This window comes from Rhizobium sp. R634 (assembly GCF_002211305.1).
In the GTDB taxonomy this organism is placed as follows: Bacteria; Pseudomonadota; Alphaproteobacteria; order Rhizobiales; family Rhizobiaceae; genus Rhizobium.
The window spans coordinates 1-114,126 of the sequence record NZ_LOKW01000001.1 but is presented as its reverse complement, the minus strand read 5'-3'; the positions used below and the strand labels follow the sequence as shown (position 1 = coordinate 114,126).

Annotated in this window: 105 protein-coding genes and 2 pseudogenes (1 of these 107 only partly in view); 47 read left to right on the top strand and 60 right to left on the bottom strand. The window is 60.7% G+C overall.

Annotated features, from left to right (window positions below):
• Both ATY77_RS00530 and ATY77_RS32305 read right to left on the bottom strand, forming a co-directional pair.
• Positions 1-1,283: the 5' portion of a TonB-dependent siderophore receptor gene (locus ATY77_RS00530; protein WP_088685609.1), read on the bottom strand. 889 nt of this gene lie to the left of the window's left edge; the window shows 1,283 of its 2,172 coding nt (coding positions 1-1,283); its start codon is at positions 1,281-1,283; its stop codon lies off the left edge, out of view.
• A 111-nt stretch (positions 1,284-1,394) separates the two neighbouring features.
• The gene (locus tag ATY77_RS32305) at positions 1,395-1,637 is read right to left on the bottom strand and encodes a hypothetical protein (RefSeq protein ID WP_141103892.1); all 243 of its coding nucleotides are present in this window, start codon (positions 1,635-1,637) and stop codon (positions 1,395-1,397) included.
• On the opposite strand from ATY77_RS32305, the gene otnK reads away from it, so the two are divergent.
• Genes otnK through ATY77_RS00510 form a run of 4 tightly spaced genes read left to right on the top strand, consistent with a single transcriptional unit; the run spans position 1,636 to position 5,284 of the window.
• Positions 1,636-2,904: a 3-oxo-tetronate kinase gene (otnK, locus tag ATY77_RS00525; protein WP_088685608.1), complete on the top strand. Its 1,269-nt coding sequence runs from the start codon at positions 1,636-1,638 to the stop codon at positions 2,902-2,904. The two genes, ATY77_RS32305 and otnK, sit on opposite strands and share 2 nt — an antisense overlap.
• Positions 2,901-3,551, top strand: a complete 651-nt coding sequence (locus ATY77_RS00520) for an aldolase (RefSeq protein ID WP_088685607.1) — start codon at positions 2,901-2,903, stop codon at positions 3,549-3,551. Before otnK ends, ATY77_RS00520 begins: the two co-directional genes overlap by 4 nt.
• Complete coding sequence (locus tag ATY77_RS00515) at positions 3,548-4,306, top strand: TIM barrel protein (protein WP_088685606.1); 759 nt, start codon at positions 3,548-3,550, stop codon at positions 4,304-4,306. The genes ATY77_RS00520 and ATY77_RS00515 overlap by 4 nt, the downstream gene beginning before the upstream one ends.
• A 42-nt stretch (positions 4,307-4,348) precedes the next feature.
• Positions 4,349-5,284 (top strand): NAD(P)-dependent oxidoreductase, encoded by a 936-nt coding sequence (locus ATY77_RS00510; RefSeq protein WP_088685605.1) that lies wholly within the window; start codon positions 4,349-4,351, stop codon positions 5,282-5,284.
• A gap of 15 nt (positions 5,285-5,299) precedes the next feature.
• Here the strand turns inward: ATY77_RS00510 and ATY77_RS00505 are convergent, their stop codons facing one another.
• Entirely contained in the window at positions 5,300-6,499 is a 1,200-nt protein-coding gene (locus ATY77_RS00505; protein ID WP_088685604.1) for an MFS transporter, read from the bottom strand.
• A 366-nt stretch (positions 6,500-6,865) separates the two neighbouring features.
• Here ATY77_RS00505 and ATY77_RS00500 point away from each other — a divergent pair, with 366 nt between their 5' ends.
• A complete protein-coding gene (locus ATY77_RS00500) occupies positions 6,866-7,759 on the top strand; it encodes a LysR family transcriptional regulator (RefSeq protein WP_088685603.1) in 894 nt (297 codons plus the stop codon).
• A gap of 78 nt (positions 7,760-7,837) precedes the next feature.
• Positions 7,838-9,421, top strand: a complete 1,584-nt coding sequence (locus ATY77_RS00495) for a Na+/H+ antiporter (protein WP_088685602.1) — start codon at positions 7,838-7,840, stop codon at positions 9,419-9,421.
• A gap of 12 nt (positions 9,422-9,433) precedes the next feature.
• On the opposite strand, the gene ATY77_RS00490 is transcribed toward ATY77_RS00495, so the two are convergent.
• The 5 genes from ATY77_RS00490 to paoA are packed head-to-tail and all read right to left on the bottom strand — an operon-like array spanning position 9,434 to position 14,762.
• Positions 9,434-10,057: a nucleotidyltransferase family protein gene (locus ATY77_RS00490; RefSeq protein ID WP_088685601.1), complete on the bottom strand. Its 624-nt coding sequence runs from the start codon at positions 10,055-10,057 to the stop codon at positions 9,434-9,436.
• Positions 10,050-10,991 carry an XdhC family protein gene (locus tag ATY77_RS00485; protein ID WP_245314260.1) on the bottom strand — a complete coding sequence of 314 codons (942 nt, stop codon included), beginning with the start codon at positions 10,989-10,991 and terminating at the stop codon, positions 10,050-10,052. Before ATY77_RS00485 ends, ATY77_RS00490 begins: the two co-directional genes overlap by 8 nt.
• Positions 10,981-13,176, bottom strand: a complete 2,196-nt coding sequence (paoC, locus tag ATY77_RS00480; RefSeq protein ID WP_088685600.1) for an aldehyde oxidoreductase molybdenum-binding subunit PaoC — start codon at positions 13,174-13,176, stop codon at positions 10,981-10,983. Before paoC ends, ATY77_RS00485 begins: the two co-directional genes overlap by 11 nt.
• Before the next feature lie 6 nt (positions 13,177-13,182).
• Positions 13,183-14,133: a xanthine dehydrogenase family protein subunit M gene (locus ATY77_RS00475; RefSeq protein ID WP_088685599.1), complete on the bottom strand. Its 951-nt coding sequence runs from the start codon at positions 14,131-14,133 to the stop codon at positions 13,183-13,185.
• On the bottom strand, positions 14,130-14,762 hold the full coding sequence (paoA, locus tag ATY77_RS00470; protein WP_088685598.1) for an aldehyde dehydrogenase iron-sulfur subunit PaoA: 633 nt from the start codon (positions 14,760-14,762) through the stop codon (positions 14,130-14,132). Before paoA ends, ATY77_RS00475 begins: the two co-directional genes overlap by 4 nt.
• Positions 14,763-15,037: 275 nt before the next feature.
• Here paoA and gabD point away from each other — a divergent pair, with 275 nt between their 5' ends.
• The 3 genes from gabD (at position 15,038) to ATY77_RS00455 (ending at position 17,868) form a co-directional block, all read left to right on the top strand.
• A complete protein-coding gene (gene gabD, locus ATY77_RS00465) occupies positions 15,038-16,489 on the top strand; it encodes an NADP-dependent succinate-semialdehyde dehydrogenase (protein WP_088686213.1) in 1,452 nt (483 codons plus the stop codon).
• 154 nt (positions 16,490-16,643) lie between these two features.
• Positions 16,644-17,318, top strand: coding sequence for a L,D-transpeptidase (locus tag ATY77_RS00460; RefSeq protein ID WP_088685597.1), 675 nt, complete (start codon positions 16,644-16,646; stop codon positions 17,316-17,318).
• Positions 17,319-17,331: 13 nt separating this feature from the next.
• Positions 17,332-17,868 (top strand): OmpA family protein, encoded by a 537-nt coding sequence (locus tag ATY77_RS00455; protein ID WP_088685596.1) that lies wholly within the window; start codon positions 17,332-17,334, stop codon positions 17,866-17,868.
• A gap of 46 nt (positions 17,869-17,914) precedes the next feature.
• Here ATY77_RS00455 and ATY77_RS00450 read toward each other — a convergent pair whose 3' ends face one another.
• Entirely contained in the window at positions 17,915-18,838 is a 924-nt protein-coding gene (locus ATY77_RS00450) for a LysR family transcriptional regulator (RefSeq protein WP_088685595.1), read from the bottom strand.
• A 61-nt stretch (positions 18,839-18,899) separates the two neighbouring features.
• On the opposite strand from ATY77_RS00450, the gene ATY77_RS00445 reads away from it, so the two are divergent.
• Genes ATY77_RS00445 through ATY77_RS00430 form a run of 4 tightly spaced genes read left to right on the top strand, consistent with a single transcriptional unit; the run spans position 18,900 to position 24,565 of the window.
• Positions 18,900-20,333 (top strand): VOC family protein, encoded by a 1,434-nt coding sequence (locus tag ATY77_RS00445; RefSeq protein ID WP_088686212.1) that lies wholly within the window; start codon positions 18,900-18,902, stop codon positions 20,331-20,333.
• Positions 20,330-21,748 carry an FAD-binding oxidoreductase gene (locus tag ATY77_RS00440; RefSeq protein ID WP_088685594.1) on the top strand — a complete coding sequence of 473 codons (1,419 nt, stop codon included), beginning with the start codon at positions 20,330-20,332 and terminating at the stop codon, positions 21,746-21,748. Before ATY77_RS00445 ends, ATY77_RS00440 begins: the two co-directional genes overlap by 4 nt.
• Positions 21,749-21,779: 31 nt before the next feature.
• On the top strand, positions 21,780-23,312 hold the full coding sequence (locus tag ATY77_RS00435) for an aldehyde dehydrogenase family protein (RefSeq protein WP_088685593.1): 1,533 nt from the start codon (positions 21,780-21,782) through the stop codon (positions 23,310-23,312).
• Between the two features lie 14 nt (positions 23,313-23,326).
• A complete protein-coding gene (locus tag ATY77_RS00430; protein WP_088685592.1) occupies positions 23,327-24,565 on the top strand; it encodes a pyridoxal phosphate-dependent aminotransferase in 1,239 nt (412 codons plus the stop codon).
• Positions 24,566-24,620: 55 nt separating this feature from the next.
• Here the strand turns inward: ATY77_RS00430 and ATY77_RS00425 are convergent, their stop codons facing one another.
• Positions 24,621-25,346 carry a PspA/IM30 family protein gene (locus ATY77_RS00425; protein WP_088675481.1) on the bottom strand — a complete coding sequence of 242 codons (726 nt, stop codon included), beginning with the start codon at positions 25,344-25,346 and terminating at the stop codon, positions 24,621-24,623.
• Positions 25,343-25,777 (bottom strand): YjfI family protein, encoded by a 435-nt coding sequence (locus ATY77_RS00420; protein WP_088675480.1) that lies wholly within the window; start codon positions 25,775-25,777, stop codon positions 25,343-25,345. The genes ATY77_RS00425 and ATY77_RS00420 overlap by 4 nt, the downstream gene beginning before the upstream one ends.
• A gap of 102 nt (positions 25,778-25,879) precedes the next feature.
• On the opposite strand from ATY77_RS00420, the gene ATY77_RS00415 reads away from it, so the two are divergent.
• Genes ATY77_RS00415 through ATY77_RS00395 form a run of 5 tightly spaced genes read left to right on the top strand, consistent with a single transcriptional unit; the run spans position 25,880 to position 29,801 of the window.
• On the top strand, positions 25,880-26,935 hold the full coding sequence (locus tag ATY77_RS00415) for an ion channel (RefSeq protein WP_088685591.1): 1,056 nt from the start codon (positions 25,880-25,882) through the stop codon (positions 26,933-26,935).
• Complete coding sequence (locus ATY77_RS00410) at positions 26,932-27,588, top strand: YjfK family protein (RefSeq protein ID WP_088685590.1); 657 nt, start codon at positions 26,932-26,934, stop codon at positions 27,586-27,588. The genes ATY77_RS00415 and ATY77_RS00410 overlap by 4 nt, the downstream gene beginning before the upstream one ends.
• A gap of 33 nt (positions 27,589-27,621) precedes the next feature.
• On the top strand, positions 27,622-28,023 hold the full coding sequence (locus ATY77_RS00405; protein WP_088685589.1) for a DUF350 domain-containing protein: 402 nt from the start codon (positions 27,622-27,624) through the stop codon (positions 28,021-28,023).
• A 13-nt stretch (positions 28,024-28,036) separates the two neighbouring features.
• Positions 28,037-28,642 (top strand): DUF1190 domain-containing protein, encoded by a 606-nt coding sequence (locus ATY77_RS00400; protein WP_088675476.1) that lies wholly within the window; start codon positions 28,037-28,039, stop codon positions 28,640-28,642.
• Position 28,643: 1 nt separating this feature from the next.
• On the top strand, positions 28,644-29,801 hold the full coding sequence (locus ATY77_RS00395) for a glutathionylspermidine synthase family protein (RefSeq protein WP_088685588.1): 1,158 nt from the start codon (positions 28,644-28,646) through the stop codon (positions 29,799-29,801).
• A 12-nt stretch (positions 29,802-29,813) separates the two neighbouring features.
• Here ATY77_RS00395 and ATY77_RS00390 read toward each other — a convergent pair whose 3' ends face one another.
• From ATY77_RS00390 to ATY77_RS00375, 4 genes are all read right to left on the bottom strand, one after another.
• Positions 29,814-30,380, bottom strand: a complete 567-nt coding sequence (locus ATY77_RS00390) for a hypothetical protein (RefSeq protein ID WP_088685587.1) — start codon at positions 30,378-30,380, stop codon at positions 29,814-29,816.
• A gap of 146 nt (positions 30,381-30,526) precedes the next feature.
• Positions 30,527-30,958, bottom strand: coding sequence for a SyrB2 regulator (locus ATY77_RS00385; RefSeq protein WP_088685586.1), 432 nt, complete (start codon positions 30,956-30,958; stop codon positions 30,527-30,529).
• 146 nt (positions 30,959-31,104) lie between these two features.
• A complete protein-coding gene (locus ATY77_RS00380; RefSeq protein ID WP_088675472.1) occupies positions 31,105-31,740 on the bottom strand; it encodes an NrsF family protein in 636 nt (211 codons plus the stop codon).
• Positions 31,737-32,294, bottom strand: coding sequence for a sigma-70 family RNA polymerase sigma factor (locus ATY77_RS00375; RefSeq protein ID WP_088675471.1), 558 nt, complete (start codon positions 32,292-32,294; stop codon positions 31,737-31,739). Before ATY77_RS00375 ends, ATY77_RS00380 begins: the two co-directional genes overlap by 4 nt.
• A gap of 225 nt (positions 32,295-32,519) precedes the next feature.
• On the opposite strand from ATY77_RS00375, the gene ATY77_RS00370 reads away from it, so the two are divergent.
• The 9 genes from ATY77_RS00370 (at position 32,520) to ATY77_RS00330 (ending at position 37,646) form a co-directional block, all read left to right on the top strand.
• On the top strand, positions 32,520-32,804 hold the full coding sequence (locus tag ATY77_RS00370; protein ID WP_088675470.1) for a DUF2282 domain-containing protein: 285 nt from the start codon (positions 32,520-32,522) through the stop codon (positions 32,802-32,804).
• 63 nt (positions 32,805-32,867) lie between these two features.
• A complete protein-coding gene (locus ATY77_RS00365; protein WP_088685585.1) occupies positions 32,868-33,722 on the top strand; it encodes a DUF692 domain-containing protein in 855 nt (284 codons plus the stop codon).
• An 8-nt stretch (positions 33,723-33,730) separates the two neighbouring features.
• A complete protein-coding gene (locus ATY77_RS00360) occupies positions 33,731-34,510 on the top strand; it encodes a DNA-binding domain-containing protein (RefSeq protein ID WP_088685584.1) in 780 nt (259 codons plus the stop codon).
• Entirely contained in the window at positions 34,500-34,985 is a 486-nt protein-coding gene (locus ATY77_RS00355) for a DoxX family protein (RefSeq protein WP_088685583.1), read from the top strand. The genes ATY77_RS00360 and ATY77_RS00355 overlap by 11 nt, the downstream gene beginning before the upstream one ends.
• 89 nt (positions 34,986-35,074) lie before the next feature.
• Positions 35,075-35,332, top strand: a complete 258-nt coding sequence (locus ATY77_RS00350) for a hypothetical protein (RefSeq protein WP_008536431.1) — start codon at positions 35,075-35,077, stop codon at positions 35,330-35,332.
• A complete protein-coding gene (locus tag ATY77_RS00345) occupies positions 35,332-35,703 on the top strand; it encodes a type II toxin-antitoxin system RelE/ParE family toxin (RefSeq protein WP_088675466.1) in 372 nt (123 codons plus the stop codon). Before ATY77_RS00350 ends, ATY77_RS00345 begins: the two co-directional genes overlap by 1 nt.
• Before the next feature lie 236 nt (positions 35,704-35,939).
• Positions 35,940-36,326 (top strand): DUF1236 domain-containing protein, encoded by a 387-nt coding sequence (locus ATY77_RS00340; RefSeq protein WP_088675465.1) that lies wholly within the window; start codon positions 35,940-35,942, stop codon positions 36,324-36,326.
• A 156-nt stretch (positions 36,327-36,482) separates the two neighbouring features.
• Positions 36,483-36,947, top strand: coding sequence for a hypothetical protein (locus ATY77_RS33070; RefSeq protein ID WP_245309882.1), 465 nt, complete (start codon positions 36,483-36,485; stop codon positions 36,945-36,947).
• A gap of 213 nt (positions 36,948-37,160) precedes the next feature.
• Positions 37,161-37,646, top strand: a complete 486-nt coding sequence (locus ATY77_RS00330) for a hypothetical protein (RefSeq protein ID WP_245309875.1) — start codon at positions 37,161-37,163, stop codon at positions 37,644-37,646.
• Here ATY77_RS00330 and ATY77_RS00325 read toward each other — a convergent pair.
• Together ATY77_RS00325 and ATY77_RS00320 are read right to left on the bottom strand one after the other, a co-directional pair.
• Positions 37,622-39,469, bottom strand: coding sequence for a hypothetical protein (locus ATY77_RS00325; protein WP_141103891.1), 1,848 nt, complete (start codon positions 39,467-39,469; stop codon positions 37,622-37,624). The two genes, ATY77_RS00330 and ATY77_RS00325, sit on opposite strands and share 25 nt — an antisense overlap.
• 303 nt (positions 39,470-39,772) lie before the next feature.
• Positions 39,773-42,250 (bottom strand): beta-glucosidase, encoded by a 2,478-nt coding sequence (locus tag ATY77_RS00320; RefSeq protein ID WP_088685581.1) that lies wholly within the window; start codon positions 42,248-42,250, stop codon positions 39,773-39,775.
• A gap of 112 nt (positions 42,251-42,362) precedes the next feature.
• Between ATY77_RS00320 and ATY77_RS00315 the strand changes: the two genes are divergently transcribed.
• Positions 42,363-42,998 (top strand): TetR/AcrR family transcriptional regulator, encoded by a 636-nt coding sequence (locus ATY77_RS00315; RefSeq protein WP_088686211.1) that lies wholly within the window; start codon positions 42,363-42,365, stop codon positions 42,996-42,998.
• Positions 42,999-43,044: 46 nt separating this feature from the next.
• Here ATY77_RS00315 and ATY77_RS00310 read toward each other — a convergent pair whose 3' ends face one another.
• The 6 genes from ATY77_RS00310 to ATY77_RS00285 form a co-directional block, all read right to left on the bottom strand.
• Positions 43,045-43,350, bottom strand: coding sequence for a hypothetical protein (locus tag ATY77_RS00310; RefSeq protein WP_088685580.1), 306 nt, complete (start codon positions 43,348-43,350; stop codon positions 43,045-43,047).
• 105 nt (positions 43,351-43,455) lie between these two features.
• Positions 43,456-44,448: an inositol 2-dehydrogenase gene (iolG, locus tag ATY77_RS00305; protein WP_088685579.1), complete on the bottom strand. Its 993-nt coding sequence runs from the start codon at positions 44,446-44,448 to the stop codon at positions 43,456-43,458.
• 38 nt (positions 44,449-44,486) lie between these two features.
• A complete protein-coding gene (locus tag ATY77_RS00300) occupies positions 44,487-45,290 on the bottom strand; it encodes a TIM barrel protein (protein WP_088685578.1) in 804 nt (267 codons plus the stop codon).
• A gap of 74 nt (positions 45,291-45,364) precedes the next feature.
• Positions 45,365-46,159, bottom strand: a complete 795-nt coding sequence (locus ATY77_RS00295; RefSeq protein ID WP_088685577.1) for an ATP-binding cassette domain-containing protein — start codon at positions 46,157-46,159, stop codon at positions 45,365-45,367.
• 2 nt (positions 46,160-46,161) lie between these two features.
• Positions 46,162-47,283 carry an ABC transporter permease gene (locus ATY77_RS00290; protein ID WP_088685576.1) on the bottom strand — a complete coding sequence of 374 codons (1,122 nt, stop codon included), beginning with the start codon at positions 47,281-47,283 and terminating at the stop codon, positions 46,162-46,164.
• A 125-nt stretch (positions 47,284-47,408) separates the two neighbouring features.
• Positions 47,409-48,356, bottom strand: a complete 948-nt coding sequence (locus ATY77_RS00285; RefSeq protein WP_088685575.1) for a sugar ABC transporter substrate-binding protein — start codon at positions 48,354-48,356, stop codon at positions 47,409-47,411.
• 173 nt (positions 48,357-48,529) lie between these two features.
• On the opposite strand from ATY77_RS00285, the gene ATY77_RS00280 reads away from it, so the two are divergent.
• Entirely contained in the window at positions 48,530-49,525 is a 996-nt protein-coding gene (locus tag ATY77_RS00280) for a LacI family DNA-binding transcriptional regulator (RefSeq protein WP_088685574.1), read from the top strand.
• A 10-nt stretch (positions 49,526-49,535) separates the two neighbouring features.
• Here the strand turns inward: ATY77_RS00280 and ATY77_RS00275 are convergent, their stop codons facing one another.
• Complete coding sequence (locus ATY77_RS00275) at positions 49,536-50,369, bottom strand: alpha/beta hydrolase family protein (RefSeq protein WP_088685573.1); 834 nt, start codon at positions 50,367-50,369, stop codon at positions 49,536-49,538.
• 121 nt (positions 50,370-50,490) lie between these two features.
• Between ATY77_RS00275 and ATY77_RS00270 the strand changes: the two genes are divergently transcribed.
• Positions 50,491-51,414 (top strand): LysR family transcriptional regulator, encoded by a 924-nt coding sequence (locus ATY77_RS00270; RefSeq protein ID WP_190237549.1) that lies wholly within the window; start codon positions 50,491-50,493, stop codon positions 51,412-51,414.
• Between the two features lie 30 nt (positions 51,415-51,444).
• Here ATY77_RS00270 and ATY77_RS00265 read toward each other — a convergent pair whose 3' ends face one another.
• On the bottom strand, positions 51,445-52,338 hold the full coding sequence (locus ATY77_RS00265; RefSeq protein ID WP_088685571.1) for a LysR family transcriptional regulator: 894 nt from the start codon (positions 52,336-52,338) through the stop codon (positions 51,445-51,447).
• A gap of 131 nt (positions 52,339-52,469) precedes the next feature.
• On the opposite strand from ATY77_RS00265, the gene ATY77_RS00260 reads away from it, so the two are divergent.
• Complete coding sequence (locus ATY77_RS00260; protein ID WP_088685570.1) at positions 52,470-53,249, top strand: alpha/beta hydrolase; 780 nt, start codon at positions 52,470-52,472, stop codon at positions 53,247-53,249.
• Between the two features lie 89 nt (positions 53,250-53,338).
• On the opposite strand, the gene ATY77_RS00255 is transcribed toward ATY77_RS00260, so the two are convergent.
• The 12 genes from ATY77_RS00255 to ATY77_RS00200 all read right to left on the bottom strand — a co-directional run bounded on the left by ATY77_RS00255 (position 53,339) and on the right by ATY77_RS00200 (position 71,914).
• Positions 53,339-55,372: a methyl-accepting chemotaxis protein gene (locus ATY77_RS00255; protein ID WP_245314259.1), complete on the bottom strand. Its 2,034-nt coding sequence runs from the start codon at positions 55,370-55,372 to the stop codon at positions 53,339-53,341.
• Positions 55,373-55,666: 294 nt separating this feature from the next.
• Entirely contained in the window at positions 55,667-56,197 is a 531-nt protein-coding gene (locus tag ATY77_RS00250; RefSeq protein ID WP_245314258.1) for an RES family NAD+ phosphorylase, read from the bottom strand.
• A 128-nt stretch (positions 56,198-56,325) separates the two neighbouring features.
• Positions 56,326-59,352 carry a glycoside hydrolase family 38 C-terminal domain-containing protein gene (locus ATY77_RS00245; RefSeq protein WP_088685569.1) on the bottom strand — a complete coding sequence of 1,009 codons (3,027 nt, stop codon included), beginning with the start codon at positions 59,350-59,352 and terminating at the stop codon, positions 56,326-56,328.
• Positions 59,353-59,856: 504 nt separating this feature from the next.
• Positions 59,857-60,525: an HAD-IA family hydrolase gene (locus ATY77_RS00240; protein ID WP_280950720.1), complete on the bottom strand. Its 669-nt coding sequence runs from the start codon at positions 60,523-60,525 to the stop codon at positions 59,857-59,859.
• 67 nt (positions 60,526-60,592) lie between these two features.
• A complete protein-coding gene (locus ATY77_RS00235; protein WP_088685568.1) occupies positions 60,593-63,112 on the bottom strand; it encodes a methyl-accepting chemotaxis protein in 2,520 nt (839 codons plus the stop codon).
• A gap of 202 nt (positions 63,113-63,314) precedes the next feature.
• A complete protein-coding gene (gene fba / locus ATY77_RS00230) occupies positions 63,315-64,379 on the bottom strand; it encodes a class II fructose-bisphosphate aldolase (RefSeq protein ID WP_088685567.1) in 1,065 nt (354 codons plus the stop codon).
• Between the two features lie 76 nt (positions 64,380-64,455).
• On the bottom strand, positions 64,456-65,895 hold the full coding sequence (gene lpdA / locus ATY77_RS00225; protein WP_088685566.1) for a dihydrolipoyl dehydrogenase: 1,440 nt from the start codon (positions 65,893-65,895) through the stop codon (positions 64,456-64,458).
• A 78-nt stretch (positions 65,896-65,973) separates the two neighbouring features.
• The gene (locus ATY77_RS00220; RefSeq protein WP_088685565.1) at positions 65,974-67,260 is read right to left on the bottom strand and encodes a pyruvate dehydrogenase complex dihydrolipoamide acetyltransferase; all 1,287 of its coding nucleotides are present in this window, start codon (positions 67,258-67,260) and stop codon (positions 65,974-65,976) included.
• Position 67,261: 1 nt separating this feature from the next.
• The gene (locus ATY77_RS00215; RefSeq protein WP_088685564.1) at positions 67,262-68,260 is read right to left on the bottom strand and encodes an alpha-ketoacid dehydrogenase subunit beta; all 999 of its coding nucleotides are present in this window, start codon (positions 68,258-68,260) and stop codon (positions 67,262-67,264) included.
• Positions 68,260-69,291, bottom strand: a complete 1,032-nt coding sequence (locus ATY77_RS00210) for a thiamine pyrophosphate-dependent dehydrogenase E1 component subunit alpha (RefSeq protein WP_088685563.1) — start codon at positions 69,289-69,291, stop codon at positions 68,260-68,262. The genes ATY77_RS00215 and ATY77_RS00210 overlap by 1 nt, the downstream gene beginning before the upstream one ends.
• Entirely contained in the window at positions 69,292-70,617 is a 1,326-nt protein-coding gene (locus ATY77_RS00205) for an NAD(P)H-dependent oxidoreductase (RefSeq protein ID WP_088685562.1), read from the bottom strand.
• 331 nt (positions 70,618-70,948) lie between these two features.
• Positions 70,949-71,914, bottom strand: a complete 966-nt coding sequence (locus ATY77_RS00200; protein ID WP_088685561.1) for a sugar-binding transcriptional regulator — start codon at positions 71,912-71,914, stop codon at positions 70,949-70,951.
• A gap of 387 nt (positions 71,915-72,301) precedes the next feature.
• On the opposite strand from ATY77_RS00200, the gene ATY77_RS00195 reads away from it, so the two are divergent.
• From ATY77_RS00195 to ATY77_RS00165, 7 genes are read left to right on the top strand one after another with little or no spacing between them, the layout of a single operon-like run.
• Positions 72,302-73,858, top strand: coding sequence for an extracellular solute-binding protein (locus ATY77_RS00195; protein WP_088675448.1), 1,557 nt, complete (start codon positions 72,302-72,304; stop codon positions 73,856-73,858).
• Positions 73,859-73,862: 4 nt separating this feature from the next.
• Positions 73,863-74,810 carry a sugar ABC transporter permease gene (locus tag ATY77_RS32300; RefSeq protein ID WP_141103890.1) on the top strand — a complete coding sequence of 316 codons (948 nt, stop codon included), beginning with the start codon at positions 73,863-73,865 and terminating at the stop codon, positions 74,808-74,810.
• Position 74,811: 1 nt separating this feature from the next.
• Entirely contained in the window at positions 74,812-75,654 is an 843-nt protein-coding gene (locus ATY77_RS00185) for a carbohydrate ABC transporter permease (RefSeq protein WP_020919817.1), read from the top strand.
• A 4-nt stretch (positions 75,655-75,658) separates the two neighbouring features.
• A complete protein-coding gene (locus ATY77_RS00180) occupies positions 75,659-76,702 on the top strand; it encodes an ABC transporter ATP-binding protein (protein WP_088675446.1) in 1,044 nt (347 codons plus the stop codon).
• Complete coding sequence (locus ATY77_RS00175) at positions 76,702-77,676, top strand: sugar kinase (RefSeq protein ID WP_088685560.1); 975 nt, start codon at positions 76,702-76,704, stop codon at positions 77,674-77,676. The genes ATY77_RS00180 and ATY77_RS00175 overlap by 1 nt, the downstream gene beginning before the upstream one ends.
• Before the next feature lie 33 nt (positions 77,677-77,709).
• Positions 77,710-78,402: a hypothetical protein gene (locus ATY77_RS00170; RefSeq protein WP_088685559.1), complete on the top strand. Its 693-nt coding sequence runs from the start codon at positions 77,710-77,712 to the stop codon at positions 78,400-78,402.
• Positions 78,395-79,015 (top strand): hypothetical protein, encoded by a 621-nt coding sequence (locus tag ATY77_RS00165; protein WP_088685558.1) that lies wholly within the window; start codon positions 78,395-78,397, stop codon positions 79,013-79,015. The genes ATY77_RS00170 and ATY77_RS00165 overlap by 8 nt, the downstream gene beginning before the upstream one ends.
• A gap of 234 nt (positions 79,016-79,249) precedes the next feature.
• Here ATY77_RS00165 and ATY77_RS00160 read toward each other — a convergent pair.
• The 9 genes and pseudogenes from ATY77_RS00160 to ATY77_RS00120 form a co-directional block, all read right to left on the bottom strand.
• Positions 79,250-79,366 (bottom strand): annotated as a pseudogene (locus tag ATY77_RS00160) (4Fe-4S dicluster domain-containing protein); the annotation flags it as partial.
• A gap of 107 nt (positions 79,367-79,473) precedes the next feature.
• Positions 79,474-80,403 carry an electron transfer flavoprotein subunit alpha/FixB family protein gene (locus ATY77_RS00155; protein ID WP_088685556.1) on the bottom strand — a complete coding sequence of 310 codons (930 nt, stop codon included), beginning with the start codon at positions 80,401-80,403 and terminating at the stop codon, positions 79,474-79,476.
• 25 nt (positions 80,404-80,428) lie between these two features.
• Complete coding sequence (locus ATY77_RS00150; RefSeq protein ID WP_088685555.1) at positions 80,429-81,178, bottom strand: electron transfer flavoprotein subunit beta/FixA family protein; 750 nt, start codon at positions 81,176-81,178, stop codon at positions 80,429-80,431.
• Between the two features lie 156 nt (positions 81,179-81,334).
• On the bottom strand, positions 81,335-82,222 hold the full coding sequence (locus ATY77_RS00145) for a fumarylacetoacetate hydrolase family protein (RefSeq protein WP_088685554.1): 888 nt from the start codon (positions 82,220-82,222) through the stop codon (positions 81,335-81,337).
• Between the two features lie 139 nt (positions 82,223-82,361).
• Positions 82,362-83,948, bottom strand: a complete 1,587-nt coding sequence (locus tag ATY77_RS00140) for a GMC family oxidoreductase N-terminal domain-containing protein (protein ID WP_088685553.1) — start codon at positions 83,946-83,948, stop codon at positions 82,362-82,364.
• A gap of 80 nt (positions 83,949-84,028) precedes the next feature.
• The gene (locus ATY77_RS00135; protein WP_088675438.1) at positions 84,029-84,448 is read right to left on the bottom strand and encodes a nuclear transport factor 2 family protein; all 420 of its coding nucleotides are present in this window, start codon (positions 84,446-84,448) and stop codon (positions 84,029-84,031) included.
• 44 nt (positions 84,449-84,492) lie between these two features.
• The gene (locus ATY77_RS00130; protein WP_088685552.1) at positions 84,493-86,232 is read right to left on the bottom strand and encodes a hydantoinase B/oxoprolinase family protein; all 1,740 of its coding nucleotides are present in this window, start codon (positions 86,230-86,232) and stop codon (positions 84,493-84,495) included.
• Between the two features lie 109 nt (positions 86,233-86,341).
• The gene (locus ATY77_RS00125; protein ID WP_088685551.1) at positions 86,342-88,417 is read right to left on the bottom strand and encodes a hydantoinase/oxoprolinase family protein; all 2,076 of its coding nucleotides are present in this window, start codon (positions 88,415-88,417) and stop codon (positions 86,342-86,344) included.
• 69 nt (positions 88,418-88,486) lie between these two features.
• Positions 88,487-89,857, bottom strand: a complete 1,371-nt coding sequence (locus tag ATY77_RS00120) for an aminotransferase class III-fold pyridoxal phosphate-dependent enzyme (RefSeq protein ID WP_088685550.1) — start codon at positions 89,855-89,857, stop codon at positions 88,487-88,489.
• A gap of 594 nt (positions 89,858-90,451) precedes the next feature.
• On the opposite strand from ATY77_RS00120, the gene ATY77_RS00115 reads away from it, so the two are divergent.
• Both ATY77_RS00115 and ATY77_RS00110 read left to right on the top strand, forming a co-directional pair.
• On the top strand, positions 90,452-92,110 hold the full coding sequence (locus tag ATY77_RS00115) for a GMC family oxidoreductase (RefSeq protein WP_088685549.1): 1,659 nt from the start codon (positions 90,452-90,454) through the stop codon (positions 92,108-92,110).
• 3 nt (positions 92,111-92,113) lie between these two features.
• A complete protein-coding gene (locus ATY77_RS00110) occupies positions 92,114-92,536 on the top strand; it encodes a hypothetical protein (protein WP_088685548.1) in 423 nt (140 codons plus the stop codon).
• A 122-nt stretch (positions 92,537-92,658) separates the two neighbouring features.
• Here ATY77_RS00110 and ATY77_RS00105 read toward each other — a convergent pair whose 3' ends face one another.
• The 3 genes from ATY77_RS00105 to gloA are packed head-to-tail and all read right to left on the bottom strand — an operon-like array spanning position 92,659 to position 95,555.
• Positions 92,659-94,077, bottom strand: a complete 1,419-nt coding sequence (locus ATY77_RS00105) for an FAD-binding oxidoreductase (RefSeq protein WP_088685547.1) — start codon at positions 94,075-94,077, stop codon at positions 92,659-92,661.
• A complete protein-coding gene (locus ATY77_RS00100) occupies positions 94,077-95,108 on the bottom strand; it encodes a C-terminal binding protein (protein ID WP_245314254.1) in 1,032 nt (343 codons plus the stop codon). The genes ATY77_RS00105 and ATY77_RS00100 overlap by 1 nt, the downstream gene beginning before the upstream one ends.
• 36 nt (positions 95,109-95,144) lie before the next feature.
• On the bottom strand, positions 95,145-95,555 hold the full coding sequence (gene gloA / locus ATY77_RS00095; RefSeq protein WP_088675430.1) for a lactoylglutathione lyase: 411 nt from the start codon (positions 95,553-95,555) through the stop codon (positions 95,145-95,147).
• 520 nt (positions 95,556-96,075) lie between these two features.
• Between gloA and ATY77_RS00090 the strand changes: the two genes are divergently transcribed.
• The 5 genes from ATY77_RS00090 to ATY77_RS00070 all read left to right on the top strand — a co-directional run bounded on the left by ATY77_RS00090 (position 96,076) and on the right by ATY77_RS00070 (position 102,008).
• Positions 96,076-97,188: an ABC transporter ATP-binding protein gene (locus tag ATY77_RS00090; protein WP_088685546.1), complete on the top strand. Its 1,113-nt coding sequence runs from the start codon at positions 96,076-96,078 to the stop codon at positions 97,186-97,188.
• A 107-nt stretch (positions 97,189-97,295) separates the two neighbouring features.
• Positions 97,296-98,669: an extracellular solute-binding protein gene (locus tag ATY77_RS00085; protein WP_245314253.1), complete on the top strand. Its 1,374-nt coding sequence runs from the start codon at positions 97,296-97,298 to the stop codon at positions 98,667-98,669.
• Positions 98,666-99,631, top strand: a complete 966-nt coding sequence (locus tag ATY77_RS00080) for a sugar ABC transporter permease (protein WP_088685544.1) — start codon at positions 98,666-98,668, stop codon at positions 99,629-99,631. The genes ATY77_RS00085 and ATY77_RS00080 overlap by 4 nt, the downstream gene beginning before the upstream one ends.
• A gap of 51 nt (positions 99,632-99,682) precedes the next feature.
• Positions 99,683-100,552: a carbohydrate ABC transporter permease gene (locus ATY77_RS00075; RefSeq protein WP_088685543.1), complete on the top strand. Its 870-nt coding sequence runs from the start codon at positions 99,683-99,685 to the stop codon at positions 100,550-100,552.
• Positions 100,553-101,063: 511 nt separating this feature from the next.
• A complete protein-coding gene (locus ATY77_RS00070; RefSeq protein WP_088685542.1) occupies positions 101,064-102,008 on the top strand; it encodes a MurR/RpiR family transcriptional regulator in 945 nt (314 codons plus the stop codon).
• Positions 102,009-102,183: 175 nt separating this feature from the next.
• On the opposite strand, the gene ATY77_RS00065 is transcribed toward ATY77_RS00070, so the two are convergent.
• Entirely contained in the window at positions 102,184-102,372 is a 189-nt protein-coding gene (locus tag ATY77_RS00065) for a hypothetical protein (RefSeq protein WP_088685541.1), read from the bottom strand.
• On the bottom strand, positions 102,369-102,983 hold the full coding sequence (locus ATY77_RS00060) for a phosphate acyltransferase (RefSeq protein WP_088685540.1): 615 nt from the start codon (positions 102,981-102,983) through the stop codon (positions 102,369-102,371). The genes ATY77_RS00065 and ATY77_RS00060 overlap by 4 nt, the downstream gene beginning before the upstream one ends.
• Before the next feature lie 191 nt (positions 102,984-103,174).
• On the opposite strand from ATY77_RS00060, the gene ATY77_RS33065 reads away from it, so the two are divergent.
• Positions 103,175-103,378, top strand: coding sequence for a hypothetical protein (locus tag ATY77_RS33065; protein WP_088685539.1), 204 nt, complete (start codon positions 103,175-103,177; stop codon positions 103,376-103,378).
• Positions 103,379-103,400: 22 nt separating this feature from the next.
• Here the strand turns inward: ATY77_RS33065 and ATY77_RS00050 are convergent, their stop codons facing one another.
• From ATY77_RS00050 to bhcA, 5 genes are read right to left on the bottom strand one after another with little or no spacing between them, the layout of a single operon-like run.
• Entirely contained in the window at positions 103,401-104,420 is a 1,020-nt protein-coding gene (locus ATY77_RS00050) for a glyceraldehyde 3-phosphate dehydrogenase NAD-binding domain-containing protein (protein WP_088685538.1), read from the bottom strand.
• Between the two features lie 9 nt (positions 104,421-104,429).
• Entirely contained in the window at positions 104,430-105,395 is a 966-nt protein-coding gene (gene bhcD, locus ATY77_RS00045; RefSeq protein WP_088685537.1) for an iminosuccinate reductase BhcD, read from the bottom strand.
• A 35-nt stretch (positions 105,396-105,430) separates the two neighbouring features.
• Entirely contained in the window at positions 105,431-106,594 is a 1,164-nt protein-coding gene (gene bhcC / locus ATY77_RS00040; protein ID WP_088686205.1) for a 3-hydroxy-D-aspartate aldolase BhcC, read from the bottom strand.
• Positions 106,595-106,605: 11 nt separating this feature from the next.
• Positions 106,606-107,553, bottom strand: a complete 948-nt coding sequence (gene bhcB / locus ATY77_RS00035; RefSeq protein ID WP_190237547.1) for a beta-hydroxyaspartate dehydratase BhcB — start codon at positions 107,551-107,553, stop codon at positions 106,606-106,608.
• A 13-nt stretch (positions 107,554-107,566) separates the two neighbouring features.
• Positions 107,567-108,757: an L-aspartate--glyoxylate aminotransferase BhcA gene (gene bhcA, locus ATY77_RS00030; RefSeq protein ID WP_088675420.1), complete on the bottom strand. Its 1,191-nt coding sequence runs from the start codon at positions 108,755-108,757 to the stop codon at positions 107,567-107,569.
• 194 nt (positions 108,758-108,951) lie between these two features.
• On the opposite strand from bhcA, the gene bhcR reads away from it, so the two are divergent.
• Positions 108,952-109,761, top strand: a complete 810-nt coding sequence (bhcR, locus tag ATY77_RS00025) for an HTH-type transcriptional regulator BhcR (protein ID WP_088685536.1) — start codon at positions 108,952-108,954, stop codon at positions 109,759-109,761.
• A gap of 5 nt (positions 109,762-109,766) precedes the next feature.
• Here the strand turns inward: bhcR and glcF are convergent, their stop codons facing one another.
• The 4 genes and pseudogenes from glcF to ATY77_RS00005 form a co-directional block, all read right to left on the bottom strand.
• Entirely contained in the window at positions 109,767-111,092 is a 1,326-nt protein-coding gene (glcF, locus tag ATY77_RS00020; protein ID WP_088685535.1) for a glycolate oxidase subunit GlcF, read from the bottom strand.
• A gap of 1 nt (position 111,093) precedes the next feature.
• The gene (locus tag ATY77_RS00015) at positions 111,094-112,245 is read right to left on the bottom strand and encodes an FAD-binding protein (protein WP_088685534.1); all 1,152 of its coding nucleotides are present in this window, start codon (positions 112,243-112,245) and stop codon (positions 111,094-111,096) included.
• Positions 112,235-113,692, bottom strand: coding sequence for an FAD-linked oxidase C-terminal domain-containing protein (locus ATY77_RS00010; RefSeq protein WP_088685533.1), 1,458 nt, complete (start codon positions 113,690-113,692; stop codon positions 112,235-112,237). Before ATY77_RS00010 ends, ATY77_RS00015 begins: the two co-directional genes overlap by 11 nt.
• A pseudogene (locus ATY77_RS00005) lies at positions 113,693-114,126 on the bottom strand (lipoyl synthase); the annotation flags it as partial. It abuts the gene before it with no gap.

Here is a 114,126-nt window from a genome sequence, read left to right as displayed (position 1 = left end):
TAATCCGGCGTGGCGCCCGAGACTCCATAGGTCGGATTGGCGATATCGAAGTCGAATGCCGGATCTGCGGCTCCGACGCCATAGCCAAAGCTCGACTGGAGATTGGTGTAGTCGAGCCCGAACAGCATCGTATGCGCAAGCGGGCCTGTATCGAACTTCGCCTCGAGCTGGTTATCGACCTGGAAAACGTTCATTTCGTCCCGGATCGCATTTGTGCCGCGATGCGCGACGGTCCCGGTCCAGCTGGTAACACCCAGATAGCGAGACTCCAGATCGAGATGCGAATAACGCAGATTCTGCCGGAAGGTCAGGCCGTTGTCGAATTCATGCTCGAACTGATAGCCGACCTGCTGCTGCTTGACCTTCTGGTGATCGTAATCCGGATCGCTCGCCCTGAGATCGAGAATCCGGCCGTCCAAGGTCGTGATCGCGCCGACATTGGCGTCGATCTCGTCGGACTGCGCCAGACCATACACCGTGAAAGTCGTGCCTTCGTCAGGCTTCCAGGTGAAGGACGGCGCGAGCAAATAGCGGTCGTCAGCAATATCGAAATTGGTGTCGCCGTTGCGGGCAACACCAACGATGCGATAGAGAAAATCGTCGTTGCCCTCACTGATCGGCCCGCCGAAATCGAACATTCCCTGCACCCGGTCCTTGGTGCCGTAGATAATGCCGACTTCGCGGATCGGCTCGTCGGTCGGAAGCTTCGATATTTTGTTGACGAGGCCGCCCGGCGAACCGGAACCGTAAAGAACGGAAACCGGTCCCTTGATCACTTCGACGCGCTGCAGCTGATAGGGCTCGGTGCGGAACATGCCGTAATTGATGTAGGGCTGGCGCAATCCGTCGCGATAGTCGCCAACCGTCGTGGCGTTGTAGCCGCGAATGTAGATCTGGTCGAAACGCGGGTCGAAGCCGCTCGTTCCCGTCGTGACGCCGGCCGTATAACGCACCGCCTCGATGACCGTCTGCGCACCGCGCTGCTCGATTTCCTTCTCGGTGGTGACCGAGACCGAACGCGGCGTCTCCACAAGCGGCGTGCTGATCTTGGTCGCGCCGGCGCTGTTCTTGGCAGTCACCGACGTCCGATCGGTCTTGCTATCAGAGGCTGCACCTTGAATGACGATCGGTTCCAGCGCCGTCGCCGTGTCGCCGGTGGTGGCGCTCTGGGCGGAAGCCGGCGATGCTGCAATGCCGGTCAGAACGATCGCCGTGGTGGCAAATAGGGTATCTCTATAAAATCGCAATACATTATTAGAAACATTCAAAAAAACACGCGCCATTGCTTGGTCCCTACGTCACAGATGCGCGCGGAACCTATGGAGCGAAGAAAGCCTTGTCAACATAAGGTGATTATTTTTGTCATCTTTTAGACGATAAAAATCCTTAGCCCGTCACTCCCGAAGAGGTTGCACGGAATCTTCGATATCCGGCACCGATAAAATCGCCGCCGTCCGCTCGGGAATTTCCGAACTGAATGCTGTTTCCCACGTGTCGAAAGCAACAATGCGCAGGTTTGAACCATCGAATTTCGGCCCGGAGGACTCCGATTTGTACGACATGTGGGCTTGAAAACTGCCGGATATGGGTGATTGATCTGGCGATTGGTCGCAATCATTGGAGCGGGCGGAGTCCATGACGACATATTTCGGCGCGATTGCAGATGATTTCACCGGCGCGACCGATCTCGCCGGGCTGCTGGCGCGGTCGGGCGTGCGGGTATCGTTGAGGATCGGCGTGCCGCAGGAGCCGCCCGCCGATACCGCGCCGCTGGAAATCATCGCGCTGAAATGCCGGACAGCGCCGGTCGACGAAGCCGTCGCCGAGACGCGAGCCGCGCTCGATTGGCTTCGCCGGGCCGGCGCCGAGCGGTTCTTCTGGAAATATTGCTCGACCTTCGATTCGACGCCGCAGGGCAATATCGGCCCGGTCGCCGAAGCGCTGATGACGGCACTCGGAACGAAGCAGACGATCTATTGTCCGGCCTTTCCCGAAAACGGCCGCTCCATCTTCATGGGCAATCTTTTCGTCGGCGAACAGCCGCTTGCCGAAAGCCCGATGAAGGATCATCCGCTGACGCCGATGCGCGATTCGAACCTCTTGCGCCTGCTGGCGCCGCAGGTGACCTCGCCGGTCGGCCTAGCCAACCGCCATGCGGTGGCGAAGGGAGCGGCGGCTTTGCGCGGCAGGCTTTCGCAGCTTTCGGGCGACGGCGTCACCCATGTCGTCGTCGATGCCGTGGCCAATGACGATCTCTATCTCATCGCAGAGGCCTGCCACGATATGCCGCTGCTGACCGGCGGCAGCGCCATCGCCATGCCGCTGCCGGAGATCTGGCTGAAGCAAGGCCTTCTGAAGCGCTACGAAGCCGACCGCGCGCATCGTTTCGAGGCAGGGCCCGCCATTATTCTCTCCGGCAGCTGTTCGGCAATGACCAATCGCCAGGTCGCGGCCTTTCTGTCCGAGGGACGGCCGAGTCTGAAACTCGACCCGCTCGATCTTGCCGAGAACGGCAATGGGGCCGCGCTCGACTGGCTCTCCCGCCAGGATCTGGCCGCCACGCCGATCATCTACGCCACCGCCGCGCCGGATGCGGTGCGCGCCGCGCAGGAGAAGCTCGGCACTGAACGCGCCGGTACGCTCGTCGAAGCGACGCTCGCCGCCTGCGCCACCAGGGCCAGGGATCTCGGCGTCCGGCGTTTCGTCGTCGCCGGAGGCGAGACGTCGGGAGCGGTCACCAAGAGCCTCGGCATATCGAGGCTCGATATCGGCGCCGAGATCGCGCCCGGTGTGCCCTGGTGTTTTGCCCGCACGGCAGGCCGCGATGTCGCCATCACCCTGAAATCGGGCAATTTCGGCAACGAAGAATTTTTCGCCAAGGCCCTCGAGGTGCTCGAGAGATGACCGACGAATCCCGCCTGCGCGAACTCATCTGCACCCTGGCGAAATCACTGTTCGACCGTGGCCTGACGCATGGCTCGACCGGCAATATATCGGCACGCACGGCGGATGGCGGGCTGCTCGTCTCGCCGACGGGCTCCAGCTTCGGGCGGCTCGATCCGGCCCGCCTCAGCCGCTTCGACGCGGCAGGCCAGCATCTGAGCGGCGACCAGCCGACCAAGGAAATGCCGCTGCACACCGCCTTTTACGATACGCGCAGCCAGGCGGGCGCCGTCGTCCATCTGCATTCATGCCATGCCGTGGCTTGGTCGCTGATGCCCGATGTCGACGAGGACGATTTTCTGCCGCCGCTCACCCCCTATGCCGTCATGCAGCTCGGCCGGGTGAAGCTCCTGCCCTTCTTCCGGCCCGGGGATCCGGCCATGGGCGAGGCCGTGCGCGGGCTTGCCGGAAAGCGCTCCGCCGTCATGCTCGCCAATCACGGACCGGTCGTCGCCGGCAAGGATGTGGAAGCGGCCTGCAACGCGATCGAGGAGCTGGAAGCCAATGCCCGGCTTGCGGTGCTGACCTGCGGCTGCCGCCCGCGCCTCCTGAACAAGGCCCAGGTCGGCGATATCGTCACGCATTTCAATGTGGAGTGGGACGCATGAGGTTTTCCGCAAATCTCGGTTTCCTCTGGACCGACCGTCCCCTGCCCGACGCGATCCGTGCGGCCAAGGCCGCCGGCTTCGACGCGGTGGAATGCCACTGGCCCTACAGCGTGCCGGTTGCGGCGACGAAGGCGGCGCTCGATGAAACCGGTCTTGAGATGCTTGGCCTCAACACCAGTCGCGGCAACACCGCGATCGGCGAAAACGGCCTTTGCGCCCTGCCGGGGCGGGAGGCCGACGCGCGGGCGGCCATCGACGAAGCGCTTGCCTATGCCGCCGGGCTTTCCGCATCGGCCGTCCATGTCATGGCCGGCAATTCCAGCGGGCCACGCGCCCGGCGCACATTCTGCGAGAACCTCGCCTATGCCTGCGATGCCGCGGGCGACGCGGTCACCATCCTCATCGAACCGCTCAATCCTTACAATGCGCCCGGCTACTTCCTGAACGGCACCCAGCAGGCGGCCGACATCATTCGCGAGGTCGGCAAGCCCAACCTGCGACTGATGTTCGACTTCTACCATGTGCAGATCATCGAAGGCGATGTGACGCGCCGCTTCGAGACGCTGCTGCCGCTGATCGGCCATGTCCAGATCGCCTCGGTGCCCGACCGCGGAACGCCGGATCACGGCGAGCTCGATTACGGCTACGTGCTGCAGCGGGTCGCGGACCTCGGCTGGAAACATCCGATCGGCGCCGAATATCTGCCGCGCGATGTCGCCAACCCCGACATGTCGTGGCTCGCCCGCCATCGATAAGGCATCGGATCAATCAACCTCGCATGAGCGAAAGGAAAGATCATGGGTGACAAACCGGTTATCGGCTTCATCGGCCTGGGTCTCATGGGCCACGGCATGGCGAAGAATATCCGCAAGGCAGGTTATGAATTGTGGGTGCGCGGCCGCAACAACCGCAAACCCGTCGAGAGCCTGCTGTCGATGGGCGCGAGCGAGGCCGCGAGCCCGAGGGATATGGCGGAACGATGCGATATCATCCTCATCTGCCTCTCCACCTCGGCGCAGGTTGAAGCGGTGATCGGCGCGGAGGATGGCATTCTCGCCGGCGCCAGGCCCGGCCTCATCGTCATCGATACCTCGACCGCCGATCCCGGCTCGACCGCAAAGCTTGCCGCCGAGCTCACGTCGCGAGGAATGCACATGGTCGATGCGCCGCTCGGGCGCACGCCGAAGGAGGCGGAGGAAGGGACGCTGGACGCCATGGTCGGATGCGACGACGCCCTGTTCGAGCGCGTCCGGCCCGTCATCGAATGCTGGGCCGGCAGGATCACCCGCACCGGCGCCGTCGGCAGCGGCCACAAGATGAAGCTGCTGATGAACTTCATCGGCATGAGCTACGGCGCGCTCTATTCCGAGGCCGTGGCGCTCGGCGCCAAGATCGGCATTTCCCCGCAGATGATCCGGGAGGTGATCGGCCCGAGCCGCCTGGGCAACGGCTTCTTCGAAACCTTCATGCGCTACGTCGTCGACCGCGATCGCGACGCCCATAAGTTCGCAATCTCCAATGCCGCGAAGGATCTGCGCTACATCAACAACATGGCCGCCGACGCGCGGGTGATGTCGGTCATGGCGTCGGCCGCCCGGCATTATTATACGCATGTCGAAGCGACCGGCCACGGCAATGATTACGTGCCGATGCTGAGCGACCATGTCGCGGCGCTGAACGGCATCGTCATGGAGGACGAAGTGCGCAAGGGCGCGGCCCCTGGCGAGAAGTGAGCGGCGCCGGGATCGTCAGCCAAGATCGGCCCGCTTGCTTCTGAGCGTCAGAAGCGCGAGTGCGGCGGCGGCGAGCAGCAGCACGGCACTGACGGCGAAGGTCAGCTTGTAGCCGCTCATGTCGAAAAGCAGGCCGCCGACTACCGCGCCCGCGGTGATGGCGACCTGGACGATCGCCACCATCAGCCCGCCGCCGGCTTCGGCATCATCGGGCAACGTCTCAGCCACCCAGGTCCACCAGCCGACGGGTGCGGCGGTTGCGAACAGGCCCCAGACACCGAGCAGAAGCGCCGTCATGGCGAGGCCGCCGGAGACGGCGATCAGTGCCGATGCAATCGCCGCCATCAGCAGCGGTATGGTGATCAGCGTCCGGTAAAGCCCTTCCTTCAGGAAGCTGCCGATGAGCGTGGTGCCGATAAAGCCGGCGACCCCCATCGTCAGCAGCATCAGAGACAGCGTCGACACGCCGGCATGGGCTGCGGTTTCGAGAAACGGCCTGATATAGGTGAACAGCGCAAACTGCCCCATGAAGAAGATCCCCACGGCCGCCATCCCGAAAGCGACGACGGGGCGCTTCAGCAGCGTGAAGACATTTGCCGAACCGGACCGCGTCTCGCTTCTCATCGAAGGAAGGCTGATCAGCTGCCAGACGAAGACGATGGCGGCGATCGGCACGACGAAGAAGAAGGCGCCCCGCCAGCCGATCAGCCCGCCGAGAAAACTGCCGAGCGGTGCGGCAATCACCGTCGCCAGCGCATTGCCGCCATTGAAGATCGCCAATGCGCGGGAGACCAGATGCTCCGGCACCAGCCGCATCGCGGTTGCCGCCGACATCGACCAGAACCCGCCGATCGCGACCCCGATGAAGGCGCGGCCGACCATGAAGATTTCATAGTTCGGGGCAATCGCCACGATCGTTCCCGAAACGATCACGACGCCGGTCAGCGCCAGAAGCAGCGCCTTGCGATCGATGCGCCCTGCCACGGATGCGATGAACAGGCTCGTCAGCACCGCAAAGGCGCCCGAGACGGAAATGGCCTGTCCGGCCTGGCCTTCGGATATTCCGAGATCGGCCGCGATCGGCGTCAGAAGGCTGACCGGCATGAACTCGGAAGCAACAAGCGCGAAGGCGCCGAGCGACAGCGCAAAGACCGCGCCCCAGGCGGCGGCCGGGGTTTCGATCTCGGCAGTTTCGGAAGAGAGTTGCAGCTGCATTTTATCCTCGATGCTGAATGGCCGCCCAACGCCGTTCGTCCGCCGCGATGCCTCTGGCGCCTCGGCGGATTGCACGGGGTCGTTGAGCGGTGGCTTGCCCGCGATGGAGGCTCTCCATCCTCGCCGTCACAGGCGGGCGGGCGCGTGCGCAAATTGATGTTGGATCGATGCAGCGAGAAATAAACGAAGCCGTTCTTCCTGATTAGGGGGTGCAGATCGCATGCCGCAATGAGCTGCGCTCATGAATGCGGCCGCGGAGCTTTCGCAAATCTTTGATCGCGCCGTTACCGCGGGCTGCCATCAAATGCTGTCCCATCAATCATCCGGACGCTATAACAAGCGCAATCACATGAAGAGGATTCATGAATGGCGCGTGAGAACATCAACGATCTTATGGCTTTCGTGGCCGTGGCGCGGGAACGCAGCTTCACCCGGGCCGCCGCCAAATCCGGCGTCTCGCAATCCGCGCTCAGCCATACCATCCGCCAGCTGGAGACGAGGCTCGGCGTGCGGCTTCTGACCCGCACCACGCGCGCCGTCTCGCCGACCGAAGCCGGCGAACGACTGCTCGAAGGCATCGGGCCGCATTTCGACGAGATCGAAATGCAGGTCGATGCGTTGAGCGCCCTGCGCGACAAGCCGACCGGCACCATCCGTATCGCCGCCTCGGATTATGCGATCAGGCATGTCCTATGGCCGAAGCTTAGAGAATTTCTTCCCGACTATCCCGATGTGAAGATCGAACTTGCGCTCGACAACGGCCTGACCGACATCGTCACGGAGCGTTACGACGCCGGCGTACGGATGGGCGAGCACCTGGCGAAGGACATGATCTCGGCGCGCATCGGCCCCGACTTCTGTCTCGCCGTGGTCGGCGCGCCGTCCTATTTCGCCAACCATCCGGAACCGCTGCATCCCCAGGATCTCGTCGACCACCGCTGCATCAATTTCCGCCTGCCGACATCAGGCGCCTTCTACGTCTGGGAGTTCGAGGAAGACGGAAGGGAGCTTAGGATCCGGGTCGACGGCCAGGTGGGCTTCAACAATATCTTCGACGTGCTGGATGCTGCGCTTGACGGCTTCGGTCTCGCCTATATTCCCGAGGATATCATCCTGCCCTATGTGGAGGACGGCCGCCTCCGGCGCGCGCTGCGGAAATATTCGCCGCACTGGGACGGCTTCCACCTCTATTATCCGAGCCGCCGCCAGTCCTCGCCCGCATTCCTTGCCGTGCTCGATGCGCTGCGTTACCGCCGATAGAGCTTTCACCCGTTTGCGTTTCGGCAAGAGGCGCTTTGTAATAAGACCATAGTCAAAACCATTTCGAGGCTGAGGCGCATGGACCCGACACATTTGTTCGAGCTTGTTATTGGCATGTTCGTCGCGATCATCGCGCTGCATTACGCCGCGCACAGGCTCGGCCTGCCGCCATCCGTCGCACTGCTTGCCGGCGGGGCGCTGCTTGCCTTCGTGCCGGGGCTGCCCACCATCGAGGTCGATCCGGCGCTGGTGCTGGTGATCTTCCTGCCGCCGCTGCTGCTGGACGGCGCCTGGTCGATAGCGCTTCGGCGGCTGCGCCGCCACATGATCGGCATCGGCTCGCTTGCCATCGGCGCGGTCCTCTTCACCTGCGTCGTCGTCGCGCTGGTGACCCATCTGCTCTTTCCCTCGCTGCCCTGGGCCGCCTGCGCCGCGCTCGGGGCGATCGTCTCGCCGCCTGACGCCATTTCCGCCCGCGCGGTGCTGGAGCGGGTGCGGCTGCCACGGCGCCTGCAGATCCTGCTCGAAGGCGAAAGCCTGCTCAATGATGCGAGCGGCCTGGTTCTCTTCCGTTTCGCCATTGCCGCCGGCGTGACCGGCGCCTTCAGCATCGGCGAAGCGGCGGGCAGCTTCTTCGTGCTGGCGGCCGGCGGCGCGCTGATCGGCATCGTTGTCGGCACGACCTGGGTTCTGCTCGTGCGCCGGCTCGGCGACGAGTATCTCATCATCGCCGCCACCGTCCTGCTCTCCTGGACTTCCTATCTGCTCGGCGAATTCGTGCACGTCTCCGGCGTCATCGCCACGGTGACGACGGGCCTGATCGCGAGCTGGCACCAGCATACCGTTCTCTCCGCCGCCACCCGCATGCGCGGCACGTCCTTCTGGACGGTCGTGGTTTTCCTGATGGAGGCCGCCGTCTTCATCCTCATCGGCCTTTCGCTGAGAGGCGTCGTCGAACGCGGCGGCGGTTTCGACGTGGTGATCGCTACCATGGGCTGGCCGATGCTGGCGATCCTGATCACGCTGACGCTCGCGCGCTTCGCCTGGGTGTTCGGGTCCGATCTTTTGATCAGGCTCTGCAATGCGCTCGGGCTTCGCCGCTACACGCCGCTCGGCCTTCGCGGCTCCACGGTGCTCGGCTGGGCCGGCGTGCGCGGCGTGGTCACGCTGGCACTGGCGCTCAGCGTGCCCGCCGGCTTCCCCGGCCGCGATTTCATCCTGGTCACCTCCTTCGCCGTCATCCTCGGAACCGTTCTCCTGCAAGGCACCACATTGGGATATGTGATCGGCTGGGCGAGGCTGACCGAACCGGAATCGGAAAAAGCCCGCCTCACCATGAGCCAGGCCGAGGCCGCCATGGCCCAGGCGCAGTTTGCGACCGTGCAAAGCCGGGCCTATGACGGCGAAGGCAAACTCATCCATCCGCAATTGCTGGAGAGATATCAGCGCCGAGCGGTGTCGATCGTCGATTATGCCGCCCGCACGGAGCACTACACGCCCCTGCTCCAGGCGCATTTCGACCTGGTTCTCGAAGCCGTCGCCACCGGCCGACGCGAACTCATCCGGCTGCACCGCGCCGGAGACATTGACGACGAGACGCTGCATGAGCTGGAACGGGATCTCGATCTCGAAGAGCTGAGCGCGATCTCCGCGAAATCGTGAAGGCGCTTCTTTTCAGCGGCGTAGAATTCCGCCCGCAGCTTCGATGGCATCCAGCGTATCGACATCGATGAGGGCGCCGTCGCCGATCTCGATATCGACGACGGGAAAGCCGGAACCCTTTATGAGTTCGCGCGCGCCTTTGTCCCCCGTCAGGCTTTTCAAAGCCGCGTAAAGCGCGCGCGGGAAAATGACCGGATTGCCCGGCCTGCCCCCCGCGGCAGAGCGGACGATGGATCGGCCGCCGCAACTGCGGAAAGCGGCGATGAGGGCGTCGAGATCGGACACGGTCAAGGCAGGCATGTCGGCAAGCATGATCATGATGCCTTCAGGCCGGCCGGCCTCGGCCGCCGCGACGCCGAGTGCAAGCGAGTTCGCCATGCCGGAGGAAAATTCAGCGTTGTGCACTGGCTTGACGGGTAGGTCCGCGATTGCCGCCTCGATCTCGGCATGCCGGTAGCCGGTGACGGCGATGATGGAATGGCTCTCGCAATTGGTCGCGGCGATCGCCGAGCGGCGGATCAGCGGCATGCCGTCGAATTCGGCAAGCAGCTTATGGGCGCCGCCCATCCGGCTCGATTGTCCCGCCGCCAGAATGACGATGGCGACGGGCGGAACCTGCTCTGGCGGATCAGCCATAGGCTGCCAGCCGGCAGGCCGCGACATCGGCGAGGATCGACAGCGCCAGCGACGTGGAATCCCGCGTCGGGCCGAATATCCCGATCGGCGCCCTGATGCGGTCGAGATCGCCGCTGCCGAAGCCGCGCTTCCGCAGGCGCTCGATGCGTCTGCGGTGCGTTCTGGTGCTTCCGAGCGCCCCGACATAAAAGGCTTCCGATCCGAGCGCCACTTCGAGCGCCGGCGCTTCCTGGTCGAGATCGTGATGCATCAGGACGATCGCCGTATGGGCATCGATCTCCCCGACCTGCCGCCCGGCCTCGCCCGGCTCGCGCAGGAGCACATCGAAATCCGAAGCGGCGGCGAGACGGGCAACCGCGCTTGCCTCCACCGTCTGACCCGAGATGACGACGCGGGTGCGCGGGCGGTAGATCGTCAGGAAATCCCCGGCCTGCCAATGCGCCCGCTGCGGCGGCCCGGTAACCTCGAGCGACTGCTGTTCCTGATTATAACGCAGGCCCGCCGGCTGGCGTTTGTCGATGAGATCGAGAACGCGCTCGATCGCGCCCGCCTCCCGCAGCAGATGAATGGCGACGGTGATGCCGCCGCCGCAGGGAAGGACGATATCGAAGAAGGGCGAGCCTTCGCCGAATATCACCGACCGGTCGCGGCCCTCCGACATCGCAAGAAGCGCTTCGGCGGCGACGGCCGCCTCGACGCAGCCGCCGGAGACATAGCCGCAGTAGCGGCCGTCCGCCGCCACCGCCACATGCGACCCGAGCGCGCGCGCCGCCCCGCCCCTGATCTCGACCAGGGTCGCGAGCGCCACCTCGCCGCCCTCTCTGAGGCAAGCGGCGGCGAAGCCGAGGATCTCGGCCGGGTCGTCGGTCGAAAGCGCCCTGACAGGCGCCGGGATGGCGGTCCGCATCGAGACGCCGGTTACGCTAGGCGACATCGGGCAGACCGCCGATCAGCTTGTCGAGCGTGATCGGATAATGGCGGACCCGCACGCCGGTCGCGTTGTAGATGGCGTTGGCGATTGCGGCGGCGACGCCGCAGAGCCCGAGCTCGCCGACGCCCTTCGCCTTCATCGGCGAAGACATCGGATCCGTCTCGTCGAGGAAGATCACCTCCTGATGCGGGATGTCGGCATGCACGGGAACCTCGTAGCCGGCAAGATCGTGATTGACGAAGAAGCCGTGGCGGGTATCGACCGCAAGTTCCTCCGACAGCGCGCCGCCGGCCCCCATGGTCATGGCGCCGATCACCTGGCTCCGCGCCGTGATCGGGTTGAGGATCCGGCCCGCCGCGCAGACGGCAAGCATCCTGCGGATGCGGGTCTCGCCGGTGGCGACATCGACGCCGACCTCGACGAAATGCGCGCCGAAGGTCGATTGCTGGTGCGTCTCCGCCAGATTGCCCCATTGGATCGTGTCCTCGCCGACCAGCCCCTCGGAGCCGGCGGCCTCGGCGAGCGGCACCGACCGGTTGCCCGACCGGACCTCACCATTTTCGAAGACAATGTCCTCGGAATTGAGGCCGAGCTTCTGGGCGACCGCCTCGCGCAGCTTGACGCAGGCGGCATAGACGCCCGCCGTCGAACAGTTGGCGCCGAACTGGCCGCCGGAGCCCGCGGACACCGGAAAGCGGGAATCGCCGAGCTGAACGGCGACCTTGTCGATACCGACGCCCATCATCTCGGCCGCGGTCTGGGCGATGATGGTGTAACTGCCCGTGCCGATATCGGTCATATCGGTTTCGACGGTGACGACGCCTTCCCGGTCGAGGCGGACGCGCGCGCCCGAGGGAAGCAGCAGATTGTTGCGGAAGGCCGCCGCAACGCCCGTACCGATCAGCCAGTTGCCTTCGCGGTGCGAACCGGGTTTGCCGCGGCCGCTCCAGCCGAAGCGCTCGGCGCCGAGTTTCAGGCAGCCGACGAAATTGCGATGCGAGAAGGGCCGCTCCGGCTTTTCCGGATCGACCTGCGTATCGTTGACGATCCTGAATTCGACGGGATCGAGGCCGAGCTTCTCGGCCATCTCGTCCATGGCGATCTCCAGCACCATCATGCCGGGCGCCTCGCCCGGAGCCCGCATCGCGTTGCCCTCGGGAAGATCGAGCGTCGCCAGCCGCATCGCCGTCATGCGGTTGGCGCCGGCATAAAGCAGCCTGGTCTGGTTGACGGCCGTCTCCGGCTGGCCTCCGGCCTGGTCGCCCGACCAGCTCTCATGAGCGATCGCCGTAATCTTGCCGTCGCGCTCGGCGCCAATGCGGATGCGCTGGATCGTCGCCGGCCGGTGCGTCGTGTTGTTCATGACGAAGGGCCGCGGCAGCGCCACCTTGACCGGCCGCCCGGCCGCCTTGGCGCCGAAGGCCGCGAGCACCGCGTCGGCCCTGAGAAACAGCTTCGAGCCGAAGCCGCCGCCGATGAAGGGCGACATCAGATGGATCTTTTCCTTGTCGATGTCGAGCATCGCCGCCAGATCCGAGCGCCACCAGTCGATCATCTGGCTCGACGTCCACACCGTCAGCTCATCCCCGTTCCAGGCGGCGATCGAAGCATGCGGCTCCATCATCGCATGCGACTGGTCCGGCGTCGTATACGACTGGTCGATGGTGACGGGTGCGGCCTTGAAGGCAGCCTCGAAATCGCCGGCTGATGTATCGGGATCGCCGCTTTCCGGCTTCACCGCGGAGGCCATCGCCGCCCTGAGATCGAAGACGCCCTTCTCCTCGGCGTAATCGACCTTGACCAGCGCCGCCGCGGCGCGCGCCTGCTCGAAGGTCTCGGCGACGACGACGGCGATCGCCTGGTGATAGTGCTGGATCCCCTCGCCGCCGAAGAGCTTGGCGGTGTTGAACCTGCCCTTCTTGCGCTCGCCGACGTCTGGTGCCGTCACCACCGCGAGCACACCGGGCGCCTTCTTCGCGGCGGAGACGTCGATCGCTTTGACGCGGCCCTTGGCGATGCCGGAACCGATCGGATATCCGTAGGCGTAGGGCATGTTCTGATCATGCCATTCATAGGCATATTTGGCCTGGCCGGTGGTCTTCAGCTGGCCGTCGATGCGGTGGACCGGCTGGCCGACGACCTTGAGGCGGTCGATCGGATTGGTCGTTGCTGGCGTATCGAACTGCATGTCATCTCATCCCTTGGCTTCGGCGATGACCGCGCCGAGCGTGCGCTCGACAAGATCGACCTTGAATCGGTTCTGTTCGGTCGGGCGGGCGTCGGCGAGAAGTGCCGCGGCCGCCGCCCTTGCTCCCTTCGGAAGCGCGGCATCCGCCGCCTCGACCCGCCAGGGCTTGTGGGCGATGCCGCCGACGGCCACGCGTCCGGTGCCGTCAGGCTGGATGACCGCACCGACGGAAACCAGCGCGAAAGCATAGGACGCGCGGTCGCGAACCTTCCGGTAGATCTGCCGGCCGCCGACCGGCGCAGGCAGGAGCACCGCGACGACGAACTCGCCGCGTTCGAGCACCGTCTCGATATCGGGCGTGTCGCCCGGCAGGCGATGAAATTCGGCGATCGGTATGGATCGGCGGCTGCCGTCTGGCCTGACGGTCTCGACTACGGCGTCGAGCGCCCGCATGGCGATCGCCATGTCGCTCGGATGGGTGGCGATGCAGGCCTCGCTCGTCCCGACGACGGCATGCTGGCGGCTGAAGCCGCCGATCGCCGAACAGCCGCTGCCCGGCTGGCGCTTGTTGCACGGCTGGTTGGTGTCATAGAAATAGGGACAGCGCGTCCGCTGCAGGAGGTTGCCTGCCGTGGTCGCCCTGTTGCGCAGCTGGCCGGAAGCGCCGGCGACGAGCGCGCGGGACAGAAGCCCATAGTCGCGCCGCACGGTTTCATGGGCGGCAAGATCGGTGTTTCGCACCAGCGCGCCGATGCGCAGTCCTCCTTCCGGCGTCGCTTCGATCTTGTCGACGCCGAGGCCGTTGACGTCGATCAGATGCGTCGGCGTCTCGATCTCCAGTTTCATCAGGTCGAGAAGATTGGTGCCGCCGGCGATGAACTTGGCGTTCGGATTGGCGGCGGCGGATTTGGCGGCGGCCTCAATCGTTGCCGCACGCTCATAGGTGAAGGCTCTCATGCTTTTGTCCCCGCGACTTCGACGATGGCGTCGAGGATGTTCGAATAGGCGCCGCAGCGACAGATATTGCCGCTCATGCGTTCGCGGATCTCCGCAGGCGTGACCTGCGCCTGCGCGGTGAGATCGCCGGTGACGTGGCTCGGGATATTCGCCTTGATCTCCTCGAGCACCGCCACGGAGGAACAGATCTGCCCCGGCGTGCAATAGCCGCACTGGAAACCGTCATGTTTGACGAAAGCCGCCTGCATCGGGTGAAGGTCGCCAGGCTGCCCCAGCCCTTCGATGGTCGTCACCTGATCGCCGCCATGCATGACGGCGAGCGTCAGACAGGAATTGATCCTGCGCCCGTCCACCATGACGGTGCATGCACCGCATTGGCCGTGGTCGCAGCCCTTCTTCGTGCCCGTGAGGTGAAGATGTTCGCGCAATGCGTCGAGCAGCGTGGTTCGGTTGTCGATTTCGATGTCGTGGCGCTTGCCGTTGACGGTGAGGGATAGTTTGGAGGTCAGAGCCATGTCGCTCCCAGAGGGTTGAGCCGCCGCGACCGTCGCGGCCCCGGTGACCGCGACTGCCGCAGCCGACGAGATAAGTAAGTCCCGGCGGGAGATTTCAAGTTGATCGCTATGCATATCAGCTCCACTTCATCTTGGGAGGCGCCCGTACAGGCGGGTGGGCGGAATTGGTGGCAGCTCTAGAGGTAGGCCGGTTGGCGCGGATGAGTAGATGAGAAATCTTGCATGCAGTTATTGAACCAGCTCATGAATGGTTGGTGCTCGGGCTTCGGCATCGGCCGGAGCAATTCCCGAAAAACCGCTCAGAGATTTCCCACTCCGGAATTGCGCAAATGCGAAAAGAGTTGGAGCATCGCCGCGACTCGAAAAAGATATTCAAAGAGGAGACAGTCATGCAATTGAAGGACGCAACATTGTTCCGGCAGGCGGCCTTGGTCGGCGGTGCGTGGATCGAGGCCGGGGAAGACGGCATTGCCGTCGACAATCCCGCGACCGGCGAGATCCTCGGCCGCGTTCCCAATCTCGGGGCTGCCGAGACGAAGGCGGCGATTGCCGCAGCCGAGGTAGCGCAGAAGGAATGGGCGGCGCGCACCGCCAAGGAGCGCGCGGTGATCCTGCGGCGCTGGTTCGAACTGATGATGGACAATCAGGACGATCTCGGCCGCATCCTGACGGCGGAACAGGGCAAGCCGCTCGCCGAGGCCAAGGGCGAGATCGCCTATGGCGCAAGCTTCATCGAATGGTTTGCCGAGGAGGCCCGGCGCCTCTATGGCGACATCGTGCCCGGCCATCAGAAGGACAAGCGCATCCTTGTCATGAAACAGCCGATCGGCGTCGTCGCGGCGATCACTCCGTGGAACTTCCCGAATGCGATGATCACCCGCAAGGCAGGCCCTGCCTTTGCCGCCGGCTGCGCCATGGTGCTGAAGCCGGCCTCGCAGACGCCGTTTTCGGCGATCGCCATCGCCATCCTCGCCGAACGCGCCGGCTTGCCCAAGGGCCTGTTCAGCGTGCTCACCGGTTCGGCGCGCGCCATCGGCGGCGAGATGACCGCAAGCCCGATCGTGCGCAAGCTGACCTTCACCGGCTCGACCGAGGTCGGCGCCGAGCTCTACCGGCAGAGCGCCCCGACCATCAAGAAGCTCGGGCTGGAGCTCGGCGGCAATGCTCCCTTCATCGTCTTCGACGATGCCGATCTCGATGCGGCCGTCGAAGGCGCGCTGATCGCCAAGTTCCGCAACAATGGCCAGACCTGCGTCTGCGCCAACCGGCTCTATGTGCAGGAGGGCGTCTATGACGCTTTTGCCGAGAAGCTCTCCAAGGCGGTCGGGGCATTGAAGACCGGCAACGGTTTCGACGAAGGCATCAATCTCGGCCCGCTGATCGACGCGTCTGCCCTTGCCAAGGTCGAGGAACATGTCGCCGATGCGCTGTCGAAGGGCGGCCGGGTCGTTGCCGGCGGCCGTCGCCACCGGCTCGGCGGCCGCTTCTATGAGGCCACCGTGCTCGCCGACGTCACCCCGGCCATGGCGGTCGCCAAGGAAGAAACCTTCGGGCCGGTGGCACCGCTCTTCCGCTTCAAGGACGAGGCCGATGTGATCGCCCAGGCCAACGACACCGAGTTCGGGCTTGCCTCCTATTTCTACGCCAAGGATCTTTCCCGGGTGTTCCGGGTGGCCGAGGCGCTGGAATACGGCATGGTCGGCGTCAACACCGGGCTGATCTCGACGGCCGAAGCCCCCTTCGGCGGCGTCAAGCTTTCCGGTCTCGGCCGCGAGGGCTCGAAATACGGCATCGAGGAATTCACCGAAATCAAATATGTCTGCCTCGGCGGCATCGCCTGAGGCTTAGGAGCAGGGGCCGGGAAGTGTCTTCGGCACTCTCGGCCTGTTGCGGCCAGTTGCAGAAAGAAAAGGCGCGGCGGCATTTTTTGTTGTCGCAAATGAAAAATCTGCTTTACTGCCACCTCGCTGCTTGGGCTTTAGGGGGATATAGCCGATGGTGGGGACTCGCAGGGAATTTTTGCTTGGCGGTTTGGCGTTACTTGGCGCCGGCGCGGTCGGGAGGCCGGCTTTCGCCCAGGCCTCTTCCTTTTTTGCCGGCACTGCCGTCGATAACGGGGTAACGTTCCGAGCGACGAACTTCGCCAAGATCGACAAGCGGTGGCACCGCCAGGTCGTCAAATATTTCAGCAGCGAGCCGATCGGCACCGTCGTCGTCGATACAAGGCATCACTTCCTCTACCTGATCATGGAGAACAAGACGGCCATCCGCTACGGCGTCGGCGTCGGCCGCGAGGGCTTCAAGTGGTTCGGCCGCGCCACGATCGACAGCAAATCGCTCTGGCCGCGCTGGACGCCGCCGCCTGAGATGCGCAAGCGCCATCCCGAACTGCCGGAATTCGTGGCAGGCGGCTCGCCGAAGAATCCGCTCGGCCCCCGCGCCATGTATCTGCATCGCGACGGCGTCGACACCGGCTATCGTTTCCACGGCACGCTGGAGCCCTGGAGCATCGGCAAGGATGCCTCCAGCGGCTGCATCCGCATGTTCAACGAGGATGCCATCGATCTCTACCAGCGCTGCCCGATCGGCACCGCCGTGCAGGTCCTGCCGCATATCGCCGATCAGGCCCCTCAGGCCCCTCAGGCCACCGAAGTCACCGCGGTCGAATAAGGAAGACGTCCCGATGTTTGTTTCGACCGGATTTGCGCGCCGCCTTTTCACCGCGGCCATGTTCCTGGCGCTTGCCGCCTGCTCCACCACCGATATCGCTTCGGTGGAAGAACCGCCCGCCGCGCCGATGACCGGCCAGACCAACGATCCCGCTCCCGGCTTCGAGAGTGTCTCTGCCGGCAGCGAAGAGGACTTCATCCTCAATGTCGGCCGGCGGATCTATTTCGCGCAGGATTCCGCGAGACTCGATTCCGTCGCCATGGCGACGCTGGACAGCCAGGCCGCCTGGCTCGCCCGGAACCCGAACTGGCTGATCAAGCTGCAGGGCTTTGCCGACGATTCCGGCTCCGAGACCAAGATGAAAACCCTGTCGCAGCAGCGCGCCGATGCGGCGATGGCCTATCTCGTCTCGAAGGGCGTGGACGCAAGGCGGATGTGGGCGAAGGGCTACGGCAACGACCGCGAAGTGCGCGACTGCACGGAACGCTCCTGCAAGGTGCAGAACCGGCGCGTCGTCACCAATCTGCGCGCCCAGCGCGACGAGGTCTGATCCTGACCTGACCTGTTGTGATCGGACGGCTTATGCCGGCCGATCATCACGCGTGTGTCTCGCTTTGCGCGGAGGGATCGGCCCCGACCTGCGCGGTCAGCCATTCGACGAAATTCCTCGCCGTGGCGTTCTGCCGCTTCTCCTCGGGAACGGCGATGTAATAGCTGTTGTCAGTCGCCATCGGCAGATCGAAGAGCGAGACCAATATGCCGCTGCGCAGCTCCTCTTCGATCAGATATGAGGGAAGCAGAGCAGCGCCGAGCCCAGCAACGGCCGCGGCAGTGATCATCGAGAACTGGTCCAGCCGCAGGCCGCGATAGGCGTTGTCGCTGACGACGGCATGCGCATCGAACCAATCCGACCAGAGCCGCGGGCGGGTCGTCAGGTGGATGAGCGGTATGGTCGACAGGCCGCTCGGGTCTTCGAGCGCCCATCGCTCCGCCACCTCGCGCTTGACGACGGGCAGCACGGTCTCGTTGCACAGGAAGGTGCAGGTGGCGCGCGGCCAGACGGGCTGGCCGTAATGGATGGCCAGATCGAAATTCTCATCCTCGAAGACGAAGGGCTGCGAGCGGGACTCGATGGTGACGGCGACATCGGACAGCGCCATGAAGCCGCCGAGCCGCGGCACCAGCCAGCGGGCGCCGAATGTCGGCAGGGTTGCGATGTGCAGCGACTGCCGCATATGCTCGGCGGCCATGGCGCCGATCATGAGCTTTTCGGATTGCCCGAGCAATTTCCGGACATCCGGCAGGAAGCGCGCGCCGGCTTCCGAGAGAACCACGCGCTGGCGCACTCTTTCGAACAGCAGCAACCCGGTCTGCTGCTCCAAATCCCTGATTTGCCGGCTGACTGCGCTTTGCGTCAGGTTGAGTTCGGCCGCCGCGCGGGTGAAATTCCCGTGGCGCGCGGCGGATTCGAAAGCCTGCAGATTGGCAATGTCGGGTATCAGCCTTCGGCGCATGGTCATTCCATTTCCGCATCAACTGAACATCTAATCTCACAACATGAGCGGCACAACAACGCATAAGATGCGCGCCAGCCGATCGCAATTTCCCTTGAAGGAGGTGGCCTTGCAAAACCACGTTTCATCAGACGACATCCGCTCAGCCTTTTCCGCCGCCATGTCCGCCATGTACCGCCAGGAGGTGCCGGCCTACGGCACGCTGATGGAGCTGGTCGCCCGGGTGAATGGCGAGGCGCTGGCTGCGGACCCCGAATTGAAGGAACGGCTCGACGCCACCGACTCGCTGGAGCGCATCTCCGAGGAACGCCACGGCGCGATCCGCCTGGGGACGGCGGCAGAACTCGCGATGATGCGCCGCGTCTTCGCCGTCATGGGCATGTATCCCGTCGGCTATTACGACCTTTCGACAGCCGGCGTTCCCGTCCATTCCACGGCCTTCCGGCCGGTCGGCGAAGCCGCGTTGAAGCGCAACCCGTTCCGTGTCTTCACTTCGCTCCTGCGCCTCGACCTGATCAAGGACGAGACCCTGCGCGCCGAAGCGGAAGCCGTGCTTGCCGGACGCCGGATCTTTACGCCGGGCGCCGTCGAACTGACCGAGAAGGCGGAGCGCGACGGCGGCCTCGACAAGGCCGAGGCCGGCCGCTTCGTTTCGGAAGTGCTCGAAACCTTCCGCTGGCATGACAAGGCCAATGTCGATGCCGGCATGTACAAGCGCCTGCACGACGCGCACCGGCTGATCGCCGATGTCGTATCCTTCAAGGGGCCGCACATCAACCACCTGACGCCCCGCACGCTCGATATCGACAGGGTTCAGGCGCTGATGCCGGAATATGGCATTGCGCCGAAGGCCGTCGTCGAAGGCCCGCCGACGCGCAAATGCCCGATCCTGCTGCGCCAGACCTCGTTCAAGGCATTGGAAGAGCCGGTTTCCTTCGCGGCCGGCGACGGCAGCTGGAAGCCCGGCTCGCACACCGCCCGTTTCGGCGAAATCGAGCAGCGCGGCATCGCGCTGACGCCGAAGGGCCGCGCGCTCTACGACGAACGCCTGGAAGCGTCGCGCAAGATCGTCCGCCCGGCCGCCGATGGCTCCAACGCTCGCGAATACGAGGCGGCGCTGGCAAAGGCCTTCGAAGGCTTCCCGGACGACTGGGCCGGCATTCGCCGGGCGGGCCTCGGCTATTTCAGCTACTCCCTTACCGAAAAGGGCCGCGCGGCCGGTTCGCTCGCCTCCGGCGATCTCCAGGCGCTGATCGCCGACGGCCTCGTTCGTTTCGATCCGATCGTCTACGAGGATTTCCTCCCCGTCAGCGCCGCCGGCATCTTCCAGTCGAACCTCGGCGACACCGCGCAGCAGGAATTCGTCGCGAGCCCGAACCAGAAGCGCTTCGAAACCGATCTCGGCGCCACGGTTCTGAACGAGTTCGATCATTATGCCGGCATCGAAGCCGCTTCGATCGACCAATGCCTCGGCGCGCTGCGTTCGGTTGCCGCGGAATGACGCTGGAGCGTGCACATATCGACGCGTTGACGGCGATCCTCGGCGAGAAAGGCCTCCTCACGCAGGGGCTGGAAGCCTATGAAACCGGCGCCCGCTATGACCGCGGCCGCGCCGCCGCGGTGTTGAGGCCGAAGTCGACAGCCGAGGTTTCCGCGGCCGTCGCCTATTGCGTGCGCCACGCCATCCCGCTCGTCCCGCAGTCCGGCAATACGGGGCTGGTTTCCGGGTCGACGCCCGATGCGTCCGGAAACGAGGTCGTGCTCAGCCTGGATCGTCTCGGCGGCGGCATGGATCTCGATCTCGACAATCGCTCGGTGCGGGTCGATGCCGGCATGCGGCTTTCCGATCTCAACGCACGGCTGGAAGAGCACGGCCTGTTCTTCCCGATCGATCTCGGCGCCGATCCCCGCATCGGCGGCATGGTCGCGACCAACACCGGCGGCTCGCGCTTCCTCAAATATGGCGACGTGCGCCGCAACACGCTCGGGCTGACGGTCGTGCTCGCCGACGACGAGGGAACCGTGCTCGACCTGCAAAACCATCTGCGCAAGGACAATACCGGCGTCGACTGGAAGCAGCTGTTCATCGGCACGTCGGGCGCCTTCGGCATCGTCACCGAATGCGTGCTGAACCTCGAACCCCTGCCCCGGCAGGTCGCGACGGCCCTTCTGGTGCCGGCCGGCGGCGCACAGGTGCTGCCGCTGCTGCGAGCGATGGAAGAGAAGCTCGGCGCCTATCTCTCCGCCTTCGAAGGCATGTCCGCCAACGCCATCAAGGCCGCCTTCGCGCATGTGCCGTCGCTGCGCAATCCCTTTCAGGGCGGCCATGTTCCCGATTACGTCATCCTGGCGGAAATCAGCCGGACCTGGGCGTCGCGCGAGGGCGAACAGCCGCTCGATTCCGTGCTCGAAACCGCTCTCGCCGAGATCTGGGAGCTGCCGTCCGCGCCGCTCGCCGATGCCCTGCCCGGCCCGCCGCAGGAAATCTGGGCTCTGCGCCACAGCCTGTCGGAGGGCGTCAAGCATCTCGGCAAGCTGATCGCCTTCGACCTTTCCTTCCGCAGAGGAGACATCATGGGCTTCTGCGACCGGATGAAGGCGGAGATGCCGGCGAAATTTCCCGGCGTCGCGATCTGCGATTTCGGCCATATCGGCGATGGCGGCGTGCACTTCAATCTCGTCGTGGCGAAGGACAGCCCCCTGCTGCAGGACGAAACCTTCGAGGGCCGGCTTCGGGACTGGGTCTTCACCGTCGCCGTCGGGGAATATGGCGGCAGCTTCAGCGCCGAACACGCGATCGGCCGCCGCAACCAGGCTTTCTACGACCGCTACACATCGGAAAAACGAAAACAGATGGCCGCCGGCCTGAAAGCGCTCACCTCGCCGGCCCGGCTCGGCAGCGTGCGTTTCGGCTAAATTGGACCAGAGGAAAAACAGGAGCTCGATCATGAACATTGCAACTGCGAAAATCGACGTCGTCAGGGAAGCCGCCGCACTTCTGGAGAAGCTCGGCGTCGCGAGAGACCTCTATATCGGCGGCGACATGGCGTCCTACAGCCCGGTCAGCGGCGAGCAGGTCGCGAGCCTCAAGACCGTCTCGGCGTCCGAGGCCGCCGCCAGGATCGAAAAGGCCGACAAGGCCTTCCGTATCTGGCGCCTGGTGCCGGCGCCGAAGCGCGGCGAATTGATCCGGATCTTCGGCGAGGAGCTTCGCGCCTCCAAGGCCGATCTCGGCCGCCTGGTTTCGCTGGAAGCCGGCAAGATCCCGTCGGAAGGGCTCGGCGAAGTGCAGGAGATGATCGACATCTGCGATTTCGCCGTCGGGCTTTCGCGCCAGCTTTACGGCCTGACGATCGCCACCGAACGTCCCGGCCATCGCATGATGGAAACCTGGCATCCGCTCGGCGTCGTCGGCATCATTTCCGCCTTCAATTTCCCCGTCGCCGTCTGGGCCTGGAATGCCGCACTTGCCATCGTCTGCGGCAATCCCGTCGTCTGGAAGCCCTCGGAAAAGACGCCACTGACCGCGCTTGCCGCCCAGGCGATCTTCGAGCGGGCGCTCGCCCGCTTCGGCGACGCGCCCGAGAACCTCTCGCAGGTGTTGATCGGCGACCGGACGATCGGCGAGGTGCTGGTCGACAATCCGAAAGTCCCCCTCGTCTCGGCGACCGGCTCGACCCGCATGGGCCGCGAGGTCGGCCCGCGGCTCGCCAAGCGTTTCGCCCGCGCCATTCTCGAACTCGGCGGCAACAATGCCGGCATCGTCTGCCCGTCTGCCGATCTCGACATGGCCCTGCGCGCCATCGCCTTCGGCGCCATGGGCACCGCCGGCCAGCGCTGCACCACCATGCGTCGCCTGTTCGTCCATGACAGCGTCTACGATCAGCTCGTGCCGCGCCTGAAGAAAGCCTATGCCTCGGTTTCGGTCGGCAACCCGCTCGAATCCGCTGCCCTCGTCGGCCCGCTGATCGACAAGGCGGCCTTCGACGCCATGCAGAAGGCGATCGCTTCGGCGAGGGAACATGGCGGCAGCGTCCATGGCGGCGAGCGCGTCGAGCTCGGCCATGACGGCAGCTATTATGTGAAGCCGGCGCTCGTCGAGATGCCGGAGCAGGCCGGCCCCGTGCTGGAGGAAACCTTCGCGCCGATCCTCTACGTGATGAAGTACAGCGATTTCGACGCGGTGATCGAAGAGCACAATGCGGTGGCAGCCGGCCTCTCCTCGTCGATCTTCACCCGCGACATGCAGGAATCCGAGCGTTTCCTCGCTGCCGACGGCTCGGACTGCGGCATTGCCAACGTCAATATCGGCACGTCGGGCGCTGAAATCGGCGGCGCTTTCGGCGGCGAGAAGGAGACCGGCGGCGGCCGCGAATCCGGCTCGGATGCATGGCGGGCCTATATGCGCCGCGCCACCAACACGATCAACTATTCGAAGGCCCTGCCGCTGGCGCAAGGCGTTTCCTTCGATATCGAATAGGATCGGATAACGGCATGACGATCAACACCCGGATCGAGGAGGCAGGCTTCAGGCCCGCCTCGCGCATCGCCTCCGTCGGCGTTTCGAAAATCCTGCAGATCGGCGCGCGCGCCGCGGTCATGAAGCGCGAGGGCCTTCCCGTCATCGTGCTCGGCGCCGGCGAGCCGGATTTCGATACGCCGCAGAATATCAAGGAAGCCGCCAAGGCGGCGATCGACCGGGGCGAGACGAAATATACCGCCCTCGACGGCTCGCCCGATCTCAAGAAGGCGATCGTCGAGAAGTTCCGCCGGGAGAACGGCGTCGACTACGCGCTCGACGAGGTGACCGTCGCAACCGGCGCCAAGCAGATCCTCTTCAACGCCTTCATGGCGAGCCTCGATCCCGGCGACGAGGTCATCATCCCGACGCCCTACTGGACCTCCTATTCCGACATCGTCGAAATCTCAGGCGGCGTCAGCGTGCTGATCCCCTGCGATGCCAAGGCCGGCTTCCGGCTGACGGCCGACCAGCTGGAAAAGGCGATCACGCCGAAGACGCGCTGGGTGCTGCTCAATTCGCCATCCAACCCCTCGGGTGCCGCCTATGGCGCCGAGGATTACCGGCCGCTGCTCGACGTGCTGCTCCGCCATCCGCATGTCTGGCTGATGGTCGACGATATGTACGAGCACATCGTCTATGACGGATTTCGCTTCGTCACTCCGGCCGCGCTGGAGCCGCGGCTGAAAAGCCGGACGCTGACGGTCAACGGCGTTTCCAAGGCCTATGCCATGACCGGCTGGCGCATCGGCTATGCCGGTGGGCCGAAAGCCCTGATCAAGGCGTTGGCCGTCATCCAGAGCCAGGCGACCTCCTGCCCGTCCTCCGTCAGCCAGGCCGCTGCGATCGAGGCCCTGAACGGGCCGCAGGATTTCCTGAAGGAACGCCAGGAGAGCTTCCGCCGCCGGCGCGACATCGTCGTTGCCGGGTTGAACGCCATCGACGGGCTGGAATGCCGGACGCCGGAAGGCGCCTTCTACACCTTCTCCGGCTGCGCCGGCGTGATCGGCAAGACGACGCCGAAAGGCCGGAAGATCGAAGCCGACCACGACTTCACCGATTATCTGCTGGAGGAGGCTCACGTCGCCGTCGTGCCGGGTTCGGCCTTCGGCCTGTCACCCTATTTCCGCATTTCCTATGCGACCTCGGAGGGCGAACTCATCGAGGCGCTGGCACGCATCGACCGCGCGTGCCGTCTTCTGACGAAAGGCTGACGATCAACAGGCCCGGCCGGGGTCGGCGATAAACCCGCCCCGGCCGGAACCGGCTTTACTTCTTGTCCGATGGCGGAGGCAGCAGAGCGGTCGGGGCCGCCGGCGCCATCAGCTGCGCAAGAATGTCGTCTGCCGAGTGGCTCGAGCCGCCGATACCCGCCTCGCGAAGCTGACGGTCGAGATCGCTGCCATCTTCGAGGGCTGCGAGTTCGGCGCCTGCCTCGATCCGGCCGGCAACGGCTTCCTGGCGCTTCTTGATGCGCTCCAGGCTCTGAACGGCGCTGCCGAGACGGGTGTTGATCCCGGACTGGCTGTGCGCGATCGCCGACTGCGCCCGCAGCAGCGACTCGTTCGCCTTGACGTTTTCGATCTCGCGTTTCATCTGCGTGATGCGCGCCTCGGTATCCTGGATGGTGCGCAGCATCTGCTGCTGGCGCGGCAGCAGGCGATCGAGTTCATCCTGATCCCGCTGCACCTCGGCCCTGACGGTGGCGATGCGCTGCGCCAGCCCCTGGGCCAGATCCGTGCGGCCGGCGGCGATGGCGGCCCTGGCGCTTTCGGTATCCTTGTATTCCTTGGCGCGGTTTTCCTCGAGCCGCCGGTTGACGCTCTTGTTCGACGCCATGATGCCCGCCAGGTCCGACCGCGCCTGGCGAAGCGACTGCTCGGCATCCCGGATCTCCTGATCGAGAATGCGCATCGACTGGCTGTCTGCGGCTGCTTCGGCCGCCTCGTTGATGCCGCCGCGAATGGCGGTGAAAATCTTGCCCCAGGTGCTCACGCTGCAATTTCTCCCTTCTTCCACTCTTCGACCATTCTGGCCGCATCGACCGCATTGGCGGCGAGAATAGCCACCTCCTCGACGATGGTGTCGGCGCGCGAGCGCGCCGAAAGCGAGCCGAACAGTTCATACCATTCCTCGCCGCCGATGGTGGTGATCCCGAAGCTGGAGAGCGGCACGAATTTATGCGTCTTGAGCACCATGCGCTCGAAAGCTTCCCGCTTGGGGACGTCCTTGCATGGCAGAAGAACGGCGCTGACCAGAATGTCGCGCTCGCCGCTCACCGTCACGAAGACATCGAGATCGCCTTTTTCCTTGAGGGTCACGCAAATGACGTCGCCCTGATCGGGCACGGAGACATCGACATCTCCCAAGGGTTCGGGATCGGCTGCGAATAGGCGGGTCAGGGTCGTTAGGGTCCAGGTCTCCAAAAGATCCTCCGTCGGCTGAAAGTATCGTCAGTATCAATCTAAAGTTTGCGAGGCCTACATAAGTTGATATATGTCCGGTCGGCAACAGGGGAATGGACTCGCTTGATATTTCTCGGCTCGATCATGCGGCGTGTTTATCTATCGCTGAGCGAGCTGACATGGTCGGCGCTGCTGTCGATTTTCGCCGTCCATCTCGTCGCTTCCTATGCGCTGCTTGCCCTCGCCGGCGAAAGCGCGCTTGTCGGAAACCTCATCGATTTCATCTATTACTACATGGTGACGGCGACGACCGTCGGCTACGGGGACATCTCGCCAAAATCGGAGGCCGGCCGGCTGCTCGTCGCCCTGTTCGTCCTTCCCGGCGGCATCGCGATCTTCACCGCCGTTCTCGGCAAATTACTGACAGGCATAGGCACGATCTGGAGGAACCGCATGCGGGGATTGGGCGATTACGGCGAAAGAGCCGGCCATGTCATCGTGGTGGGCTGGCAGGAGGGGCAGACGCACCAGGTGCTGCGGCTGCTCCATACCGAGCGGCAGGCGCACGAACCGATGAGCGTGCTGATCGCCAAGGATCCGGCGGAAAATCCGGCAAGCGACTGCGCCGACTACATCCGCACCGAGCGGCTGGCGGATGCCGATGCGCTGACCCGCGCCGGCGCGGCCGGAGCCCGGTCGATCGTCATCCGCGGCGCAAACGACGACGAGACGCTGGCCGCGGTGCTGATCGCCGAAGAGCATGCGACCGCCGCCCACATCGTCGCCTATTTCCAGGACGACCGCACTGCGCAGATGGTCAAGCAGCGCCGCCCCCGCGTCGAAGCGATCGGATCGCTCGCGGAAGAACTGCTGTCGCGCTCGGCGCGCGATCCTGGTTCGTCCGAAATCGCAGCGCGTCTTCTGTCGGCCGCATCGGCCGACACCGCCTTCTCGCTGTTGGTGCCGCCGCTCTCCGCGCCGCTCAGCTACGGCTCGGTCTTCCTCGGCCTCAAGCGCCAGTACAGGGTGACCCTGGTCGGAATGCTGCATAAAGGAGTGACCGACCTCAACTGCCGCGACGACCTGCTGCTGAAGGGCGGAGAGACACTTTACTACATCAGCGAAATGCGGTTGAGTTCGGCCGCCATTGGCTGGGCTCAACTAGGGGATGCACCATGATCGGCTGGTTCGGAGGAAACAAGGACAAGACTTTCGCGGCCGAGCGAGGTCCTCTCGGCGCCAGCATCGGCGGCGCGCTGGAGATCGATTTCCTCTCGCTCGAAGCCGACGCGCTGACGGGCACGCCCGCCATGCCGCTGCCGAAGAGCGGGCCGTTCATCATCGCCGCCTACGGCCAGGTGCAGCTCGATGCCGCGACGACCCTCTCGCGCTATTACGACGACGAGCACCGCATGGTGCAGGTCATGTCGGCCTCCGGCACCGTCGGCGAAGCAATCGACGATGTGAGCTTCTACTGGCCCTGGGACAGCGTCGTGCCGGTCGGCCAGAGCGAATGGAACCGATGGACCGGCCCCAACGGACTGATCGGCCAGCCCTCCTATGACGCCGACGGCATCCTCTTCAACCGCTTCTGGGGAGAAGGGCCGGAACGCGCCGAACTCGTGCAGTTCGTCGAGACCATCGACGACGGCGAGGAGCAGCGGTCCATCCATCAGACCTGCATGCTCTATTACCGCCCGCTCGGCAGAACCCGCGAAATGCTGCTGCTCAATGTCGAACGCGATCTCGAGCAGGGCCAAAGCCTTGCGGGGAGTTCCATCGAATTCCTAATCGGCTACGGCATCGCTCCGGCCGATATCAGGCGGGTTTGAAGGCTTTCGATTTATCCATGGAGGAATTTTATTATGCTTGAGTATGTGGCGGGACTTCCGGCCTTCCTGATCTATTTTGCCATCGGTCTCGCTGCCTATGGGGTTTTCGGCGCAGTTTACACGCGGCTCACCCCGCACAGGGAAGTCGAGCTGATCCGCGCGGGCAATCTCGCCGCGGTCACCGCTTTCCTCGGCGCGCTTATCGGCTTCAGCCTGCCGCTCGCCTCGGCCGCCGCCAATTCGGTCAGCATCGTCGACTACATCATCTGGGCCATCATCGGCACGCTGGTACAGGTTCTCGGCTTCTTCATCGCCAACTTCACGATGCAGGATCTGCACGAGAAGATCACCCGGGGCGAAATCGCGGCAGGTCTGTGGGGCGGCGGCATTGCTCTGGTGATCGGGATCCTCAATGCCGCCTGCATGACCTACTGAGGGAGAGGCCGCCATGCGTAGACGTCTGACCGGCCGCAGGCCGCCAGTTCTTGCACTCGGCACCATTGCCGTTTCCACCATGATGCTTTCCGGTTGCGGAGACGATCCCGGCGACTCGCAGGTGATGTTCACCTCCGTCGACCAGTGCGTATCGGCCGGCATGGACCAGCAGGTGTGCCAGGCCGCCTATCAGGATGCCATGCGCGCCCACCTCGCCACGGCGCCGCGTTTCGACGGCATGGCCGCCTGCGAAGCCGAATTCGGAACGGGCAAGTGCGCCGAAGAGCCGAAGAGCACGGTCACCAACAACATGGGAGCAACCGGCAGCTTCTTCATGCCGTTTCTGAGCGGCTACCTCCTGTCCTCGGCACTCAACAATATCGGCGACTATTACACCTATCGCCGGCGGCAGGAGGAGATCGGCGGATCCGTCTATGTCGGCGGCGGCTCGACGCCGATCTATCGCAATCGCTCCGGCGAGCTGGTGACGACGGTTCGGTCGGGCAGCCGCGACAGCGTTGCGCCGGTGCGCCAGACGGTAAAACCCGTCAACGTCAACACCCGCACCGTCGCCCGCCAGGGCTTCGGCGGCCGGTCATCCTTCAGTTTCGGCGGTTAGGATGAAGCGCATCACGCTTCCGGCGCGCCCGGATTGGCTCGACAAGGCCCGGGCGGTCGGCTTCGGCTTTCACGAAATGTACGGCGAGCCCTATTGGCTCGACGACGCCGCCTATACCTTCACGCTCGAGCAGATCGAGACTGACATCGAAGCGCCGAGCCAGGAACTGCACGATATGTGCATGGATCTGGTCGGCGACATCGTCAACGACGAAGAGACGCTCGACCGGCTCGCCATCCCCGCCGACCTGCGCGACGTCGTGCAGCGTTCCTGGCGGCGCGGCGACCGGCATCTCTATGGCCGCTTCGACCTCGCCTATGATGGGACGGGCCCGGTCAAGCTTCTCGAATACAATGCGGACACGCCGACCGCCGTGTTCGAGACCGCCTTTTTCCAGTACAACTGGCTGACCGATCAGATCGGCCTCGGCGTCCTGCCCGAGGGCGCCGACCAGTATAATCTGCTGCAGGAAAGCCTTGTCGAGGCGTTCGAGCAGTTTCCCCGCGATTCCATTTTCCACTTCGCCGTCATGACCGACAACGAAGAGGATCGGGGCACGACCGTCTATCTGATGGACTGCGCCATTCAGGCCGGCCATCGCGTGCAATTGCTCGACATCGGTGAAATCGGCATCGATGCGCAGGGGCGTTATACGGATCTGCAGGATCGGGTGATCGATCGCTGCTTCAAGCTCTACCCCTGGGAATTCATGATGCGCGAGCCCTTCGGGCAGCAGCTCGTCCGCAGCGGCGACGTCTTTATCGAACCGGCCTGGAAAGCCGTGCTTTCGAACAAAGGGCTTTTGCCGCTGCTGTGGCGCCGCCACCCCAACCATCCCAATCTGCTGCCGAGCTATTTCTCCGACGATCCCAAGGCGTCGGAGCTGACCGACTATGTCCGCAAGCCGCTGCTGTCGCGCGAAGGCGAAAACGTGACGATCTTCCGCAACGGAGAGGAATTCGACGCGGCGCCCGGGGGCTACGGCGAAGAGGGTTTTATCGTTCAGGGCTATACGCCGCTCTTCGAGGGCCCCGGCGGCTTCGCGGTGCTCGGCAGCTGGGTCGTCGGCGACCGCGCCTGCGGCCTCGGCATCCGCGAGGACAAATCGCGCATCACCGCAAACCTCTCGCGCTTCGTCCCCCACGTCATCCTGGACTGACGCGGAAGAGACTCACGCGCGGTCGAAACGCTCGAGCATTTTCTTAAGCTGCGCGTTCTGGCGATGAAGCTTCTGCGCCAGTTCGCTTCGCAGCGCCCTGATCTCCTCGTCGAGCCTCGCCACGTCGTCGAAGAAAGGATCGCGCGACGGCGCGACGGGGGCGCGATCTGATGCGGCAAGGCTTTTTGCGACTACATCGGCCTGCGTCCGCTTGGGGCTGCCCTGACGCTTGGCCGGCGGCTTTCGTTGAGGCTTGGCGCCTGCCCCGGTCTTCACCGCTCCGAAAAGCGGGGCCTGCGCATCGGCAAGCGCCGGCGATTGAACCTCTGCGGCATCAACCGGCGGCTCCGATGCCGCGCCGGCATCGTGAACACTTTCCGTCTCGCTTGATATCGCCGGCGATCGGTCGTCTGAGACATGCGCGCCGGAGGCGGCGGCATCTGATGGAACCGCCGGGGCGGATTTCGCTTCGCTTTCGCTCGCCTCGGCATCGGCACTGCGCCCGGTCGAACTCTCCTCCGGTTTGGCCGGCCGCCGACGTGAGGTCAGATCGGCAAGAAATCTCCACGGTGTCTTCATGATGTTCGACCCTCCCGCAATACGAGCTGCGATCCTGCTGCAGCGACCATATCCTCAATGGTCGTTCGGCCGGGCACATCGACATGCGCCCGGCGAAATGAAATCGATGGCTGAGATCGGCGTCGTGACCTGTCCGCTTAGGAGACTCAGGCAAGCCCGAGCTTCTTGCGCAGCTCGGCATTTTCCTGGCGCAGCTTTTCCGCCAGGCTCTTGCGGAGCCGCTTGTTTTCCTCTTCGAGCTGAATGAGATCTTCCAGCTCGTCGATGGCGGGCGCGGAAGCCTTGGCCGGCTGCGCGGCAGGCTTTGCCACCTTCTTTGCCACAGCGGCCTTGGGCGCGCTCTTGCCAGCGGCGGCCTTCGTCACGGCCGGCTTGGGCTTGGCGCCCTTCGACCGGGCATCGGGCTTTGCCGGGCTTGCCGCCGGCGTCGGCGCGCTTACTGCTTCCGACACGGTAGGCGCCGCCTCGGCAGCGGCCTTCTGGCGCCGGGGCGCACGCGGCTTCTTCGCGTCGGTTTTCGCGGATGCAGCCGTCTCCGCAGCCGCGGCAGCGGAACCTGTATTATTCTCGTCAGCCATCAGTCGTCTCCTCTATAGCCACGTCTCTTTTCAACCGGTTGAAAGACGGAGTCAACAAAGTTACTTGGGAAGAAAGCAGTGGCCGCCGGCAAGACTGCACGGCGCAAGAATGACCGGCGGCGTCTGAGATTCCAGCGTCGGGAAAACTACCAGCGCAAGATGCGCCGGCCGACCAGCGACCCCGCCACGGTGACGATCGCAATCGCCAGGACATACCAGCTCATGAGGAAGAGCGGGCTGTCGTCAGGGCAGTGCCAGGCATAGATCGCAGCCGCAACCGCGCCGGCGGCAAGGCCGGCCGCAGCACCCGCTGCCGTGGGATCGCCAGGCGCGGCATTCTTCAGCGCCAGCATGAAGCCCACGAGCGGCGCCAGCGACAGCACGGGGATGAAGAAGACGCAGAAGGCCGCATTGTTGCCGATCATGCTCGCCGCCCAGTCCTGTTCCGGCACGGTGAAAAGCTCGGCGATCACGGCAGTAACAAGCAGTGCTGCCGGCAGGAGCAGCGCCAGAGCCCGCGCCCTCAGCGGCACCCCCGGCCGGCCGATCTGGAAGACGAGGCGCGCGGCGATAATCGCGAGCAGCAGCGTCTCGCAAATCTTGAAGAAGACCCGTGCCGTCTCGAAGACGGTCTGCATGTTGTGGCGCAGGCCGATCGTCGAAACCATCAGTGTCGCGGAGATCGCGATACCGATCAGCAGCACCAGCGCCATCATGCGGCCGAGCCGCAGGCGCACCGGCGCATCTTCCGACAAAAGATTGATCAGCTCATCCGTTTTCACTTGTCTTCACTCCGGTAAAGCGCGGCGAGCGTTTTCAGCGCCCGATGAAGGGCAACACGCACCGCGCCCTCACTCATCTTCAGCCTTTCGGCCGTCTCGCGTATGCCCGCCCCTTCCATGGAAATGGACCGGACGATATCGCGCTGCGGATCCCTCAGCCGCTCCAGCATATGCTCAGCGTCGAGCCGATCCAAGTTGCCGGCCTGCTCTTCGGCCTCCAGCGTCGCCATGACGTCGTCGATCGGCACGTCGACATGGCGGCCGCGCCGGCGCATGCTGTCGATCAGCTTGTTGCGCACGATCGTCGACAGCCACGGGCCGATCGGGCGCGCCGGGTCCCACGTTGCGCGTTTCAGGTGGACGGCGAGCAGCACTTCCTGCACCACGTCCTCCGCCTCGCTCGCCGGTGCGCCGAACTGGTCGCAGCGCCGGCGCGCCATCGCGCGCAGATGCGGCGTGACGGCGGAAAGGAAGCGGTGATAGGCCTGCGTATCGCCATCGATGGCGCTGCGCATCCAGCCTGCCCATTCCTCTTCACGCGCCGAATGTTTCACCCGACATAATCCCCTACGGATGAGCACACATTTTTGTTACCGCGACCGCGAAATTCTTTCGTGCGGCCCTGCAGCCCTTCGTTTCCAGGCTTTTCGCCCGCGGTTGTGCAAAGGGCAAGGGTGCGCCTCCAAAAAAATCGGACCGGGCGCTGTAACAACCGCGGTTCTCTCTCCGTAGCCCGCAATGCAAGCCAATCACGGCTTATCATTCAACGGAGATGAACAATGAAGAACAGCATCGTCACCCTTGCACTGGCAGGCTCCATCGCTTCGGCGCTCGCAGCCGTCGCCGCTCCGGCCGCCTCCGCCGCCGACAGCAAGGAGAAATGCTACGGCGTCGCATTGAAGGGCCAGAACGATTGCGCCGCCGGTCCGGGCACGACCTGCGCCGGCACCGCCAAGGTCGATTACCAGAAGAACGCCTGGAAGCTCGTTCCTGCCGGCACGTGCATGTCGATGAAGACGCCGGACGGCCATGGCTCGCTGATGCAGGGCAAGGCTCCGGTCTGAGCCAAGGCGCTGAAAGGACGGCGCCCCTCAGCGCCGTCCGCTTCCATCCCAGGAGATCGTCCGATGAAACCCTCCGAACTTCCCCGCCGCCCCGGTGTCGGCTTCAAGCCCGAGCATTTTGCCGAAATCATCGACCGCCCGCAGCCGCTCGGCTTTTTCGAAGTCCATGCCGAAAACTATATGGGCGCTGGCGGTCCGCCGCATGCCCAGCTCGGCAAGCTGCGCCAGGACTATGCGCTGTCGATCCATGGCGTCGGCCTCTCCATCGGCTCGATGCAGCCGCTCGACCGCACGCATCTCGCCCGGCTGAAAATCCTCTGCGACCGATACGAGCCGGAGAGCTTTTCCGAACATCTCGCCTGGTCGTCGCACGACACGGTTTTCATGAACGACCTGCTGCCGCTTCCCTATACCGAGACCACGCTCGCGCGCGTCGCGGAGCATATCGACGAGGTGCAGGACAAGCTGCGCCGCCAGATGCTGCTCGAAAATCCCGCGACCTATCTGCTATTCGAAGAAAGCACGCTGGAAGAGACGGAATTCCTGGCAGAGGTCGTCAAGCGCACCGGATGCGGGCTGCTGCTCGACGTCAACAACGTCTTCGTTGCCTCCACCAACCACAACATGGACCCGCGCGCCTATCTCGCCCGCTTCCCCTTGCAATGGGTGCGCGAAATCCATCTGAGCGGCCACTCCGAAACAAGCGATGACCAGGGCGCACCGCTGCTGATCGACTCCCACGACACACCGGTCAAGGATCCGGTCTGGGCTCTTTACGAAGAGGTCATCGCCAGGACCGCTCCTGTCGCCACCCTCATCGAATGGGACAACGACGTGCCGGAATGGCCCGTCCTGCGCGCCGAGGCGGAGGCTGCCAAACGCATACTCGACGCCGCCGCAAGCCGCCGCGCCGCGTGAGGTCCGCCATGCCAGCAGATATCCAAATCCGCTTTGCGAAGGCGCTTACCGACGCCGCTCTGCCCGTCCCGGCCGGTCTTGCCGCCTGGAATGGCGGCGAGCCGCTGCGCCGCTTCGGCGTCTATCGCAACAATGTCGCAAGCGGGCTCGTCAGCGCGCTTGCGTCCCGGTTCCCGGCTGCCCGGCGGATCGTCGGAGAGGGTTTCTTCGCGGCGATGGCGGGCGAATTCATCCGGCTTTTCCCGCCGCGCTCGCCATTGCTGATGTCCTACGGCGACGGCTTTGCCGATTTCGTCGAGTGCTTCGAACCGGTGCAGGAGCTTGCCTATCTCCCTGACGTGATCCGCCTCGAAGCGGCGCGCGGCCATGCCTATCACGCGGCCGACGCTGCGCCGCTCGATGCCGGCGAACTTTCGCGGGTCGCACCGGAGCAGCTCGCCCGCCTCGTTTTCCAGCCGCATCCCTCGCTCTCCATCCTGCGATCGGCGCACCCCATCATTACCATCTGGGCGATGAACAGCGGCGCGATGGACCTCGCGCCGATCGAGCCCTGGGCAGGCGAGGATGCGCTCATCGTCCGCCCGCACATGCTCGTCGAAATCCATCGCCTGCCGCCGGGCGGCGCGATCTTCCTGCAGGCGCTGGCCACCGGCGCGACGCTCCTTCAGGCGGCGGAAACCGCCGCCCTTTCAGCAGCCGAATTCGATCTTCCCGCCAATCTCGCCGGCCTCCTGCAGTCCGGCGCCTTCACCGCCATTCACAAGGAGATTGACCCCGATGAACACTGAGATGAGCATGACCGCCCCCGCCCCGCGCACGACGGCAGAGCGGCTCTACGCAACGTTCAGGCTTCTCGACCGCATTCCGCATGATCTGATCGCGCTGATCTCGCGCCTCTCGATCGCCGCCGTCTTCTGGCAATCGGGCCAGACCAAGGTGAACGGCTGGCATGTCACCGACAATGCCGTCTATCTCTTCGAGACGGAATACAGGCTGCCTTTCGTCGATCCCTGGATCGCCGCCCATCTTGCCGCCTTCGCGGAGCATTTCTTTCCCGCGCTGCTCGTCATCGGCCTCGCCAGCCGCCTCTCGGCGCTCGCGCTCCTCGGCATGACCGTCGTCATCGAGATCTTCGTCTATCCCGATGCCTGGCCGACCCACGGAACCTGGGCCGTCTGCTTCCTCGTCATCATCGCCGGCGGCCCCGGACGGTTTTCGCTCGATCACATCATCCGGCGCTGGTTTGGAATAGGAGGAGGCTGAGCGTACACGGCAAGCGAATGTCAAATATTGACATCACAGCCGGAATGCGAACAATTCATCCGGTGATCCGGATCAGGGAGGGCGCGGTTATGACCAGCAGCCTGCATGTCAGTTTGCCCGATGAAATGCGCGCCTTCGTCGATATGCGCGCCAACGGAAAGAGCCAATATACGACCCCGAGCGAATATGTTCGCGCCCTTATCCGCGAAGATATGGCACGTGAAGAAGATCGCCGCTACGCCATCCGCTCGCTGCTGCGGGCGGAAGAGGAATTCCGGCGCGGAGAGATGCTGCCCCTTTCCGCACTCGATGCCGTCGATGCCGAACTGGATGAAGAGCTGCGCTAGTGGCTCCTCGCGTTCTCATCCTGCCGACTGCACTTGACAATTATCGTCTGGCGGTCCGCGAAACCGCACGGAGATGGTCTGCCGAACAGGCAAAAGCATATGGCCGTCTGCTTCGAGCAGGATTTGAAGGCATCCCGGAAGCCTATGCCCGTCTGAAGGCGAGGGAAGACGAGCGAGTCGGGAACTCCCCCTTCCGGCTCCACAGGATCGAACACCATTACGCAGTGTACATAGTCGTTGACGATGCCACCTTCGTCATTGCCGCGGTCTTGCACGAGCGCATGGACATTCCCGCACAGCTGCGGTCGATCGAACGATTAACCGACAAAGAATATCAAGCGCTAATGGGGCATCCTCGGCCAAAGTCCTGATGCTTTCGATCATCATCAGGCTACCGGCAGCGATGATCCGCAATTCGGTCTTGCTCATGCCGAGAGGCGGCGCGCTGATAGAAAAGTCGACCCGTACGCCCGTCGGCAGTGATCGTTCCTTATGAGATTTTGCCGCCTGCACCCGCCAGCGCCGACGCCGTCCGACCAAGGTCCGATGCCTGGAACAAACTCTTCACGACTGGCTTTTCACTGCACCAACGATAAGGAGCAGTAAAATGAAAGGCATTATCCTCGCAGCGGCAATGGCGTGCATCGCGGGCTCGGCCTATGCCGATGGTGCAACGACCGGCATGGTCGGCGGTGCGGCCACCGGCGCTATCCTGGGCGGCCCCATCGGCGCCGGAGTCGGCGCGGTGGTGGGCGGCGTAGCAGGCGGTGCGATCGACCCTCCGCCGGCCGAAGTCGTGACCTATGTCGAGCAGGCGCCCGCCCCGGCGCAGACGGTCGTCGTGCAGGAGCGCGTGCAGGTCGGCGCTGCCCTGCCGGCCGATGTCATCGTCACTCCGGTCCCAGACAATCCCAAGTATGGCTACGTCGTGATCGGCCAGGAGCGGGTCATCGTCGAGCCGCAGAGCCGCAAGGTCGTGCAGATCATCCAGTAGTGGCATCCGGCCCGGTTTAAGAGTGACAACTCCCCCCGGATGATTGCGGGCGTCGGCTTCGGCCGGCGCCCGTTTCGCTTGCAGGCCAAGCCGCTGCACCGAACGACGCCCGAGTTTAGTAAGTTTTCACTAATTTACGCTTAAGTTTTGGTTAAAATGCGATTCACCCTCTTCGCAAATCGCGGGCGCCGTTTTCGCGATCTTCCGCGTTACCGCAGCATGCAACAGATAAACCGCCACTGGCAGATCGCTGCCCAAAACGCGATCAGCTATCGCGCCAAGTTTGCCCTGGCGACGGAGATCGTCAAATGCGATGCGTCTTCTCGCGAGATCCGGCGAGCGGCCCGCAGGGTCGTTCGCGCGCTGGAAGCGGTTATCGATCTTCCGATCGCCAGCGCCGATGTGCTGAGAAAGGGGCGGCAGCATTTCGACGCATTGACCGAACTGCTCGCATCCGCCGGACTGGATGTTGATGCCGGAGCCGGGCTCACCGAAGATATTCCCCCAGCCATTCGAAAAGCTCTGCTCGACGCCTCTGTGGAAGCGAATGCCGCTCGGCATATCGGCGATCGCCATTCCTCTGAAGGACGACTTCCTGCTCTGAGCGCCCACCGGCGCTGACGCGGCCACGGCCGGCGCGGGAAGCTGATGCGCTACCGCGCCGCCGCTTCTTCTTTCTCCAGGGCGCCGCGCTCTGATCGCCTCACGGCAGGACAAAGACATCTGGCGCGTGGGTTGCAAATTCTAAAGACTGTCAAGTTAAGGATGCACACGTCACAATCGAGCGAGCCGCTCCCGCGCTGCTCGGATGACGGGACCGAAAGACAGGAAACCATGAAGCATCTATTCACCATCGATCATTTCAGCTCTGCAGCAATTTCCCTCGCTCTGACCGCCGCTTTGGCTGTTTGCACCGCATCGGCAGCGTCGGCGGCATCCGGCAAGACCGATATCGCCATCAAGGCCTTCAAAGATCTGTGCCTGAAAACCGGCCCCTCCTTCACGGCAGGCATCAGCGGCGCCAAGGGCTACGGCGTTACAGATTTCTTCGATTTGAACGGCGGCAAAAACGGCATGACGAAGGATCATTCCATGTCCGTGCAGATCAAGCCGGGCCGCGAATGCGCCATCACCAGCCCCAACCGCTCCGACCCAACCCTGCATGACCAATTCCTGCGCACCGTCGCCGAATTCGCCGACAACGTGCCGATGAACGACAAGCCCAACCAGCCCTTCGTCGCGATCATCAAGGGCAAGCGCTTCATCTTCCAGCACGACCGCAACGGCGGCGAAGCCTATGTCATGATCCCGCAGAAATAAGCGGGAAGGACCAATTGTAAAGGAGTGGCGCCGAGCCTTAAGACGACACCGGGCGTATCCGTCTTGAGCGGATACGCCCGACAATCTGGGGTGAACCCCGCCTTCCCTAATCTAGGTCCGGCTTGATCGCCACCGTAACACCAAAGCTCTTCCGCCAATTGCCGAAGAGTTGCTTCGCCGCCCGGCAGATCGCGTAGCCGAATATTTCCGGAGTCATTTTCCCTATCGATGATCAGCGAACCGACCGGCTGGAGAAGGCGGGTTCGGAATTCCGCGGTTCGCCCCTCACCGGCTTTGCTAAACTGCCGATATAAGGCAGCGCTCGCCGGCGTCAGCGTCATATCGAGTGCTGGCCCGGACGAGGGATCGTTCACGACCGTCACTTTTGCGATCTCTATCGGCAAGTCCTCCGGAACGGCTTGGATCTCGAAGATAGCCCCAGGCACGGACGCCTCTCTTGCCATCGTGTGAAGCTCAGCGATATCCCCGCCAAAGACGTTGAATTCGCCCCCTAGGATCGGCTCATTCATGTGGAGCTCGGGCATAGGCCTCCCTGCCACCCTCACCTGTATTGCTCGAGGTATGTTGGCCATCGTGAAGTCGCCGAGCTCGATAGCGCTATCGGGCGCAAGGACGAGCTTGAGACCGTCACCTCCGTCAACATTGACGATCGCCGCGGCCGCGATCTTGAGCACGAGAGGCGCAGAGTATTTGACGTCTTCCGGCAGCTGCTCGGGAAGTCTGGGCTCGTCAGCCTCTGCTGGGTCATTCCCGGCACTTCCCAGCAATGCTTCCACACCTGCCTTTTCCGGCATCCCGCGCGCCTGCTTCATGTTCCCGACCGAGGCCTGCGAGCGCTCCATACCCGCTTTCATGGCCTCATCTCTTTCCCTCTGCCCAAGCTGGGCCGCTCTCAGACGAGAGTCATAATCGGAGGAACCGGTGATTGCATCGACTTGTCGAATATGCGTTCTCATGGTCGACTTCAGGCCGGCCATCTCCTGGATCGCGACTTCCGTTGCCTCTATCGTGGAGCCGTCCCGCAGCGAAACGACAGCGCGGCCGAATGAATGGAGGTTCGCTTTCTTGAGCGGAGCCAGTCGTTCGCTCGTCAGGTTCCATTTCGCTTGCTGGAGCGCGATGATTTCCTCAATTCCGGTTTGCGTAGCCTTCGTCATGGCATCGGCGTCGACGGTTTCGCTCCAGGTCACGACCGCCGTCTGACTTGAACGATCGATGCTTTCCCACACGCCCGATGTAACAGCTTGCACCGGCATGCCCTGGACGCTGGTTTCATGCGCGACCTTCCATGTTTCTCCAAGCTTGACGGTCACGCTGCTTTCTGCCTGATTGCGAGCCAGAAGCCCGATCCCGGGGATAAGCTCGTCGATCGCCCGACCTGGATCGGTCTCGAGTTCCGCGAGCAGACGCATGGACGTCGTCTTTTCCTGCGCGGCCGAAGCCGTTGAGACCACCTGCCCGATGCGCTGGCGAACGTCGCCGGGTTCCGCCAGTGCGGTTGGAAGCCCGCTCAGTTCGCCATCGAGTTCCACGGGAGCAGCACCAAGGACATCCGACGTGGTGAAAAACAGGACTTTCGGCGGCTGATAAGCATATGTATCGACGGGCGTTCTAGCGACCGATGTCCAGCGTGTCCGCATCTTTCGGCCATCCCTGGAAACCACTGTCATCGTTTGTTGAAACTCGCCGAGTTCAACCTGCTTCTGCGATGATCCCCAAGCCAGTTCATCGCGTTCGATCCGCCGCTCGCTTTCATAGGAGCGGTGAATACCAGGAGCAGCCTGGTAACCGGGAATCGTCACTATCTCCTGCCCCACGGCTGGCCCTGCGGCCAAGACGCTCAGGGTCAGCCAGAATATCGTATTCGGAAGGCCTCTGCTTTGCACTGCGAACTCCCCATGCTCTTCAAACAATGGCGCGGGTTTATGCGAACACCGCTGGAATTTGCGTGCAGTAGCGTCTCGATCATTTTGGCACAACCCAGCCTAGCATCCACCTAGGCGGAACGTTAATGAATTGTATTTTCAGCGACCGCCGAGCTGTGCGACATGCTCGCAGACATTACTCTCTGGAGCAGCATTGATAGAGCCAGTCACGAATGTGACCTATCGTTGCAGCCGGTCGTAGAACGTCGGCAACAGGTAGTCCTTCGGGGAAGGCAGATCGACCACAGCCCTTATATCCGCAGCATTCGCCGCCACCACCAGCTGATAGTCGCCCGCCTCGGCGCGGAAGGCGCCGCTTTCCACATCGAAATAAGCGAGATCGCGCGGCAGGATCTTCATGACGGCCGTGCCTGTTTCGCCGGGCTGCAGGGAGAGCTTGGCGAAGGCGCGCAGTTCCTTGTCTGGCCGTTCCACCTTGACCTTTGGGGAGCGCACATAGAGCTGGACCAGCTCCGAGCCGGCGCGGTCGCCTGTGTTGGTCACCTCGACGCTGACGGTCACGCCGTCGGAACCCATTTCGCTGGCCGAAAGCTGCGGCACGCTCCAGCGGAAGCTGGTGTAGCCGAGGCCGAAGCCGAAGGGGAAGAGCGGCTCGACGGCGCGCGTATCGTGATGGCGGTAGCCGACGAAGACGCCTTCGGCGTAACGCACATGCCCGTCCTTGCCGGGATAGACGGCCGGATCGCCCGTGATGGCGGAATTGTCGGTCAGCGCCTTGGGGAAAGTCTGCGGCAGGCGCCCGCCTGGTTCGGCATCACCGAACACGACATCGGCGACGGCGTTGCCGAGTTCCTGGCCGGGATACCACATCTGAAGCACCGCGCAGACCTTGCCGAGCCAAGGCATCTCGATGGGACCGCCGGTCTGCAGCACCACGACGGTGTTGGCGTTGGCGGCAGCCACCCGCTCGATCAGTTCCTCCTGATGGCCCGGCAGGCGCATGTCCGGCAGGTCCAATCCTTCGGTATCCCATTCGCCGTCGCGGCCGACGAAGAGCAGCGCCACATCGGCATTGCGGGCGATCTCGACGGCGTCCGCGATATCGGCCTCGCCGAGCGGCTTTTCCAGACCGAAGCGCACCGCGATGAGGTTGATGCCTTCCTCGGTCGCCATGGACGGCTCATATTCGACGCTGAGCTGATAGGCCCGGCCCGCTTCGAGCGCCACGCTGCCGCGCTGCTCGTCATTGGCGGTGCCGAAATAATTCTCGCCGCGCGTCCAGCCTTCATACCCATCGACCATCAGTGCGCCATCGACGAAGAGCCGCGCCAGCCCGGCATTGGTCATGCCGAAGACATGCTCGCCGCTCTCCTCCGGCGCGAACTGCATCGTCATCCGGGCGGAGAAATCGGCCGGATCGAGTTCGCCGGAGGGCAGTTCGAACCAGAAGAACTCGCCCTTGTCCACGGTCTCGACGTGAAGGGGATCGCCCTTGCAACCACGTCCCTTGAAATATTCGACGGTGATCTTGCCCTTGAACACATCGATCAGCCGGTTGTGGCGGCAGCCGACCGCGTGGCTGATGCTGTTGGCATTGGAAAGCGCGGCGCGAATGCCTTCGAGCGGGCTCACCGTATAATGCGCCGCGATCTGCGCGCTGCCGCCGCCCATGACGCGGGCGCTCGCCGCATTCGGTCCGACGACGGCGATGCGGTCGAGCGAGGTCTTGGCGAGCGGCAGGATGCCGTCATTCTTCAGCAGCACCGCGCCTTCGGCGCCGAGACGCCGGATCAGCGCCCGGTCCTCAGGCAGATCGACCGCCCGCTCGGTGAGATCGGGCTTGTTTTCGAAGGCGCCGACGCGTTCCAGCAGAACCAATATGCGCCGCGCCGCGGCGCGCACCGTTGCGGCTTCGACCTTGCCCTCGCGCACGGCCGCCACCAGCTTCTCGCCGCGGTCGCGCGCCGGACCCGGCATTTCGAGATCGAGGCCGGCATTGATCGTCTCGGCGGTCGAATGCGAGCCGAACCAGTCGGACATGACGATGCCTTGGAAGTCCCATTCCTCGCGCAGCACCTGGGTCAGCAGCCAGCGATGCTCGCTGGTATAGGTGCCGTTCAGGCGATTATAAGAAGACATGACGGCCATGACGCCGGCGCGGCGCACCGCCTGTTCGAAGGGCGGCAGGTAGATTTCGCGCAGCGTCCGCTCGTCGATATCGGACGAGATGGTCTGCCGCTCGATCTCCGATTCATTGCCGGCGAAATGCTTGATCGTTGCGGCGATCCCCTCGCTTTGCACGCCGTTGATATAGGCGACGGCGAGTTCGGCCGTCAGCATCGGATCTTCGGAATAGCATTCGAAATTCCGCCCGTTGAGGCCGGAGCGATGGATATTGACCGTCGGCGCGAGCAGCACGGCCGCCCCCTTGCTCTTCGCCTGGCGGGCCAGCGCCGCACCCATCTCACCGACAAGATCGGGATTCCAGCTGGCGCCGAGCGCGATGGCGACGGGAAAGCAGGTCGCCTTGACGCCGGCGACCAGCGAGCCCGCCCCGCGGGCGCCGTTCGGCCCGTCCGTCACCTTGATCTTCGGCACGCCGAGACGTTCGACCGGAGCGGTCGTCCAGAAATCGGCGCCCGAGAGCAGCGAGACCTGCTCCTCGAGGGTCATCTTGTCGAGAATGGAATCGATCATGCAAGCCTCCCGGGGTCAATCCTTAAACCTACCGATTACTCGGTATTTTTAAGATGTCAATCGGCCAAGCCTGATGTATGGAATGGAGAGCATGGAAAAGGCACCGGGAACGATGGCGGAATTGGCGGACCAGAATGTCGGGGAGGAGAAGCGTCGGCGCCGATCCCGCAAGGGAGAGACGCGCCGCGCGGAGATCCTGGCGGCGGCGATGCGGCGCTTTGCCGAAGACGGCTACCAGAATGCCGCGATCGGCGACATCGCCCGCGATGTCGGCCTGTCGCTGCCCGGCCTGCTGCATCATTTCCCGACAAAGGTCGATCTGCTGCTGGCGATCCTCGCCAAGCGTGATCTCGATAGCGCCGATTTCATCGGCCACTATCGCGCCGATCTTCCCGGCCTGCTCAGGGGCATGGTCGAAATCTTCCGCCGCAACGCCGGCATGATCGAAGTCATCAGGGCTTTCGCCATCCTGAATGCCGAGAGCCTGATGAAGGACCACCCTGCCAAGGCTTGGTTTCTCGATCGCGCCACCGAGATGCAGCAGCATGTCGCCGCGACCTTCGAGCGCGCCGCCGCCGACGGCTCGATCAATGCCGGCATCGACGGCAAAGCCATGGCCGCCGAACTGATCGCCGTCATGGACGGCCTGCAGATGCTCTGGCTGCGCGATCCCGACCGTTTCGACATGGTGGGCGGGCTGGAAGCCTATGTTACCAGGCTGCTGGCGAGCCTCGGCTTGAAGGATTGAACAGGCCCGGACACTGCTATCCGAGACTGCGCGATGGCTGCTGAGGCTATTGATGAGCGGGTGACACGCCTTTGGATCGCTCTCGAATATAGCTGGCGCAGAGATCCTTCAGGCCACGGTACGAACCGATTCCGAGAAGGCTGCTCAGCCGTATGACCGTCGTTTGCGAAACGCCGCATTTTTTTGCTACTGTAGCAGCGCTTTCGAAGGCGACCATCTCCGGATGCTCAAGCATCCGCCTGGCAACCTGCTCCACCTGGCCGGAGAAGCATATCTTGCCCTCGGCAATCGACCGCTTTAGTTCCTGAAGGCTTTGAGGACATTGATCTGTCATAGGACGCATGGCTGACATTGGCGCCTCCGTGGCGGACGTATTTCGCGCAGGACAAGTCGAGTTCGCATTTATGGAGTCAGGCGACGCATGGGATTCTCGTGGACCGGCTGCGTCGCCTCCACGTCAATTGACGGCAACTGGCCTGCCGGTCTGCCAGCTCACCGTAGCCGCCTCCGCCAGCTTTTGAGCCTGAAGCCCATCCAATCCACTTGGCTTCGGCGATGGGTTGCCGCTATTGATCGCTTCGATGAAGGCGTTGATCTCGTTGGCATACGCCTGGGCGTAGCGCTCAAGAAAGAAATGCTGAACGGGATCGCCGCTGACGCCGCTCGCATTGGAAAGTTCGACGCTCGTGGCGGCGATATTCTTCGCTGCAAGCATACCGGCAGCGCCATGCACTTCGATACGCTGGTCGTAACCATAAGTCGCCCGGCGCGAATTGGTGATAACGGCAATGCGGCCCGAAGCCGTCTGCATCTGCACGGCGGCAGTATCCACATCGCCCTCGGCCCCAATCGCCTTGTCGACGAGCGACGATCCGAGTGCATTCACGACTGCAAATTCCTCTCCGACCAGGAACCGGGCCATATCGAAGTCGTGGATCATCATGTCACGGAACAGGCCGCCGGAAGATTTGACATACTCGGCGGGCGGGGGCGCGGGGTCCCGGCTGGTGATCGTCACGATCTCGATTGCGCCGATATCGCCGCGGCGCAGGCGGGCCTCCAAACTCGCGAAGTTCGGATCGAACCGGCGGTTGAAGCCAATCATCAAAGTCGACCTGCTTCTCTCGACAACCTCGAGGCAAGCGTTGATGCGGTCGACCGATAGGGATACCGGCTTTTCGCAGAGAATGGCCTTGCCGGCTCGCGCTGCTGCTTCGATGAGATCGGCGTGGCTCGGGGTCGGCGTTGCGATCAAGATCGCATCGACGTTTGGGGACTTGATGACATCCTCCGCCTCGGCAACCTCGGCGCCCGTCCGCGCGGCAAGCTCTTCAGCTGAAGCCTTGAAGGCATCCGCGACATGAACAAGCTTCGCATTGGGGTTCGCCGCAATCGTTGTCGCGTGCACTTTGCCTATCCGGCCGGCGCCGATCACTCCAAACCTGATCATTGAATTCTCTCCATTGTAAGTCTTGACTATCGAAATATTCAAACCGTGAAGGCGTCGCGGAAGCGGGCAAGCGCTGTCTCGTCGTCGCCGGAAGCCCATGCCTCCATGCCAATCGTGCCGCTATAACCCATGTCCTTGAGCGCGCGAGCGATTGCCTTGTAGTTGATCTCTCCGGTGCCCGGTTCCATGCGACCGGGAACATCCGCCACCTGGATCTCGCCGATAAATGGAAGCGCACGCCGGCAAAGCTCGATCAAGTTCCCCTCGCCGATCTGAGCGTGGTAGAGGTCCAGATTGAGCTTCAGCGCCGGCCGGTTAACGGACGAGACGAGGGCGAGCGTATCCTCGGCCCTGGCGAACGGCGTCTTGGGATGATCGACTGCCTGATTGAGGTTTTCGAGCACGAAGGTCACGCCCTCCTGCTCCCCGAGGTCGGCGATGCGGTTCAGCGTATCGCATGCCTTGAGCCACATGGAACCTGTCACCTGGTCGGCCTTGACGACCGGCAGCCCGTTGCCGTCAAGACCGGTGCCATGCAGGTTGAGACGCGGGCAATTCAGCTGTCGGGCGACGGGGATCGATAACTTCGCGGTTCGCAGCAATTCTTCCGCACCTTCGTCATCCGCAAGCGTGCCGGACACATAGCCCGTCATCGACGAAAAAATCGCTCCCGATCCCGCAAGCGCGGCGATGTCGTGTTTCGTCCAATCCCAGATTTCGGCGTGAAAGCCGAGTTCGGTGATACGCTTCAGCCTGTCGACAACAGGAAGCGACTTGAAGACCATCTCGGCGCAAACGGCGAGCGTGAAGGGGGATGATGTATTCGACGGACCGTCGTTCATGACCATTTCCATGTTTGATGATTGAGAATGCGGTAGCCTGCCGAAGCCAATCGGGCACCGCGGAATAAGCTGGGCTAGATCGTGCCGCCGAGCTCTTCGGACAGTTGCTGCAGTTCCTTGCCGCCCGCCATCAGGTTCTGAAGATCATCCATCGCGATATCCGCCTTGACAAAAGTGCCGAGCGTCTGGCCGCGATTGAGAATGGTGAAGCGGTCCGCGACGGCATAGGCGTGCCGGACATTGTGGGTGATGAAGATCACGCCCAATCCGTTCTGTCGGACCTGATGGATGTATTTCAGCACCATCGAGGTTTGCGCCACGCCGAGCGCCGAGGTGGGCTCATCGAGAATCAGGATCTTGGCGCCGAAATAGACCGCGCGCGCAATCGCAACGCATTGGCGTTCGCCGCCAGACAAAGTGCCCACCGCCTGATTGGGATCGCGGATATCGATGCCGATCTTGCGCATCTCCTCACGCGTGACATCGTTGCAGTGCGCGAGGTCGAAGTGACGGAATGGGAAGATGCCTTTGCGTGGCTCCCGACCCATGAAAAAATTGCGCGTGATCGACATCAGCGGAATCATGGCGAGATCCTGATAGACCGTCGCAATCCCTGCATCGAGGGCGTCGCGCGGGCTGCGGAAATTGACCGGCTTGCCTTCGACCAGGAACGCGCCCCCGCTTGGTCGCACGACACCGGACAGCGTCTTGATCAAGGTGGATTTGCCCGCACCATTGTCGCCGAGGAGACAAAGCACCTCTCCGGCCGATACTTGCATCGACACGCCGTTGAGAGCGATCACGGAGCCGTAGTGCTTGACGATATCGGTAACTTCGATGATCGGCGTTCGGTTGTTGACGTCTGGCATGATCAGCGCTCCCCGGTAACCTTGCGGCGGATGAAATTGTTGAAGAGAACAGCCAGCAGCAGCATCGAGCCGAGGAAGACCTGAAACCAGTCGGAGTCGAACTTGGTATAGGTCAGGCCGATGGAAACCGAGCCGAAGATGATCGCTCCGAAGAAGGCGCCGATCGCCGAGCCGTATCCGCCTGTGAGCAGGCATCCGCCAATGACGGCGGCGATGATCGCCTCGAATTCTTTCTGAAAACCGCGTCGGGCGTCGGTCGAGCCGGCGTCAAGCACCGTGATGATGGCGACCAGCGCGGCGGCACATGCCGTCAGCGCGAACAGGCCGGTTTTCACCCTATGGACAGGGACGCCTGAGTTTCTTGCTGCATTGGGATCGCCGCCGGCCGCGAAGATCCAGTTGCCCATGCGGGTGCGCAGCAGGACCCAAGTTGCAGCCAGGGCAAGCACGACAAACCACAGGACCGATACGGGGATGCCGGTGACCTTCGGCAGGCCATTGGGGAACTTGTCTATCAGATCGTGATCTGCAAGCCACACGAACAGGCCCTTCAGCGCATCGCCGGAAAAGAGCCCGAGCAGGGGACTATCCTTCACATGGTCGCCGATGCCGCGAAGCTGCGTCGAGCCGCCGGTGGCCCATTTCAGACCCACGAGGGTCAAGCCGCGCAGTATGAAGAGAAATGCCAGGGTCACGATGAACGACGGCAGGCGGGTGTGAATGACGATCTGCCCATTGATCGCGCCCATGAACGCCGCAAACAGCATCGTCATGACGATGGCAACCGAAAGCGGTTGACCGAAATTGGTCAGGATGACGCCGAAAATCAGTCCTGCGAAAGCCACCATCGAGCCGATCGAGAGATCGAACTCGCCGCCGATCATGAGCAGCGCCGCCGCAATGGCGAGGATTCCCAGTTGCGATGCCGGCGCCATGATGGTCATCAGACCCGAAAGGGAGAACATCGTCGAATCTGCGGTAAGAAAGAAGAACACGATGACGAGGACAAGGCCGGCCACGGCACCAAGCTCGGGCCGCCGCATCATATGCTTCAAAAAACTCACTTGTTTGACGCGCTCATCGCCCTTCGGCGCAGCCGCCGCCTTTTGCTCAAGCGAAGCCATAACTCCTCCCACGGGATCGTAATTTAGGATAACGGCGGCGCTGCTCAGCACCGCGCTCTGTCAGCCAAACCCCCTCCCCGGTTCAGAGGAGGAGATTCTGGGAGAATGCCTTTCGGCAATTCTTTTCAGCGAATGCCCTTGGCGGAAAGATCTACGACCTGGGCGGCCTTTTCCTTGGTGATCAGGTTCGGGCCGGATGGGACGTTGCCCCCTGGGATCAGCCCGTATTTTGCGTAGTTGGCCAGGAACACGACCGGCAGATAGCCCTGCAGGAACTGCTGCTGATCGATCGCGAAGGCCGCCTTGCCATCGGCCACAGCCTTCAGGAAATCTGCCGAAAGGTCGAAGGTCGCGACATTGATCTTGCCGATCATTCCTACATCCTCGACAGCTGCCAGAGACGGCTCGCCGGCGGTGCCGGCGCCGAGCGCCATGACGGTATCGACCGCGACATTCGAACTCAGCGCCGCCTTGACCTTCGCACGGACGTCAGCAGGATCGTTGCTAACGGGCAGAACCATGACCTTGCCGCCAAAACCGTCGGCAAAGCCCTTGCAGCGCAGATCGAGCGCGACATTGCCGACCTCCTGATTGACGCACAAGCCTTCCTTGCCGCCCAATTCCTGCAGCTTCGCGCCGGCAGCCTTGCCCGCGGTGTATTCGTCCTGGCCGACATGCAGAAGTGCTCCCAACTCCTTCGAAACATCGGATCCCGAGTTGATCGAGATAACCGGAATGCCGGCGGCCACTGCCTTCTTGATCGACGGGCCGAGCGCCGAGGCATCCGGAATGGAGACGACGATCCCGTCAGGCTTCTGATTGATGGCAGCATCGATGAGCTGCCCCATTGACACCATGTCGAATGTTTCCGGCGCGCGATAGTCGACGCTGACGCCGATATCCTTCGCAGCCGCGTTGACGCCGTTCTTGACCACGGACCAGAACGGGTCATTGGCCTGGCCATGGGTGACGGCAACGATGCGAATATCGGCAGCGCTGACAACTGCCGAAGAGCACATGAGCGCAACAGCGACGGCCGCGCCCGCGAGAAGCGGTTTCAAATCAAATTTCATTTTACCCTCCCAAAAACAGTCCGCCTTATGCGAACCAGCATTTGCTACCGGTTGCAACTCATTTGCTACCGGTAGCAAACGCAGCCAAATTACTTTATCCTCGTCAGAAATCAAGCATCCATTCCATTTTTATTTTTTTATGGAATATTCATTCCAATCGAGAGGAGAAAGGCATGCGCAAAAGGGCAACCGCGAAAGAGGTGGCGGACGCTGCAGGCGTATCGAAATGGACGGTCATCCGTGCGTTTACGCCAGGCGCATCCATCACCGACGCCAGCCGGCAAAAAGTGCTTCAGGCCGCCGAGGCGCTGAACTATTCGCCGAACCTGCTTGCACGCAGCCTTGCAACAAACATCACACATCAGGTCGCGGTCTTCGTCGACGACTTCACCAATCCGCACAAGCTTCCGGTTCTGGAGATGTTGACCGAGCGCCTGCAGGCGGAGGGTCTGTTGACGGTACTGATCAATATCAATCGACATTTCGATCACGTTCATGCGCTGATCAATGCCGACCAACGGCAATTCGACGCCGTGATCCTGTTCGGGACGGCATTTCGCGAGGAAACTCTCGGTGATCGACGCCTCGGGCCGGGTTTTCCGCCGATGTTCGTCCTGGCAAGAGACAGCCAGATCCCTGGCGTCCCGGCAATCGCCTGCGATGCTGAACTCGCTCTCAGCCAAATGGTCGATTACCTGTTCGACAAGGGCTATCGCCGTCCGGGCTTCATGACGGGAGCAAGAACCCTGTCGACCGCACTCGGCCGGCGCCATCACTACGCGAATTTCTGGCGGCGGAAAGGCGTGGAGAGTGTCGTAGAGCTCAATACAGACCGATACAGTGCTGAGGCAGGCGCCGAAGCGGCGCGAGCCTATCTAAGCGCTACCCCTCCATCATCACGCGTGGATGTGCTGATGTGTGAAAATGACATTCTGGCGTTAGGAGCCATGGATACGGCCCGCAGCGAATTCGGTTGTCGCGTTCCGCAAGACCTTGCGGTGGTCGGCTTCGACAACATCGAGCTTGGCGCGACGCCCGCCTATGGCCTGACGACTTACGAGCAACCCACTTGTGACATGATCAATACGATCGTGGAGATGATTACCGGAGCCCGTGCCGTCGAAGCTGTCACCTTGCCAGGTCATCTCGTTCCCAGACTATCAGCTTGACTGCCGGGTTTCAGGGGAAGCGCGCCAGCCAGTCCAAGATGCGTCTGACCGCCTCGTGATACCGTTGCCCGACCAGCAAGCCCGTATGCGTCGTGCCGGCAAGACCCAGATATTCGCCGCCGATGTGCCGCGCCGCCGCCCGGCCGCGCCGGTCATCATCTTCATCTCCGACGGCTGAGATGACCAGGCTGGGACAGGTGATCCTTCGGCCGTCGATGGAAATCCCCTCCGCTCCGAAATAAAAGGAGAAGGCGCCGAAAGCCTTGCCGGACTCCATGGACAGGTATTTCCGCTGGAACGCGAGATCTTCGAAGGTCTCATCGGCGCTGAATTGCTCGTCGCGCGCCGGTGCGGGCACGACGAGACCGGGCGCCCGCGGGGCGAGACCTTGATAGGGCACCGCGTCATGCACTTGCCTGCAGATGCTGGAATCGATCAGCACCAGCCCGGCGATCTTCACGCTTTCCGCCAGTTTCTGGCTGAGGATGCCGCCCATGCTGAAGCCGATCACGACAGGCGGGCTCCCGCTTTCATCGACGATTTCGGCGATCGCCTCGCCAATGTCTTCGAGATAATCCTCGAATTCGACCTGCGTGAAATCGACCGATCTGCTTTTATAGTGGCCGCGCAGATTGATGCAGTAGGAGTTCCATCCTGCGGCCATGAAATGCGGGATGTACTTGCTCCACATCCAGCTGCCGGTGAAGGCCCCATGGACGAACAGCAGCGGCGGGCGGCCGGCTTTTTGCGAGTCACGGTTCCCATGAAATATCTCAAGAAAAAGGTCGTTCTCTCCGATGAATTTTTCCCTGGGCTCGGGCAATTCCTTGGCATAGTCCCGCATGCATTCGCTCCTTCGAGTTGGGGCAAGGCATCCGAGACAGAGGATATTTGTTACGCAATGTTGATCAATCACTATAGATGGACTTACATAAAGGACAAAATGTCCTCAATCGGATGTGGCCGTGGATAGTCTCGCAAGCGTCGTCGCCTTCGTTCATGCCGCCGAACAGCGGAGCTATGTCGCCGCCGCGCGCCTTGCCGGCGTTTCGCCTTCGGCGATCGGCAAAGCGGTGGCGCGTCTGGAAAGCCGCCTCCGCGTGCGGCTCTTCAACCGCACGACGCGCAGCATCAGCCTGACCGAGGAAGGGACAGTCCTCTACGAGCACTACAAACGTGTGCTCGACGACATGCAGGACGCGGAAGCAGCCGTGTCAAAGGGCCGGGACAGGCCGAGGGGGCGCCTGCGCGTCAGCGTTCCCCATATCGTCGGCCACCATCTTCTGATGCCGATCCTGCCGAGCTTCACCGCGCGCTTCCCCGAGATCGAACTCGACATCGATTTCGAAGACAGGGTCATCGATCTCGTTACGGAGGGGCTCGATGTCGTCGTGCGCAGCGGCGAGCTGGCCGATGCGCGGCTGATCGCCCGTCCGCTCGGCGAGCAGCATTTCGTCGTCTGCGCAAGCCCCGCCTATCTCGACCGCCATGGTCGGCCGGAGACGCCTGATGATCTCACCCGGCACGCCTGCATTCACTTCAAATACCCATCCAGCGGCCGCATCGCGCCCTGGGCATTCCGCCCGCCGCACGAGCGGCTGCTTCTGCCGAAAAGCCTGACATTCAACAACACCGATGCCGGGCTGCGGGCGGCGAGAGACGGGCTCGGCCTCGCGCATCTGCCCGTCTATGTCGCCGAGCCGCATATCCGGGCCGGCACGCTGATCCCGGTCCTCACCGCCTTCATGGCGCCCTTCGGCTCGCTCTCGCTCGTCTGGCCGTCGAACCGCCAGCTTTCACCCAAAATCCGCGCTTTCGTCGATTTCGTGGTCGAAAATTTTGCCGCCCGGCCCGAGGCTTTTCGACCGGCGGCCAGCTGGTCGCAGTGATCCGAAATGGCTCGGAGCCATCGCTCTGCATCAGCGCTGCTCGCCGGCGAACTTCTGCACGGCAAAGTCCAGAAAGCTCCGCAGCTTCGGCGTCATTCGCCGGTCCGGAGCATAGAGCGCATGCAGGGGGCGCGCGGGCGGCTCGTATTCCGGCAGGAGCCTCACCAGCCGCCCGGCGCTGATTTCTTCGGCCACGAGTTCGTGCGGCTGAAGGAGCACGCCCATGCCCGCCACGGCGGCGGCGCGAAGCGCTTCGCCGCTGTCGGTCGAAAACCGTCCGGCCACCGGCACTGTCACACGGCCCTGCGGCCCCTCGAAGGACCATTGCGTGCGCAGCGACGTATGCGAGAAAATCAGGCACTCGTGCCGCTGCAGATCTTCCGGCTGGACGAGTTTTTCGGCCGATCGGAGATAGGCCGGCGCGGCGCAGACGACTAGGCGCAGCGGCGCCAGACGTCTCGCCAGCAATCCGCTGTCCGGAAGATCGCCGGTGCGGAAAACGACATCGAAACCCTCCTCTACCAGATCGACCGTCCGGTTGGTAAGGCTGAGATCCAGGGATATCTCGGGGTGGCGCTTGAGGTAGTTCGGCAGTTCGGGCGCAAGGGCGTGGCTGCCGAAAGTGATCGGCGCGCTGATACGAAGCCGGCCGCGCGGAGTCGCGCGCGTTTCGGCGATCAGCGCTTCAGCCGCCGCCATTTCCGCCAGGATGTTCTTGGCATGATCGTAGAAAATGCGGCCGCCGTCGGTGAGGCTTTGCTTGCGGGTGGTCCGGGTCAGCAGCTTGATTCCCAGCCCCTGCTCCAGCGCCCTCAACTGCTTGCCGGCCAATTGCGACGACAGGTCGAGTTCTTCGGCAGCGGCTGAAATCGAGCCCGTTTCGACCGCTTTCACGAAAACCAGCATACAGCCAAGCTTGTCCATTTGAAACTCAGTGTTTGTTATCATGAACCCTTCGGCAAATTTATTCCCCTTTGTTTCGTAAGTACAGTCCCGCCATCGCACTCGCCACCTTCCGCCGCAGCGCGGCGGTTGCCAAACACCAAGGAGTATTGATGTCGTCTTTCGCAAAAAAAGCAGTCCTGGCGGCCGCGCTGGGCAGCAGCGCGCTCGCGTCCAACGCCGCACCCGCGGGCTCGTCCGATCAGCAGAAACCGACCGTCGTGCTCGTGCACGGCGCGTTTGCGGACGGGTCGGCCTGGAGCAAAGTCATCCCGCTGCTCCAGGCCCAAGGGCTGCAGGTCGTCTCGGTGCAGAACCCGCTAACGTCGCTCGCCGACGACGTAACGGCCACGCGGCGCGCGCTCGACAGGCAAACCGGCCTGGTCGTTCTGGTCGGCCACTCCTGGGGCGGCGTCGTCATCACCGAAGCCGGCCTGCATGAGCGCGTCAAATCGCTGGTCTATGTCGCCGCCTTCGCCCCCTCCGAAGGCCAGTCGGTTGCCGACCTGTCGAAGGATTATCCGCCTCCGTCGGGCTTCGCGCATATCGTCGCGGACAAGGAGGGCTTCCTGATGCTCAGCCTCGAAGGCGTCTCACAGCATCTGGCTCAGGATCTGCCGGCTGAAGAAACGCAGCTGATGACGGTCACGCAAGGCCCCGTGCGCGGCAAGAATTTCGAGGAGAAAGTGAGCGACGCGGCCTGGAAGACGAAGCCGTCCTGGTACATCGTCAGCGAAGAGGACCGCATGATCCAGCCGGAGCTGCAGAAGGCGATGGCGCAGAAAATCTCGGCCCATGTCGTCACCCTGGCGGCGGGCCACACGCCGCAACTGTCGCAGCCGGCCGAGGTAGCCAAAGTGATTCTGGCGGCGACGGCGGACATATCCAAGTAAAAGGCATCCGGTGCGCTTGGCATTGGCGCACCGCTGTCGAGCGCAGGCAGGAATGCTGCCTGCGCTCATTGGCGATCCCGATCGTTTGCTCAGAACTCTTCCCATGAGGCAGCCGCAGCCGCCGTCACGGCTTTTCCGCCGAAGGCGCCGGCGAGTTTGCGGCCGAGGGCGCGGGCGGGCGAGGTTACCGGCCGGCTTTCAGGAGTGACGGTGCGGGGAGCCATCTGCGCGGCATCCAGCTTGAAGCGGGCGATCAGCCGGGCGAGGTTTGCCGCCTCCTCCGCCAGCCGGTTGGTCGCCGCCGTCGATTCCTCGACCATGGCCGCATTCTGCTGCGTGACCTGATCCATCTGGTTCACCGCGGTCGAGACCTCCGAGAGGCCGGTCGACTGCTCGCGGGCAGCCGTTGCGATCGAGCGGACATGCTCGTCGATTTTCACCACATGGCCCTGGATGCTGCCCAGCGCTTCGCCCGTCGCCGTCACCAGCTTCACCCCGGCATGAACCTCGTCGCTGGAACGGTTGATCAGCAGCTTGATATCCTTGGCGGCATTGGCCGAACGCTGCGCGAGTTCCCTGACCTCCTGGGCGACGACGGCAAAACCCTTGCCGGCCTCACCGGCGCGCGCCGCCTCGACGCCGGCATTCAGCGCCAGAAGATTGGTCTGGAAGGCGATCTCGTCGATGACGTTGATGATCTGGACGATTTCGCCAGACGCCTGCTCGATCCGTCCCATCGCGGAGACGGCCTGGCTGACGACCGCGCTCGACTGGCCGGTGCTTTTCTTTGCCTCGTCGACCATGTGGCTGGCTTCCAGCGCGCGTTCGGTGGAATTCTTCACCGCGACGGTGATTTCCTCGAGCGCCGCGGAGGTTTCCTCCAGCGACGCCGCCTGCTGCTCGGTGCGGTTCGACAGGTCGCCGGAGGCGATGCGCATCTCGCCGGCGCCGCCATTGATGATGTCGACGGCCGCGCGCACTTCGCCGAGGACAGCACACAGGTTGGTCATCGTCGCGTTGACGTTGGTCTGCAGTTCCGCGAAGGAGCCTTGGAACTCGCCGCGCATATTCTCGGTCAGGTCGCCGTTCGCCAGAGCGGAAACCACCCGGCGGGTTTCCGCAACGCCGCGATCGACCGAGGCGACGAGCTGGTTGAGACCCATAACGATGCGATTGAGATCGGGATAGCCGAACTCCTCCGGCGCGCGCTGCGTGAAGTCGCCGGCCGCAGCCGCGGTGATGACCGCATCGACGCTCTTCTGCATTTCTGCGACCTTGACCCGCTTGTCGGCGCCGGCCGCGTCCAGCTCGCGCACCTTGACGCCGTTCTGCTTGAAGACCTCGACGGCCCGGGCCATCTGGCCGATTTCGTCATGCCGGCCGGCGAAGGGAATGGCGACCTCGAGCCTGCCTTCCGCAAGATCGTTCATGCTTGCGGTAATCCGGCCGATCGGCTTTGCGATAACCCGCGAACCGAATATGGCGGCGGCGATCAGCGTGACGATCGTCAGCAGGCCGATGCCGAGATTGAGGCTGAGGACCAGAAGAGCGGCGGCATCTGCCTCTTCCTCCGCCGTGGTCGCCATGGCCTTGGCCGAGTCCACGCCTTCATCGATCAGCTTGGATGCGTCGGCCGAAATTACCAGCAGGTTTGCCTGAGCCTCGCTTTCCCGTGCGTCGAGGGACGTGTCGGCGGCCTTGAGGGCGAGCCTTTCCCTGGCGATTTCGACCACATCGCCGGTCGCGGCGAAAAGCCTGTCGCCCAAGGCCTTGAGCTTGACGATCCGGTCCTTTTCGACCTCCATTCGCAGTCCGGACATGGCGTCGTCGAGATATTTGACAACCGAGTGATGGCGCGCGGCGATGTAATCGGTGGCCTTGGCGATCTCATCTGCCGATTTGGCAAGACGCAGATCGCGCACGCCGACTTGCATGCCGCGCCATGAAGCCTTGGCGTCGACGAGATCGCGCGAAACGATCAACAGCTCCTCGCGATATTTCGCGCGTTCGTACAGATGCTGGCCGCCCTGCCAGACGGTCAGCAGCATGACCGTCACCAGGAAGATACCGATGGCGGAAAGCGTGGCCAGTTTTGTGCTGATGCGCGAAAAGATGCTTGGCATGTTTCAGTTCCTGCTGAGCGCGGCAGGAGTCCTCATATCTCCCGCCGGCCATCGAATGGGCGATCGACTTCATTCGACCGCCGTCTCTGCCTCCGGCTTTTCCTCACCTTGTCTTCGAAGGGGAAGCACTTTGCCATGGCCTGGGCCCACTAACAGTCGATAAAGGTCTAATAAAAAGTTCCGCTTTCACCGCGCCCGGAACTTGGATGCGCGATCGGGATAGCGAGCGCCGAAAGTGGATACGGAGCCGCCTCAGGCTGCATCAACCGCCGAAAGTCTTCTCGCCGATCTGGATTATTCCCCTGATATAACAGTGACGTGCAGGGCATCGAAGATCCGGCCGAGTGCCAAGAGCCGGATGAGATCCAATGCAGGGCTGTCGGCCTCAAGACCCGGCACGGCGCGGTCATAGCAGGCAACGCATTGTTTGTTGGTGATCCGGGACATATAGAGGATCCCGTCAAAATCGGTGCGATCGTAGATGGCCTGGCTGAGGCGGCGCCCGCTCGTCTGCGCCCTCGCTTGGACGGCATCCGTGGAAACCCCGAGCAGGTTTGCACCCTCGTAACGCAGATCGAGCAGGAACAGCGGAACCGGGTTTCGGATAACGGCGATCGAATAGCGGTCGAGCTCTTCCCGCAGGATCACTCGCTCGGCCTTGCCCTGAAACCGGTCGCGAACAATCGTTTCCGCGACCGCAGTCGCTAGATCCTGGGCGAGATAAAGCAGCCGGAACTGATCTTTCGGGCTGGAAAACCGCGTCTTGCCGAAACCCATGCCGAGCGGCGTCGACGCATGGGCGCGAGAGACGATAGTCGGTGACATCGGCCCTGACGGCCAGACGCTACAGGACTGATTTGTCTTGCGGGGCGAAATAGCTCTGCGCCGCGTCGATTACCTCGCCGGCGCGATCCTGCTTTTTGTCCAGTTTGTCCCGTTTCCGAGCGCCGGGATCAGCCCTTCCGCAGCCTCCAGGTCCGGATTTCGAACGGCATGATGTCTGCCGGCCCCTGGCGCTCCATCGGCTCTTCGAGAATGTTGAGCGGCTGCGACGCGCTCCATCCGGAAGGCAGGCTAAGAGAGAGGCGGCCGCGCCGGCCGGCGGGCTCGTAGAGGCGCAGGATGAGGCCGTCGCCCTCTTCCGCGGGCTTCAGGCCCGAGAAGGCGACGGGGGTGCCGGCGATGGTGAGCGGCGCGTAAGCGCCGGCGGAAAGGCCCTGGGCTTCCGCGGTCACGAGCGGCTGGTTGAGATCGAGCGCTTCATCCAGCACGCCGCCTTCATGCCAGGCGCCGTCATGCGGCATCAGCGCATAGGTGAAGCTCTGCTCGCCTTCGTCGGCCAGCGGATCGGGATAGATCGCCCCGCGCACCAGGCTCATGCCGATCACATTGCCGCGGGCGCTGTGGCCGTATTTGGCGTTGTTGAGCAGCGCCACGCCGAAGCCCGGCTCGCTGATATCGACGAAGCGGTGGGCGACGGCCTCGAACATCGCCTGCTCCCAGGAGGTGTTGGTATGCGTTGCCCGCTCGACCACGCCGAAGGCGCATTCGAAGCTCGCCTTGCGCGACCTGACGTCGACGGGGTTCAGCGTGCGCAGCAGAGTGCGGCGGTCATGCCAGTCGATCGTCGTTTCGATATCGAGCCGCTTGGCATTGGCGGTCAGCACATAGGTCTGCGTGACGCTCGAATTGCGGTAGCGGTGGACCACGCGGATCGCCGCGCGGTGCGGGCCGTTTTCGACGAGGCTGATGCTTTCGGGCGCTTCGAGCCGGACGGCCTTTTCGGCATAATCGGCATCGATATCCCAGGCGTCCCAGTTGCGTGGCTTGTCGGCCGGATAGACCCAGAGCTGGTTTGCCGAGCCGTCGACGGCTTCGCGGCCGCTCGCCTTGTGGACGAGGCTCGCAACCGCGCCGTCCCTGCCGATGACGACGGCGAGATGATCGTTTTCGAGGCGGTCGGCTGTTGCCATCAGCCCGCCCGCCGGCTTCAGCGCCTGCCTGTCGAACACCGCGACGGACAAGGGAGCGACGATATCGGCAGCCGAGACGACCGTGCCGTCGGCAAGCGTGGCGCTCAGCGGCCGCGGCGCAAGCGACGGATTCACGACGACGAGTGCATTGCCGACGCCGCCCTTCGGCAGGTTGGCCGAAAGCGCCTGCAGGGCCTTTGCCTGCTCGGCTTTGGCATTGTCGATGACGCCGCCAAGCTCCTGCTCGGCATCCTGATAGACCTCGCGGATGCTCGATCCCGGCAGGATATCGTGGAACTCGTTCTTCAGCACCACGCGCCAGTCCGCTTCCAGACTTCTGGGCTTGTCCGCGCCCAGCATGTGCGCAAGCGAAGCGATGGTCTCGGCGGTGATCAGCGCGCGCTCCGCCTGGCGGTGCTTGCGCTTGACGCCGCTTTGCGTCGTCAGCGTCGCGCGGTGCAGTTCGAGATAGATCTCGCCATCCCAGACGGGCAGGCTCTTCTCAGATGCGGTGCGGTGTGCCTCTTCATAAAAGCCCTTGACCGTGCCCCAGCGCGCCTGCGGAATGGCGGGAAAATCGCGCAGCTGCACTTCGCGCTCCACCATCTCGGGCGTCACGCCGCCGCCGCCGTCGCCATAGCCGACGGCGAGAAGCGAGGCATGATGCTGCACCTTGCCGCGGAAATTCTTCCAGGTCGGCACGTAGCAATCGGCCTGCACGAAGCCGTTGTAGCCCTGCATCGGATTGTCGAAAGTGTGGGTCAGCACCTGGCTGCCGTCGAGGCCCTTCCACCAGAACAGATCGGAGGGGATGTGGTTGGTCTCGCTCCAATTGACCTTGATGGTGAAGAAGCTGTCGATGCCGCCCTGCCTCAGGATCTGCGGCAGGGCGCCGGAGAAGCCGAAGCAATCCGGCAGCCAGCAGACCGTGTGGCGCGCGCCGAAGGTCTTTTCGAAATAGCGCTGGCCATAGAGAACCTGGCGGGCGAGGCTCTCGCCAGTCGGCATGTTGGTATCGGGCTCGACCCACATGCCGCCGACGGTTTCCCACTTGCCTTCCACGACCTTCTGCTTGATGCGATCGAGAAGCTCCGGATCCTCCTCTTCCATCTGCGCATAATAGTGCGCGGTCGATTGGTTGAAGCGGAAATCGGCCGAGCGCTCCATCAGCGACAGCGCCGTGTTGAAAGTGCGCCGCATCTTCCGCCGCGTCTCGCGATAGGGCCAGAGCCAGGCGAGATCGATATGCGCATGGCCGGTCAGCACCAGCTCGCCATTCGCAGGAAAGCGCTTCTGCAACTCCTTCAGCCGCGCCGTCAGCGCCTCGAAGGCGGAAGCCGCCGAGGCGCTCTGCTCGTCGGAAAGTCCTGCCGGATTCTCCTGAAGTTCCGGCAACTCCCAGATCTTCTGCTGCATCACGGCATCGGCGGTGCGGGAGACGTAAGCGGTCGTATCCGACGGCCAGTCGAGGCTGCGCAAGGTCTGCTCGGCGGCATCCACCATATGCGGCACGACTTCATGTTCGCCGAGCACCTCGATCGCCTCGGCGACCTGCTTCAGCAGAAGATGCAGGCGATGGGCCGGACCGTCGAGCCGGATCAGCCGGGCCTTGTTCAGCCGCGGCGCCCGGTTCGGTTCGCCGAAGGGAAAGCGCGCAACGCTTTCCGTCGCAATCGAAAACCGCCGGCCCTTGACCGGAAATTCCTGATGATAGGGATCGAGCCCGAAGGTCTCGCTCTGCCCATCCGGATAGCTCAGCGTGATCAGGCTCTCGCCGCCGAGATCGAGCTGCAGGCGGATATCGTCGAGCGGCCAGCCCGCCGGCGCCTCGGCGCTTGCAGCGAAACGCACGACGCCCTGGCGATGCGGCCAGTCCTGATGATGGCCGATCGGCTCCCCCTCGAAGGTCCAGCCGCCGATCGGACTGCTCTGCCGATCCCGCCAATGCGCGAGCTCCGCAATGCGGACTTTGAGGCGATCGAGGCGTTGGGCAATGGTCAGAGGCATGGTCTATCCCTGTTGAAAAATCAGCGGCGAACGATCCGGAGTCATGGCTTTGGGAGACGAAGATGGTGCGACACAGATCGCAATTGCCGGCCCCTCCTCCCAGGGAGTCCTGCCGGCGCTTAGATTAAGTAACTTTGATTTGTAGTCAAGGGCGAAAGAGGGCGGGGCGGGCGGGTATTTGCCGATGTCTCACACTTGTTTCCAATTCGCACCCGATCCTTTCCATTTGTGCCCCTAACTCCTTTCGGGAACATCAAATGGCCGCGATGTGTGCCCGAGTTGAAGATTAGATTCTCGGTTCAGCGAGACGGTTGAGAGGCTTGCTCAGAAGAGTCACGGATCCGGATTTGCGTGCCGATCGGTGCTTCATTTAATACCGATCAAAAAACAAGTTTTCGTCCTGCATATTTGAAGGGCGACCCACCGCCACACTGTCGGCGAGCGCTTGTTAGCCACAACGCTCCACCGATTCTGTAACCACCAACTCATTGAAAACACGAGGCGCTAGCACGCATATGCAAGTGTAATCGACAGTAGTCCGTCTGCAGACACCACCGGCGCAATCTTGGTGTAGTCATTTATGGTTGGGTTGCCGGGTAAATCCAAATCATGCCCGGCTGCTGTGACGACCATTACGTCCGCGCCTGCCGCTTTGCCGGCTTTTACGCCGGCCTCAACGTCCTCAAAAACAAGACAATTTGCAGCCGGAACTCCAAGCCGCCTTGCCGCAAGAAGGAAACATTGAGGGTCCGGCTTACCAGCAGCGACATCTTCTCCGGTCACGATGACGTTCGGCATGCGTAGCCCGGCGGCTTCAAGTCGCCGCCGAGCAAGCTCCTTTGAAGCAGATGTGACGATCGCCCAACGATCGGTAGGAAGAGCAGCTAGGAACTCTGCCGCTCCCGCAATCGCGACAACCCCCTCAACGTCGTCGATCTCCGCATTTGTGATTTTTTCAGCTTCAATCTCCGGGTCCACGCCGGGAAGCTCCAGCCGCCGAATAGTGTCAATCGCCCTTTGCCCGTGCATTGTCGGCAGGAAGGCAATGGGATCCAGCCCCTGGCGTTTCGCCCAGGCACCCCAAACTCGCTCGGCAGCGGCTATGGAAGTCAGAAGGGTTCCATCCATATCGAAAAGAAAGGCCGAGAACTGCTTGTTTGGATCGAGCTTCAACGGGAGTATCCTTATTTATTTAAGTGCTGAGCGGAGGGCTGAATCGCCACGGGGTGGGCAATCAAGGCTAGGCCGCCCTCTCCGCGTGGACGAATGGCGGCTCGTTAAGTGCAAACGACCCCACCAATTGAACGAGGTCGTCTACTTGCTCCGCAAGCCGGCGGGTGGCCGCGCCAGCTTCCTCGGCCATTGCGGCGTTCAACTGGGTCACTCTTTCCATGGTGCTTACGGCGTCGTTGATCTCATTGAGGCTCTTTGCCTGACTTTGACTCGAGAGTGCCAATTGCCCGACATCCCCGGAAACCGCGCCAATCTTGGCCGCAATATCGTCGAGGGCGTGGCCGGCTTTCTCGACAAAATCTACCCCCACGTCCACCTCGGTCGTCGAATGATGGATAAGAGCGCCGATTTCTTTCGCAGCCGAGGCGGCACGTTGGGCAAGTTCTCTGACTTCATGCGCGACGACAGCAAATCCCTTGCCGGCTTCTCCGGCGCGGGCAGCCTCAACTCCGGCGTTAAGCGCGAGAAGATTTGTCTGGAATGCAATGCCGTCGATTACCGTGACGATACTCGTTATGCGATCGGATGCCTCCTTGATCCGAGACATCGCGGCGATAGCATTTTCCACGATAACAAGTGAGCCATCGGCTTCGAGCTTGACGCGCTGTACGATGTCAGCCGCGCTCGTTGCACGTTTAGAGGCCTCCGCTACGGTGATGGTGATCTCTTCGATCGCTGCCGCAGTCTGTTCGATCGAGCCTGCCTGCTGTTCATTTCTGCGAGAAAGTTCTTCGGACGCATCCGCGAGGAGCCGGCCATTGGTGTGAATTTCGGCTGACGTCGCACGAACGTCCAGCATGGTCGAGCTCAAGTCGCTGACCGTGCTGTTGAAGTCTCGCCTGAGAATATCCAGATCCCCAGCAAACGGGACCTCGATGGTGTTCCGCAGATCTCTGCTCGCCAGGTTTCTAAGCCCGTCCGCAAGTGATGTCACTGCCAGTTCGATATTTTGCTGCGTAGAAGCTCGTTCGCGATCGTTCGTGTCCCGCTCCGACTGGGCCAGTCGATGGACCTCTTCCGTCCGCGCCTGGATGGCAATCTTCTGGACGGCGTTTTCCTTGAACACGGCAAGTGCACGTGCCATCTCGCCTATCTCATCTTTTCGTCGATCTCCGTCAATCGCAATGTCCAACGAGCCACCGGCCAAACGCCGCATGCTGTCTGTGATTGAACCGATCGGCCGTTTGAGGGTGACGACCAATGCGGCGCCGGATGCTATCGCGACGAGAAATCCGATCGCCATCGATGTGAGAGACACCGAGTTGGTCAACGATCGCTCGGCGGATGCCATCTGCCGTTGGGCGCCGGCAAATGCGTCCATCAGCCCCCAGATCTCGTTGATTTTATCAGTCGCGTGGCGGTACTGCTCTTCGGCACGTGCCCGATTGGTCTCCAGTCCGGCTGCGCTTTCGCGCAATTGGTCGTCGATTTCCCCTACCCTTGCCGGGACTTCGCCGAAGTAAGAATCGACGGTCGCCAGTTCCGTCAGCAAGCGTATCTCGCCGGCGTAGACAAAAAGGGTTCGCTCGACTGTTTTGACGTTATCCGCCGTCGGTTCACCCAAAAGGCTGGCGAAGGCGATTTTTACGTCGCTGCCGTTGCTCACAATCGATCGAAGCTTTTTCGTCACCTTGTCGGCGTCGACAGAGCCATCGCTCGAACCGTTCAGATCGGCAGCGGCTTGCTCGACGGCTGCCGCACTCTGCACCCGTAAGCTTTCGGTCAAACCAGCCAAGTCATTGGCAATGGCCAATGCCGCGAGCTGGCCCCCCGTTTCCTGGCTTCCACTTTGGCTGAGGAACGCCAAAATCCTGTCCGCAATGCGGCGCCCATCTCGCACACCCAACGAAGTGAGAAGACGGTCAGATTTCGAGAGTTTGTGCGCGAGGTCTTCCAACGATGCTCGGACAGCTGTTCCTTCGCGACGCAGAGAGGGGTCATCGATCGACCGTAGTTGAACCCTGAGATTTTCGCAGCGGTTGAGAAGCGACTGAAGTGCCAATGTCTCGGAAAGCCTCGACTTTCGCTTATTTTCAAGCTGCGCACCCTGAGCGACGATCTTGAACGCGCGCTTGCCAAGTTCCATTTGAACAGAGTTTAGCGCTTCGAGCTGCGCGGCAATGTTGTTCGTCAGTTGCGAACGGTCCTGTCGTAGTTTCCATATCTCGTTGATGTGGCTCAGGATCGTGCGCGTTGCCTCCTGCGCTTTCCTCAGTTCAGCAGCTGCCTGGGCGTCCGGAATCACTGTGACCATACGGTCGAGTTCGCTGATCTGTGCTGCGGTTGTGTCGGAGGCTTGCTTGAATGTCGCATCATCGGGCTCGCGCAGAAACGTCGTAATGCCGGCGTAAACGGCCTTAAATCCTGAAAGCAGCCGGACCACGTCATTTGACGTGTTGAGTCGCGCTTCCAAGACTCCCGTTGCGTAAAGTCCTGTGGCGCCGACCGCGACGATCGTCAGCAACAACGGCAGAACCAGTACGATAACCTTTGTCTGAATTCTGAACCGCGCAAGTATCCTGTCCATTTTGCCCCTCCCAAAAGCACTCGCTGCTCCGATTGAGACACGATTACACGGATTGATTAAATTTACGTTTCGGTATTACAAACGGCGACAACACCGTCGAAATGTTCATACTAGCAAACACTGGAAGCGTTTGCAGGGTCCCCGCTGGACAATTGATACCTGTCAGAACATAAGTTCCGGTCGGTGCTCCGTGACTTGATAATCACGAGAAGCACGGATCGAGCTCGCCGGAGGCATAGCGCTTTGCCATCACCGAGACAGGAAGGGGCGTAATCCGCTCCGCCATGCCGCCAGTGCCGAACTGTTCGAAGCGCTCCTTGCAAAGCTTTGTGAGCGCGGCCATTGCCGGCTTCAGATATTTGCGCGGATCGAATTCGCTCGGATCTTCCTGCAAGACCCGGCGGATCTGCCCGGTCATCGCCATGCGGCCGTCCGTGTCGATGTTGATCTTGCGCACGCCGTTCTTGATACCGCGCTGGATTTCTTCGACCGGCACGCCCCAGGTGGGCCTCATCTGGCCGCCGTATTTGTTGATGATCTCCTGCAACTCGACGGGGACCGACGAAGACCCGTGCATGACGAGATGGGTGTTCGGCAGCTTGCGGTGAATTTCCTCGATGACATTCATCGCTAGCACCGAACCGTCGGGCTTACGTGTGAACTTGTAGGCGCCGTGCGAGGTTCCCATGGCGATCGCCAGTGCATCGACGCCAGTTTCACGCACGAATCTCACCGCCTCGTCCGGGTTGGTCAGCAACTGGTCATGCGACAGTTTGCCTTCCGCGCCGTGGCCATCCTCGGCCTCTCCCATGCCGGTCTCGAGAGAACCGAGCACACCGAGCTCGCCTTCGACCGAGATGCCGCCGAGATGGGCCATTTCGGTCACTCTCTTGGTCACGCCGACATTATAATCCCAGTCGGCGGGTGTCTTCGCGTCGGCTTTCAGCGAGCCGTCCATCATGACCGAGGTAAAGCCTGCCTGTATGGCCGTCATGCAGCTGGCCGGATCGTTGCCGTGGTCCAGATGCACGCAGACGGGAATGTGCGGGTAAATTTCGACGACGGCGTCCATCATATGCTTCAGCATGATGTCGTTGGCGTAAGCGCGCGCGCCGCGCGATGCCTGGATGATGACCGGGGCGCGGACCGCATCCGCGGCTTCCATGATGGCGAGCGCCTGTTCCATATTATTGATATTGAAGGCGGGAACGCCGTAGCCCTCCTCCGCTGCATGATCCAGCAACTGCCTTAGTGTGATGCGTGCCATCTGAAAATCCTCCTCTAGCTGAAAAGCGCCAGCTGCGTGTCTGACGGATGATCATGCAGCGTTTTATTATCGGGCCTCAAGCGTTCAGCACACGGCCATAGGCATCGAGCACGGCTTCCTTCATCGTCTCGGAGACGGTCGGATGCGGGAAGATGGTGTGCATCAGTTCTTCCTCGGTCGTCTCGAGGTTCATCGCAACGACGAAGCCCTGGATGAGTTCGGTGACTTCAGCGCCGACCATGTGGGCGCCGAGAAGCTCACCGGTCTTCTTGTCGAAGATCACCTTCACCATGCCCTGGTCTTCGCCGAGCGCGATTGCCTTGCCGTTCGCCGCGAAGGAGAAACGGCCGACGCGGATGTCTCGGCCCAACTCCTTGGCCTTGGCTTCGGTGAGGCCGACGGAGGCGACCTGCGGATTGCAATAGGTGCAGCCCGGAACCTTGCCCTTGTCGGTCGGATGAACATTCGGCAGGCCGGCAATCTTTTCGACGCAGACCACACCCTCATGCTCGGCCTTGTGCGCCAGCATCGGCGGGCCGGCAACGTCGCCGATTGCATAGATACCGGCGACATTGGTCTTGCCGTAACCGTCGGTGACGACGCAGCCGCGGTCGGTCTTGATGCCGAGCGCCTCGAGGCCGAGATTTTCGATGTTGCCCTGAACGCCGACGGCGGAGATCATCCGGTCGGCGGTGATCTGCTGCACCTTGCCATCCGACGTCTCGACATGGGCGGTGATGCTGCCCGCGCCCTTCTCGACCTTCGTGACCTTGGCGCTGGTGAAGATCTTCAGGCCGCGCTTTTCCAGCTGCTTGCGGGCGATCGCGGTGATTTCCGCATCCTCAACCGGCATGATGGTCGGCATGACTTCCACGACCGTGACGTCGACGCCCATCGAGCGGTAGAAGCTTGCGAATTCGATGCCGATCGCGCCCGAACCCATGACGATCAGGGATTTCGGCAGCGCGTCGGGCTTCAGCGCCTCGAAATAGGTCCAGATCATCTTGCCGTCCGGCTCGATGCCCGGCAGCGCGCGCGGGCGGGCGCCGGTGGCGATGATGATGTGCTTGGCGGCATAGGTGCCCTCGCCCTTGACGTTCTTCGGCAGCGGATGCTGCGGCTCGACCACAGGCTTCGACGACTTGCCGACGACGATCTCGCCGGGCTTGGTCACCTTCGCCTCGCCCCAGATGATGTCGATCTTGTTCTTCTTCATCAGGAAGCCGACGCCGGCATTGAGGCGGGCGGAAACGGCGCGCGAGCGGCCGACAACGGCCTTGGCGTCCGGCTTGACCGTGCCTTCGAGAACGAGGCCGAAATCCTTGAAGTGGTTGGCGTGATCGAGCACCTCGGCCGAGCGCAGCAGCGCCTTGGTCGGGATGCAGCCCCAGTTCAGGCAGATGCCGCCCATATGCTCGCGCTCGACGATCGCCGTCTTCAGACCGAGCTGGCTGGCGCGGATGGCGGCGACATAGCCGCCGGGACCGGAGCCAATGATGATGACGTCGTAGGACATCTGATTTCCTTGAAAAGATAGGGGATCCGTCACGAGGCCTTCGCCTCGTGACAAGATCCCCCGAGGCCTGGGAGGAAGCTAGATCAGCATACTCATCGGATTTTCGATGAACGCCTGGAACTTTCCGAGGAGCTGTGCGCCGAGAGCACCGTCAACCGCACGATGATCGGTAGACAACGTCACAGTCATGATTGTCGCGCTCGACAAATCGCCTTGAGCGCTGACGATCGGCCTTCTCTCCCCGGAGCCAACGGCCAGGATGGTTGAATGGGGAGGATTGATGATCGCGGCAAATTCCTTCACCCCGAACATGCCGAGGTTCGAGATTGCTCCGGTGCCGCCCTGGTACTCGGCCGGCTTCAATTTTCCCGATCTGGCGCGTGCAGCCAAATCCTTCATCTCATTCGAGATCGCGGAAAGCGTCTTGGATTCCGCATGCCGGATGATTGGCGTGATCAGACCACCCGCCACCGAAACGGCAACTCCTACATCGACGAAATGATGACGCAACAGGCTCTCTTCCGTCCAGGACACGTTCGCGTCGGGTGTTGATCCAAGCGCCAGCGCGTAGGCTTTGATGACCATGTCATTGACCGACAACTTGAATTGCGGCGCGCCATCCGCCATCGGCGCCGACGCGTTGAGCTCGGCTCGCAGCTTGAGCAGAGCATCGAGGCGGCAGTCGACCGACAGGTAGAAATGCGGAATGGTGGTCTTCGCTTCCAGCAGTCGCCGGGCGATCGTTCTTCTCATCGGGGTATGAGGCTGCACATCGAACGTGCCTTCGGCAAATAGCGCCAACGACCCGTCCGACGAAGCTTTCTGCCCGACATGCTGCGCGCCGGCGGGCGCGGACGGGGTAGGCGGCACTTCGGAAACCCGAGCCTTCGAAACATCCGCGCTCACGATTCTTCCATGCGGACCGGTCCCGACCACCGATCCCAGATCGATACCGGTTTCCCGCGCCAGGCGCCTTGCCAAGGGCGTAGCCCTCATTGAGCTTCCGGCACCTGCCGATGCGGTATGATTTGGTGCGCTGATTGAGCCGAGATCGGTCGCCTCCGAAGCCCCCGTCTCTGCGGGCATGGTCGGCGTGGATGGCACAGATGCGGCCTGATATTCCTCGCCCTCTTCGTAGATCCAAGCGACCGCCGAACCGACGGAAATATCAACGCCTTCTTCGCCGTTGACGTTGCGAAGAATGCCCGCAGCGGGGGAATCTATTTCCATTGCCGCTTTGTCGGTTTCGATTTCGAACAGCACGTCGCCCTTGCCGACGCGGTCACCTTCCTTGAAGAACCACTTCGAGATCTTGCCGGTCGCCATATCCATGTCGACCTTGGGGAGGATGATTTCTGTCGCCATTCTATCGCACTCCCCTCACAAGATCCCGGGCTGCATTGAAAATGTCAGGGACTTGCGGAACGGCAGCTTTCTCGAGCTCCGGATTGTACGGAATCGGCGTTTCGGAGCCGCCAAGGCGGACAATCGGCGCATCGAGGTAGTCGAATGCGTCGCTTTCAGCGATCATCGCACTTATTTCTGCACCGACGCCGAGTGTTTTGACGCCCTCATATACGCAGAGAAGCCTTGTCGTCTTCTTCACACTTGCGATCACGGTCGCTCTATCGATCGGACGCACCGAACGGAGATCGATCACTTCGACGTCGATCCCCTCAGCAGCCAGCTGTTGGGCTGCCTCGAGCGCCTTATGAACCATGATCGATGTCGCCACGATACTAAGATCTTTACCCTGTCGGCGGATCTCCGCCTTGTCGAGGGGAACCGTGTAGTGACCTTCCGGAACCGGCCCCTTCATCTTGTAGAGGAGCTTGTGTTCGAAGATCATCACCGGGTCGGGGTCGGCGACAGCGGCGAGCAGCATGCCCTTAACATCATATGGGGTTGCCGGCTGAATCACCTTCAAACCTGGGACATGTCCAAGCCACGCCTCCAGGCTCTGGCTATGCTGAGCAGCCGCCCCGGTCCCTGAGCCGGCTGGAAAGCGCATGACAACCGGCACGGAGACTTCGCCGCCGAGCATGTAGCGCATTTTGGCGGCCTGATTAACGATCTGCTCCATCGCCAGAGCGGCGAAGTCTGAGAACTGAAATTCGAAGATCGGCCTCAGTCCGGTCATAGCAGCACCGACCGCGACGCCTGCGCCGCCAAGTTCGGAAATCGGCGTGTCCATCACGCGGTCCGGTCCGAACCTGTCGATGAGATCGCCGGTGACCTGAAAAGCGCCGCCGTAGACACCGATGTCTTCGCCCATCAGGATGACGCGCTCGTCCGCTTGCATCGCGATCGCCATGGCTTCTTGGATAGCTTGGGAGTAGCTGAGCTCTCGAACCGTGGTATCCATTACGCTTGCTCCGTGTAGACGTTATCGGCCAGACCGGAAATCTCGGGCATCGGGCTTTGTTTGGCGAATTCAATCCCGGCCGCGATTTCGTCCTCGACGGACTTGCGGATTGCCGCAAGTTCAGTGTCGTTCGCGATACCGAACTCCCGGAGCTCTGCTTCGAACCGGGCGATTGGATCGCGGTTGCTCATCCAGTCCTCGATTTCGTCTTTCGTGCGGTAGCGATTTCGGTCGCTTTTCGAATGACCTCGGTAACGATAGGTTTTGCACTCGATGAGCGACGGCCCCTCGCCGCGCTTGGCGCGCTCGACGGCGTTGTGAGTGGCTTCTGCCACCTCCGAAAGCACGTTCCCGTCGACAATGACGCCGGGCATGCTGTAAGCGGCCGCACGGTCTGCAATATTGGCAACCGCCGTCGATCGTGCGGTCGATGTCGACATGCCGTAACCATTGTTTTCGCAGACGAAGATAACGGGCAGCTTCCAAACGGCAGCCATATTCAACGCTTCGTGGAACGCACCTTCGTTGTTCGCGCCGTCGCCAAAAAAGCAGACGACGACCTTACCGGTCTTCAGGCGCTTCGATGTCAGAGCGGCACCGACAGCTATAGGCAAGCCGCCCCCGACAATGCCGTTTGCGCCGAGATTGCCGGTCGTAACATCGGCAATATGCATGGAACCGCCGCGGCCAGCACAATAGCCGGTCGTCTTGCCAAAGAACTCCGCGAACATGCGTTTGACATCCGCGCCCTTGGCGATGCAGTGACCATGGCCTCGGTGGGTCGAGGTGATCTGATCCTGTTGCGTCAGCGGGAGGCAAACGCCCATAGCGCTGGCTTCCTGACCGATCGACAGATGCATCGTCCCGTGGATGAGACCGCGTGTGTAGCTTTCCTCAGCGCCTTCTTCGAACTGGCGAATGAGGTGCATCTTTCGAAGAGCGTCCAGCAGCTGGTCGCGGGTATATTGTCGGTAGATGAAGGGGAGATTGCTGGTCTCGGCACTCTTCATCGCTCTTGCTGAGTTCGCCATTTACGCCTCCCTGCCGTAGACGAGAGCGTCTTGCCGAGCACGCAAGGCGGCTAGACGAGAGCCTTCCGCGACCGATGCGTTGCTGTAGGTAATCAGTTCACCCTTCTTGATCGGCGCGGTCACTTTGCCTCCCTGCAGCATTCCGCATGGAATAGCAGAGGCGTTGCGCGCTTCAGGCGCAGTCATGATCCAGGCGCGGTAGCAGTACTCGCCGATTGCATCGAGCTTGTCGCCAGGCTGGAGATCCTTCTTGGCCACCGCACAAACCTCGGCCACAGGAGTGGACAGAGGGACCATGTCGGGTTTCCCGTAAAGAACCACACGGGCACAGGTGAGCGGCACTTCCAATGAGGTCAGGTGATATGGCCGGTGGAAGGTGAAATACGGCCCCTTCCCCATCTTCAGATCTTCCATGCGCTCCGAGATCCGCGGATGGGACATATCCGCAACGACGAACACACCAGGGGCGACACCCTTTCCGATCGAATAGTCGACAACACCTGCCTTCGTCAGTACGCCGCCGTCCTTTTCAGGCACGAGAACCTTCGACAGTTCGTCAAGCGTGGCCGCCGGACCATGCATGCCGGGCTTATCCGGCACTAGACCTGTTGCGTTTGCGATGGCGGCCATTTCCACCATTGTTTTAGAGCCGTCGACGAATTCGACAAGCATACGAACGTTCATGTTCCGGCGGGCTGCTTCTTCGGCGTATTGGTCCGGGACCGCATCGATGTTCAACGGGTTGTTTTTGCCCTTGCCTGCCGCAACGATCGGATGCCCCATCGCCGAAACAAACTCGATCAATTCGAGGCAAGACGATGGCTCGTCTCCCGCTCCAAGCGAATAGGTAACGCCAAGCCGCTCAGCCTCACTTTTGAGATAGGCGCCGATCGTAACGTCGGCTTCGACGTTCATCATCACGAGATGCTTGCCGTGCTCCATGGCTGCTAAGCCGATCTCCGCACCGACAGCAGGCACACCGGTGGCATCGACGACGACGTCGATCAAGCCGCTGTTCAGAATATTGGCGGAGTCGGCTGTGATGGCGATCTTGCCCGACTCGATCGCATTGTTGAGTTGATCAGCACTGGCGGCTTCGCGATGATGACCGTCTGCCCGGTAAGCAATATCAACGGCCTCGCGGGCACGAGTGACGTTGAGATCGCAGATTGCCCCGATCTCGATACCCTGCATATGGGCGACACGGGTCACGATATCGGTGCCCATCTCCCCGCTTCCAATCAGTCCAATGCGAATAGGCTTTCCCTCGGTCTCTCGACGCATGAGATCGCGTGCAAGCCCGGTTGGCGCAACGTTAATGGGCATTCCATTCCTCCCGAATTCATTCGAGACAGATTGGTAATGTACATTTGTCATTCAGTCAATCAATATGTTCTGAATTTGGCATTCAGATGCCGCCAACGCTTATCATGCGCGGAAAACAAGAACTTTTGTAACTCGATCGAACGTAAATGATTATCCCGCGGGCAGGCGAAAGCCGGCAACAGCGTGCCGCGGCCGTGATTGACTTTGTTGCTGATCTGGATTGCGCGCGATCTGCCCGCGGGCGTGCGGGATAGTGCGCAGGCTACAACGCGCACACTATCGCAAGGAATAGGAGAGCGCCACTTCCGGTTCGGCGCTCCGTGGGATCGACTTACACTGACGCCAGCAGGGCGCCCGCAGTCTGCTCGTCGGTTACCAAGGTTGTTGGCTTTATTGTAACAAGGCAGGCACGAAGCGCTGCCAGCTTTTCTGGTCCACCCGAGATTAGGATGCGTTCCGGTGTGCGCCGCAACCGCTCGAGGTTCACTGATATGACCCGAGCATTAACCTCGTGGTCGATAACGTTGCCGTCCTTGTCGATGAAATTATAAAGCACGTCTCCGACGGCGCCGGCGTCAATCAAGGAGCGACGGTCAGCCTCGCTCAAATACCCGGTGCGATAACTCGTCGTCAGTGCAGAGATCCCACCGACCGAGAGAAGTGCGACGTCGAGCTTATCCGCCATTTCGAAAATCGCGGCAAGGCCGCATCTTTCCAGCAGCGCATGCTTTGTCTCGGGGCTATCCACCACTGCCGGTGCAGTCACGAGAAAACCCTCGCCTTTGAAAAGCTCTGCGAACTGCCAGGCAAACTCGGCAGGATTGAAGCGACGCGCGGCTGAAATGCCTCCGAGCAGTGAGACGACGCGAAAGTCGTCGAGGGCGGCCCCTGCAATAAATGGCAAGGTATTATAAAGGGTGCGCCCCCAACCTACGCCAACGATCATGCCCGAATGCATCAAACCGGTAATCAGCGTTCCGGCTGCTGCTGCAATGACCTTCGTTGGGTCGCCTTCAGGATCGGCGAAGGGCGCAACAATGACCTGCTTGATCCCAAACGTCGTCTCCAACTCTCTTTCAAGAGCGATCATATCGGAAAGAGGCGAGGAGATGGTTACACGCACCTCGTTGCGGCGACGCGCTTCCGCCAAGAGTCGGACGACCATTACCCGATTGATGCCCAATTGAGCGGCGATGTCCTGCTGCGTGTAATTCTCTATGTGGTAGAGCCACGCGACTCGCGCTCGCAGCCTCTCAGAATCACTCTGAACCATGGCAACTGGAGGCGTGATCTGCATCTAGCTTCCTTTCGGGTGCATTAAGGTTGGCAGGTGACATTGGCACGGAAATCAGCGCTTTTCCCGCGATGTCGGCGCCCGTCCCAAATTCATGAGTTTCGTTACAAGATTTATCTCGCAGTGCATAGATCGGCAAGAAATAGGCGCATTCGCCCTACCGCAATGCACAAAGATATCCAAACAAAACACGATGTTCATACGCAGTCCTGGAAACCATGTCCAAAAACTGGTTGACAGCGGGGCAATATGAACACATTGTATTTTTTGTTAGCAAATGTTCGCTTCGAGCGGATGGTGCTAGGGATGGACGCGGAGTGGAGGCCGCACCGAAACAGTCTTGCCTCCATTGGCATTCAACTGGTTTATTCAGATTGGGAGGAGTACAACATGACAGTCTTAAGTTCGGGCGTATCGCGCCGCGGATTCCTGAGGCATTCCGCAGCTTTCGGGCTTGCTGCCGGCGCAGCCTCTGCCCTCAGGCTGCCCGCATTCGCGCAATCGGGTCTGCCGGATATCCAGTCGGTTTTGGACAAGATTTCCGTTAAAGATTATGTCCGCGAGGACTACCGCAAGCTATACAAGATGTCGGACGATCCACTCTGGGACCCAGCGAAAGACTGGATCCGTACGGTGGATTGGGAGAAAGTTCGCTCGGAACAGAGCGGGAAAACCGTCAGGTTTGCCGTAGGCGCTGCCGACCAGGAGTCGGCTGCCGAGGGGCTGAAGCCCTTTGAACAATTGTCGGGCATCAAGGTCGAGCTGGTTCCGATCCCCGACGACAGCTTCTATGACAAGGCGGTTTCCGAATTCATTTCCGGAAACGCATCCTTCGACGCCCTGCAGTTCTTCTCGCCGTGGCTCGGTGATTTCGCCGGCCCAGGCTTCCTTGCCGACCTCAGCGAATATGCGGACAAGTGGAAACTGCCGCTGGACGACTTCTATGATACCTATCGTCTGAACTACGGCTACGTCGGCGGCAAGCTGGTCGGCATCCCGTTCGACTGCGACGTTCAGATGGTGCATCTGCGCAAGTCGATCATGGAGAAGATACTCGGCGGCCCCATTGATCGTGCCCAATCCGTGCCAAGCTACGACGAACTCATTCGCGTCACGGCCGAAGCAAACAAGCTCGGCGGCGGCGTAGCAGGTGTTGGCTTAATGGCGGCCCGTGGTTTCTGGGCAACTTACACCTGGGAGCATATCGCGGCGCAAGCGGGTCTGACCTTATTCGACAGCCAATGGAATCCGCAGCTCACAAGCGACGCCGGGATGAAGGCCATGGATATCATCATGGCTCTGCAGAAAAATGCCATCGAAGGCGTATCGGGCGCCGGCTGGGGTGAAAACCGCGCCGCGTGGCTTGGCGGACAGGTGGCAGCAAATATCAGCTGGCAGGACAGCGGCACCCAGGCCATGCGGCCTGATCAGTCGAAGATCGTCGATGATTTTGTTACGATCTACGAGCCCCGCATTTCCGGCGGCGTCTTCGCTCCGCCGAATATTGCCGGATCGACCTCCTGCGTTGCAGCCACGTCGCAAAACCCCGAGGGCGCGTTCCTTATGCTCGCATTCCTCACGACTTCGTCTATCATGGCGATGAACGAAGCGAATGCGAATGGTGTTGCTCCGGGCTACCGGTCCGTTCTTGCCAACGAGCGTCTCCGCGCTGTCAGCCAACCTATGAAGGTGTGGGCGGACAGTCTGGAACACGCCTGGTGCGCGCCGCGCATTCCTGGGATGTTCGAGATGGAGCAGGCGCTCGGGAATGAAATCAACCGGGCGGTCACCGGTCAGATTTCAGGGAAGGAAGCCCTCGAGAACGGGCAGAAAGCCTGGAAGAGCATTCTGGAGAAGAATGGCTTCTCCGGTGGAAGCGCACCGATTGCTTACTCGGACGCAGAGCCAGGCCTCTATGTAGGCAAGGGCAAGGCACTGCCTTTCTAAGATCATGACACATTCAACTCAAAGACTTGAAACGGAGGCGGCGTTCGCCGCCTCCAACGTAAAGTTACCCGCAAGACCTCGTCCCCGTTCGGCTACGGCGAGGAAGGTCTTCCCGTATCTATTGGTTGGACCTGCTGTAGCCTACCTACTCGCGATCACCCTGTATCCGGGTCTTTTCGCGATGTATCAAAGCCTCTTTGTCGTCAAGTTCGTCACTTGGTCTTGGGTCGGGCTCGGCAACTACACACGGATCATCCAGGATCGTGAATTCTGGGCTGCTTTGGGTAATACCGCTCTCATCGGCGGCATATCCCTGGTCCTGCAGTCGGTGATCGCGATGGCTGTGGCCTTCTTCTGTTACCGCGACCCGTTTGTCCGCGGATGGCGCATCATTTTCCTGATGCCGATGCTGTTCATGCCGTCAGCCGTGGCCTTCATCTGGAAGCTCGCATTCAACGATGGCCGGGTGATCTCCGATATTCTGATGTCCATCGGAATAGTCTCCAACAATGTCGACTGGCTTGCCTCTATCTGGCTGGCAAGGCTCACCCTGATTGTCGCGGACGTGTGGCAGTGGACACCGTTTCTTTTCATCATCTTCGTCGGAGCCCTTCAAGGCCAGGACGAGGAAATCGAGGAAGCGGCTCGACTGGACGGGGCAAGCTGGAGCAGCATTTTCTGGAACATTTCATTGCCGATGATGAGACCTATCATCGTGGTTGCCGTAACGCTGCGCGGCATCGACATCACGACGATGTTCACAAACGTCTACATCATGACCCAGGGCACGCCGGGCGGCGCAACGGAGACGATGAGCTACTTCATCTATCGTCAGGGCTTCAGGATGTTCAATTTCGGATACGCGTCGGCGGCATCGGTGCTGATGCTGATCTTCACGGTCGTCATCGCCCAGACTGTCGTCAAGCGCGCATTCAAATCCGGGAAATCATGATATGGCCAGCATTCGAAAAAACGGCGGTGAAAGCCTCCTTCTTCGCTACATCATCCTTGTCGCCTGGGCGCTTGTTTGTCTTGTTCCGATCATCTGGTTCCTCACAATAGGGTTCAGACCGAGAACTGAGATCATCGTGCCAAGGCCGATCTACTGGCCGACGTGGAGTCTGGACGCCTGGCGCCTGCTCGTCAGCGACTGGCCGATCGCTTCCTATCTGCGAAATTCGGTGGTTGCCGTCGCGGGCTCGGTCGTCATTGATCTGATCCTGGCAATTCCCGCAGCCTTCGCGTTGGCTCGTTATGAGTTCCGTGGCCGAGAGGACATCGGTTTTTACATCTTGTCGACGCGTATGATGGCGCCTGCCATCGTTGCGGTTCCGATCTTCTTTCTGTTCAAAAATATGGGTTTGCTGGATTCCGTCTGGGCTTTGATGCTCATTTACGCGGCCATCAATCTCAGTCTCGTCACCTGGATCATTCGCAGCTACATGCTGGATATTCCCAAGGAATTAGAGGACGCGGCACGTACAGACGGCGCCGGAGACCTGACTATTCTTTGGGAAATCATGATCCCGGCTTGCCTGCCCGGTATCATCACCGCGGCGGTTATAGCAGCGATCTTCGCTATCAACGAATTCTTGTTCACCCTTCTCATCGCATCGACCTCCAAGGCTTACACGATGTCCGTTGCGCTTGCCAACTTCACCGGCGGCTCCGACGGGGTGATCTACAACGCAATCGCACTCGTCTCGTTCCTCGCATTCGCTCCGATCTTGATCCTCGTCATCCTGATCCAGAAGCATCTCTCGCGCGGCCTGACCATGGGCGCTGTGAAAGGATAATTCCATGGCTTCTATTGAACTTAAGAACATCGTGAAGAGCTTTGGCTCCTTCTTTGGAGTCCAAGATGTCTCTCTCGATATCGCCGATGAGGAGTTTCTGGTTCTTTTGGGGCCGTCGGGCTGCGGGAAGACCACGACCATGCGCATGATTGCTGGTCTGGAGCACCCGACGGGCGGAGAGATACGTATCGGCGGCAATATTGTGAACGAGATCGATGCCCGCGATCGAGACGTTGCGATGGTTTTCCAGGGCTACGCCCTGTACCCGAATATGTCGATCTACGAGAACATCCGTTTTCCCCTCAGAATGAGGCGCATCCCCAGGGACAAGCATGACAGCCTAGTCCGCAAAGCCGCGGATATGGTTGAGCTTGGGCCTTTTCTGGAGCGTAAACCCGGCGCGCTTTCGGGCGGCCAGAGACAGCGCGCTGCGCTGGCGCGCGCTATCGTCCGCCAGCCGCAAGTCTTTCTCATGGACGAGCCGCTTTCCAACCTCGATGCGAAGCTGCGTGCCAGCATGCGTGTCCAGATCAAGCACATGCAGCGCGACCTGAAGGTGACCACGGTTTACGTGACACACGACCAGATCGAGGCGATGACGCTCGCTGATCGGATCGTGATTATGAACAAGGGCATCATTCAGCAGATCGGCACCCCCGATGAGATCTATTCGAATCCGGCGAATACCTTCGTAGCCGGCTTCATCGGCTCGCCGCCGATGAACCTGGTGTCTGGCACTGCAGATAATGGGGTTTTCTCGGCTGCCGGCCTGAAGGTCGCCTGCCCTGCAAAGCTATCCGGTCAGGTTACCCTCGGCTTCCGGCCGGAGGATTGCGTGATCGGCGGCGAAAATCTCCACGGCACGGTTTTTGGCGTCGAGCCCACCGGTGATATCACCTACCTGTCCGTCCGCACTCCAGAGAAGATCTTCGAAATCAAAGCTGGCCGGGAATTCCGTGCAAAAATAGATTCTTCCGTATCGATCGGGTTTGATCCCAGCCGGCTTTACTTCTTCGACAGCGATGGCAACAGGATCGGAGCCCAGTGATGTCGGCGACCTTTGATTTCAGCTGCGTCGGCTTTTACACCTTCGATGCTCTTTGCCGACCGGTCGCGGAAATCCCGGCGGGGGGGCAGACCCTTTTCGTGGAGGACTTCACCTTGGCCGTATCCGGCGCGGCCGGTTCGGCGGCGATCGTGGCCGCCAAGTATGGCCTCTCGGTGCAAGCTGTCGGCGGAGTGGGCTATGATGATATGGGTGACTGGGTCCATATGAAGCTGCAGTCTTTCGGCGTAGACACCACGATGATGCGGCGCTACGAGGGCTACACGACATCATCCTCAATCGTGACGACACGGCCGAACGGTCAGCGACCGGCACTTCACAAGCGCGGTGCAACCGACGCATTCTTCATATCAGATTCGGAAGTGGATCGGGTTCTGGACACCAAAATCCTGCATGTGGGCGGTGTCGGCCTGATGAATCGGATGGATGATTCCGGTCGTACCGCGGAACTTATGGCGGAAGCGCGCCGTCGAAGTGTGATCACCACGCTTGACGTCTTCGCTTCAACGCCGGCCGACCTTCCCAAAATCGAAGCTCTGTTGCCTTATACGGATTATTTCCTGCCTTCTGAAGAGGAAGCGCAAGCACTTTCCGGATTGACCCACAACAAGGACCTGGCGACTTTCCTTCTCAGCAGAGGGGCGAAGTGTGTCATTCTGACTTTGGGTGCCGAGGGCGCCTACTATCACGACGAGACGGGATTGGAGTTCCACTCGCCGGCGTTCCAGGTCGATGTAAAGTGCACATGCGGCTGCGGTGACTGCTTCAATGGGGGGTTCGCGAGTGGATTGGTAAAGGGACTGTCGCCTCGAGATGCAGTCGAACTTGGTCAAGCGTCCTCCGCATTGAACGCTACAGGCCTGGGAAGTCAGGCCGGCGTGACCAATTATGATGCGACTCGCGCATTTATTAAGGCGACACCCCGGCGCGAACTGCGATATGATATTGTGGCATGACAGAGGCGCAGTGAGGCAAGAGGGTACATTGGCATGTCGCCAGATTTCGCTCCACGAACGACGCAACTGAAGGACGTTTTGAGGTCGTTGCGTTATACCCTTAAAAAGGGGCGCGACACGGTGAAGGAGACTGCGCCCCGCCGGCTCCCAACACCGGCATCGGGCATCGCGCTTTCCGCACTTGGCGAGATTGAGGTCCTCGCCCGCAATGTCGATCATTTCATGTGCAATTTTGCACATTCCGTCTTGAGCGATTCCGCGGCGGATACCGAAGGACTGCGTGAGATCGCTGCCTCTTCGCGGCCCGACTATAAGTTTTCAGTCGCTTATTATCAAACGATGAAACTCGTACTAAGCCATCTTGGTGCGAAGAGAGCGTTGGTTCGCCAAAGTGCCGGCCGCCGGGCCTTTGTACGACTGAGCCAATCACAAGATGTCTTCGAGCTTGCGGCCCAGTTAACATTGCACCTCGCGGATGACGATTCGATAGTGGTCGATCAATTGGACGATCGATCACCCGTAACACTCTCCAGCATTACAGTCGTCGCGGTTTTTGCAGCAATGCTCTCATTGCTCGCGGTATCAGACGAAGCCGACAGAGAAGCGATCATTTCCGCCGCAACCGATCTTGCCGCTGCTGTCCAGGTGAAGATCCAGGATCTATATCAGCAAAAAGACATATCGGCTCTGGCCTCGCTTCTGAAACGGTGCGCAAGCCATGTTTGATTTGTCCCGATCCGTGCACAATCTGCCTCGAACCAATAAGCCGCTGAGGGTGGCGGTGAGGCAATTACATTGGTTTAAAGCAGCCTTTCATGCACACGCAGCGCTCTGCGGGGGATCGATAGGATGCGATTTCGCCATTGATGACGTGAAGCTAGCGGGAGCATTCGTTCGTTGGCTGGATAATGTCGATCGTCAAAAGCCGAAAGAGAAGGCCGAACGACGCGCGTTTTTCCAATTTGTACCCTCTCTCGTTCTTCGCGAATTAGTGGTGGACATGCCAATAAAGGCTGCGCATGCCCCGGCGCGCGTCGATCCCAAGTCGGCAGCGGCGTTCTGGCCTGAGGGATATGTGGCCACGACATTTTGCCTGACTGTCTATGCTGCCACGATGGACCAGGAATTTCACATGGACGTCCACGTCAGCCAGATGGTCGACGATCTTCGCAGCTGGTGGTCCTTTCGGGAAAATGCGGACCAGGACATGGACTACGCGGCGGGCTTTTTCCAGATGTTGCTCGGCCAGCAACCTAACTGGTGGATGCCCAGCAATTTCTGCGCTCGGACGCGCTCCGTAGATGACGTCGACAACACCAACGCACCGCCACCAAACTGAAGTCCAGGTTCTTTCAAAGCGGGCAATTTGAAATGGCCAGGCTGGAATATCGGCCGAATGCTATGCTAATCTGTTCCAGCAAAGCTTCAAATATTCGGGCCGCGTTCATTCGCTATATACATACGGCGAATGAGCTTTCGGAGAGCTGATGCTCCTTTCATAAAGAAGCATTTGAGTGCGTCCCATACGGCTATCGAATTGCGAAGATTAGAACTCTCCTCGGAAAGACGTTCATTAGCCTCGCGTTTCGCCAGTTCCAGATCCGCAATCATATGGCATCCAGTTTATGTTCTGGTTCGGGTCCCTGACGTAGCAGGTCTTGGAGTGCACGCAGTTCTGGGCGTTGATGACGAGGTCGCAGCCGGACATAGGCCGGCTTTGCGTCATCGTTCAGAAGAAGGTCGGCACCAGGTTTGATTGGGCGTCCTACCGCGCGAGCCACGTTCGATCCCCCTCCCTCAGAGCGCCTTTTGCAATTCCGGCAGTGCGTCGAAGAGATCGGCGACGAGGCCGTAGTCGGCGACCTGGAAGATCGGCGCCTCCTCGTCCTTGTTGATGGCGACGATCACCTTACTGTCCTTCATACCGGCCAGGTGCTGGATGGCCCCGGAGATGCCGGCGGCGATATAGAGATCGGGCGCCACCACCTTGCCGGTCTGGCCGACCTGCCAGTCGTTCGGGGCATAACCGGCATCGACGGCCGCACGGCTGGCGCCGACGGCGGCACCGAGCTTGTCGGCAACCGGCAGGATGACCTCCTTGAACTTCTCCGCCGAGCCCAAGGCCCGGCCGCCTGATATGATGATCTTCGCCGACGTCAGTTCCGGACGTTCCGAGGCCGACAGCGCATCGGAGACGAACCGCGACAGACCCGGATCGGAGATGGCCGGGATCGCCTCGACAGAGGCCGAGCCGCCTTCCGCCGCCGAAGCGAACGAGGCGGTGCGCACGGTGATCACGCGTCTGGCATCGCTTGCCTGCACCGTCTGGATGGCGTTGCCGGCATAGATCGGCCGCTTGAAGGTGTCGGATGAGACGACTTCGATGATCTCGGAGATCTGGGCGACGTCGAGCAGGGCGGCGACACGCGGCAGCACCGTCTTGCCGACCGAGGTGGCGGCAGACAGGATCGTGTCGTAGCCGGCAGAAAGCGAGACGATCAGATCGGCCAGCGGCTCGGCGAGATTGTTGGCAAGCGCATCGCTTTCGGCGAGCAGAACCTTGGCAACGCCGGAGAGTTTCGCCGCCTGATCGGCCGCCGCCTTGGCGGCCTTGCCGGCGACCAGCACATGCACGTCGCCGCCGATCTGCGAGGCAGCCGTCAGCGCCTTGGCGGTCTGGTCGGAGAGATGATTGCCGTCATGGTCGGCCAGAAGAAGAATGGTCATGATAGTTGCTCCTGTTCCTGCCCGATTACAGCACGCCGGCTTCGTTCTTCAGCTTGTCGACCAGTTCGGCGACGCTCTTGACCTTGACGCCGGCCTTGCGGCCGGACGGCTCCTCGGTCTTCAAGACCTTCAGCCGCGGCGTCGTATCGACGCCGAAATCGGCAGGAGCCTTCTTGTCGAGCGGCTTCTTCTTCGCCTTCATGATGTTCGGCAGCGAGGCATAACGCGGTTCGTTCAGCCGCAGGTCGGTGGTGACGACCGCCGGCAGCTTGATCTCGATCGTCTGCAGGCCGCCATCGACCTCGCGGGTCACCGTCGCCTTGCCGTCAGCGATCTCGATCTTCGAGGCGAAGGTCGCTTGGGCCGAACCGAGCAGGGCCGCCAGCATCTGGCCGGTCTGGTTGGAATCGTCGTCGATCGCCTGCTTGCCGGTGATGACCAATCCCGGCTGTTCGGCATCGGCGACCGCCTTCAGGATCTTGGCCACCGCCAGCGGCTCGACGGCATCGTCGGTCTCGACCAGGATCGCCCGGTCGGCGCCCATGGCGAGCGCCGTCCGCAGCGTCTCCTCGGCCTTGGCCGGGCCGATCGACACCACCACGACTTCCTCAGCCTTGCCGGCCTCCTTCAGCCGCAGCGCCTCTTCCACCGAGATCTCGTCGAACGGGTTCATCGACATCTTCACATTGGCAAGCTCGACACCCGTGCCGTCCGGCTTCACCCGGATCTTCACGTTGTAGTCGACAACCCGTTTGACTGGGACGAGAATCTTCATTTATGCAATCCTCTCTCAACCGCCATTGCTCATCTACATCGGCCAGTTCGTGGATGATCCGTGTAAGCACGCATTGCACACTCGTCGCCGCGGATTCCTGGACACCTCGGCTCGTGACACGGGCGATACCGAGCTGTGCTTGGACTGCCCCCTCCGTCAACGAACAGTGTTGCGCAGGACGCCCACATTCTCCAGCTCGACCTCTACAATGTCGCCCGGCTTCAACCACAGAGGCGGCTGCCGCTTGGCCCCAATACCCTGAGGGGTTCCGGTCGAGATGATATCGCCGGGAGAAAGGGTCAAGAAATGCGATATATAGCTGACCAACTGGCGCACCGGAAAAATCATGAGATGCGTGTTGGATGATTGGACCTCCGAACCGTTGACGTGCGTCCGAATATCGAGATCTTGGATATCGCCGACCTCTTCCAGCGTAACAAGAGCCGGACCAACTGGCGTCGAACCATCGACAGCCTTGCCTGCAAGCCACTGTGTGCCGCGATACTGAAGATCACGTGCCGTGATGTCGTTCAAAACGGTCACGCCGGCTACGAAATCGAGAGCGTCGTCAGCAGAGACGGAGCGGCATTCCCGACCGATGACGATTGCGAGCTCGCCTTCGAAATCCAGGTTGGAAGTAATGTTGGAGCAGCATATCTCATCGAAAGGACCGATAAGCGTGCTTGCGAACTTCGCGAAAATGTCGGGGTGTGTCGGCAATGCGCGCCCGGTCTCGGCGACATGGTCGTTGTAGTTGAGGCCGATGCAAAGGATCTTCGAGGGATCGGTGACCGGCGGACCAAGCCGAACCTTGCCAAATGGCCCCACTTCGGCTTTTGGATTCTTCCGGGCAGCAGCAGCGAGCCGCCCCGAGAGCTTTGACAATGCTCCTCCGTGCTCCCGTAGCAATTCACGCACCGATAAGACAGATTTCGCGTTCTCGCCGGGTTCGCCTTTAAGGAGCGTATCCACGTCGAAAATCGAGGAATCCACCACAACACCTGCTCGCCACGAGCCAGCCGAGTCATATGTCACTAATTTCATTTGTCCTCCTCGCACCGGGTTGGTGCTTTCGATTCAAAAGTGAGAAAAAGCATTCAGCCGTTGGCAAGGACCGCGGACCGGAACTCTCTGTTCACGGCTGAAAATCGATCGACCTGTTGTGGCCCCCGGTGCCCCGTAGCTAGATTCGATTCCCTTTCACAAAGTCGGCAGCGCGTTCACCGATCATGATCGCAGGAGCATTCAGATTGCTGGACGACACGAACGGCATAACGGAAGTATCGGCGACCCGAAGGCCGTCGATGCCATGCACGCGCAACTGCGGATCGACCACGGCCATCTCGTCCGTTCCAATTTTGCAGGCACCGCTTAGATGATAGGCTCCTTGCGTATATTTCCTGACGAAAGCCTCGAACTCTGCCCGGGTTTTTAGCGGCTTGGCCGGCAAATGGGGTTCGCTGACGAACTTCTTCATCGATGGCTGTGCCATGATCTCCTGTCCAAGCCGGATCCCATCGACAAGCCGATCAACGTCGTACTGGTTACTGAGATAGTTGGGATCCACTATTGGCGGGACACTCGGGTCCGCTGAGCGAAGAGCAATTCGGCCGCGCGATTTTGGCCGGCACGCATAGACGTTCAGCGTGCATCCATTGCCACTCGCCGTGGTTTCCACCCCCTCCTCGATGCCGGCGCCCGCAAAGAAGTGATATTGGAGATCGGGGGTGGGATCCGATTTATCGCCCCACCAGAAGGCTCCGCCCTCGCAAATATTCGATGTAATCGGCCCTGAGCCGAAAAGCGCAAATTGAGCCGCCGCGGCAAGCTGCCACCGCAGCTTCTTGTACTTGTCGTAGCTCGTGTTCGACTTCAGGTTATAAATCAGGAAGCAATCGGTATGATCCTGCAGATTTTGCCCAACGCCTGGCAGGTCGTGAACCACCTGAACGCCTGAGCGCTGGAGCTCGGCGGCAGGCCCGATTCCCGAGAGCAAAAGAAGACGAGGCGATCCAACCGCCCCCGAGGATATGATAACCTCGCGCTCCGCCCGCATCGTTTCAACGCGACCGTTTTCCACGTATTGGACACCAACGGCGCGGCCGCCCTCAACCAGGATCTTCGTGACCTGTTTGTCAGTGACAATGTTGAGATTCCGTCGCTTTCTGGCCGGACGAAGATAGGCATCGGCGGAACTGCACCGACGACCATCCTTCGTCGTCAGCTGGTAAAGCCCCGCCCCCTGCAGATCGCCCGAATTGAAATCCGGATTATAGGGTATTCCCGCCTCTTGGCAGGCCTTAACCCAGGCTTTGGTCAGCGGCAAAGTATACTGCTGGTTCGAAACGCTCAATGGTCCGTCCTGACCATGCGCATCGTTCGAATAAACCTCGTTGTTTTCTGCCTTGCGGAAGTAGGGGAGCACATCCCTGTAGCCCCAACCTTCTGCTCCATGGTCGACCCAACGGTCGAAATCCGATGGCGCGCCCCTCATATAGATCATCGCGTTCAGCGAGCTGCCGCCGCCCAGGACCCTTGCTTGTCCGACTTGTGGCTCGGTGTCATTTTGATGCTTAAGCTTCTCGACCTTGTACCAATGAAGCAAAGAGCTCTTGAAGGATTTATAGAATGTGACCGGAAAGCGGATCCAGATGCTGCTGTCCCTCGGCCCTGCCTCAAACAGGGTCACCGATACATCCGGATCCTCGCTCAGCCGACCCGCTATAGCGCACCCCGCAGATCCCCCACCCACCACGATAAAATCGGGCATCACACTATCCTAATCTGAGTAATATACCGCGTACGGCCCCGCACATGACTATGAGCAGACGCTGACCAAGGCTGTTCCGCCTATCGGATCCCCGAGAAGAACGCATCAACTTCTGCCTGACGCATGTCGCAGAACCAGCACTCCACGATCTGCTCGTTCTCGAAACGGTAAGCTGCGAGACGGTCGGTGCGAACCTGCTTGTCACCCCGCGCCCAAATCTCATGAACCATGATCAAAATAGCCTCATCCGACTCTGCGATCAGCTCGTCATGTCCGGCCTCGCCACCGACGATCCATTTGTCGGTGTAGGCGGCAACCTTGTTCACCCAGCCTTCGACAAAGCCCTTGGCACCATGGAAATCGCGGGAAAGAACGGGGTGCGTTCCACCCATATGCACCACGAGATTGTCTGCATAGTAGCTGCAGCCCTTTTCGACATCGCCGCTCGACCATGCTTCGTGATATTCACGCAATATTTCCTTTGCACGCTTCTTGCCCATTTTACTCCCCTTATTCGCTATTGCGTTGAATCGGCTGAGAGAAACTACGCGGTCCTTTGTCTCGCCTCGGTCGACGATATGGATTTTCCATCGGCTGAGATCGCGACACCATAAATCTCGAGTGCTGCGCTGCGTGATACGACGCCGTCGCGGACATCGCGAAGAACGGACGCGGGGTCCCGCTGGTGAGGCGGCCCCCAGCCGCCGCCCGCCGTAGCCTCAATCACCAGCTGGAAAGGCTTGACTTCCTCGACGCCATACGGTGGACAATATAGCTCTTCACCCGTCGCAAGATCGAAAGCCCTAATAGACCCCTTCTCGCCCCAGTGCCCACCGTTGACGCCGGCAGCGGTCTTCTTGCGTGCCCCCTCGCCTCGGAGCAGATGTTCACCGGGCGCAAGGACATCAACCACATAGTCGACGCCGGTTCCACCGCGATATTGGCCTGCACCGCCCGTGTCGCAACGCATCTCGTATCGATGCACGCGGATCGGATAAGATTGCTCATAGGTCTCGACATTCGGGATGAACATCCCGCCGAGCGTCATCTGGTGGCTGGAGGTCGGAAATCCGTCCCGCCCTTTGACCGCACCTCCACCGGAACTGCCGTGCCAGTGATAGAGAACAAAGACGTTTCCGTCAGGCTTCGTGCCCGACGAGATGCCGAACACCGATTTACCCCACCCCGCGCAGGCGCGCTCGGGATCGGCCTGCGCCAATGCTCCCCAACACGCATTCATGATGTCGATCGCCGGGAATACCGTGTTCATCGTCATTGGTGCCGGCGGCAAGGCGTTCACCACGCTTCCTTCGGGCGCGATGATCTTGACACATCGATAGGTACCCTCGTTATGCGGAATTGCGGGGTCCAGAAAGGCGGAAAGAGCGCAATAGACGGCCGAATGCGTGTTGGCGATACCGCTATTCTTGAATCCCTTGATTTGAGGCGATGTGCCCGTGAAATCAAAGGTGATCGTGTCGTCGTCGATGGTCATCTTGATGCGGGTTTCGATATCGACAAGCTCGAAGCAGTCGGTATCGCTGAAGTCCGATGCATGCCATACGCCATTCGGAAGCTCCGCGATGGCTTGGCGCATTCGCCGCTCGCCGTAGTCAAGAAGAGCATCGAGGTAGGCGCGGCCCTTCTTGAGACCGAGTTGGGAGATGACGTCAGCCAAGCGCTGGCCGCCAATCCGTGTCGAGCCGATCATCGCTCCGAGATCGCCTTCCAGCAGGTCCGGGCAGCGCGAGTTTAAAAGCAGCATGCGCCACAGGTCGTCGCGCAACCGGCCCTTTTCGATCAACTTGAGGACGGGCAGGCGAATTCCTTCGTGGAAAATCTCTGTCGCCTTGGCATTGTAGGTACCAGCAGCGCCGCCGCCGATATCAGACTGGTGAGCACGATTGCTGCAGAAGCCGATCAGTTCGCCTTCGACGAAAACAGGCCTAATAAGCGTCCAGTCCGGCAGGTGATTGCCGCCGGCCGCATAGGGATCGCTCAGAATGAACACATCTTCCGGCTCGATACGCCCGGAAAAATCCCGCAGAACCGCGCGCACGGCAAATCCGCCACTGCCGGAATGGATCGGCAAACCGTCCGCCTGCGCGATCGTCTCGCCATCCGCATTGCTCAGGAAGCACGAAAAGTCATGGCTTTGGCTGAAGATCGGACTGCGCGCCGTCCGAGTCATGATCGTGCCCATTTGCAGGCTGATATGATCCAGCTGCCGCTGCAGAATTGCGATGAGAACCGGATCGTATTCCGGAGACAAAACAGTGCTCATAATTTGACCTCATCAATTCTTGCAATAAACCATCCGGCCTGCGACGCATTTGACTGCGGTCGCAGAGACGCAGCATCTTTCAGATACGGCCCAGGGATGCTTTGCACGTTCATGCTGCCTCGCTCTGCAGAATGTCGACATGATAGTTGCCGGCTTCGGTCATCGTCAGCTTGTCGCCGGCCCCAAGTATGAGCGTGGTCGTTGCTTCTTCGATGATGGCAGGTCCAGTCAGTTGCTGGCGCGGGGTCAGGGCCGTGCCATCGTAAACAGGCGTCTCGACGAAGCCTAACTCCCTGTTGACCCATACAGGGCGGCGCGAAATGGCTACCGGATCGGACACTGCGGCGGGAGCAGAAGCAACTTCCAACGCATCAAGCCTGCCGATCGCTGCCAATCGCAGATTGACGATCTCAATTGCACCTGAGGGCTGTACGTAACCGAAAAGCCGTTGGTAAACCTGCTCGAATGCCGCGCGTATGGTTCCCGCGTCCGTCAAGGCGCACTCTACCGGGATGGTCCACTGCTGGCCGAAATAACGAAGATCATAGGCGCGCTTCACAAGCGCCTTGTCGCCTGTGAAACCTTCGCGCTCAAGAACATCGCTCGCTTCCGCCTGCATCTCGACAAAAGCGGCCTCGAGCAGGGCCGGGCCTGAACTTTCGCGATTGTCCAGATCCTTGAGCCAGCTTCGGACGTAGTCATGGCGAAGGTCGGAATTACACATGCCAAATGCGCAAAACACCCCAGCGAGGCGTGGGATGTAGAGACTTGAGCATCCGAGCAGCCTCGCAGTCGATGGACCGTGGAGAGGACCTGCCCCACCGCAGGCCACGAGTGTAAATGCCCGTGGATTGTAACCCTTTTCGAGCGAGGCTTGCTCCACCGCGTGGAGAATATTTTGCTCGACGAGCTGTATGATACCGGCCGCCGCGTCGTTGACGCTGAGACCAAGAGGCTTTGCGACATGGGTCTCGATCGCCTCAAGCGCCTTTTCTAGATTCAAGGTGATCACTCCGCCAGCATATGGACCCGGCTTGAGCCGACCAAGGACCAGCTGCGCATCGGTCACAGTCGGCCGTGTGCCGCCACGACCATAGCATGCCGGTCCGGGAGTGGAGCCCGCGCCCTCCGGTCCGGCCTTCAGGAGCCCGGCGCCGTCCACAGACGCAATCGTACCTCCGCCTGCGCCGACAGTGTGAATGTCAACGGACGGAATGTTCAGATGGTAACCGTCGACCACGATCTGGTCAGTCATTGAGACCGTCCCGTGCTCCATCAGCGTAACGTCGCAACTCGTTCCACCAACCTCAATCGACATAAGGTGCTCGGACCCGGTGTCCTGGCCGAAAAACTTCAGCGAACCGACACCGGCGGCCGGGCCAGACAGAACGAGACTGGCTGGCGATTGACCGATCTCATCTATGGAAATAGCGCCGCCGTTCGACTGGATCATCAAAAGTTTGCGCTTCAGTCCAAGCGAGGAGAGCCGCTGCGAAAGGCTTTCGAGATAAGGAACGACACGGCGCGCAACATAAGCATTGACGACGGTCGTCGACGTGCGTTCGTACTCGCCAATCGTCGGAGCGATTTCAGACGACGCGGTGACCCAGACGTTCGGAAGAAGCTTTTTCAGCTCTGCTTTGGCTGCTCTTTCGTGGACTGGATTTGCGTAGGAATGCAGGAAGCAGATCGCAACCGTTTCGACGCCCTCCTCCTCGAACACACGCGCAGCGGCTGCGACAGAATCCGGATTGAAGGGTACCCTGACCGTACCATCCTGCTCCAGTCGTTCGACGACCGGGAGGCGCAAATAACGGGGAACCAGGACTTCCGGGAACGGCTTTCGATGGTCCCAAACATATTCACGCATGGATCGTCGGATCTCTAGCGAATCGCGGAAGCCTTCCGTGACCAGAAGCCCAACCTTTGCACCCTTCTTTTCAAGCAGCGTATTTGTCGCAATGGTCGAGCCATGAACAAAAAGCTCAGTGTTCGAAAGGAAGGTTTCGACGTCGATTGCCAAAGCATCCGCCGCCAGTCGAATTGCCGAAAGCACGCCTTCCGTCGGATCCGAAGGGACCGAAGGCGCCTTGAATGCACGCACGGCCCCTTTGGAGTCAACCATGACAAGGTCGGTAAAGGTACCGCCGATATCAACTCCGACGCGGTAGGGTGCAATTAACATCGGCTGTCCACTCATCGTTGCTTCACCATTTCCCTTATATCTCTGCCAAAGGCTGCTGAACGCTTTGTCTCAGTTGGACGTGCCTTTGTAAGCGTCAAGTTCCCTTTCGACGACGTGCACCAGCTTGTCCGCTATCGAGAAGACCTCGACCTCTGTCATCGGGCTGGACAGTGACCCGGAGCAGTTGGGCGTGAGCAGGACGTTTTCGTTCAGCATGGCCAACTGAATCCGACGGATGAGCTTTGCGGCCTCTGCAGTCGGAAATGCGCTCCGATAACCGGTAACCTTTCCCGCGCCTATGTGAAGCCGAAACAGCGATCCCATTCCGGTGACCGTTGCGGCCACGCCAGCGTCCGCAAGTCCTTTGCTAATTCTATCGCGCAAGGCGCCGCCGAGTTTATTGAGTCGTTCCACGACCGGCCGCGAGTAGTGCTCAAGAGAGGCCAGGCCCGCAGCCATGCTGAGCGGATTAGCGCTGAACGTGCCTCCCATTGACACTTTCGGTTTGCCAGCGGAGTGATCGAAGACCGCCATATATTCGGCGCGCCCGGATACAGCGCCGATCGGCAATCCGCCGCCAATGATCTTGGCCGTCGTAATCAGATCGGGTTCAAGGCCGAAAAGAGGGGAAGCTCCTTCATAGGACAGACGGAAGCTGATCACTTCGTCGGCAATGAGAATGATTCCATCACGACGGCAAGCATCCTGGACGACAGCAGCTGTTTCTTTCGACATCGGCACCGTACCGGCACGGGAGGCATTCGGATCGACGATAACTGCGGCCAGCGTAGCCCCTTCGCGGCGAAGAATGTCTGCGCAACGCTGCGGATCGTCGTAGGGGAGGACCACCACTTCTCGCAAAACCGAATCCGGTGTGCCGGCATTGCAGCGAACAGATGCAGGGTTGCCATTCTCGTCGTCCCAGTTCGACGGCGTCGGATCAAGGCTCACCTCAACCCAGTCGTAGGCCCCATGATAGCAGCCCTCGAACTTGGCAATCCTGTGCCGGCCGGTCAGGCCCCGTGCACCCTTGATTGCGGCCAGCACGGCCTCGGTTCCCGAGTTGCAAAAACGGGTCTGCTCCATTCGCGGGCTTCTGGCGGCGAGCGCTTCGGCAAGAAGGATTTCGCTCTCCGTCGGCATTCCGAACGCGGTTCCGGTGGCCATCGCGTCGCGCACCGCGTCCAGAACCGGGCGAAAGGCGTGGCCATGGATGAGCGAGAAAAAGTTGTTTGCGCAATCGAGAAGCCGTCGCTCATCGATGTCGATGACCCAGCATCCTTCACCACGCGCTGCGTAAGGTGGATGCGGCTGAAGCCACGATGCCGCCCGCATCGACCCACCAGGAACCACCTTCCGCTCTCTCATATAGGCGGCTTCGGAGCGCTTGCCGATAGCGGAACCTGCTTCATCGCTGCTCTGCCCTGAGCCGAGTGTCATCCTGTTCTCCATCCATTCTTGAGTGAGGAGCAATAAACACTATGATCCGGATTAATGTCAACAGGATCATGTGATCCAACTCTTTGATGATTGAGGGCGGGAGAGTTCCCATTCCGCCACTGAAGGGAGTACTGACGTCTCGAACAACCGGTGCGCATCTCAAGCGATCGAACCTGATTGGCCGCTCACTTGCGAGTCATATGACCCGAGCAGTTGGCTGTAAGCCACGCCGACCATGCAGCTAAATGATGGAAGCTACCGAGCTGCTCCAAGATATTTTTATAAGCGCCACCGCCGCTGCTCCAGCGGCCCAAGTTTAAAATTAAAATATCTCTAAGGATCAGATGATCCACTTGACATCAATTTGGATCATAGTGTTCACTGCGGCTTGCCGAGCTCGAATGGAGCGCAGCTGCCGTTGAAGCGTGAACAAATCGAGAGGCTACGATTCAGACGATTTATTCAATGACCTCGCGCTGCAAGTTCCCGATTTGGACGGCGGTTAAAATGGGCGCCTCCATGGCGGCGTGAAATGCTACTCGCATAGGAATCGCCGCAGGACACATACTGGGCAAATATTGAGGAGTCAGTTGAATGGCCAACGAAAGCCGAACATCCGTGTATGACGTCGTGATTGTCGGCGCCGGGCCTTCCGGAGCGGTGGCCGCAAAACGGCTCGCAGAAGAAGGTATGTCCGTCATTTGTCTCGAGCAAGGTGGTTATCCCGACTACACGAAACTTCGGCACTCCGGCCTCGAGTTCGAACTGACAAAACAACAGCATTTTGCCACAAACCCAAATCGTCGCAAGGCGCCCTCAGACTATCCGATCGACGTCAGCGATACCGATATCGAGCCATTGATGTGGAACGGCGTCGGCGGCAGTTCGGTGCTCTACGCGGCTGCCTGGCATCGACTTAAGCCGAGCGATTTCCGGGTACGCACGGTGGACGGAATCGCCGACGACTGGCCTCTCAGCTATGCGGAGCTCGAACCTTTTTACGCCCGGGTCGAGAACGACTTCGCGGTATCCGGTGTCGGGGGAGACCCCGCTTATCCGCCAGGTTTCGACATCCCGTTGCCGCCGTTTCCAATGGGAGCGATGGAGCGGAAATTCGCCACGGCCCATGACCGGCTTGGCTGGCACTGGTGGCCAGGCAGCAATTCCATCGCGACCGTGAAACATAATGGACTGTTGCCCTGTGTGCGGCGCGGTGCGTGTACGTGGGGCTGTTTCGATGGTGCCAAAGCTTCAGTCGATCGGACGCATTGGCCGACCTGCATCAAGCTTGGCGTGAAGCTTGTCCAGAACGCGCGAGTGTTGCGCGTGGAAACGGGATCCGACGGTCTCGCCACGGGCGTGACCTATGTGGATCGGGAAACGGGAACCACGCATTTTCAGCCCGGCCGTACAGTTATCGTTTCTGCTAACGGCGTGGGTACGCCGAGGCTGCTCCTGAATTCCACCTCGATCGACCATCCGAACGGATTGGCAAATTCGTCCGGGCTGGTGGGCAAGCGATTGATGATGCATCCATATGGCACCGTGAGCGGTCTGTTCGACGATTTCTTCGAGAATTGGCAAGGACCCTACGGTCAACGCGCCTATTCGCTGGAATTTGCCGAGACCCGCAAAGAAACAAATTTCTACCGAGGAGCAAAATGGCAGCTCATGGGAATGGGTGGTCCCCTCGCATCGGTAGGCAGCTGGCCCTGGGGCAGCAATGCCGATGTCTGGGGTGACAACTTCCATGCGACGGTACACAAACGGTTCGGCCGTTCGGCATACTGGGGGATCATGGCGGAAGACCTGCCGAGCGAGGACAATATGGTTACCCTCGATCCTGATGTGACCGACGCCCAGGGCATGCCTGCCGTAAAGGTGTCATACAAGGCATCACAAAATACTCTGGATCTTTTGGACTTCAACCTCTTGCGGGCTTCAGAATCCATGAAGGAAGCGGGCGCCTATGAAGTGTCGGGAACACCTCTGATGCGGGAAACCGGCTGGCACATACTGGGAACAGTGCGAATGGGCAACGACCCTAGCACGTCGGTTGTCGATTCGTTTGGACGCTCGCACGATGTGCCAAACCTCTTCGTCATGGACGGAAGTGTCATGCCGACCTCGGGTGCGGTCAACCCTACCGGTACCGTGACCGCGCTGGCATTGCGGAATGCTGAATCCATCATTGAAAACAGACGCTCCCAGCCAGTCAGTCGGACTGCTGAAGCTCACAAAGCTGGACTCTAATCCATGACGAAGAACATTGATGACTTTAGGACCAGAATCGCGTGGGTAGCAGATGCCCTGATCCCTTCAGACCCTAAATTCGGTATGCCCTCGGCCACGGAAGCCGGCATGTTGGATCGTCTGCTACCCCGAGCGCTGAAGGAGCGCGACGATATGGCGCCATCGTTCTTCAAAGCGTTGTCGCGTCTGCCCGAGGACCGTCCGAGCGATCCGGTAGGCACCGTCCGCGCTCTCGGCGCCGATGACTTCTACACGATATCTTTCCTGATCGCGGGGGCATTTTTTTTGGACGAGGCTGTCACCCGGAAGTTGCTGTATCCGGGACAGGAAGCTTTGTACGAAACCCCCGACTACGACGAGATCATGGAGACGGTTGAGCGAGTGCAAGCAAGAGGAGCGGTTTACCTCGAGGTGTCGGCAGAGTGAGGCTACCTAACCGGTGTGACAAAACGCTGAACCGCATGGCTTGCGACTTCCGTTTCATCCATTCAGCAGCAGGTGGAAAATGGCGTTAGCTGATTGCAACGCCTCTGTGTGATCGTTTGAAATCAGGGAATTACTTTTCCAGGGTTGAGCAGGTTGTGCGGATCGATCGCCGTTTTTATCCGCTTCATCAAGGCAATCTTTCCGTCAGCGCCATAGCGCTGAAGCAGGTTGAGCTTGGTGCGCCCTATCCCATATTCCGCGCTGAACGTCCCTCCCATTTCGAACGCCAGCCTATAAATTTCCGGAGAAATGTCCTCCTCCACGCCGCGTTTGAAAATTGCCTTATCTGTCCCCTCAGGAGGAACGATGTTGAAGTGCACGTTGCCGTCGCCGACATGGCCATAGACTGATAGAATGGAACCTCTCCGATAGCTGTGAACCAGTTGGCACGCCGATTCGATGAACTCTGCAAGGCGAGACGTCCGCACGGCAATATCGTGTTTGACCGATCCGCCATGATAGATCTCGGCCTCAGGAATGTTTTCGCGCAAATGCCAAAGGACTGCCCGTTGCAGCTCGCTTGCGGCAATTGTGCCATCGCTGATCAGGCCGGACTCGAAGAGCTCGGCAAGCAGCGCGCTTATACATTCTTCGAGGTTCAAAATTGGCGAGGCGGTCGCGGCTTCGAGAATGACGTAATGTGCACTTTCGTGCTCGAGCGGATTCCGAAGGCGGCCGTCAGCATTGAGGAGCAGTTGCAAGGACGTGCCGGAAATATATTCAAATGATGTAATCGCCTCTCCACTCTGTGTCTGGGCGGCATCGAGGATGGTGACCAGCGAGGCAATGTCGCGCACGGCCAGAAAAGCAGTAATCGTCTGACGCGGCTTCCTCACCAGTTTCAGGGAAACACTTGTTATAATCCCGAGCGTTCCTTCAGCGCCAATGAAAAGCTGCTTCACGTCATAGCCTGAATTGTTTTTCCGGAGCGGGTTCAATTCTCTAAACAGAGAGCCATCCGGCAACACCGCTTCAAGCCCGAGCACCAAGTCGCGAGCCATGCCGTATCGGATGACGTTGATGCCGCCGGCATTGGTCGAGAGATTGCCGCCAATACGGCAGGATTGCTGTGAACCCAAAGCAAGGGGCAACAAGAGACCAGCAGCATCGGCGGCTTGCTGCAGATCGCTCAATATCACGCCTGCATCTGCGGTGACGGAGAGATTTTTAGGATCGAGCTCCCGGACCTTGTTCATTCTCTCCAGACTCACGAGCAATTCCTGCCCATCGGCGCTTGGCGTTGCCGCCGTGCAATAGCTCGTGTTGCCGCCTTGGGGTACAACGCCGATCTTGTGCTCAGCACAGGCACGGATAATCGCCTGAACTTCAGCCGTATTGCGTGGACGCAACAGGGCGGCTGTAGCTCCGACGTATTGTCGACGAAAATCCGTGAGATATGAGGAGATGATATCCTGATCTCTGGTCACCACCTCCGCCGGCAACTTCAAAAGCATGCTGTCGACATGTAGCGGCAAGACCATCACCCCGTCACAAGATCCGGAAGGGCCTCTCCCTGGAGCGCGCGCCGCGCCCTTTCCACGGCTTGCTCCTGCAATGCATCCAATGACGTGGTGGAACGCCAGGCAACATGAGGGGTGAATATCGTATTCGGCGCGTCGCGCAATGGGTGTCCTCCCGCCAGAGGTTCCTGTGCGAACGTGTCAAGCCCTGCGCCGGCGACCGTTCCCGCGCGAAGAGCAGCAGCGAGTGCTTCCTCATCGATCAGGCCTCCACGCGAAACGTTTATGATTACCGCATTGCGACGCATGCGCCCCAATACATCGGCCGAAATGAGGTGGCGGGTGTCCGCGGTGAGAGGCAAGTGAAGCGAGACGACATCCGACTCTTCAAGCACCTGCTTCAGGTTAGCCGCGGGGACGTCTGAAAAAGTAGATATCGGGTCAAAGGCGTGGACCTTCGCGCCGATAGCGCTCCACCATTTCGCGACTAGCTTCCCGATGCGGCCCATTCCTACTACGCCAACCTGAAGGTTCGAGAGCTTGGGCGTATCCAAACCGATCACTCCGGCCCACTCCCCCGCACGGATTGCTTCCTGACCGTGCGGGATGCGCCGCGCCAGGCTCAATCCCATCGCCAATGCATGTGAGGCAACTTCTTCGGACGCCGTATCGGGAACAATGGTCACAGGCACGCCGGCTTCGTTCGCAGCCGCGACATCAATGTTGTCGTATCCGACGCCATAGCGCACGACTGCCTTGCAACGCTGCAACATCCCGAACTCCTCCGCCGACATCTTGGCGTAAGGTGTGACCATCACAACCTCAGCATCGGGCATCCGACTGCGGAATGATGCCTGATCCTCGGCAACCACGATCTCCCTGCCGAAGCGTGCGGCTAGTGCACGTTCCCTGTTCACGTTCGGGAAGCGATGGGGAGCGACCAGGATAATCCCCGTCTCGTCTGCCATGTTCATCTTATCTGTCTCCGCATATTGCGTGAATTCGGTAGGAGCGGCCGGTTGCATGTCGCAACGGATGTCGATGGTTCCCATACGACCGCTCGAGATTGCCTGGGCTTTTGGCAAGCTTCAGCTCATGGTGTCGAGGTCGATGAGTTCGATCTTGTACCCATCGGGGTCCTCGATAAAGGCGATCACGGTTGAGCCGTGTTTCATTGGTCCTGCCGGTCGAGGAATCCGCGCTCCGTTTGCCGCCAACTCATCGCAAATGCCGTAGATATTCCTGACGCCGAGTGCGATGTGCCCGTAGCCAGTACCGAGATCGTATGCGGTTTGCTGATCCCAATTGTAGGTTAGCTCGATGACTGCGTGAGATTCTTCCGGACCATAACCCACGAATGCGAGTGAGAACTTGCCTTCGGGATAATCCAATTTGCGCAGCAACTTCATTCCCAAGAGTCGCGTGTAGAAATCAATCGACCTGTCGAGGTCTCTGACCCGCACCATTGTGTGGAGGACTCGAAACTTGGGTTCACTCATCGTCTTTTCCTCTCGACTTTCTCGTATTGCTTGGCAGCAAGAAACCGCGTGCCGAGCGCGCCCTGGCGGCTCCCTTGCGCACAGCGCAGGCTGGACAGATGGCGTGGTTCGTTTCCTCGCCGGTGCCGAAAACCATTACGCTTCAGGCTGTACAAACTAAAATCCAATGAACACATGATCCAAATAGATGTCAATAGGATCATCTGATCCCAATGACTTTTCTATTCCGGTAAGGACGGGTCACGGGCCTCGCCTCCTCGCAAGGCAACGAGCGCGACCGCTCTGCGCCGCGCGCAGAGGCCGCGCAGCCGAAAACAAAAGTCAGCGTGGATCACATGATCCTCTTGACAATGAATTGGATCATGTTGTTCACTGCGTCCCAATAAAAGGGGATTGAGGGCGAGAGAAGCTGGGTCTGAGGACTCGGCGATTGAGCTGGGTACGCATCCGCAAGCGCTCCCAAAGTAGCCTTTCGGCTCATTCAGTTTCACCAGCAAGACGACCCTCTGAAGGAGAGCGTATGACTTCCGTCACTTTCGCCAATGTCTGGAAGCAATTTGGTGCGCATACAGCCATCGAAGAGCTTGATCTTGAAATCAAGGATGGCGAGTTCATGGTCTTCGTTGGGCCTTCCGGTTGCGGAAAGACAACGACGCTGCGCATGCTTGCGGGTCTGGAAATCCCGACATTCGGTAAGATCTTGCTTGGAGACGAGGATGTCACGCTAACCCCGCCAGGACGCCGAAACATCTCGATGGTGTTCCAGAGCTATGCGCTCTACCCGCACATGACCGTTCGCCAGAATTTGGCATTCGGTCCGCAAATCCGTCACGAAAACAAATCCGAGATCGCCGCTGGCATCGATAGGGTGGCCAACCTTGTCGGACTTCAGGCGCTGCTGCACCGCTTCCCGAGCGAGCTTTCCGGCGGACAGCGTCAACGCGTGGCTCTCGCTCGCTCAATGATCCGCCGGCCGCGCATTTTCCTTCTCGACGAACCTCTCTCAAATCTGGATGCCAGCCTGCGAACGCACATGCGTACCGAGATTGCGGAGTTGCAGCGGCAGCTGGGCGTCACGGCAGTGTATGTCACGCATGATCAGGTCGAAGCGATGACCATGGGACACAGGATAGCGGTGTTCGATCACGGTCGCATTCTTCAGGTTGCAACGCCGGCGGAACTTTACCGCGCGCCGGCTAGCAAGGTCGTTGGCATGTTCATCGGTTCACCGCGAATGAATATTCTGCCGGCCAGGGTAAGCCATGACGGAAGCCTCGTGAACATACATTGCCTGGGCACAACCTTCTCCATGGAAGCACGTCATTTCCTCCGGGATCGAGTGTTGGAAACAATCGAATTGGGGATCCGGCCAGACGAAATTCAATGGGTAAAAGATGCCCCGTCGAGATGCACCGAAAAGATCACCGGCGTCGTGACGTCTCTGGAAACAACGGGATCCGACACCTTCGTCGTAGTCGATGTTGAGGGAACACAAGTGAATTCCAAATTTCCGAGCTTTGCTCCCGTAAAGCGCGGAGACACGGTCGATTTGATCTTTGATCCTGCGGATCTGCATTTCTTCGATGCGGGAACCGGAGCGAGCCTGAAGGTCAGGCCGGCCAACAACAACTAAACGGAACGCAAATCAAACTGGGAGAAGAGTTTATGTTGATACACCGAATTGGACTGGCTTCCTGCCGAAGGGATCATCAGGCCGCCGATCAGACAGATGGCCATCGAATGGCTATCAAACGGGCATTGCGCAACTACGCCTTGGCGGCTCTGATGGCGACAACGGCTTTTTCCGGCGCTTTTGTCGACGCCGCCCACGCCGCAAATGTGAAGGTGGCCTTCAGTCTGAACTGGACCTTCGCTGATCCCAAACTTGCCCAAAAATGGTTCGCCGATATTAAGGCTCAATTCGAGAAGAAGCATCCGGGCGATACAATGGAGCTGATACCAGTCCCCGGCGCTTATGATGACTTTATCACCAAGTTGAGCCTGCTTTACAACTCGCCCGAGACCAAACCTGATGTGATCCAGTATTTCGACATCAATGTAGGTCAGTTCGCCGGGAGCGACCTGCTTTCGCCCATTGATGATAAGGTCGCCGACACAGCGTGGTGGAAGGATACCCCGGATGCCGTGAAGGATGCGGGAAAGTATGACGGCCAGGTCTACTCCGTCGCGCAAGGTATCAATACCTACGGCATTCTCTTTGACCGCACTCTGACCGACAAGGCCGGGCTGCCGAAGGATTGGAGCCCAAAGAGCTGGAACGACATTCTTGATGCCGCACGAGCGATCAAAAAAACGTCCCCCGATGCTTCCCCGCTCTATGTCATAACCGGCACGTCGCAAGGCACCTTCGGCGTAGTGGCAGGACCGGGCCTTCTGCTGTCGGCATCCAGCACCCCGACGATCTATGACCCAGCCACCCAGAAATGGGTGGTCGACAGCAAGGGCATCAGAGAGGTTCTCGATTTCTACAAGACTGCTGCCGCTGAGGGTCTCCTTGCACCCACCTCGCAGATCATGGATCCCAATGGCGCCACTCATCCGGCGGAGGCTCTGCACGGTCACAAATTCGGCATCACGCTGACCGGCAATTGGATCCCGATTTTCTGGAGCAAGGATATCTGTGCTCCTTGCTGGGATGACAAGGAAGAAACGATCGGATTCGCCAAGGTGCCGACCTCACAGGGTCAGGCACCCGGCACAGGAGCAAGCTTCAACGGCGTCGTCCTTTCGATGTCCAAGAATCCGTCCGATCCTGAACTTGCTTGGTCCGCAATCGACATCATGCAGCAAAAGCAAAATATGTTGAATATCGCAGCCTGGGTGGCGGTTGCTCCGCCCACAACTGGGCTGACGACCGATGCGAGCTATCTTGCTCTCAGTCGACCACCCTTCCAGAAGGCTTTCGCCGACCTGGCTTCAAGTTCGCGAGCCATGCCCTCCCAGCCGGAATTTCCAATCTGGGGCAACGCTTTCCAACAGGCTACGCAAGCAATGGTACTGAAGCCAGAGACGACGATCGATCAAGGCGTCGAGATACTCCGATCCTACATGGCAACTCAGGTGGGCGAGGATAATTTGGAGACTCTCCCTTGACCTCAAAGCACTCATTGAGCGCCAACCAGGAGCCGGTCATCCTGACCGGCTCCAAGGCGGAAAGGAGTAGGGTTAGCCAGCCGAGCGCAGGCGTACGCCTGGATGAACCTCGCGTGGATCCAGTCAGCTTTGCCTTGCTCTCTCCTGCGGCGCTCCTTCTTGGCACGCTTTTCCTGGGGCCGGTAATCTATGCGATCTATCTCGGCTTTACCAATCTGCAGCTTATCGGAATCCATGCGGTCAACTACCGCTTCACCGGGCTGAGCAACGTCGCGTTTCTTCTCGGCGACGCGGTCTTCTATAAATCTCTCTGGCTCACCGTAATATTCGTGGTTGGATCGGGTGCAATCGCAACGACCGCGCTCGGTCTTGTTTTGGCCCTTGCATTGCAGGACTGTCTTGCGCCCATCAGATGGATCAGTAGCGCCGCGGCGATCCTGGCCTGGACACTTCCTCCCACGACAATCGCTTTCCTTTGGATGGCGACGAGCACGCAGTCAGGTCTCATTGCAATGCTGGCCGGCAATATGCGTCTTGATCTTCTCTACCAGCACGCGATGCCAGTGGTTTCGACGGCTAACGCCTGGTCACTCGCGGGCCTTGCGATGACGATGTTTTCGGCCGCTCTTCGCAACATACCCGGCGACCTGATGGAAGCTGCTCAACTGGAAGGCGCCTCGTCGGCGCAGACATTGAGACGGATAACGTTGCCCATGCTGAAGCCGACCATTATCACCTGCGCCCTGCTGATGATGCTGCTGACGTTCGGCAACTTCACCCTGATTTATCTGATGACGGGCGGGGGGCCCGGTAACGATACGAATATTCTGCCCGTCTATACGTATCTCCAGGGCTTCAAGTTTCACAACCTTGGTTACGCCGCGCTTCTTGGAAATGTCATGGTGCTCCTCTCGGCACTTCTCGGGGGCCTGTTCGTTTGGGCCACCAAGACTCGCCGCTAGTTTCGAAATTCTTTGGCCAGGGTTTCAGACCTCATTGGAAGGCTATTCGCAATGCAGACACTCACAGCCGCGCATGCTTCCAGATCCCCATCGGGATTGAAGCTCAATAAGCCAAAAAGCATTACTGCGGACCGGGTTGTGAGCAATACCACCGCACTCGTACTGGCAATTTTCTTCGCGTTGCCCATGTTGTGGATGATACTCGCGTCGGTGGACCAGGGTGCGACAAACCAGTTGAGAGCCCCCGAACTGACAGCCGAGCATTACTGGGTTGCCTTACAGGCAGACAACCTTGCTGCACTCGGCAACAGTCTTCTCATATCGACGGTCGCCACCGTCATTGGTACCGCCGCAGCGTTTACAGCGGCCTACGCATTCTCGAAGCACAACATTCCCTTCAAGAACCCGCTTCTATTGACAGTGTTGTTTCTGTCCGGAGTGCCGATCTCGATCCTGATCGTCCCTGTTTACAAGATGTTTGCATCACTGGGATGGCTATCCATCATCCCGACTGGCATTTTGCTTGGAGTGACCGCCATTCCTTTTCAGATTTACCAGCTGAAGAACTTCATCGACGCGATACCGGCGGAGCTGGAGGAAGCGGCCACTCTCGAACAGGCAAGCAGTCTGCAGATTCTCTATAGAGTGATCCTTCCGCTGACCAAACCGGGCCTTGCTTCCTCGGCGATTTTCGGCTTCGTCAATGCATGGGGCAATTTCCTGATGCCGGTGGTTTTGATCAACAGTCTCGATGATCAGCCGGCGCCGGTACACCTATTCGGTTTCATGGGGTCGAACTCGATCGACTATGGCGCGATCGCGGCATTTTCGATTATCTACTCCCTGCCGGTCGTTCTCCTATTCTTGGGCATGGCCAGTCAGTTCAAAGCAGGGTTTTCGCTGGGTGGCGCCCTGAAATAATCGGGCCATTGCGACTGCCCGCGCACATGCACTTTTCGGGCAAAGCTTGAATGCCCTGCCGCTAGAGGAATCTGCGATCTCTCCGCTCTGCCACTCTGCCGTGGGTACAGAGATGCCACTCGTTCACACGACCTACGCCGCCCCACCTGCCGTGTGCGGCTGTGTCGAGAGGAAAGGTGTTTCGATCAATAGAGAAATTCGCGAATTGAAGTTCGTGGATGAGGTAACAACCAGGCGCCGCCAATTCGCAGTTCGGTCCGTTATGCGCGCGGCCCACTTCGGATGGACAAACGGCTTGACGAGAGCATTCGGGCCGATCACAGAGTTTATCCAGCGTAGTTCTTAGATTATGTGTCTTAGGTCAAGCGATGTTAGGTTCGATACGCAAACCGGAGAGCGCCGATATTGGGAATGCATCTGGGTCCATTTGGAAACCATTCGTACCCGCTGTCCTTGCGGACAATACGTCCACCTTTGACAAATCGAAGTCTTTTTGTTCCGGAGAGGACGTATGACCAGGCCAGAGTTGATCGAGCAAATTAAGACAATATGCGTCGAGCTCTCGGGGCAGATGGTGGATGCGGCCCATTACGTCATCAACAATGCCGACGAAGTTCCATATTACTCGATGCGAGAGATCGCGCGACGGGCGAATGTTCAGCCGGTAAATCTTGTCAGGCTGGCTCAGAGGCTGGGTCTGGCGGGCTATGGTGATTTGCGCCAACAGTTTATCGATACGACACCGGAACGCCCGCAGCGGGATCGTCAATCCATTCATCGCAACGAGGCCAGTGCGCGGACGCTGATCGCCGAAAGGGGCAAAAGTGCTGGACTGAAGGCTTTCGTCGACTCCTTCTTTGCGACAGAGCAATCTGTCGTCGAGCAGGCAAGAGCGCATTTGTCGGAGGAAAGGCTTGAAAGTGCAGTGGACTTGCTGGCCCGTGCACGGAAAGTCTACGTCATCGGCAGGCGCACGGCATTCACACCTGCCTATACGCTCGCCTACACCCTTCAGAAAGCGCGTCCGGACATCGTGTTGCTGGACAACCCAGGAGGAGCTCCGGAGGGCGCTTTGGACGATATCCGGCCCGGCGATGCCTTTGTCGCGGTCACCTTCGCGCCGTTCAACCGGCTGGTGCACAGGTTGACTGAAAAGGCCTCCCTCTCAGGAGCAAAGGTGATCGCCATCACCGACAGTTTTGCCGCACCTATCAGCAAATTTGCAGGACCGCTGCATTTCGTGGCGCAGTCGTCCGGCCGGGCATTCCCCGAATCCACGCTCGGAGCGATAGCGATCGCCAACATTCTTGCCGCACTGACCATCAGCAAACTAGGCGAGACAGCACAACGCCGAATTCGCGACAATGAACATTTCCTCGTGAATTCCGGCGAGTATCTCCTGTCAAACGGCACCAAAAGCTCCCGGCGCTCGAAACAATCAGCCGAAGGGAGCTGATAACCGCTCAGTTTGCTCGAAAGCATGACATTGAGCATCCTATGCTTGGCCCGGCACTTCCGCCGAGATTATCTTCGATAACTTGATCCGGCCCGTTATCGTCACGATAAAACGCTCGCCCAGCGTTTTGGAATGATACCGTTTGCCAAAAGATTCCCGGATCGCGGTACCGCATTCAACGGTCAAATTCGGGATAGTCGCGGAAGTGAGGCGTATAGCCATCGGCTTCGCTCTCGCGCGGACCGCATACGACGACTTTGGGGCGGATACAAAGCGCCGCGACCACTGCCTTTAGCGCAACCGGCCGATAATGCGCCTTCAAATCGCAAGCCTTAATCTCAGCGTCAATATTCTTCGTCGTCACCAGCGTTCCCCTAAGTTATGCGTATTTCTGCCTGTTGATCCGACGGACGAGCTGGATCCGTCGAGATTTCTTCCGGCGAAGGAAGCCATATCAATCAGTGTTTTGGACGAAACCTCCGGCGTGACGATATGGGCACGGTTTGCTGTTCCCAGCAAAAACGGCCCGACCTCGCTCCAATCCGAATTCGACCGCAATACATCTCGTACCGTCGCGGCAATTCCGGCTCTGGAAAAAATGAGGACGTTGTACGGAACGTCCGTTCTTTTTGCCCGTCCGCTTCCGTCCACGGCACTCATTGCATCCACTAGGGCGACAGGAGCATCAACATCCAACTCAGCGGCCGCTGCCTTTACCAGTTGCGCCGCCTTGCGCAGTCTGTCACCCTGGGACAAACTATCTTTCCCGCATCTGTCGAGACACAGGGCAATCCTGGGCCTTTCACCGATTGCTGAGACATGCTGCGCTGCAGCTACGGCGACCTCCGCAAGCTGCGCGGGGTTGGCCACTTCGTCGACGATAATGTCGGAGAGGCAAAGCAGCCGCTCGTTGGCAAATAGCATGTGGAGAGTCCCTGCCGTCTGCCGCTGCAGGGATGCCAGGATTTCCTTCAATTGTACGAGTGCCAGGGAAACTCTCCAGAAGTTCCGCAAATCAGACAATCAGCGCGCGATCCAACCACAAATCGCGCAGCAGAGGCCGTGTTGCGACTGTCTCTGATGAACAAGGGCAAGTCGGGAACGCTCCACTTCATTTGCCGCGCCGAGGAGAAGGCCAGCCACTGGTCAAAAAACTCGAACTCGTCATGCGGCTCCACGACCTCCAGATCGTGACCCACCCTCAAGCCGATATCGGCTTCCGCAATCCTATTGCGAACATCTTTCTAAAAGCCAACAACGATCGGGACGGCAGACTGTCCTTCGACAATACCCTGAACGGCGCGAAGGACCCGGAGGTCATGTCCCTCGGCAAAGATGATCCGTTTTCTCAAGCGCGGAGTCCGCCGTAAACGTGGCAGTTGAGCAGCCGCCTCAAGCAACGGCATCGCCTGCTCCCTCGCGCTTCGTTCGCAAATAGCAAGCCATGTCGAGCATGCGTGCGGCAAATGCCCATTCGTTGTCATACCAGCCGAAGAGCCGCAGAAGTCCGCCACGTGCGAGCGAGATTTCGCGACCGCAAAGCACGAGCGATTCCGGCCGTGCGCGAAGGTCGACGGAGACGAGCGGCTCGTCGGTCCATCCTATGATCGCTGATGAGGTCGCCACTCTTTTCAGATCTTCGCTCATCTCACGCTCGCTCCGGCCGTGACGAACGGCGACGGTCAGATCGATCGCCGAAACGCTTGCCGTCGGAACGCGGATTGCGCGGGCCTCAACCAGTCCGGCAAGATGTGGCAACACGTCTTTCAAAAGACGATGCGCGCTGGTCGTCGTCGGCACCATGGATAATGCCGCGGCACGGCTGCGTGCGAAGTCTCCACGTGGCTGATCCACGCTTGGCTGGCTGCCGGTATAACAGTGAACCGTCGTCATCTGAGCCCCGATCACGCCGAAGAGATCGTCGACAAGCCGCAGGAGCGGCGCAAGCGCATTCGTGGTGCACGAGCCGTTCGAAACAATCCGCTCGCCGCGAAAGCAATGTGCGTTCGCCCCGAGTATCAATGTCGCGTCGGCCCAGGATGCCGGGCCGGAGACGATAACCTGCTCAACCCCTTTATCAATGCAGCAGCGTGCATTGGCGGCGGCGGCGTCCGAACCGGTACATTCGAACAGAACATCGACCGCGCATAGGTCGACTTCGGCGAGGTCGGCGCTGCGCGCCATCGGAATCGAGCGCCCGTTGATGTGCAGCACATCGTTTTCAACGACGGCAGACCCGGGCCAAGGGCCGAAGACGCTGTCATACTGGAAAAGATAAGCAGCAAGCTCCGGCGACGCGATATCATTGATCAGCACGACCTCGACATCGGCCCTGTCCATTGCCTGACGCAGAAGGGTCCTTCCGATCCGACCAAACCCGTTGATGCCAACGCGAAGCGGAGGGCGTTTCATTGACGGCACCTAAAAATCAACATCGACGGCGGTGCCCCTGGCGATCGCCAGTCCGACCGCCGCCTGCGCAACTGCCAGATCCTGAAGGCCGACCCCGGTGCCGTCGAAGAGCGTAATCTGATCCGGTGAGGTTCGTCCGGGCTGTTGTCCATTGATCACTGCGCCGATCTCGACGATATCAATGGGAGCGATCATACCCTGCGCGACGGCATGCTGGCATTCGCCGATCGATATCGCTTGGGCGATCTCATCGGTAAACAGCGTTGCCTTCGCGACGAGAGCAGCATCAACCTCCTGTTTGCCCTTCGTGTCTGTGCCCATACACGCCAGATGGGTACCGGGCCTGATCTGTGACGCCTTGAGAATCGGCTGGAACGAGGATGTGATCGTAATGATCACATCCGCCTCATCGCCCAGGCGGTCGAGGTCGACCGCTTCGAAGGGAACGGCGAGTTCCTCGGCGACCGCTGCAAGCTTAGGCAACATTTCCGGGTGGTAGTTCCACGCAACCACCTTTTCGAATTGTCGTTGCTGCACGGCAGCGCGCAGCTGGAACGACGCCTGATGTCCCGCTCCAACCATGCCCAAGACCTTAGCGTCCCTGCGCGCCAGATACTTGATCGATACGGCGGACGCTGCAGCCGTACGAAGTGCCGTCAGAAGATTGCCGCCAACGACTGCGCGGCATCGACCAGTCTCCGGATCGAACAGAAAAACGGTCGACTGATGGTTCGTCAGCCCCTTGTCGCCATTGTTCGGCCAGAACCCGCCAGCCTTGAGACCAAGAGCCAAACCCTCGCGGTCGAAGCCCGACTTGAACCCGAAAAGCGCGTCTTGGTAGCCGATTGCTTCGCGGACGACAGGAAAGTTATGTGCCGAGCGCTCCGCCATGGACACGAAGACCTTTTCGACTGCATCGACGCAATCTTCGAGCGAAACGAGTTCACCTATGGCGCTTTCGGGAACAATGATCATCTTCGGATTAATCCTACAAAGTGAACTTCACGAAACTAGTAGGCCTTGCCGCGCGCCGATACCGGCCAAAGCGTCTCGACCTTGCCGTTGCGCACGCCGACATACCAGTCATGGATGTTGCAGGTCGGGTCGCAATGGCCAGGGACCAAGCGAAGCCTCTCATTGATCTTGAGAATGCCTTGCTTGTCTTCGATCACGCCGTGTTCGTCGGTTGCCTTGATGTATTTCACGTCGTCCCGCCCGTAGACGAAGGGAAGGCCGGAATCGACCGACTGAACCTTGAGACCCGCATCGCAGATCGCCTTGTCGGCCTTCGCGTGGCTCATCACGCTCGTCAGGATAAACAGGGAATTTTCCCACTCGCCCTTGTCGATGCGGTTGCCGCTCTCGTCGAGGATGCGACCGTAGTCGGCGTCCATGAATGCATAGCTTCCGCACTGCAGCTCATTGTAGACACCGGACGTGCTTTCGAAATGGTAGCTGCCGGTCCCGCCGCCGCTGACGAGTTCGGGTTCCAGGCCAGCCTTCTTCAAAGCCTCGACGGCTTCCTTCACCTGTGCCACGGCAAGATCGAGCTTCGCCTTTCGGTCCACATATTTGTCGAGATGCTGCATCGCGCCCTGGTAGGCCTGTATGCCGGCAAAGCGGAGCCCTTGAGCGCCTGCAATGGCCTTTGCGAGCTCTACCACCGCGGCGCTTGACGACACGCCGCAGCGCCCCGCGCCAACGTCGATTTCGACGAAACATTCAATGGTCGTGCCGTGCTTGCGAGCAGCGTTTGCGAGCTCTGCAACGTTGAGCGGATCGTCGACGCAGACGATTATTCTCGCGCCGAGCTTCGGCAGCCGGGCAAGACGGTCGATCTTTGCCGGATCGCGGACCTGGTTCGATACAAGGACGTCCTTGATCCCGCCGCGCACGAACACTTCTGCTTCCGAAACTTTCTGGCAGCATACGCCGATCGCGCCGCCAAGCTCCTGTTGCAGCCGCAGAACATCGACGGACTTATGCATCTTGCCGTGGGCGCGATGACGCATGTTGTGCGCCTTCGCATAGTCGCCCATCTTGCGAATGTTTCTCTCGAGTGCGTCGAGGTCGAGGATAAGGCATGGCGTCTGTATATCGTCTACCGACATGCCCGGCACGGCCGGTACATCATAGCCAACGTCCAGCTGATTGAATTTTGCATCTGCGTTCATGAGATTCCCCTTCATAGCCAGGGCAGAGTGTCGAGATCGACATTTCCGCCGGTGATGATGACGCCGACACGCTTGCCGGCGAAAATGCTCTTGTTTTTCAAGATCGCGGCGAGCGGAACGGCGCTCGACGGTTCCATGACAAGCTTTGCTCTCTTCCAGATCAGCTTCATGGCCTCGATGATTTCTTCTTCGGAAGCGGTCACGATATCGGCGACGTTACGCTTCACGAAATGCCACGTCAGTTCCTTGAGCGGGACCTTGAGCCCGTCAGCAACCGTGTTCGGCGCGTCGTCGGCAATGATGTGGCCCGCCTTAAAGCTTCTGTAGGCGTCATCGGCCTGTTCTGGCTCGGCAGCGTAGACTTTGACGCGCGGAGCGAGGTTTGAAAGGGTCAGGCATGTGCCTGAAACCATGCCCCCTCCACCGATCGGCGCGATGACGGAGTCGAGATTATCGACCTGTTCCAGAAGCTCTCGCGAGCATGTCGCCTGGCCGGCGATAACGCGCGCATCATTATAAGGATGGACGAATTCCGCTCCGGATTTCGCGACGACTTCAGCAAATACTGCCTCTCGCGAAGACGTTGAGGGTTCGCATTCAACCACCGTGCCACCGTAACCGCGCACGGCATCCTTCTTGGCCTGCGGAGCATTGTGCGGCATGACGACGGTGCAGGGAATGCCGCGGCGTCCCGCCGCATAAGACAGACATGTCCCGTGATTGCCCGACGAATGTGTCGCGACGCCCCTGGCAGCCTGTTCGTCGCTGAGACCGAAGACCGCATTCGACGCCCCACGAGCTTTAAAGGCACCGGCTTTCTGAAGGTTTTCGCATTTGAAGAAGAGTTCGGCGCCGGCCAGCGAATTGATGTAGGCCGAGGTCATGACAGGCGTTCGGTGGATGAAAGGACGAATGCGATCATGCGCCTCGAACATGTCGGAGATCGTTGGAATATACATGTTCAGTTCCCTCTCAGGCTGCTTTGCGGACAGGCGAAGCCGCAGTGTTGCGATAGATCTCCTGCGCGGCCGCCACACCCGAGCCCAGGCGGATCGGCAAGCCCAAATCGGCCATAGCCATCTCGGCGGTCGCAATTCCCGAAAGAGCCATGACGTCGCTCATGCTTCCGAGATGGCCAATACGGAAGACACGGCCGGCGACGTCCCCGAGGCCGGCGCCAAAGGCAACGCCGTATTTCTGCGCCGCAAGAGTGACGATGGAAGTCGCGTCAAAGCCTTCGGGGGTTTCGATCGCACTTACAGTATCGGAGAACGAGCTTGCTTCCTGCGCGTAGAGGCGCAGCCCCCAGGCTGAAACAGCCGCGCGCACCCCTGATGCAATGCGGGCGTGGCGCTTGAAAACATTGTCCAGCCCCTCCCCGAGCAGCAACTCGGTCGATACCTTCAAACCGTTCAGCAGGCCAACAGAGGGCGTGTATGGATAGCCGCTTGCAGGATAGCTTTTAGCCATCTCGCGGATGTCAAAAAAACCTCTGCGGAGTTTTGCGGACTGGGCCGCCTGCATCGCCTTTGCCGACAGCGCAAGGATCGCCAGGCCGACGGGCAGCATAAAGCCTTTCTGGGAGCCGGTGATCGCCGCATCGACCTTCCACTGGTCCATACGGAAATCCATGGAGGCAATCGAGCTGACGCCGTCAACGAGCAGCAGCGCCGGATGCCCGGCTTCATCGAGGAGACGTCTGACCGCACCGACGTCCGACTTGACCCCTGTCGCAGTCTCATTGTGCGTTACAAGCACCGCCTTGATGTCGTGCCCCTTATCGGCAACAAGTCTCTTTTCGTATTCGGCCAGGGGAAGCGGGTGTTTCCAGGACGAATGGGCGACATCCATCTGCAGTCCGTGACGCTGACACATATCGATCCAGCGATGACTGAACATCCCGTGACGTGCGGCGAGAACCTTGTCCCCGGGGCTCAGCAGATTGGTAATCGCTGCTTCCCATCCCCCACTGCCGGTCGCCGGAAACACGATGATCTCCGCGTCTTCGGACTTCACAACCTTCCTCACGCCGGCAAGCGCCGGCTGAAGGATGTCTGCGAACGCGGCCGAGCGGTGATCGATCGTCGGAAGATCCGCTGCCCTGCGCAAGACCTCCGGCATGTTCGTCGGGCCAGGTATGAAGACGGGGTTCTGCGTATACATTTCTAGCCTTTCCTGCTGGCGATATCCTAGGACTAGCACGATCCAAGGCGGCGGTATATTTTTTTGAAAATGTTTTTCAAAATCTGATATTTTTGCATAAATACATTATAAATCAGTCGTTTATATTTTTTCATTGTATGACATCAATTTTCAGTGCATCTAATATTTAAATTCGTTGCGGCAGGGAGAAGCCGATGACTGTGCCAGTACGTCGCCGTGGGCGGCCGAAAGGATTCAACGACCCCCAGACGCAGAATGTCGTTCAGTCGCTCGATCGCGCCCTGGACGTGCTGGAGGCGCTTGCGTCGCCGGAGGGGATGACGCTGTCCGAGCTCGCAAAACATTTGGGCCAGTCCGCAGCGACCATGCACCGTGTTCTCACAACCCTCGAACGACGGGACTATGTCGAGATGAGCCCCGACGGTCAGATTTTCCACATCGGCCCGGAGGCGTATCGCCTCGGCGCAGCGTTCCTGAGACGAACGAATGTCATCGAGCGGAGCCGCCCCGTCATGCGAGAGCTGATGCTGGAGACGGGCGAGACGTCCAACCTTGGAATAGAGAAAAATGGAAAGGTCTTGTTCGTCAGTCAGGTTGAAACTCACGAATCGATCCGAGCCTTCTTTCCGCCCGGAACGCTCTCGCCCTTGCACGCTTCCGGGATCGGAAAGGCGCTTCTCAGCACCTATGACGAGGAAAGGCTCGGCGTTCTTTTCAAAGGCGCGACCCTGCAGCGTTTCACGGCCAATACTTTGCGTACGATCGACCAGCTTAAGGAGGAATTGGAAGTCACGCGACAACGCGGCTATGCGTTCGATGATGAAGAAAAAGCCGCCGGAATGCGATGTGTTGCTGCTCCCATATTGAATGTCTACGGTGAAGCCGTTGCGGGGATTTCCGTATCGGGGCCGGCTCACCGGATGCCCGATCGGCAGATAAAGCGTATAGGTCAACGCGTTATCGAGGCCGCTAGGCTCGTTTCCAACCGGCTCGGCGCGTCGTAAGCTTCTCATCTCGACTTGCCCTCGGGTGCATGCTGTCCGTCAGACGGCAGCGAACGCGGGCGTGGTCCGCCGGTCGCCCAGTCCAGCAGTTCGACCGTATGAACCAGTGGTATGTCGGTTCCCGACCCAATCTGTATCATGCAACCGATGTTGCCGGCGCAAATGACATCCGGCTTGACAAACTCGATCGATTTTACTTTTCGGGATCGCAATTCTGCGGATATTGCCGGCTGCATGAGGTTATAGGTTCCGGCCGATCCGCAGCAAATATGGGCGTCCTTCGGCTCGACGACCTCGAACCCCGCACTCTTCAACAGATCCTTCGGGAGCGTTTTGATCTGCTGGCCGTGCTGAAGCGAACAGGCGGCGTGATAGCCTACGCGCAAACGCTCTTTTACAAGCGGCTGGCGAAGTCCGCCGAGATCATGCATCAATTCCGTGATGTCTCTGGCCAGGGTCGCGACGCGGGCGGCTCTTCCGGCGAGAGGACTGTCGCGAAACAAATGGGCGTAATCCTTAACGGTCGTTCCACAGCCCGAAGTGTTGATAACAATGGCGTCGAGACCCTCCCCTTCGATCTCCGCCGTGAAAGCATTGATCGTCGCGGCGGCGGCCACGTGACTTTGTGCCGCCTTTCCCATGTGGTGGGTGATCGCGCCGCAACAGCCGAGATTCTCCGGGATCACGACGTCGCAGCCGTGGCGTGTCAACAGCCTGATCGTCGCGTCGTTGATATCCGTGTTCAGCGCGCGTTGCGCACATCCGGTTAAAAGTGCCACCCGCTTTCGTCGCGCGCCCACGGCACGAAATACCTGCGGCTTGTCGTTCCGACTCGGCGCGGGTAACCGTTCCGGTACCATTTCCAGCATGGCGCGCAGGCGAGCGTCCGGAAGCAGGCGCTTCATAGGGCGAAGAAGCCGCGCCGCCCGAAGGGACAGTCTGAATCTGCCGGGATAAGGCAATATCTGCGCCAAAACCCACCGAAGCGATCGCTCGAGGATTGGTCGCCTATAGCGGGTTTCCACATATTCACGGGCATGGTCGATCAGATGCATGTAGTGGACACCCGACGGACACGTCGTCATGCAGCTCAGGCAACTAAGGCAGCGATCGATATGCCCAACCGTCTTCTTGTCCGGCACCCGGCTGTTTTCCAGCATATCCTTGATGAGATAGATGCGCCCCCGCGGGCTGTCGAGTTCATCACCGAGAACCTTGTAGGTCGGGCAGGTTGCGGTGCAGAAGCCGCAATGGACGCAAGAACGGAGGATTTCGTTCGACCTCTGGATGGCCGGGTCGGCAAGCTGAGTCTCGTCGAAATTTGTCTGCATGTCAGCGATCCAGCAAATCGGGATTCAAAATCCCGGCAGGGTCAAATGTCGCGCGCAGCGATCGGCTGATGCGCAATACGAACTCATTTTCAAGAGGAAAAAAGGACTTGGGGCCAAGGGTGGTGCCGCGAACCGCTCTCGCCTGGCTGCGCCCGCAGACACGACGAACGTCGGTCGCAGACGCCTCGCCGTTGTACCAGATAAGTCCGCCGCCCCAATCAAGCGAGGCCGTGCCGCCCAAGCGCTCCAGCGCCGATACAACATCGGGCGCATCCGTTGGCCGGACCAGGATCTGCCAGACGGGGTGCCCGGTAGCCGCGAAATGCCTTACGTCACGGGTGTCGATCCAACACTGTTTGCTTTGCTCCCCGTCGAAAACATCGATTGAATAATTGCGAAACAGTTCTTTCAGCCGTTCACGACGATAGGCTATCTGCTGCGAGAAGCCCTGGATTCGGAGCCTTGCCGTGCTTTTGAAGTAGGCAGCGCCGGAAACTTCGAAGGGCGTTGCAAGCGCTGTTGAGAAGATGGAGCTTGCCTCGGAAGCCGTGACTTCGCTGAAAACCAGCGTTTCCTCTCGTTCCGGAGCGGGCGCTGTCTTGAACGAAACTTCGGTTGCAATTCCCAGGGTTCCAAACGATCCGCAGATCAATTTACTGAGGTCAAGACCCGTGACGTTCTTCATCACGCGTCCACCGTTCTTGACGATCCGTCCCGATCCATCAACGAAACGAACACCGAGCAGATGGTCGCGGCAGGCCCCGGCAAGCAACCGGCGCGGTCCGCAGACATTTGCGCCAACCACACCCCCGACCGTGGGTGTGCCAGTCGTTTCAAGCAGATGACGATGATCCATCGGCTCGAAGGCCAGGATCTGACCTTCGCTTTGCAGCAAGGTCTCGATCTGATGCAGGGGCGTGCCGGCGCGCGCCACGAGTGTCAAGGCGCCAGGCTCGTAGTCGACAATCCCGGAAATCAGTCGCGTGGATACGGCCTCGTGCCCGCTTGCCATCCCCGCCGGTTCAACGCGCGTACCGCCGCCGATGACGCGAAGCTGCGTTCCTGACCGAGCTCTCTCAGCGATAAGCTCCGACAATTCGCCTTCGGACGTGGGCGCGAGACAATTACCTTCGAAGCAAGGCTTAGCGACCATCGGCGTGCGCCTCGCGAAAGGTTCTGCTCGCATCCAACGGAAAGACCTTCGCCGGATTGAGCAACCAGCCGGGGTCGAAGACGCTCTTGACCTCCATCTGAAGGGCAAGATCGACCGAGGTGAATTGTTTCGGCATCAGATCGCGCTTCTCGATGCCAATGCCGTGCTCGCCGCTCAGGCATCCGCCAACATCGACGCAAAGGCGCAGAATGTCGGCGCCAAATCTCTCGGCCTTTTCGAGTTCGCCGGGAGTGTTTGCATCAAAGAGGATGAGCGGGTGCATGTTTCCGTCCCCGGCATGGAAGACGTTTGCCACCTCCAGACCATAGTCCTTCGACAGTTCCCCAATTCGTTTCAGCGTGTAGGGCAGTTGCGATACGGGAACCGTTCCGTCGAGGCAGAGATAATCCCCAAGCCGGCCCATGGCCCCAAATGCCGACTTGCGACCCTTCCAGATGGCAAGCGATTCCTCGACATTTCTGCTGCTGCGAAATTCGACGGGATTGAGCTGGGAGGCGATTGAATGAATGGCCTCGGTTTGGCTGCTTATCTCATCTTCCGAGCCTTCCACTTCGACGATCAGAAGTGCGGCGCAAACAGGATAGCCGGCTTTAGCGAAGGCTTCGACGGCGCGCAGGCAGACATCGTCCATATATTCGATCGCGACCGGCAGCAGGCCGGAGCGAATGATGCGCGCCACGCACTCTCCCGCGACTTCCGCGCTGGCAAAGGCGATCAGCATCGGTCGTGCCCCTTCCGGCTTCGGCACTATCTTCAGCACGGCCTCGGTCACGACTGCCAACTGACCCTCCGATCCGCAGATCAGTCCCAGAAGGTCCAGACCAAAGGTGCCGCAGGTCGTTCCACCGATCTCGGCAATCTCACCCGACGCCGTAACAACGCGAACCCCCAGAAGGTTGTTGGTGGTGACGCCATATTTGAGACAATGGGCGCCGCCGGAGTTCATCGCTATGTTGCCGGCGATCGTGCAGGCAAGTTGCGATGAAGGATCCGGCGCGTAGAAAAATCCTTCGCTTTCCAGTTCCGCGGTAACCGCCAGATTCGTGACCCCGGTTTGGACGCGGATGTAGCGATTGGCGGTGTCGACCTCGAGGATTTCACGCAGTCGTATCGTGCTGATCACGACACTGTCGGCCGTGGGCAGCGCACCGCCCGCAAGTGATGTTCCGGCACCCCGGGGTATAACAGGGACGCCCAGCTCATGGCATGTGCGCATGGCGAGCGCGACTTCATCGGTGGTTCGTGGAAGAACCACGGCAAGCGGCGGGCATCGATACGCCGTCAAAGCGTCACATTCATAGGCCCTGGTCTCCTCGATATCGCAGATGACGGTGTCAGGAGGCAGGACGGCCTTGAGGCTTGCAACAATGTGAGATGCACGCGAGAGAATGTCGGCGCTGGCCGGAGGCATTGCAATCAGTGACATTTACTCCCCCGGGCTCTTTGTGGCGATCTGATCGGACAAGGCCTGCTCGCCAGGACGTGTTCGCATCAGATCATCGGGATGCGGATCGTCGTGTTTTTCATTGGATCGCTTCTCCCGCGCCGCCCTCAGCCTTGCGAAATCGTCGCCGGCATGGTGCGAGGAGCGGGTCAGCGGGCTGGAAGCGACCATCAGGAAGCCCTTGCTGTAGGCGACCGTCTCGTAGGACTTGAATTCCTCGGGGGTGACGAAGCTTTCAACCTTGTGGTGCTTGCGGGTCGGCTGCAGGTATTGGCCGATCGTCAGGAAGTCGACATCGGCGGTGCGCAGGTCGTCCATCAGCTGGAGAACTTCATTCCGCTCCTCGCCGAGGCCGACCATGATGCCCGACTTGGTGAACATGGTCGGGTCGAGTTCCTTCACCCGCTGCAGCAGGC

What these genes read in the sequence shown, in the direction of transcription:
- bhcD (WP_088685537.1), bottom strand. Translation starts at nt 105,395, where the DNA reads ATGATCATTGTTCCCGAAAGCGCCATAGGTGAACTCGTTTCGCTCGAA.
- ATY77_RS00295 (WP_088685577.1), bottom strand. Translation starts at nt 46,159, where the DNA reads ATGCCAGACGTCAACAACCGAACGCCGATCATCGAAGTTACCGATATC.
- paoC (WP_088685600.1), bottom strand. Translation starts at nt 13,176, where the DNA reads ATGCAGTTCGATACGCCAGCAACGACCAATCCGATCGACCGCCTCAAG.
- ATY77_RS33070 (WP_245309882.1), top strand. Translation starts at nt 36,483, where the DNA reads ATGCGATTCACCCTCTTCGCAAATCGCGGGCGCCGTTTTCGCGATCTT.
- ATY77_RS00075 (WP_088685543.1), top strand. Translation starts at nt 99,683, where the DNA reads ATGCAGACACTCACAGCCGCGCATGCTTCCAGATCCCCATCGGGATTG.
- ATY77_RS00170 (WP_088685559.1), top strand. Translation starts at nt 77,710, where the DNA reads ATGTCGCCAGATTTCGCTCCACGAACGACGCAACTGAAGGACGTTTTG.
- bhcC (WP_088686205.1), bottom strand. Translation starts at nt 106,594, where the DNA reads ATGAACGCAGATGCAAAATTCAATCAGCTGGACGTTGGCTATGATGTA.
- ATY77_RS00495 (WP_088685602.1), top strand. Translation starts at nt 7,838, where the DNA reads ATGGACCCGACACATTTGTTCGAGCTTGTTATTGGCATGTTCGTCGCG.
- ATY77_RS00265 (WP_088685571.1), bottom strand. Translation starts at nt 52,338, where the DNA reads ATGGACAAGCTTGGCTGTATGCTGGTTTTCGTGAAAGCGGTCGAAACG.
- ATY77_RS00475 (WP_088685599.1), bottom strand. Translation starts at nt 14,133, where the DNA reads ATGAGAGCCTTCACCTATGAGCGTGCGGCAACGATTGAGGCCGCCGCC.
- otnK (WP_088685608.1), top strand. Translation starts at nt 1,636, where the DNA reads ATGACGACATATTTCGGCGCGATTGCAGATGATTTCACCGGCGCGACC.
- ATY77_RS00395 (WP_088685588.1), top strand. Translation starts at nt 28,644, where the DNA reads ATGAAGCGCATCACGCTTCCGGCGCGCCCGGATTGGCTCGACAAGGCC.
- fba (WP_088685567.1), bottom strand. Translation starts at nt 64,379, where the DNA reads ATGGCACGCATCACACTAAGGCAGTTGCTGGATCATGCAGCGGAGGAG.
- ATY77_RS00500 (WP_088685603.1), top strand. Translation starts at nt 6,866, where the DNA reads ATGGCGCGTGAGAACATCAACGATCTTATGGCTTTCGTGGCCGTGGCG.
- ATY77_RS00155 (WP_088685556.1), bottom strand. Translation starts at nt 80,403, where the DNA reads ATGACCATTCTTCTTCTGGCCGACCATGACGGCAATCATCTCTCCGAC.
- ATY77_RS00285 (WP_088685575.1), bottom strand. Translation starts at nt 48,356, where the DNA reads ATGAAATTTGATTTGAAACCGCTTCTCGCGGGCGCGGCCGTCGCTGTT.
- gabD (WP_088686213.1), top strand. Translation starts at nt 15,038, where the DNA reads ATGCAATTGAAGGACGCAACATTGTTCCGGCAGGCGGCCTTGGTCGGC.
- paoA (WP_088685598.1), bottom strand. Translation starts at nt 14,762, where the DNA reads ATGCATAGCGATCAACTTGAAATCTCCCGCCGGGACTTACTTATCTCG.
- ATY77_RS00175 (WP_088685560.1), top strand. Translation starts at nt 76,702, where the DNA reads ATGTCGGCGACCTTTGATTTCAGCTGCGTCGGCTTTTACACCTTCGAT.
- ATY77_RS00165 (WP_088685558.1), top strand. Translation starts at nt 78,395, where the DNA reads ATGTTTGATTTGTCCCGATCCGTGCACAATCTGCCTCGAACCAATAAG.
- ATY77_RS00315 (WP_088686211.1), top strand. Translation starts at nt 42,363, where the DNA reads ATGGCGGAATTGGCGGACCAGAATGTCGGGGAGGAGAAGCGTCGGCGC.
- ATY77_RS00120 (WP_088685550.1), bottom strand. Translation starts at nt 89,857, where the DNA reads ATGACACTCGGCTCAGGGCAGAGCAGCGATGAAGCAGGTTCCGCTATC.
- ATY77_RS00250 (WP_245314258.1), bottom strand. Translation starts at nt 56,197, where the DNA reads ATGTCACCGACTATCGTCTCTCGCGCCCATGCGTCGACGCCGCTCGGC.
- bhcA (WP_088675420.1), bottom strand. Translation starts at nt 108,757, where the DNA reads ATGTATACGCAGAACCCCGTCTTCATACCTGGCCCGACGAACATGCCG.
- ATY77_RS00370 (WP_088675470.1), top strand. Translation starts at nt 32,520, where the DNA reads ATGAAGAACAGCATCGTCACCCTTGCACTGGCAGGCTCCATCGCTTCG.
- ATY77_RS00260 (WP_088685570.1), top strand. Translation starts at nt 52,470, where the DNA reads ATGTCGTCTTTCGCAAAAAAAGCAGTCCTGGCGGCCGCGCTGGGCAGC.
- ATY77_RS00245 (WP_088685569.1), bottom strand. Translation starts at nt 59,352, where the DNA reads ATGCCTCTGACCATTGCCCAACGCCTCGATCGCCTCAAAGTCCGCATT.
- ATY77_RS00280 (WP_088685574.1), top strand. Translation starts at nt 48,530, where the DNA reads ATGCGCAAAAGGGCAACCGCGAAAGAGGTGGCGGACGCTGCAGGCGTA.
- ATY77_RS00140 (WP_088685553.1), bottom strand. Translation starts at nt 83,948, where the DNA reads ATGCCCGATTTTATCGTGGTGGGTGGGGGATCTGCGGGGTGCGCTATA.
- ATY77_RS00070 (WP_088685542.1), top strand. Translation starts at nt 101,064, where the DNA reads ATGACCAGGCCAGAGTTGATCGAGCAAATTAAGACAATATGCGTCGAG.
- ATY77_RS00510 (WP_088685605.1), top strand. Translation starts at nt 4,349, where the DNA reads ATGGGTGACAAACCGGTTATCGGCTTCATCGGCCTGGGTCTCATGGGC.
- ATY77_RS00200 (WP_088685561.1), bottom strand. Translation starts at nt 71,914, where the DNA reads ATGCAGATCACGCCTCCAGTTGCCATGGTTCAGAGTGATTCTGAGAGG.
- ATY77_RS00135 (WP_088675438.1), bottom strand. Translation starts at nt 84,448, where the DNA reads ATGGGCAAGAAGCGTGCAAAGGAAATATTGCGTGAATATCACGAAGCA.
- ATY77_RS00290 (WP_088685576.1), bottom strand. Translation starts at nt 47,283, where the DNA reads ATGGCTTCGCTTGAGCAAAAGGCGGCGGCTGCGCCGAAGGGCGATGAG.
- ATY77_RS00300 (WP_088685578.1), bottom strand. Translation starts at nt 45,290, where the DNA reads ATGAACGACGGTCCGTCGAATACATCATCCCCCTTCACGCTCGCCGTT.
- ATY77_RS00235 (WP_088685568.1), bottom strand. Translation starts at nt 63,112, where the DNA reads ATGGACAGGATACTTGCGCGGTTCAGAATTCAGACAAAGGTTATCGTA.
- ATY77_RS00130 (WP_088685552.1), bottom strand. Translation starts at nt 86,232, where the DNA reads ATGAGCACTGTTTTGTCTCCGGAATACGATCCGGTTCTCATCGCAATT.
- glcF (WP_088685535.1), bottom strand. Translation starts at nt 111,092, where the DNA reads ATGCAGACAAATTTCGACGAGACTCAGCTTGCCGACCCGGCCATCCAG.
- ATY77_RS00360 (WP_088685584.1), top strand. Translation starts at nt 33,731, where the DNA reads ATGCCAGCAGATATCCAAATCCGCTTTGCGAAGGCGCTTACCGACGCC.
- ATY77_RS00145 (WP_088685554.1), bottom strand. Translation starts at nt 82,222, where the DNA reads ATGAAATTAGTGACATATGACTCGGCTGGCTCGTGGCGAGCAGGTGTT.
- ATY77_RS00445 (WP_088686212.1), top strand. Translation starts at nt 18,900, where the DNA reads ATGCGCGCCAGCCGATCGCAATTTCCCTTGAAGGAGGTGGCCTTGCAA.
- ATY77_RS00340 (WP_088675465.1), top strand. Translation starts at nt 35,940, where the DNA reads ATGAAAGGCATTATCCTCGCAGCGGCAATGGCGTGCATCGCGGGCTCG.
- ATY77_RS00150 (WP_088685555.1), bottom strand. Translation starts at nt 81,178, where the DNA reads ATGAAGATTCTCGTCCCAGTCAAACGGGTTGTCGACTACAACGTGAAG.
- ATY77_RS00105 (WP_088685547.1), bottom strand. Translation starts at nt 94,077, where the DNA reads ATGGTCTTGCCGCTACATGTCGACAGCATGCTTTTGAAGTTGCCGGCG.
- ATY77_RS00310 (WP_088685580.1), bottom strand. Translation starts at nt 43,350, where the DNA reads ATGTCAGCCATGCGTCCTATGACAGATCAATGTCCTCAAAGCCTTCAG.
- ATY77_RS00255 (WP_245314259.1), bottom strand. Translation starts at nt 55,372, where the DNA reads ATGCCAAGCATCTTTTCGCGCATCAGCACAAAACTGGCCACGCTTTCC.
- ATY77_RS00210 (WP_088685563.1), bottom strand. Translation starts at nt 69,291, where the DNA reads ATGGCGAACTCAGCAAGAGCGATGAAGAGTGCCGAGACCAGCAATCTC.
- ATY77_RS00455 (WP_088685596.1), top strand. Translation starts at nt 17,332, where the DNA reads ATGTTTGTTTCGACCGGATTTGCGCGCCGCCTTTTCACCGCGGCCATG.
- ATY77_RS32300 (WP_141103890.1), top strand. Translation starts at nt 73,863, where the DNA reads ATGACACATTCAACTCAAAGACTTGAAACGGAGGCGGCGTTCGCCGCC.
- ATY77_RS00390 (WP_088685587.1), bottom strand. Translation starts at nt 30,380, where the DNA reads ATGAAGACACCGTGGAGATTTCTTGCCGATCTGACCTCACGTCGGCGG.
- ATY77_RS00405 (WP_088685589.1), top strand. Translation starts at nt 27,622, where the DNA reads ATGCTTGAGTATGTGGCGGGACTTCCGGCCTTCCTGATCTATTTTGCC.
- ATY77_RS00125 (WP_088685551.1), bottom strand. Translation starts at nt 88,417, where the DNA reads ATGTTAATTGCACCCTACCGCGTCGGAGTTGATATCGGCGGTACCTTT.
- ATY77_RS00185 (WP_020919817.1), top strand. Translation starts at nt 74,812, where the DNA reads ATGGCCAGCATTCGAAAAAACGGCGGTGAAAGCCTCCTTCTTCGCTAC.
- ATY77_RS00355 (WP_088685583.1), top strand. Translation starts at nt 34,500, where the DNA reads ATGAACACTGAGATGAGCATGACCGCCCCCGCCCCGCGCACGACGGCA.
- ATY77_RS00015 (WP_088685534.1), bottom strand. Translation starts at nt 112,245, where the DNA reads ATGGTCGCTAAGCCTTGCTTCGAAGGTAATTGTCTCGCGCCCACGTCC.
- ATY77_RS00180 (WP_088675446.1), top strand. Translation starts at nt 75,659, where the DNA reads ATGGCTTCTATTGAACTTAAGAACATCGTGAAGAGCTTTGGCTCCTTC.
- lpdA (WP_088685566.1), bottom strand. Translation starts at nt 65,895, where the DNA reads ATGTCCTACGACGTCATCATCATTGGCTCCGGTCCCGGCGGCTATGTC.
- ATY77_RS00520 (WP_088685607.1), top strand. Translation starts at nt 2,901, where the DNA reads ATGACCGACGAATCCCGCCTGCGCGAACTCATCTGCACCCTGGCGAAA.
- ATY77_RS00205 (WP_088685562.1), bottom strand. Translation starts at nt 70,617, where the DNA reads ATGCCCATTAACGTTGCGCCAACCGGGCTTGCACGCGATCTCATGCGT.
- ATY77_RS33065 (WP_088685539.1), top strand. Translation starts at nt 103,175, where the DNA reads ATGCGGCTCCACGACCTCCAGATCGTGACCCACCCTCAAGCCGATATC.
- ATY77_RS00050 (WP_088685538.1), bottom strand. Translation starts at nt 104,420, where the DNA reads ATGAAACGCCCTCCGCTTCGCGTTGGCATCAACGGGTTTGGTCGGATC.
- ATY77_RS00400 (WP_088675476.1), top strand. Translation starts at nt 28,037, where the DNA reads ATGCGTAGACGTCTGACCGGCCGCAGGCCGCCAGTTCTTGCACTCGGC.
- ATY77_RS00410 (WP_088685590.1), top strand. Translation starts at nt 26,932, where the DNA reads ATGATCGGCTGGTTCGGAGGAAACAAGGACAAGACTTTCGCGGCCGAG.
- ATY77_RS00450 (WP_088685595.1), bottom strand. Translation starts at nt 18,838, where the DNA reads ATGACCATGCGCCGAAGGCTGATACCCGACATTGCCAATCTGCAGGCT.
- ATY77_RS00460 (WP_088685597.1), top strand. Translation starts at nt 16,644, where the DNA reads ATGGTGGGGACTCGCAGGGAATTTTTGCTTGGCGGTTTGGCGTTACTT.
- iolG (WP_088685579.1), bottom strand. Translation starts at nt 44,448, where the DNA reads ATGATCAGGTTTGGAGTGATCGGCGCCGGCCGGATAGGCAAAGTGCAC.
- bhcR (WP_088685536.1), top strand. Translation starts at nt 108,952, where the DNA reads ATGACTGTGCCAGTACGTCGCCGTGGGCGGCCGAAAGGATTCAACGAC.
- ATY77_RS32305 (WP_141103892.1), bottom strand. Translation starts at nt 1,637, where the DNA reads ATGGACTCCGCCCGCTCCAATGATTGCGACCAATCGCCAGATCAATCA.
- ATY77_RS00085 (WP_245314253.1), top strand. Translation starts at nt 97,296, where the DNA reads ATGGCTATCAAACGGGCATTGCGCAACTACGCCTTGGCGGCTCTGATG.
- ATY77_RS00010 (WP_088685533.1), bottom strand. Translation starts at nt 113,692, where the DNA reads ATGTCACTGATTGCAATGCCTCCGGCCAGCGCCGACATTCTCTCGCGT.
- ATY77_RS00490 (WP_088685601.1), bottom strand. Translation starts at nt 10,057, where the DNA reads ATGGCTGATCCGCCAGAGCAGGTTCCGCCCGTCGCCATCGTCATTCTG.
- ATY77_RS00110 (WP_088685548.1), top strand. Translation starts at nt 92,114, where the DNA reads ATGACGAAGAACATTGATGACTTTAGGACCAGAATCGCGTGGGTAGCA.
- ATY77_RS00275 (WP_088685573.1), bottom strand. Translation starts at nt 50,369, where the DNA reads ATGCGGGACTATGCCAAGGAATTGCCCGAGCCCAGGGAAAAATTCATC.
- ATY77_RS00485 (WP_245314260.1), bottom strand. Translation starts at nt 10,991, where the DNA reads ATGTCGCCTAGCGTAACCGGCGTCTCGATGCGGACCGCCATCCCGGCG.
- ATY77_RS00440 (WP_088685594.1), top strand. Translation starts at nt 20,330, where the DNA reads ATGACGCTGGAGCGTGCACATATCGACGCGTTGACGGCGATCCTCGGC.
- ATY77_RS00215 (WP_088685564.1), bottom strand. Translation starts at nt 68,260, where the DNA reads ATGGATACCACGGTTCGAGAGCTCAGCTACTCCCAAGCTATCCAAGAA.
- bhcB (WP_190237547.1), bottom strand. Translation starts at nt 107,553, where the DNA reads ATGTATATTCCAACGATCTCCGACATGTTCGAGGCGCATGATCGCATT.
- ATY77_RS00385 (WP_088685586.1), bottom strand. Translation starts at nt 30,958, where the DNA reads ATGGCTGACGAGAATAATACAGGTTCCGCTGCCGCGGCTGCGGAGACG.
- ATY77_RS00195 (WP_088675448.1), top strand. Translation starts at nt 72,302, where the DNA reads ATGACAGTCTTAAGTTCGGGCGTATCGCGCCGCGGATTCCTGAGGCAT.
- gloA (WP_088675430.1), bottom strand. Translation starts at nt 95,555, where the DNA reads ATGAGTGAACCCAAGTTTCGAGTCCTCCACACAATGGTGCGGGTCAGA.
- ATY77_RS00330 (WP_245309875.1), top strand. Translation starts at nt 37,161, where the DNA reads ATGAAGCATCTATTCACCATCGATCATTTCAGCTCTGCAGCAATTTCC.
- ATY77_RS00090 (WP_088685546.1), top strand. Translation starts at nt 96,076, where the DNA reads ATGACTTCCGTCACTTTCGCCAATGTCTGGAAGCAATTTGGTGCGCAT.
- ATY77_RS00115 (WP_088685549.1), top strand. Translation starts at nt 90,452, where the DNA reads ATGGCCAACGAAAGCCGAACATCCGTGTATGACGTCGTGATTGTCGGC.
- ATY77_RS00220 (WP_088685565.1), bottom strand. Translation starts at nt 67,260, where the DNA reads ATGGCGACAGAAATCATCCTCCCCAAGGTCGACATGGATATGGCGACC.
- ATY77_RS00100 (WP_245314254.1), bottom strand. Translation starts at nt 95,108, where the DNA reads ATGGGAACCATCGACATCCGTTGCGACATGCAACCGGCCGCTCCTACC.
- ATY77_RS00515 (WP_088685606.1), top strand. Translation starts at nt 3,548, where the DNA reads ATGAGGTTTTCCGCAAATCTCGGTTTCCTCTGGACCGACCGTCCCCTG.
- ATY77_RS00365 (WP_088685585.1), top strand. Translation starts at nt 32,868, where the DNA reads ATGAAACCCTCCGAACTTCCCCGCCGCCCCGGTGTCGGCTTCAAGCCC.
- ATY77_RS00430 (WP_088685592.1), top strand. Translation starts at nt 23,327, where the DNA reads ATGACGATCAACACCCGGATCGAGGAGGCAGGCTTCAGGCCCGCCTCG.
- ATY77_RS00435 (WP_088685593.1), top strand. Translation starts at nt 21,780, where the DNA reads ATGAACATTGCAACTGCGAAAATCGACGTCGTCAGGGAAGCCGCCGCA.
- ATY77_RS00320 (WP_088685581.1), bottom strand. Translation starts at nt 42,250, where the DNA reads ATGATCGATTCCATTCTCGACAAGATGACCCTCGAGGAGCAGGTCTCG.
- ATY77_RS00350 (WP_008536431.1), top strand. Translation starts at nt 35,075, where the DNA reads ATGACCAGCAGCCTGCATGTCAGTTTGCCCGATGAAATGCGCGCCTTC.
- ATY77_RS00505 (WP_088685604.1), bottom strand. Translation starts at nt 6,499, where the DNA reads ATGCAGCTGCAACTCTCTTCCGAAACTGCCGAGATCGAAACCCCGGCC.